Origin of the sequence: Chelatococcus daeguensis, from assembly GCF_001887265.1 — a bacterium.
GTDB classification, from domain to species: Bacteria; Pseudomonadota; Alphaproteobacteria; order Rhizobiales; family Beijerinckiaceae; genus Chelatococcus_A; species Chelatococcus_A sambhunathii.
This window is the reverse complement of sequence record NZ_CP018095.1, coordinates 1,401,217-1,511,133: the sequence shown is the minus strand read 5'-3', so window position 1 is coordinate 1,511,133 and position 109,917 is coordinate 1,401,217. Positions and strand designations below refer to the sequence as shown.

The following is a 109,917-nucleotide window of genomic DNA, read 5'->3' as shown; positions in this document are numbered from 1 at the left end:
TTTTCGGGGCTGGAGCGCCAGATCTTCGCCTTCACGGTCGCGATGCGGCCCGTGCCCAGCATCACGGCCGCCGTGTTCCACGGCTCGCCGACGCAATAGCCGTCGACGACGCCGGAGCCGAGCGCATCCGCCATCAAGGGCGGCGGCAGGATGACGATCTCCACCGCCCGGTCGGGATCGATGCCGCAGGCGGCGAGCCAGTAGCGCAGGTCGTAGTTGTGGCCGGAGTGCGGGTGGACGACGGCGAAGCGCAGCGGCGGCAGGCCCTGCCGGCCACGCTCCCTGACCACGGCGCGCAGCGCCTCCCCTGCCGCGCGCGGGCCGAGGTCCGGCACGGCGCCGTGCCCGGCCATCGCCTGCCACAGGGCATTGGAGACGGTGACGGCATTGCCGCCGAGGCCGAGCGCCATCGGCACCACGGAGCGCGCCGCGAGCGGCGTCAGGCCGAGGTTGCAGGCGATCGGCATCGGCGCGAGCACATGCGCGACCTGGAAATGGCCGACCGCGAGCCTGTCGCGGATATTGGCCCAGGAGGTCTCGCGCACCAGCTTGAGCGCGACGCCCTCGGCCTCGGCGAAGCCCTTCTCGTGCGCCGCCACGACGAGCGCACTGTCGAGCAGCGGCATGAAACCGGCGGCGATCTCGTGCGGCGCCTCGCTCATCCCTTGTCTCCCGGTTCGAGCAGCCCCGCGGCGGTGACGAGGCTCTGGGCGATCTCGGCGATCTTGCGGTTCTGGTTCATCGCCGTCTTGCGCAGGAGCGCATAGGCCGCCTCCTCCGTCATGCCGCGCGACTTCATGAGGATGCCCTTGGCGCGCTCGACCAGCTTTCGGTCGGCGAGTTCGCTGCGCGCTTCCTCCAGCTCCCGCGACAGGCGGGCAAAGGCGTTGAAGCGGCTGATGGCCATGTCGAGGATGGGCTTGACCCGCTCCTGCTTCAGCCCGTCGACGACATAGGCCGATACGCCGGCCTCGACCGCCGCCTCGATGGAGGCCTGGTCGGAGCGGTCGACGAACATGGCGATGGGGCGCTTCACGGCCCGCGAGAGCTGGAACATGTTCTCCAGCATGTCGCGGTTGGGGTTCTCGAGGTCGATGACAATGACGTCGGGGTTGATCTCGGCGATGCGGCGGGCGATGCCGGTCACGTCATGCACCAGGGTGACGTTATCATGGCCGGCCTCGCGCAGCCCCGCCTCGATGATGGAGGCGCGGATGCGGTTCTCATCGATCACGAGAATGGCGAGCGACGCACGGGGCATGCCCGCATCATGCTCATGCCGCCGTTTTGTGCAACGCGGCATGCTGCAAAAAGATCGGGCACGCCTGCCGCTCGCGTAGCCGTTCGGCGCCCCGAAAACGGCCGTGGCGGTGCAGCGCGAAGGCGCTTAAGAATACGCTCGAGGCACGCGAGCGATCGCGGCATGCCGGGAGAACGTCGATGTACCAGCCGCCCCATTTCCGCGAGGAGAGGCTCGAGGTCCAGCACGCGCTGATCCGCGCCCATCCCCTCGGCCTGCTGATCTCCTCGGGCGAGGATGGCCCCCTCGCCAATCCGGTGCCGTTCCTGCTCGATGCGGCAGCGGCCCCGAAGGGCGTGGTCAGGGCGCATCTGGCCCGCGCCAACCGGCAATGGCAGGCGCTCGCGGCCGGTGAGCCCGCCCTCGCCGTCTTCCAGGGCGTCGATACCTATGTGACGCCCTCCTGGTACGAGACGAAAAAGGAGACAGGCAAGGTCGTGCCGACGTGGAACTATGCGATCGTGCAGGTGCGCGGCCCGGTGCGCGTCATCGAAGACCGGGAATGGCTGCGGCGCCAGATCACGGCGCTGACCGCGCAGCACGAGGAGGGCCGCACGCAACCCTGGGCCGTGACGGACGCGCCGGAGGATTTCGTGGCGGCGCAGCTCAAGGGCATCGTCGGCATCGAGATGACGATCGAGAGCATCGAGGGCAAGTGGAAGGTGAGCCAGAACCGCCCCGCCCCCGACCGCATCGGCGTCGCCGAAGGCCTCGCCGCCGAGACCGACCCGCAGGCTGCCCGGATGGAGCGGCTGGTGCGGGATTACAGCCGGGTGTGAGGGGCAGCGGCTGACGGACAACGACGCACCATCCGCTCCATTTCCGTCCAGTGCCTCGAAGGGGCCGATTAGGAGGCCATGATTTTTTCTTAAGCTTTAGAGCAGCTGACTAAAGCAGAATCCAGCTAACCGGCGGGCAGACTTGTTTCCCGAACCCACGCCCGATATTGGCGCTCGGCTATAATCTCAAACGTTGTCGGGGAAATGGTGCCCAGAGCTGGAATCGAACCAGCGACACTGCGATTTTCAGTCGCATGCTCTACCAACTGAGCTATCTGGGCCCACGCTCGCCGCGCCTTGCGGCGCCGCTGCGGACGATGCGCTTATAGAGAGTGCGGCGGCGCCTGTCCAGCCGGGTGATGCGGAGTTCCACAGGCAGGTTGATCCGCATGGGAGAACGGCGCCGTCGATGCCGTCACGCCCGGCGCTTATCCAGGCACCCACGTCCTGTGGAAGCCCGCGACATGCTCCAAGGCGTGGATGGCCGGGACAGGCCCGGCCATGACGAGAGGACCCGGACAAGACTGAAAGGGCGGTCGTCGCCGGTCGCGGTCAGTCCTCGCCGGTGCGGCGCCGATCGCCCTCGCCCGCCCCGCCGTCGTCGGGCAGGTCGTCGTCCTCGGCGGCGGGGATGGCGTAGCTGCCGCTCAGCCAGCGGTTGAGGTCCACATCGGCGCAGCGCGAGGAACAGAAGGGGCGCCAGCGCTCGACACGCGGCTTGCCGCAGATGGGACACGCCGGGGCCCTTGCCTCGTCGTTGGCCGGCTTCGTCGCGAAATCCTTGATGGTCCGAACTCCCTGAGGCATCGACGTCCCGTCACACGGCATTGAGCCAGCTGAGGCGCACGGGATAACCCTCGCCCTCCAGGATGGCGACCGTCTCCTGCAGCGGCAAGCCCACCACGGCCGTGTAGGAGCCGACGAGCTTGACGACGAAGCAGCCGGCCAGGCCCTGGATGGCGTAGCCGCCGGCCTTGCCGCGCCATTCGCCGGAGGCGAGATAGCTCTCGAGCTCGTCGCGCGACAGGTTCTTGAAGCGCACGCGCGTCTCCACCACCCGCTCGCGCAGCTTGCCGGCGGGCGTCGCGACGCAGATCCCGGTGTGGACGCGATGCACGCGGCCGGAGAGCAGGCGCAGGCATTGCGCCGCCTCGTCCACCACCTCGGCCTTGGGCAGGATACGCCGGCCGACGGAGACGACCGTGTCGGCGGAGACGAGGAAGGCCTCGGCCAGTTCCTCGCGCCCGCGCGCCACGGCGAGCGCAGCTTCCGCCTTCTCGCGCGCGAGGCGGCGGGCATGATCGCGCGGCTTCTCGCCCCGCCGGGGCGTCTCGTCGAGATCGGCCGGCAGGACGGCGTCGGGCTCGAGCCCCGCCTGCTGCAGGAGCGCGAGCCGCCGGGGCGAGCCAGATGCCAGTATGAGCCTGGGGCGCCAGCCGCCGGCCGGGTTGGGCTTCAAGGACAAACCTCTCTCCGCATCGAACGTAGGGTCGGCCGCGCGCGGCGCGTCTGCATCACTTGAAGCGGTAGGTGATGCGCCCTTTGGTCAGATCATAGGGTGTCATCTCGACGAGGACACGGTCACCGGCAAGGACGCGGATGCGGTTCTTGCGCATCTTGCCCGCCGTATGGGCGATGATTTCGTGATCGTTCTCCAGCTTCACACGAAACATCGCGTTGGGAAGCAATTCGGTGACGACCCCAGGAAACTCGAGCAGCTCTTCTTTCGACATGCTCTGACCAGCTCTGACAGCGAAACGGCGCGGAAACTAATCGAAAGGTGAAGTCTTGTGAACTGGGCCATTGGATGGATTTCACGCGCCCGCCGGCCCGCGGCGCGGTGCCTCGCCAGCGGTCTCCCCCGGCGCGGCGGCGGCTTCATCGCCCTTCGAGCGGGCAGCGTCCGCGCGCGCCATGCGGCGGTAGCGCATGACGCCCACCGGGATGAGCGCGAGATAGACGATCACGCCGATGGCGAGAACCTGGAAGGTGAAGCTGACGAGCAGCGCCGCGAAGAGAACGACGATCGCAAAGAGCGGCAGCACCTTCTCGCGCGGCACGCGGCTGCCCAGCGTCTTGCCGGCATAGGTCGGGATGCGGCTCACCATGAGGAAGGCGATGCCGACGAGATAGGCGGCGACGAAAGGGGCAGCGATTCCGTCGACCGGCAGGCCGAGCATGTAGAGATAGATCGGGAGAAGGGCACAGATGGCCCCCGCCGGCGCCGCCATGCCGACAAAGTAGTTCTTCTGCCAGTCCGGCCGGGCCGGGTCGTCGATCATGACGTTGAAACGCGCAAGGCGCAGGGCCGCCGCGATGGCAAAGACGAGCGCCGCGATCCAGCCGATCGACCTGAGCTCGTGCAGCACGAAACTGTAGAGGATGAGCGCCGGCGCCACGCCGAAATTGACGAAGTCCGACAGCGAATCGAGCTCGGCGCCGAAGCGCGAGGTGCCCTTGAGCAGACGCGCCACACGCCCGTCGATACCGTCGAGGATGGCAGCGATGACGATGGCGATCATCGCCGGCTCGAGCCGCTCCTCGATGGCGAGGCGGATAGCGGTGAGACCGAGGCAGAGCGCGAGCAGGGTGATGACGTTCGGCACCAGCACGCGCAGCGGAATCGGCGTGAAGCGCCGGCGGCGCGCCTCCTCCGGATCCGGCGCGAAGGGCGGGAAAAGATCAGTCATCGCGGGTCATTCTCGGGCAAAGGCGCCGCCGGCACAACCTCAGGCGCTGCGGAAGGCGCGCGGCCCCTCCTCCGACCTCAGGTCGGCGATCACTGTCTCGCCGGCGATGGTGAGTTGGCCTAGTCCGACGAGCGGCTGGATGCCCGCCGGCAGATAGACATCGACGCGCGAGCCGAAGCGGATGAGGCCGAAGCGCTCGCCCGCGACGAGCGTGTCGCCCTCGTGCACGAAGCTGACGATGCGCCGGGCGACGAGCCCGGCGATCTGCACCACGCCGATGCGATGGGGGCCGGACTCGATGACGAGGCCATTGCGCTCGTTGTTCTCGCTCGCCTTGTCGAGTTCGGCGTTGATGAACAGGCCGGGCGTGTAGACGATGCGCGCGATGCGGCCGGGCACCGGGGCGCGGTTCACATGGCAGTCGAAGACGTTCATGAAGATGGAGACGCGCGTGTGCAGCTCCTCGCTCAACGCGAGCTCCGGCGGCGGCACCACCGTGGCGATGCCGCTGACGCGCCCGTCCGCCGGAGCGATGACAAGGCCGTCACGCGTCGGCGTCACACGCTCGGGATCGCGGAAGAAATAGCAGATCCAGAGCGTGATGATGAGGCCGATCCAGCCGAAGGGCGCCCACAGGTGCCCGAGGACGAGCGAGGCCACCGCGGCGATGGCGATGAAGGGATAGCCCTCCTTATGGATCGGCGTCAGCGTCTTGCGGATCGATTCGTAGATGGACATCTCTTGCTCTCGCATCGGCACTGTGCCGCCGGGACCCGGACCCTGTCCCCTTGGCGGAAGTCGTCATCCGGCCGGTGGAAGCCGGTTCCGTCATGAAAACGCAAACCCAGCAGGGGCGCGCCGTCGCGACAGCGACGCTGCTCGCAACCCGCGCCCTGCACGGGATCCGCGTGGCGCAGTGGGATGGCAGGCCTTGGACCGCCCGTCAACCCGCCGTCAGGCTCAGGCGCAGGCTTTCGCCCTCCTCCTCGGCGGCGCGCTTCAACTTCTCGCGGGCCTCGTCGGCCTCGCGCTGGCGGTTCCACATGGCGGCGTAGAGGCCGCCTGCCGCCAGCAGCCCGTCATGGGTGCCACGTTCGGCGATCACGCCCTTGTCGAGCACGATGATCTCGTCGGCGCCGACCACGGTGGAAAGGCGGTGGGCGATCACCAGCGTCGTTCGGCCGCGCGACACCCGGTCCAGCGCGTCCTGGATCTCCTTCTCGGTGAAACTGTCGAGGGCCGAGGTCGCCTCGTCGAGCACCAGGATGGGCGGGCCCTTCAGGATGGTGCGGGCGATCGCCACCCGCTGTTTCTCGCCTCCCGAGAGCTTGAGGCCGCGCTCACCGACGGGCGTGTCGTAGCCCTCCGGCAACGATCGGATGAAGGTGTCGATCTGCGCGAGGCGCGCGGCCTCTGCGACCTCTTCCTCATCCGCCTCCCAGCGGCCGTAGCGGATGTTGTAGCCGATGGTGTCGTTGAACAGCACCGTGTCCTGCGGGACCATGCCGATCTTCTCGCGCAGGCTGGCCTGCTGCACGGCGGCAATGTCCTGCCCGTCGATCAGAATACGGCCGCCGCTCGGCTCGTAGAAGCGGAACAGCAGGCGCGAGATGGTCGACTTGCCGGCGCCCGAGGGGCCGACGATGGCGACCGTGCGCCCCGCCGGGACCTCGAAGGAGATGCCCTTGAGGATCTCCCGCTCCGGCACGTAGGAGAAGCGCACGTCCTCGAAGCGCACCGTGCCTTCGCCGACGGCGAGTGGCTTGGCACCGGGCCTGTCGCTCACCTCCGGGTGGCGGGCGAGGATCGAGAACATGTCGTCGATGTCGATGAGTGCCTGCTTGATCTCGCGATACAGCATGCCCATGAAGTTGAGCGGAATGTAGAGCTGGATCAGCATGGCGTTGACCATGACGAAGCCGCCGACCGTCGTGCGGCCCGCGCGCACGTCGAACACCGCCATCACCATGGCTGCCGTCAGGCCGAGCGTGAAGATGACGGCTTGGCCAGCGTTGAGCACGGCAAGCGAGGTATAGGTCTCGATGCTGGCGCGCTCGTAACGCTCGACCGAGCGGTCGTAACGGCGGATCTCGCGCTCCTCCGCGCCGAAATACTTCACCGTTTCGTAGTTGAGCAGCGAATCCACGGCCTTGGTATTGGCATCGGTGTCCGATTCGTTCATGCGCCGGCGGATGCCGATGCGCCACTCCGTCGCCTGATAGGTGAAGGCGAGATAGACGACGACCATGACGAAGACCACGGCGGCGTAGCGCCAGTCGAACTGCAGCCAGAGGACGGCCATCACCAGCAGGAATTCGATGATCGTGGGCACGAGCTGCAGCACCGCAAGGCGCACCAGTTCCTCGATGCCGGTACGGCCGCGCTCGAGGACGCGCGTCAGCCCGCCCGTCTTGCGCTCCAGATGGAAGCGCAGGGAGAGCTGGTGCATGTGCTCGAACGTCTTGAGTGCCAGGCGCCGCACGGCATTCATGGCCACCGAGGCAAAAACGCCGTCGCGCAATTGCGTGAGCGCGGCCATGAGCATGCGGGTGAGGCCGTAGAGCACCGTGAGTGTCACGGCCCCGGCCCACAGTGGCGCCGTGGTCTGCGCGCCGGCACCCCCGAGTTCGCCGGTCAGCGCGTCCGTCGCCCATTTGAAGCTGTAGGGCATCAGGACGGTGACGATCTTCGCCGCCAGAAGGAGGGCGAAGGCGATGTAGATGCGCAGGCGCAGATCCGCCCGGTCGTGCGGCCACAGATAGGGCCACAGCCGCACCATGGTGCCTGCGATACCCGGCCGGTGCGACGCTGCGGCAGGCCCCTGCGCGGCCGTTTCCGGCGCGGCAAGGCCGGTTGCTTGGTCAGCCATTCAGAAAGATTCCAGACAGAACGCGCCCCTCATATAGGCCCGGCTGGCCGTTTGTGCACCCTGCCGATGACAGGGTGCTGCAGCGCGCCGCGGCGTTTGCGCTCGAAGGGCCGCACCACCGCTCACCGTCGGGCGTCGCCGTTGGGCAGCACGAAAACCTGGCCGGGATAGATCAGGTCGGGATTGCGGATCTGCTCCTGATTGGCGTCGTATATCACCGTGTAGCGGATGCCGTGGCCATAGATGCGCCGGCTAATCCGCCAGAGGCTGTCGCCACGGGAGACAACCGCGGTGCGCACCTCGGGCACCACGACGACTGCCTCGCCTCCGGCGGGCCGGGCCGCTTCGGCTGGCGCGACCTCCCCCTGCCCGGCCGGGACGCTCGATACTTCCGGCGAGGCCGGCCCGGTCGGCGCCGCCGCTCCCTGTGCGGCCGGGGCGGTGGAAACAGCCACGGCCGCTTCCGGCCCCGGCATGGTGAAGGGCACCTCGGCGCGCGACAGCACGGCTCCGGTTCCGGGATCCACATCATCGAGGCGCACGCGGTAGTCGCCCGGCGCCACGCCGCGCTCGACGGAGAAGGACAGGCGCCCGTCGGCCGGTACGTCGCCCGCCGCCAGATAGCTGTCGTTGAGATAGAGCCGCACCGTGGCGCCAGGAGCCCCGCGGCCTGACACGAAGAGCCTGCCCCCGCCTTCCACATCGACCGCATCGATGGCGACGCCGACCCGCTCGGTCGCCTGCCCTGCCGCCGGCGAATCTGCCGTCGCGGGGGTACCGGTGCCGGGCGCCGCAGGCGCCGCGCCTGCGGGCGGCTGAACCTGGTCGGCTCCGTCCCCGGCAGGCCGGGCGGGCGGCGTTTCCTGAACGCCCTGCTGAGCGTTCTGCGGCGCGACCGAAGGTGCCTGAGCGACGGTCGTCTCGGGGCGCGACAGCACCTGCGTCGGTGCGTTCGGCGTGGCGAGGGCCACCATGGGCTGCTGCTTCTTGTCGTCGGCGACGACCACCGTCACCGACTGGCCGGAGTGCTGCGTGCGCCCCTCGGCATCGGTCAGACGCAGGGTCAGTTCGAAGGTGCCGGCCGGCAGGGCCGGCGGTGTCATGGCGAACTGGCCCGCTGCATCGGTCGACGCCTCGGCGAAGGGCTCGCCGTTGCGCAGGAGCTCGACCTTGCCGTTGGGCGCGGCGCGGCCGGCGATGACGGCCTCGCCGCTCGGCTCGACGCGGACGATATCGAAGGATGGCACGACGGGCTGCGAGGCTGCCGGCGCCTGCGGCGCTGCCGGCTGCGCTTCGGCATGCTGCTGCGCCTTGCCCGCCTCCGGGTTCTGGACCGCACCACCCCTGGTCGCCTCGCCGTTGGCCGTGTCGTCCTTGGGCTCATCGCCGGAAGGCCTGTCGCCGGTCGTCGTCGGTGCAGCGGGCGCGCCCCGGCCGGGTACATCGGTTGCGACGACGGGCAAATCACGCTGCGCCCGCTGCCCGGCCTCTCGCGGAATGCCGAAAAGATAGACGATGAGTCCCAGGGCGATAACCCCTGCGACCGCAATGGCAACTTGCGAGTTGCGGGACAGGACCATATGCGACGAACCCCCGATTATCCGATTGCCCAAGCTAGCGGCGTTGACATGCGCTCGCCATATCCTTCTGAGCCGGCGGCACGTTTGCGCTCTCCGGCGACAGTGCTTGCCACATCAACCTTGCCTGTGCCGTTCCGGAACATCTCACGCTTCGTGACTTGACCGGAAGCGCCGGGACAAGCAAACCCCTAGGTCATGAGCAAGATTCGATCCATTTGCGTCTACTGCGGTTCGGCGGCCGGGGACGAGCCTGCCCATGCGGCTGCGGCAAAAACACTCGGCGCAGCCATGGCCGAGAAGGGCATCGGCCTCGTCTACGGCGGCGGCAACATCGGCCTCATGGGCACCGTGGCGCGCGCCGTCCTGGATGCAGGCGGGCGCGTGACAGGCATCATTCCCGAATTCCTCAAGAAGCGCGAGGTGATGCTGACGGACGCGCAGGAGACGATCGTCGTCCCCGACATGCATACGCGCAAGCGCATGATGTACGAGCGGGCGGACGCCTTCGTCGCCATGCCGGGCGGCATCGGCACGCTGGAGGAACTCGTCGAACAGCTCACCTGGGCCCAGCTCGGCCAGCATCGCAAGCCGGTCCTGCTGCTCAACACGCGGGACTTCTGGCGCCCGCTGCTGCAGCTGTTCGCCCACATGCGCAACGAAGGCTTCATCCGCCCCGGCTTCGAAGTGTCCTATCTCGTCGCCGAGAAGGTGGGCGACGTGATACCGATGATCGAGCAAGCGGCCGCCCGCGTCAGCGACGAGGAGCGGGAAGCCAAGATGCCGCTCGGCGAGCGGTTCTGAGGAGCCACTCCACGCGTCATGGCCGGGCTCGTCATGGCCACCCAAATCACTGACAGCATCAAGGTTCCAGAGGCACGGATGCCCGCGACAAGCGCGGGCATGACGGTGGGGCGTGCCCTCACTCCCTCCCCGCGCCGCTCCTGACGAGCTTGTAGACGACCGAATCCGTCAGGGCCTGGAAAGAGGCATCGATGATGTTGGCCGAGACGCCGACGGTGCACCAGCGTTCGCCGGTCTCGTCGCCGGATTCGATGAGCACGCGCGTCACAGCGTCCGAGCCGCCCTGGAAGATGCGCACCTTGTAGTCGACAAGTTCCAGGCCCTCGATGAAGCGCTGGTACTTGCCGAGGTCCTTGCGCAGGGCGAGGTCGAGGGCGTTGACGGGGCCATTGCCCTCGGCGGCGGAAATGAGGATCTCGTCGCCCACCTTCACCTTGACGATGGCCTCGGCCACGGTGACGAGTTCGCCGATGGCATTGTAGCGTCGCTCCACGTTGACGCTGAAGCGCTCCACCATGAAGAACTCCGGCACCTCGCCGAGCACGCGCTTGGCGAGCAGGAAGAAGGATGCGTCCGCCCCTTCGTAGGCATAGCCCTGGGCCTCCTTCTCCTTCACCGCCTCGAGCAGGCGGGAGATGCGCGGGTCGGCACGGTCGACATGGAGCCCGACGCGCTCCAGACCGGCAAGCAGGTTGGACCGGCCGGCCTGATCGGAGACGAGCACCTGCCTGGCGTTGCCGACGCTCTCCGGCGCCACGTGCTCGTAGGTGCGCGGATCCTTCAGCACGGCCGAGGCGTGGATGCCAGCCTTGGTGGCGAAGGCGCTCGCGCCGACATAGGGCGCGTGGCGGTTCGGCGCGCGGTTGAGGATCTCGTCGAGCGCGCGCGAGAGCTGGGTGATACCTGCCAAAGCCTCCTCGTCGACGCCGATCTCGAAGCGGTCGGCGAAGCCCGCCTTCAGCTTCAGCGTCGGGATGAGGCTGATGAGATTGGCATTGCCGCAGCGCTCGCCGAGACCGTTGAGCGTGCCCTGCACCTGCCGCACCCCGGCGTTCACCGCGGCGAGCGAATTGGCGACGGCGCAGCCCGTGTCGTCGTGGGCGTGGATGCCGAGATGGTCGCCCGGCACGTGGCGCGCCACATCGGCGACGATGGCAGCGACTTCCTCCGGCAAGGTGCCGCCGTTGGTGTCGCACAGCACCACCCAGCGCGCGCCGGCCTCATAGGCCGCCTTGGCGCAGGCGAGCGCATAGTCGCGGTTGGCCTTGTAGCCGTCGAAGAAATGCTCGCAGTCGAGCATCACCTCGCGCCCGGCGGCCCTCGCCGCGGCGACGCTCTCGCGGATGCCGGCGAGGTTCTCCTCGAGGCTCGTCTCCAGCGCCACGGTGACCTGGTAGTCCCAGGACTTGGCGACGAAACAGATAGTGTCGGCCTTCGCCTCCAGCAGCGCCGCCACGCCCGGATCGTTGGCGACGGAGCGGCCGGCGCGCTTCGTCATGCCGAAGGCGGCGAACTTCGCGCGTTCCGTGCGCCTCGCCGCGAAGAACTCGGTATCGAGCGGGTTGGCGCCGGGATAGCCGCCTTCCACATAGTCGATGCCCAGCTTGTCGAGCAGGCCCGCGATGAGGCGCTTGTCCTCCAGCGAGAAGTCGACGCCCGTGGTCTGGGCGCCGTCGCGCAGGGTGGTGTCGTAGAGATAGACGCGCTCTCGCGTTGTCATGAGGCTGGTCCTTCCCCTGCCGCCGGCAGGGCTTTTTCCATGCGGGTGCTGCCGAGCCATTCCTCGCCGCGCATGACCGTGTTGCGGTGCTGCGCGAGATAGCCGCGCCGTTCGAAGAAAGGCCGCGCCGCATCGCTCGCATCCGTCGTCAGGCGCTTCGCCGCGCGGGCGCCGGCGAGCTTCTCCAGCGCGTCGCACAGGGCGTTGCCGACACCCTGGCGGGCGAATTCGGGATGCACGTAGATCATGTCGATGTGATCGGCGCCCTTGAGTGCAGCGAAGCCCACCGGCATGCCGCCGATGGTGGCGACGATGGTCAGCATGCCGGCGAGCGTGTCGCCGAAGGCCGCCTCGTCGTCGGCAAGCATCATCCAGGCTTCCTGCTGCGCCTCGCTGTAGTCCTCGCCGGTCAGCTCCGCGATGCTGGCGCGGAAGATCAAGGCGAGCTCCGGCACGTCGGCCGGCAGGAAGGGCCGGAGCGCGGGAGCGGGCAGCGCCTGGGCGCTCATCGCTTCACCTCCCAGGTGGTGACGGGCTCGCCGGTCGCGGGGTCCTTGCCGTCCTTCAGCTGGATGCCCATGGCGGCGAGCTCGTCGCGGATGCGATCGGATTCGGCCCAGTTCCTGGCTTTGCGGGCGGCGAGGCGGGCGGCGATGAGGGTATTTATCCGGGCCGTCCGAAACCGATCAACAGCGACTAAATTCCGGTAATGATCTTCAAATCGCGCGATATCAACCCCTAAGAACTGGAGGTCGATCCAGAATTGATGCCGCAGGTCAATTTGTTCCTTTGGAGATAGTCCCGGCGTCGAGATTTTCTTTACCTGTGCATGAAGCGCTGCAATCGCTTCCGGCGTATTCAGGTCATTGCAGAGAGCCCGCACCACTTCTGAAGACGGCTGACGGGCGATAAATGGCGGGTTTTCCGCAGACGTACCTCTTAGAGCTTCAAGGTCCTCCATATCGGCGTCCAAATTGGACCACTCCCGCAGCGTCTTCTCCGCCTCCTCCAGCGCCTTTACCGTCCAGTCGATCGGCTGGCGGTAGTGCGTGCGAAGCATGGCGAGGCGCAGCACCTCACCCGGCCAGGAGCGGCCGCCGAAGCTATCCGTCGCGAGCAATTCGTGAATGGTGACGAAGTTGCCGAGCGACTTCGACATCTTCTCGCCCTCGACCATCAGGAAGCCGTTGTGCAGCCAGAAGTTGGCCATGCGGCCGGTGTCGAAGGCGCAGCAGCTCTGGGCGATCTCGTTCTCGTGGTGCGGGAAGACGAGATCGATGCCGCCGCCGTGGATGTCGAAGACGTTCTTCGCCGGGTCTTCGCAGGCGAGGCCGCCGCCGAAGGGCTCAAGGAGCTTCGCCATGGCCATGGCCGAGCACTCGATGTGCCAGCCCGGCCGGCCCTTCACCGCGATGCCGCAGGGGCTCGCCCACCCGGGCTCGCCCTCCTTCGAGGGTTTCCACAGGACGAAATCCATCGGGTCGCGCTTGTACGGCGCGACGTCGACGCGCGCGCCCGCCAGCATCTCGTCGAGCGAGCGGCGGGCGAGCGTGCCGTATTTCGGCGCCTTGCCGCGCGCGTCCATGGCGCCCGGGGAGAAGAGCACGTGGTCCTCGGCCACATAGGCGACGCCGCGGGCGACGAGCCGCTCGATGATGGCCTTCATCTCCTCGATGTGGCCCGTAGCGCGCGGCTCCGCGCTCGGCGGAAGGACGCCGAAGGCGGCGATGTCGGCGTGGAACTGCGCCTCGGTCTTCTCCGTGACCTTCGCGATGGCCTCGTTGAGCGGCAGGTCCGGATAGTCGCGGGCGGCGCGGGCGTTGATCTTGTCGTCCACGTCCGTGATGTTGCGGACGTAGGTGACGTGGTTTTCCCCATAAATGTGCCGCAGCAGGCGGAACAGCACGTCGAAGACGATGACGGGCCGTGCGTTGCCGATATGGGCATAGTCGTAGACCGTCGGACCGCACACGTACATGCGCACGTTCGTCGGATCGATGGGGCGGAAGTCTTCCTTGGTGCGCGTCAGCGTGTTGTGGAGCCGCAACGTCTCTTGAGACATGGATAATGATCTCCTAGCCGCCGGCAGGGAGGGCAATCCGATCTTTGCGAGAGAACAGGACGGCTCCAGCCAGCGGAAACGCTAGCTGCAAATAATGATCGGGCGAATGATCGCGGTGGCCGTCGTCATGGCCGTGATGTTTGCCTTTTCGGCGAGAATCCGTCAAGAGACCTCCGCCGTGAATGCGCGGCCCGCACTCCGCTGTGCGGCGGCGCACCTCGCCCCACGGAACTTTCAGGCTTTGTTCAGCTTCATCATGGAGAGTGCCTTCGGGCCTCGTCCCAACCCACCGTCGCCGACAACAGACACGTCCCCATGCGCCGCGCCTTCGTCCTGACCGGTCTTGCCGCCCACCTCATCGCGCTCGCCCTCCTCCTGCCCGCCGCCGTGACGGCACAGCCGGCGGACGAGGCGACGTTCATCATCCCGGCGAGCGACGGCTACGGCGTCGCAGAATGCCTCGCCACGGGCGACGATTGCGCGGCCGGCGTGGCGCAGGCCTGGTGCACGGCCCAGGGCTACGCCCGCGCGACGCATTTCGGTGTGGTCGACCGCCGGGAGGCAACCGGTTCGCTGAAGGAAGAGGTGGCCGTGACGAGCCGCCGGGGCGCCCCGTCCGTCTCCATCACCTGCTCGGTCGCGCCCTGAGCGGGACGCCTGCGGTCCTGGCAAGCCGGGCCAGCGTCAGCTCTTCAGCCAGTCGGCGCAGCGCGGCGCCTCGCTGTCGCCCCAGGGCATGATGGGTACGCTCGAGGTGGAGTTCTTCGGCGAACCCTCGATGATCCTGTCGGAATAGACGAGATAGACGAGCACGTTGCGCTTGACGTCGCAGCCGCGAACGATCTGCATGCGCTTGAACACGAGCGAGCGGCGCTCGCTGAAGACGACCTCGCCCTGCTCGAACTTGCCCTTGAAGCTGATCGGGCCCACCTGCCGGCACGACAGGGAGATGTCCGACACCTCCTCGGCGACCCCGAACATGCCCTTGACGCCGCCGCGCTCGGGCAAGGTGTAGTGGCAGGCAACGCCATCGGCCACGGGGTCGTCGATGCCATAGACGGCGAGCTTGTCGTCCGGCGTCAGCATCTTCCACACGGTCGATTTCTTGAAGATGAGGTCGGGGCCGTCCGCCCGCGCTGGCACCGCGGCCGCGACGATCACCGCCGCACCCGCCGCGGCTGCCATGAGAAACCGACGAAACGCCATGCATGCCCTCCTGCAGAACTGCAGGATCATATGGGCAGCGCATCCGCCCCGCACCAGCCTCTGCCGACGCCATCGCAGAATCACATCGGAAAAAATCTAAACTATTGATTTTGTTTGATTTTCTGCCTCAGAGACGCTAGCCCTGCGGACGGGAGGCAGGCAGAATGACCCTCAAGCAGCCAAGGAGCCATGCATGACGGGAACGTTCGAGATCGTATCGCCGCGGCGTGTTGCACGGGCAGAATGGATTCTCTGCCTGGCCGCCAGCGTCATTGCAGCCGCCGGCCTCGCACTCGTGCCGCACCAGCGCTCCGCCGGCCCGCAACTGACGGTGACGCGGCCGCTACCGACCGCCTTCCCCGTCCAGCCGCGCCAGAGGCTCGTCCCGCCTCAGGCGGGTGCGTGGCAGACGCAGCAGATCTTGTGGCCGTCGAGATCGCGGATGTAAGCCCCGTAGTAGTCCGGGTGATAGTGAGGCCGGAGACCGGGTGCTCCTTCGTCGCTCGCGCCCGCCCCGAGAGCCGTGCGGTGGAACGCATCCACCATGACCCGCGAGGACGCGGCGAAAGCAACCGTGACGCCGTTGCCGACGGTGGGCACGCGACCGTCGATCGGCCGGCCGATCCAGAACTGCGGGAGGCTTTCCGGGCCGGCAGCATAGCCGAGCCAGCCGTGCGCGCGCTCGTCGAACTGGCATGCGATGCCGAGCACCGCGAGCACGGTGTCGTAGAAGCCCTTGGCGCGTTCGATATCGGACGTTCCCAGCGTGACGTGGCTCAGCATGTCGTCTCCTCGCTTATGGGTCGGCAGGATGCCGGTGCATGGACGCTCTAGCGCACCGGGCTTGATCGCGGTTGCGGATTTGCGCGCACCGTCGGCGGGACCGGCGGAGTTCGTCCGCCGCCAGTCTCGCGCGCTTTAGCCGATGCAACCGACAGTAACTGTCCCGGAGCCTGCGTTGCACAGCGCCCGAGCGATCAATCCGGCGCGCGGACCTGCTGCTCGATCGCTCCGAAGATGGAATGGCCGGCGGCATCGCGCATCTCGATGCGGACGGTATCGCCGAAGCGCAGGAAGGGCGTATGCGGCTCGCCGCGGAGGATCGTTTCCACCATGCGCTGCTCGGCGATGCAGGAATAGCCGCGCCCGCCGTCCGCGACAGGGCGCCCCGGCCCGCCGTCGCGGTCCCGGTTCGACACCGTGCCGGAGCCGATGATGGTGCCGGCACCGAGGCGCCGCGTCCTTGCGGCATGGGCGATCAGCGTCGGGAAATCGAAGGTCATGTCCTCGCCGGCGTTCGGGCAGCCGAAGGCCTTGCCGTTGACGTAGGAGGACAGGGCAAGATGCAGCCGCCCGCCGTCCCACGCCGGGCCGAGTTCGTCCGGCGTCACGGCCACCGGCGAGAAGGCGGACGAGGGCTTCGACTGGAAGAAGCCGAAGCCCTTGGCGAGTTCCCCGGGCACGAGGGCGCGCAGGGAGACGTCGTTGACGAGCATGACGAGCCGGATGAGCCCGCGCGCCGCCGCCGCATTGCTGCCCATCGGCACGTCGCCCGTGACAACGGCGACCTCCGCCTCGAAGTCGATGCCCGAAGCCTCGTCAGCCACCACGATAGCCTCGCGCGGGCCAAGAAGTGCATCGGAGCCACCCTGGTACATCAGCGGGTCTTCCCAGAACGACGCCGGCATCTCGGCACCGCGCGCCTGACGCACCAGTGCGACGTGATTGACATAGGCCGAGCCGTCCGCCCACTGGAAGGCGCGCGGCAGCGGCGCCGCGCAATCATGCTCGTGGAAGCGGAAGGCGGGCACCGAGCCGTGCTCGAGCTGCTCGGCGAGATCCGCGAGGGGCGGCGCGGCGCGCTCCCAGTCGTCGAGCGCCGCCTGCAGGGTCGGAGCGATGAAAAAGGCATCGGTGGCGCGGGTGAGATCCTTCGAGACGACGACGAGGCGGCCGTCGCGGCCGTGCTTGAGCGAGGCGAGTTTCATCTGCTTCGTTTCCTCCCCGGCGAGAACCGTCGCCGACGCGGCTTCTTGCGGATGCACAGCTTAACCCGGTTCGGCGCCGTGCGCGCCGTGTCTCTCGTGCTGCACGCCTTGCCGAGCTTTGCAGCGCCCGTCATCTCGGGTATTCGATCAAATCCTCAGATCTTTCGGGCTGCGCAAAGAGGCAGCGGACGAACGCTGTATGCTGCGCGCGTGACCAACGGACGGGCGACCGGCAAGAGGCAACGACCTGTAGCACATGAAAGCGATTTCGACGGATCCGGCGGCCACCGCCTCGCCTGCGAGGCAGGTCAGGCTCGCGCTCTCCACCTTCCTGCCCTACCGGCTCAACGTCGTGGCCCAGCTGGTGGCCGAGGCGCTGGCCGAGAGCTATGCGGAAACCTTCGGGCTCGGCATCCCCGAGTGGCGCGTCATCGCCACGCTCGGCGAGTATGACGAGATGACGGCGCGCGACATCGGTCGCCACAGCCGCATGCACAAGACGAAGGTGTCACGCGCCATCAGCGCGCTGGACGAGCGCGGGCTCATCGACCGGCGCTCCAACGAGGAGGACCGGCGCGAGGCCTTCGTCTCACTGTCGCGCGAGGGCCGGGAAACCTATGCTGCCATCGTGCCGATCGCGCTCGGCTTCGCGGAGCGGCTGACCGACGGCGTCCCGCAGGAGGACCTCGCCGCCTTCGGCCGCGTCATCGAGCACCTCATGCAGCGCTGCGCCGCCCTGCACGAAGAGCCGCCGGCGATTGATCAGTGAGACGCGCTCGGCTAAGCCATTGACGAGTGCCCGCCGCCGTCCGCATGGCTCCAGACGGCGCCGCGACACACTTTGGTCGATGTCTCGTTGTCCTAATTCGCCGGTTCCACGTCCGCTGTCCCGCCGCCCCGAGAAGGATCGATGGTTGCTCGCTCACTGAAGTTCGCTGTTGCGACCGTCGCCTTCGTCGTCGCCGCCACCTCCGCACTCGCGCAATCGCCGGTCTGCGACCGCTACCGGGCCGAACTCGCCTCCCTGCAGGCGGGGCCAGACCCTCGTGCGCGCCAGTACGAGACGGCGGCTCGGCGCCAGCGGCAGGAACTCGACCGCACGCGCGCCTATTTCGACCAGCTCGGCTGCAGCCGGGGCCGCTTCCTGTTCTTCGGCGATGCGCCGCCGCCCGAGTGCAACGGCCTGGCCGGCCGCATCAGACAGATGGAGAACAATCTCGAGCAGCTGCTGGCCACCGCCGACCGTCTCGGCGGCGGGCCGGGCGTCGAGCAGCGTCGCCGACACCTGCAAGGGATGATCGCCCGCGAGTGTCAGCCGGGTGGGCGCCCGCGCGGCTTCTTCGAAAGCCTCTTCGGTGGCGGCCTGCCCCCGGATGAGCCGGTGCCCGAGATGACCGAGGTACCCCTCGACGAGGCTCAGCGCTTCGGTGGCTCGCGCGCCGTCTGCGTGCGCACCTGCGACGGTTATTTTTTCCCGCTCGGAGCGAGCCCCGGCGGGCGCGAGGGCGGACGCAGCATGTGCCAGGCGCTGTGTCCCGGCGCCGCGACCGATCTCTATTTCATGCCGCAGGGCGGCGCCATCGAGCAGGCCGCGAGTTGGTCCGGCCAGCCCTACACGGCGATGCCCAACGCCGGCCGCTACAAGAAGACCTTCGACCCGGCCTGCAGCTGCAAGAGCCAGAACGAGACCTGGGCCGAGGTGCTGCAGCGGGCCGAGCAAATGATCGAGGGCCGCAAGGGCGACATCATCGTCACGGCCGAGAAGGCCGAGGAACTGTCGCGGCCCAAGCAGGAGGCGCCGCAGCGCAGCCGCACGCAAGAGGCCAAGAAGCCGGCGGATGCAGAAGACGAAGCGGGCGAATCGGCGAGCGCCCTGCCCACGGGCTCGAGCGAATCGTCGGGCATCGATGCCGGCGCCATCGAGGACACCGGGCCGACGGTGGATCAGCACGAGGGTCCCACGCAGGACGTCACCCGCCCCGACGGCGTGCGCACCCGCGTGCGCATCGTTGCCCCGAACGTCGTCGCCGTGCCAAAGGTCGAAGGGCCGGTGCCGAACAGGTAGGACTGCCTGCCCTGCCCCTGCCCTTGGGGCATGTCAGATCTTGGGGCATGCCCGGTCTTGGCGCAGCCCGGTCTTGGCGCAGTTCGGTCTTGGCGCAGTTCGGTCTTGGCGCAGTTCGGTCTTGGCGCAGTCCGTCATGCCCGCGCTTAACGCGGGCATCCACGCCGCAACGCTGGCGCTTGGGCGGGCAGTCGTGGATGGCCGCGACGAGCGCGGCCATGACGGCGGGGGTGTTGCGCCGGGAGCGTCTCGGCCGGAGCGTCTTGGCCGGAGCGTCTTGGCCATCCACGCCTTTGAACTTGCGCGACTTTTCAAGGCACACATACCAACAAGGGGGCAGGCATGCTCCAGCGGCTCGACCGCCACGCGATATCATTCAACCTTTCGGTTGACAGTTAATCTACGTACCCTATATTCAACCATATGGTTGAATTAAACGCACCCCAACTCGACACCGTCTTCCACGCTCTCGGCGATGCTACGCGCCGGCACATGCTGCACGCGCTTGCCGGCGGCGAACGCACGGTCGGCCAGCTCGCCGAGCCTTTCGCCATCTCGCTCGCAGCGGCCTCGAAACATATCAAGGCGCTGGAGAATGCCGGGCTCATCCGGCGCGAGATCAGGGGCCGCACGCATGTGTGCCGCCTCGATCCCGGGCCGCTCGCCAGCGCCCATCACTGGCTGAGCTTCTACGAGCGCTTCTGGACAGGACGTCTCGATGTGCTCGAGACGCTCCTGCGCGCGGAGGACGCCGGCCGCTCCCCCACCCCCGAAGGAGAGGAACAATGACCGAGCAAGCCACCCTCGACGCCTATGGCATGCTGACCGAACCGGCCACGCTCAAGATCCAGCGTCTTCTGCCGGGCCCAGTGGAACGCATCTGGGCCTATCTTACGGAGAGCGACCTCAGGCGCCGCTGGCTCGCGGCCGGAGACATGGAAATGAGGGTCGGCGCGCCCTTCGAGTTCGTCTGGCGCAACGATGAGCTGACGGATCCGCCGGGCCAGCGGCCATCCGGCTATTCGGAAGAGCACCGGATGCAGAGCCGCCTCACGGAGGTCGATCCGCCCCGCCGACTATCCTTCACCTGGAACGGTAGCGGCGATGTCACCTTCGAACTCGAGCCGCAAGGCGAGGCGGTGCTGCTCACCGTCACCCACCGCCGGCTGCCCGACCGCTCGAGCCTGCTCAAGGTCAGCGCCGGCTGGCACATGCATCTCGACATTCTGGTCGCCCGCGCTTCGGGCACGGAACCCACACCGTTCTGGGACAGCTGGCAGCGCCTGCAGCAGGATTACGACCGCCGGCTGCCCGCCTGAAGCCCATCGCGACGAGATGCAATCCGATCGGGGTCCGGGCCCGACAGGAGCCTTCGTCAGGCCGTGCGGCCCTCGAGCCGCGCGGCCGCCTTGTCCCGGCCGATGAGCGGCAGCAGCGCCGCGAGTTCCGGCCCGTGGTCGAGGCCGGTGAGCGCCTGCCTGAGCGGCATGAAGAGTGCCCTGCCCCGGGCACCGGTCTCGGCCTTCACCTGATCCGTCCAGCCCTTCCAGGTCGCCCCGTCCCACGGCTCGTCCGGCAGAAGGGCGCGCGCCTTGGCGACGAGCGCCGCGTCCGTCACGACGGGCGCGATCTCGCCGGCGACCACCTCCCACCACGTCGCCACATCCGCCAGGCGCACGAGGTTGCCGCGCACCGCTTCCCAGAAGGCGGCGCCGCCACCGACCCCGAGCGCCGCCAGACGCGGCCGGGCCTCATCGTAGGGCATCGCGTGCAGCAGCCTGGCATTGAGGCCGTCGAGCTCGGCCTCGTCGAACTTGGCCGGCGCATGCGACAGGCGGCCGAGATCGGCAAGACCGGCGAGTTCGTCGAGAGAGGCGACGGGCCTGACAGACTCCGCCGAGCCGACGAGCACGGCAAGGCTCGCAACAGCCATCGGCTCGAGACCGCCATCCCGCAGACCCTTGAGCGAGAGATGGCCGAGACGCTTCGACAGCCCTTCGCCGCTCGCCGTGGTGAGCAGGTTGTGGTGGCCGAAGGCCGGCACCGTGCCGCCCAGCGCCTCGATGATCTCGATCTGCACCGCGGTGTTGGTCACATGGTCCTCGCCACGCACCACATGCGTGATGCCGAGGTCGAGATCGTCGACGACGGACGGCAAAGTGTAGAGATAGGTGCCGTCCTCGCGCCGCAGCACGGGGTCGGAGAGGGAGGCACAGTCGACGTGACTGTCGCCGCGCACGAGGTCGTTCCAGTGGACGACGCGGTGTTCGAGCAGGAAACGCCAGTGCGGCCGCCGCCCCTCGGCCTCCAGCTTCGCCTTGTCCTCCGCCGTCAGCCTCAGCGCGGCCCGGTCGTAGACCGGCGGCAGGCCACGGCCGAGCTGGCGCTTGCGGCGGCGCTCGAGCTCTTCCGGCGTCTCGTAGCAGGGGTAGAGGCGGCCCGCGGCGATGAGCCTGTCCACCGCCGCATCGTAGAGCGCCGTGCGCTCCGACTGGCGCACGGTGACGTCCGGCACAATGCCGAGCCAGGCGAGGTCCTCGACAATGCCGTCGGCAAATTCCCGCGTCGAGCGCGCGAGATCGGTGTCGTCGAGGCGCAGGACGAAGCGCCCCCCCTCCCGCCGCGCCAGGAGATAGTTGAGCAGCGCCGTGCGCGCGTTGCCGATATGCAGGCGGCCGGTGGGCGACGGGGCGAAGCGGACGACGGGAGCGGGCATCAGATGGACCTTATAGGCTTGCCGCCGCAATGCTCGAAGCGAACGGCAGGACAAGTGGCTTATATCAAATATTGGACTTCGCCATCGTCATGCCCGCGCTCGTCGCGGGCATCCACGCCCTGACGTTGCGCAAGGCGGAAAGGCGTGGATGGCCGGGACGAGCCCGGCCATGACGAACGGGGAGGTTGTACCACACTCTTCACGTTCCATTTGCGTAACTGTCCCCACCGTCATGCCCGCGCTCGTCGCGGGCATCCACGCCTTGACACGATGCGCGACGTGGGAAGCGTGGATGGCAACAGCAACGCGCAGGCGCGTTGCGTCTCCTTTAGGATCTCGCAAGTCGGGCGAGCCCGACTTGCGATGACGAGCCCGGCCATGACGATCCGAGGCCATGATGCTGCCGGCGCGGACCGTCCCTGCCCCTTAAAAATCGATGGCGTCGGCGCGGGCCGCGCCCCTTGCCCGGTCCATGCCCGCGTCCGGCACGTGCGCCGGCGCGCCGGTGTCGCGGAAGCGGTTGACGATCGGGTAGCGCCGGTCGCGGCCGAAGTTGCGGCGCGTCACCTTGACGCCCGGGGCGGATTGTCGGCGCTTGTATTCGGCGAGGTAGAGCAGGCGCTCCACCTTCTTCACCGTCGCCTCGTCATGTCCGCGCGCGACGATCTCGGCGACGCGCCGCTCCTCCTCGACGAGCCCGACCAGAATATCGTCGAGGATGTCGTAGGGCGGCAGCGAGTCCTGGTCCTTCTGCCCCTCGCGCAATTCCGCCGTCGGCGCCTTGACGAGGATGTTGGCCGGCACGACCTCGCCGTCCGGCCCCAGGGCGCCAGACGGCTTCCAGCCGTTGCGCAGGGCGGAGAGGCGATAGACCTCGGTCTTGTAGAGGTCCTTGATCGGGTTGAAGCCGCCGTTCATGTCCCCGTAGAGCGTGGCATAACCAGTTGACATTTCCGACTTGTTGCCCGTCGTCACGACCATGGCACCGAACTTGTTGGAGACGGACATGAGCATGGTGCCGCGGGCCCGGCTCTGCAGGTTCTCCTCGGTCACGCCGCGCGGCGTGCCAGCGAAGAGCGGTGCGAGGGCCGCCTCCAGCCCCTCCACCGCGCTGGCGATGGGCAGGATGTCGTAGCGCACGTTGAGCGCCTTCGCGCAGGCTGCGGCGTCATTGAGGCTCTCGCTCGAAGTGTAGCGGTAGGGCAGCATGATGCAGTGGACGCGCTCCGAGCCGAGTGCATCGACGGCCATCGCGGCGCAGAGCGCGGAATCGATGCCGCCCGACAGGCCGAGGACGACACCAGGAAAGCCGCTCTTCTCCACATAGTCGCGCAGGCCGAGTACGCAGGCGGCATAGTCCGCCTGCTCGCCCTCCTCCACCAGCTCGCGCGGAGCCGCGACGCAGCGCCAGCCTCCCGGCTCGCGGCGCCACTCGGTGAGCGCGACGGTCTCGGCAAAGGCCCTGAACTGGCCGGCGAGGCTCGCATCGCCGTTGAGGATAAAGGAGGCGCCGTCGAAGACGAGTTCGTCCTGGCCGCCGACCTGGTTGAGGTATGCCATCGGCAGGCCCGTCTCGGTGACGCGGGCGGCCGCGATGTTGTAACGCTCCAGCATCTTGTCGTGCCAGTAGGGCGAGCCGTTGGGCACGAGCAGGATCTCGCTACCCGTCTCGGCGAGGCACTCGACCACCTCCTCACCCCAGATATCCTCGCAGATCGGCAGGCCGAGGCGCAGGCCACGCAGGCTGACAGGCCCCGGCAGGGGCCCGGCGGCGAAGACGCGCTTCTCGTCGAAGACGCCGTAGTTGGGCAGGTCCACCTTGAAGCGCACGGCGGCGACGGCGCCGGCATCGAGCGCGGCATAGGCGTTGTAGACCTTGCCGTCCTCGTTCCACGGCAGGCCAACGAGGACGGCGGGGCCGCCGTCGGCGGTGTCGCGGGCAAGATCCTCGCAGGCCCGTCTGCAGGCGTCCTGGAAGGCAGGACGGAGCACCAGATCCTCCGCCGGATAGCCGGCAAGGAACAGCTCGGTGAACATCACCACATCCGCCCCCATGGCGGCGGCCTCGGCACGCGCCTTGCGCGCCATGGCGAGATTGGCCGCGATGTCGCCCATGATTGGGTTCAATTGGGCGAGCGCGAGACGGAAGCGATCGATGGGTGTCGTCATGACTTCGATTTAGCGCGGCCGCGCCTGCCCGGCAACGGCGGCAAGGCGCAACAGGGATGCGCGGTACACGGCGGGGCAGGCCCTCCGGCGCGGCCTTCAGCCAAACCGGTAGGCGTCCATCATGAGGACGCCATACTGCGCGCTCGCGTGCACGCGCTCGCCACGCGCCTCGCCGGCAGCGCCCATGGCGACGAAGAGCGGCAGGAGATGTTCTTCCGTCGGGTGGTTCTCGAGGCCGAAGGGGGCCTTGCGGCGATAGTCGAGGAGATCGTCGGTGCGCCCCTCCTCGATCGCCGCGCGCATCCATTCGCCGAAGGCCGAGACCCAGTCGGGCGCCGGTGCATCGAGCGCGTAGCCGCGCCCGAACAGCTCGTGCAGGTTGTGCGTCAGCGCCCCGGAACCGACGACGAGCACGCCCTCCCAGCGCAGCGGCGCGAGCGCGCGGCCCAGGGCGAGGTGATGGGCCGGCCCGGAGCGCGGCTGGACGGACAATTGCACGACCGGAATGTCCGCCGCGGGATAGAGCAGCGTGAGCGGCACCCAGGTGCCGTGATCGAAGCCCCTGCCCTCCACGGTGCCGGCTGCGAGACCCGCCTCGTCGAGGAGCGCCCCGGCCCGCGCCGCGAGCGCCGGGTCGCCCGGCGCGGGATAGGTCATCCGGAACAGTTCCGGCTCGAAATTGCCGAAGTCGTAGATCGTCTCGGGCCGGGCATCGGCCGTCAGGGTAGGAGCGGACGTCATGAAATGCGCCGTGGCGACCAGGATGGCGCGCGGGCGCGGCAACGCGGCGCCGAAGGCCTTGAGGAAACGGTGCGCCTCGGTGTTGTGCAGCACGAGGTTGGGCGCGCCGTGCGACAGGAAGAGCGTCGGCATCAGGGTGGCATCCGGCATCGGCGGCTCCTTGGGCCTCTTTGTTCTTTGCTAACGGCTTCGGAGAACGACATTCCTCTCTCGTCATGGCCGCGCTCGTCGCGGGCACCCACGCCTTGATAGCCCCGCAACGTCCAGGGCGTGGACGGTCGGCACAAGCCCGGCCATGACGATGGTGCGACCCGACCGTCGGGATTGAATATAGCGCCGTCGGCCACCCCGCGCCGTTGCAGCGGCGCAAGACATGGTTTGCGGGCTGGCCCTACCAGATGCCGAAGACGGCGCGCTCGACCAGCGTCGCGCCCCAGACAAAGGCCGCGAGCAGACGCGTCAGGAACACCGCGGCCGAAGCGAAGTCCTTGGTGCGCTTGATGTCGGGATTGTGCTCGGGGGTGACGTGGTCGGCGAGTTCCTCGATCGCCGTGTTGAGAAGCTCGACGGCGAGCGCCAGCACGACGACGCAGATGAGCGCCGCGGAAACGAGGGGCGAGAAACCCACGACAAGGGACAGCGGCACCGCCGCCAGCAGCGCCGCGACGAGGATGCGCACGTTGCGGTCGTTGCGGAAGGCGACCTTGAGACCGCTCCAGGAATTCTTGAACGCCACGGCATCGCCTCCCAATTGCCCCTGCGTCAACGCCGGCCGTCAGCCGGCAGTTCCCGCGGGGAGCCTCGTCAGGCGGCCGCGTCCAGCTGACCGCGCGTGGCGAGCGGTCTCACCCCCATCGCCATGGGCGCGACGATCAGGCCGAACGCCGGAGGACGCCGCCCGTCCCCTTCGCGGCGATGAACCCGCCCGCCGACTCGACCGGACACGAGCGGGCGCAACCACATGTCTCGCGGCGCTGCGCCACTTCCTTCGTCTCCAAAAAGGCAAGGGCGGCCCCGGGGCCGCCCTTGCCTTTTCTCGTGACTGAGCCTTACTCGGCCGCCTCGACATGCGGCATGATGCGCGCGGCACGCTCGCGCTTCAGCCGCTCGGCGACGAGGAAGGCCACCTCGAGCGCCTGCTCCGCATTGAGGCGCGGGTCGCAATGGGTGTGGTAGCGGTCGTGCAGGTCCTCGTCCGTCAGGGCGCGGGCGCCGCCGGTGCATTCGGTGACGTTCTTGCCCGTCATCTCGAGGTGAATGCCGCCGGCGTGCGTGCCCTCGGCCTGGTGCACGTCGAAGAAACCCTTGATCTCGCGCATGATGAGGTCGAAGGGCCGGGTCTTGTAGCCGTTGCCGGCCTTGACCGTGTTGCCGTGCATGGGGTCGCACGACCACACGACCGAGCGCCCGCTCTCCTTCACGGCCCGGACGAGGGCTGGCAGGTGCTCCAGCACCTTATCGGCGCCGAAGCGGCAGATCAGCGTGAGCCGGCCCGCCTCGTTGTCCGGGTTGAGCGTGTCGATGAGGCGCAGAAGCTCATCGGCTTTCAGGGACGGGCCGCACTTGAGCCCGATTGGGTTCCTGATGCCGCGGCAGTATTCGACATGCGCATGGTCGGGCTGGCGCGTGCGGTCGCCGATCCATACCATGTGGCCCGACGTCGCGTACCAGTCGCCCGAGGTGGAATCGACGCGCGTCAGCGCCTCCTCGTAGCCGAGCAACAGGGCCTCGTGGCTCGTGTAGAAATCGGTCGAGCGCATCTCGGGATGCGACTCCGGATCGATGCCGCAGGCGCGCATGAAATCGAGCGCCTCGGTGATGCGCCCGGCGAGTTCCTGATAACGGCCCGACGAGGGGCTGTCCTTCACGAAGCCCAGCATCCAGCGGTGGGCGTTCTGCAGGTTGGCATAGCCGCCGCCGGCGAAGGCACGCAGGAGGTTCAGCGTCGCCGCCGACTGGCGGTAGACCATGAGCTGGCGGCGCGCATCCGGCGTGCGGCTTTCTTCCGTGAACTCGATGCCGTTGATGATGTCGCCACGGTAGCTCGGCAGTTCGGTGTCGCCCACCTTCTCGGTCGGCGCCGAGCGCGGCTTGGCGAACTGGCCGGCGACACGGCCGACCTTCACAACCGGTGAGGCGCCGGCAAAGGTGAGCACCACCGCCATCTGAAGGAAGAGGCGGAAGAAGTCGCGGATGTTGTCGGCGGAATGCTCGGCGAAGCTCTCGGCGCAGTCGCCCCCCTGCAGGAGGAAGGCTTCGCCGGCCGCGACCTTGGCGAGGTCGCGCTTCAACCGGCGGGCTTCCCCTGCAAAAACGAGCGGCGGAAAACCGGCAAGCTGCTGCTCGACGCCCGCGAGAGCATCGGCATCCGGATAGACAGGCACCTGCTGGATGGGCATCTTCCTCCAGCTTGCGGGCGTCCACCGCTCGGTCATCTCACCAACTCCCAACAAGGTACAGGGAAAGCCGTCAGGCTCCCTCCATCGTGCCACAACAGAGGTGGCGCTTATAGCTGACAGTCCGCGACAAGGCGAGCGTCTTTGCTGCCCTCCTCCGCACGGCGGAAGGCACTCGCCGCCGCGAAGACGCCGAGCATGAGGAGGCCGGCGCCGCCCACCTCCCCGGGCGTCGGCCAGCGGCCCTCAAACAGGAAGCCGTAGACGAGCGCGAAGACCGTCTCCGAGACTATGAGCTGCCCGGCGAACGCCACCGGCAGGCGCCGCGCCGCGATGATCCAGAGCACCGCACCGACCCAGGAGCTGACCATGCCGAGCAGGACCGCCCACAGGACGAGGCGCAGCCCGTCGGCATTGAAGAGGCCGAGCTGCGGCACACTCGACCAACCGTCGACGGTGAGGAGCGGCACGAGCGGCAGCACGCCAACGAGCGAGCCGACGCCCTGAAGGCTCGTCCAGGCATAGACGCCGTCGCCGGCGAGCGCCCGCGAGGTGCGGGCGTTGACGAGGGCGTAGATCGTCCACACGGCGACGGCGCCGAGGGCGCACAGGCAGCCGAGAACGACGTTGGCGCGCGAAGCGGCGCTGTCCGCGCCGGCGAGCGTCGCGATATTGACGAGCGCGAGGCCGGCGAGGATCAGCCCGAGCGGCATGGCGAGCGTCCGCCAGCGCACCGTCCGCTCCCGCCAGTTGCCGACGAGCGCCAGCACCACCGGCAGCGAGCCGATGACGAGCGGCGGGATGGCCGGCCCTGCAAGCTGCACCGCGCCGGCGGCCAGAAGGTAGTAGACGACATAGCCGGTGAGGCCGAGCACGAGCCCGGCGCCCGCATCCCGCCGCGGCACGATGCCCGCCCGGCAGCGGGGCACCGTCAGCATCAGAACGAGCGAGCCGATGCCGAAGGCGAGATAGCGCGCGACCGTGAGGTCGAGGCTGGTATAGGGCATCACCGCCGCCGGACCGACGAAGACGAGCCCCCACACGGCGCCGGCGGCGAGCCCGGCCAGAAGTCCGATGATCATGGTGCGATGCTGCTTCTTTGCGCTGCGGCGCGGCGACGCGGCGCCTGCCAAGACAGGCTTGCCGGCGCCCCTCCGTGCCTTCGGGACGGAAAAATCGCGCATCGGCAAAGCATTTTGCGCAAAATCGACGCCCATCCGCAGCAGGATATGCGGCGCGGCAGGGCCGATCGCCGCCCGTGCGCTGCCACATTCGCGCAGGATGATCGTTCGCCTGTCGCGGCCCGCAAGGCCCGGGACGCCCTGCCCTGGTTGAATGACTGCAGCGTCGACGAAGCACTTTCCTTTCCCGCCTCTCTTGGCGAAGGTTGGAGATGCGTGCCGACGCGCCCCGCCCGAACACCGGACCCGATCGTGCCGACCGCCATCGTTGCCCTGTCCCCGGTTCTCCTCGCCGTTTTCATCCTCATCGCCGGCAACGGCCTCCTAACCACGCTGGTGCCGCTGCGCGGCGTGCTCGAGGGCTTCTCCCCGACGGAGGTCGGCGTCATCGGCTCGGTCTATTTCGGCGGCATGCTCGCCGGCACCTGGGTGACGCCGGCCATCGTGCGGCGGGCCGGGCACATCCGCGCCTTCGCGGCCTTCGCCGCGGTCGCGGCGGTCGCGTGCCTCGGCTTCGCGATCTTCCTCTCGCCGCTTGTGTGGATGGTGCTGCGCGGGCTCGTCGGCTTCTGCTTCGCCGGGCTCTACGCCATCGTCGAGGCCTGGATCAACGCCAAGGCGCACGACGGCAACCGCGGCCGCATGCTCGGCCTCTACAACATCGTCAACTTCGCCGGCTCCGCCGCGGGCCAGCAGCTGCTGCGCCTCGACAGCGCGCGCTCCTTCAGCCTGTTCTCCGGCGCCTCCGCCTTCCTCATGTTGGCACTGGTGCCGCTCGCCATGACGCGGGCCGAGGCTCCGCCGCTGCCGGCCAAGGGGCGGCTGCGCATCCTGGAGCTCTTCCGCACGACGCCGATCGGCGCCGTCGGCATCCTGCTCGTCGGCCTTGCCAACGGCAGCTTCTGGTCTCTCGCCCCCGCCTATGTGGAGCGGCTCGACCTCGGCGCCGGCGTGGTCGCCAGCTTCATGACCGCCATGATCCTCGGCTCGGCCACCGCGCCCTATCCCGTCGGCAAGCTGTCCGATATCGTCGATCGGCGCGGCGTCATCCTCGGCGTCTCGGCCGTCGCCTGCGTGGTCGAGGTGGCGCTCGTCATCGTCGGGCGCGGCGAGACGGCAGTGCTCTACGCGCTCGCCTTCGCCCTCGGCCTCACCACCTCCGTCATCTACCCCCTGATCTCGGCCCATGCCAACGACCGGCGCTCGCAGGAGGGGGCCGTGCACCTGTCGAGTACCCTCCTGTTCCTCTATTGCGTCGGCGGCATCGTCGGGCCCATCGTCGCCGCGACGCTGATGACGCTCTTCGGCGACGTCATGCTCTTCGTGCATAACGCCGCCATCCACGCCATGCTCGTCGGCTTCGTCGCCTGGCGCATGATGCAGCGCCCGCCCTCCGGTGCGCAGCTCGTGCTGGAAGCGCCACCCGGAACAGCGGCACACCATCCGGTGCCATAGCGATCCTGGATGATCGGAAGGGCGCCCCGGCCAGAGGCCGGGACGTCCCCCCCTCTTTCGCCGATCGGCTCAGGTGGAGAGCAACCGCTGCGCCTCGACATCCGGCGCCGCGGAAGCTGCTTCACGCGGTGCCGGTCGTGCAGGCGCGATGTAATCAGCCAGGAGCTGAGCCCCGCCCGAAGCGATGCCGCTCAGGGAACCTCCGCCCCACAGGAAGGCCGATGTGCGCGCATGCCCGACGGCCCCTGCGTCATCCCCGGCATCCGCAGCCCGCTGCGCATATCCACTCTCGACCGCCGCCGCCAGATTGAGACCCGCGGACAGCAGGGCGAAGGCGTCGCGCGTGAGCAGCAGCCCGCCCCGCAGACCCCGCTGGGACAGGTCCTGCGAAACATCCACGCATGCCTTCGCCGCGCCGGACAACGCATTGACGCCCCAGCCGACCGCATAGGCATAGCCGGCTGCCGAGGACAGCGGCGTATTGCCCAGCAATGTGAAGAGCAGCTTTGCGCGCCCCGCTGTCGTGGCAGCGTAGGTACCCCGACCGGCCAACGCGCCGAGCCGCCCGGAAGCGCCGGCCTCTTCGCTCTGCGGAGCTTCGGGCAGCCGGATGGAACCGCGCCACAGCTCGTTGCTCAGGAAATCGCGACCGAGGCTCACCTGTCCTTCGGCTGACGTCGCCCAGTGAGAGGCGCTCGCGGCCGCCAGTTCGAGCGCTGGTGCCACGACCGGACCGGCATACCCGAGGGCGTCACGGCCGCGCGCCACCGCCCGCCGCATCGGGGCCAGCAAGGTTTCCGCCTGTCTCGCATTCCGATCCGGAGTTGCCGACCGGCGCGCAGACACCGGGCCATTCTGGCCAGCCCGGGCCTCGCGCACGCGCTGCCGGACGACGCTCGGCAAGACCGGCGCGCCGCCGCCGCTCCGCACATGATCCGAGAACTCCGCCACGACATTGCCGAGGCGCTTCGCTGCCGCGGCATCCATGCCAGCAATACGGTTATTCATGTCAGCCAATCCATTCCAATAAACAAAATATATGCACCGCGCAATTATCGCTGAACAGCAACACCGGATCATAGTCGCTCAAATCGACACGACAATAACTATCAGAAATATATCGCTTGATGGCGTTGTGCATGAACGCAAGCCAACAAAGCTTCAGGCAGGGATCTCCGCGCGGCAACAGGAGAGCGCAGCCCAGCGCCTTCCCGTTGCGGTCGCCGGGCGAGCGCGGGTGTCGTTCCCCGCAGGTGAAGGCGAATCGAGCTTACGGCTTCCGTTCAGGCCACCGGCGTGCGCATGGTCACGAGTTCCTCCGCCGCCGTCGGGTGGACGGCCATGGTGCGGTCGAAGTCGGCCTTGGTAGCGCCCATGGTGACGGCGATGCCGACGAGCTGGATCATCTCGCCGGCGCCGTCCCCCAGGATATGGACGCCGAGCACCCGGTCGGTGTCGCCGTCGACGACGATCTTCATCAGCACCCGGTCCTCGCGCCCCGACAGGGTCGCCTTCATGGCGCGGAAGCTGGACCGGAAGATCCTGACATTGCCGTAGCGCTGGCGCGCGTCGGCTTCGCCGAGGCCGACGGTGCCGATCTCGGGCGAGGAGAAGACGGCAGTCGGGATGACGTTGTGGTCCACGCTCGCCGGGCGGTTTCCGAAGACGGTATCGGCGAAGGCATGGCCCTCGCGGATGGCGACGGGGGTGAGATTGACGCGGTCCGTCACGTCGCCGACGGCGTAGATGCTCGGCACGTTGGTCCGCGACATGGCGTCGACCACGATGGCGCCATTGGAAGCGAGCGCCACGCCCGCCTCCTTGAGGCCGAGCTTCTCGGTGTTGGGCACGCGGCCGGTCGCGATCATGACCTGGTCGACGCGCAACTCGCGCCCGTCCGTAAGGGTGATGAGCAGTTCGCCGCCCATCTTCTCGATGCTCGTCAGGCCACATTCGAGGCAGAGCCTGATGCCGCGCTGCGCATAGGCCTCCCCCAGCGCGTCGCGCACATCCTCGTCGAAGCCGCGCAGCAGCTTCTCGCCGCGGTGGATCAGGGTGGTCTCGACGCCAAGGCCGGCGAAGATCCCCGCGAATTCGACGGCGATGTAGCCGCCGCCGACGACGGCGATGCGCTCCGGCAGCCGCTCGAGATGGAAGGCCTCGTTGGAGGTGATCGCGTGCTCGATGCCGGGCACCGCAGGCACCTTCACCACCCGCCCGCCGGTGGCGACGAGGATGACGCGGGCGCGGATACGCGCGCCGGTCTTCAGGACGCGCACCGTGTGGGCATCCTCGATCACGGCGCGGCTGTCGACGATGTCGACGCCGGCCTTGGTGAGGTTGGTGCGATAGATGCCCTCGAGCCGGGCGATCTCCGCATCCTTGTTCTTGATCAGGGTCGGCCAGTCGAACGCCGCCTTGGGCACGCTCCAGCCATAGCCGGCCGCGTCCTCGAAATCGCCAGCAAAGCGGCTGGCGTAGACGAGGAGCTTCTTGGGCACGCAGCCGCGGATGACGCAGGTGCCGCCCATCCGGTCTTCCTCGGCGAGCATGACGCGGGCGCCGTGGCCGGCGGCGATGCGCGCGGCGCGCACGCCACCGGAGCCCCCACCGATCACGAAGAGATCGACGTCGAAATCACTCATGATCCACCCCCTTGGAAGGCACCGCCCTGTCCGGACGGCGCCGGAACCAGACGACCGCGGCGCCCACAGCCGCGATCCACCAGCCCTGCCAGGCCCCGTGCCCGACGAGCATGACGCCGGCGGCGGAGGCCACGAGCGCGAGCGAAGCAGCCAGCCGCAGCCCCCGCAAGTGCGCCAGCGCACGCATCATGGTCGCAATCACGAGCGCAGCCAGCACGGCCCCGACGGCGCCGAGCTCGACCCATATCTGCAGGAAGGCGTCGTGCGGATGCCCGATCGCCAGCATCTCGCGCAGGTTTTCCGGCACCTCCTGCGCGACCGGATCATCGGCAAGGCGCGGGCTTGCGCCGAAGCCGGTGCCGAGAAGCGGCCGGTGCCGGACGACCTCCTCGAAGCTGCGCCACAGCGCGATGCGCTCGACAGCGTGGCCGCGCTGCTGCACGAGCGCGACGAAGGAGTCTGGCAGCTGCATCGTGAGCGAGCCCTTGAAGGGGGCAATGATGAGACAGGCCAGGAGCCCGGCTGTGACGAGGGCGAGGGCGACCCGCCGACTGAGGAGCGCGATGGCGAAAGTGCCGATACCGCACAGGGCGCCCATCAGCGCCGCCCCCGATTCGCCGACGACCAGCACGAGGAGCAGGGCGGCCAGAGCGGCGCCTGCCAAAATCCGCCGACTGCCCTCCCACCAGAGGAGGCCGAGCGGCCAGGCGAGCATCAGCAGCGTGATGATGCTGCGGTTGAAGACGAAGCCCCCCGTGGCGCGCAGGCCGAGTTTCTGGCGCACGGCAAGGCCGGTGGCGAGATCGCCGATGACAACTAAGCAGGCCGCGACAAAGGCGGCACCCGCCAGCACCGTGACGATGCCCGGCACGCGGCGCGGCAGGAGGATGGCCGCCACGGTCGCGGCGAAGGCGGGCAGCAGCGCCTCGCCAAAGGTGAAGAGCGAGGCGCGGGGAAGGACGCTCCACGCCATGCTCACCGCCGCATAGGCCGCGAAGGCGGAGACGACGAGGAGCGCCGGCGCACGCGCGATCGCGCGTGAGGCGAGGAAAAGGCGCATCCGGCCCGGCGGCTCCACGAGCGCCGCGAGAATCGCGAGCGCCGCCGCCACGCCGACCACGAGCGGCGAGGAGCGATTGGCGAGCGCCATCGCCAGCGGCAGCAGCGCCAGCGTGACGAGGGACGCCAGCTCCAGCCGGCGGGCATGAACGGAGGGCGCGGCGCGGAGAGCGGGCATGGCGAGAGGCAAGAAGGGCACTCGCTGGATTCGAAGATGCGACGGTCCGGCTTTAGAAGAAGCCCTGCCAAAGGGAAAGCCGCAAAGGCCCGCGACGGAGCTATTGTTCCGATATAATGTGACGCGATGTTCGCTTGATGGGGGAAGAAGCCGCCGATACCGTCTGCGTCCGATCAGCAAGAACAGATCGTAAAATGGGAGGAACCACATGTTCCATTCGTACAAGATGGTTACCGGCGCCGTCGCCGCGCTCCTCGTGGCCGCGGGCCTGTCCACGGGCGCACTCGGCCAGAGTCTCGAGTTGAAGATCATGGCCCCGGCCGCACCGGGCGGCGGTTGGGATCAGACGGCGCGCGCCATGCAGGCGGCCCTGACTGAAAGCGGCGCGGTCAAGAGCGCGCAGGTGGTCAACGTGCCGGGCGCCGGCGGCACCGTCGGGCTCGCTCAATTCGTGAATGCGAAGGGCGACGGGTCGCAGCTCATGGTCAACGGCTTCGTCATGGTGGGCGCCATTCTCACCAACAAGGCGCCCGTGACCCTCGCGCAGACGACGCCAATCGCGCGGCTCACCGCCGAGAACCAGGCGATCGTCGTGCCGGCCAATTCGCCGATCAAGAACGCGAAGGACCTCGCCGAGGCACTGAAGGCCGATCCCGCCAAGGTGACCTGGGCCGGCGGCTCGGCGGGCGGCACCGACCACATCATGGTCGGTCTCTTCGCCAAGGCGGTCGGCGTCGATCCGACCAAGATCAACTACGTGCCCTTCTCCGGCGGCGGCGAGGCGCTGGCGGCGATCCTCGGCGGCAAGGTGACGGCAGGCGTCTCCGGCTACGGTGAATTCGAGGGCCAGATCAAGGCCGGCAAGCTGCGCCTCATCGGCATTGCCGCCGAAAAGCCCGTGCCCGGTCTCGATGCGCCGACCCTGAAGGATCAGGGCATCGACCTCGCCATCGTCAACTGGCGCTCGGTCGTGGCGCCTCCCGGCCTCGACGAGGCCCAGACGAAGACGCTACTCGCGGCCATCGACAAGATGGTCAAGTCGAAGCAGTGGCAGGAGACGCTGAAGGCCAAGAATTGGGACGACGCCTATCTCTCGGGTGAGGCCTTCGCGACGTTCCTCCAGAACGAGCAGGTGCGCGTCGCCGAGGTGCTGCAGTCGATCGGTCTCGTCAAGTAGAGAGACCGACCGCCAATGGCAGAGCGGCGGAGAAAGGTCTTCTCCGCTGCCTCGCCGCATCGGAGGCCATCCGGGGAAGGGCATGACGCAACAAAAAGAGGACCGCAAGATCGCACCTGTCGGCTTCGTCATCGCGGCAGGACTTCTGATCCTTGCGGCTTTCGTCGCCAACGACGCCGTCGGCATGGGGGCGGTGTCGAGCTATGCCGGCATCGGCCCGAGCGCGGCTTCATGGGCTGTGGCGGCCGGCCTCGGCCTGCTCGCTGCCGGCACCCTCGTCAGCACCCTGCGCGGCGAGGTCCCCACACCGGAGCCGAGTGATCGCGCCGCGGTCCTCACCATCGTTGCCGGCATCGCCGCCATGATCGCGACCATCAGCGCCGGCGGCGGCTTCATTCCCGCCATGGCGTTGCTCTTCGGTCTGACGGCGCGCGGCTTCGGCCGGCGGGCGCTGGCCACCGATCTCGGCATCGGCGTCATGCTCGGCCTGATCGTCTATCTTGGCTTCACAAAGCTGCTCGCCCTGTCGCTGCCGCAGGGGCCGATCGAGCGGCTCTTCTGAAAGGCCCCTCCGGTGCTCGATTCCGTCTTCGCGCTGGCGCAGGGCTTTTCCGTCGCCTTGGAGCCGACGAAGCTGCTCTTTGCCCTCATTGGCGTTTTCCTCGGCACCGCGGTGGGCGTACTGCCGGGGATCGGCCCGGCACTCACCGTGGCGCTGCTCCTGCCCGTCACCTTCAAGCTCGACCCGACGGGTTCGCTCATCATGTTCGCGGGCATCTATTACGGCGGCATGTATGGCGGTTCGACCACGTCGATCCTCATCAATACGCCCGGCGAGAGCGCCTCGATGATCACGGCGCTCGAGGGCAACAAGATGGCCAAGGCCGGCCGCGGCGGACCGGCGCTCGCCACCTCTGCCGTCGGCTCCTTCGTCGCCGGACTCATCGCTACCATCGGTCTTGCGCTGTTCGCCCCCTGGCTGGTCGAAATCGCCATCCAGTTCGGACCGGCCGACTATTTCGCCCTGATGATCGTGGCCTTCGTCACTGTGTCGGCAACCTTCGGCGATTCGCCGCTGCGCGGCCTCACCAGCCTCTTCATCGGCCTCATGCTCGGTCTCGTCGGCATCGATGCGCTGAGCGGCCAGGCGCGGCTGACCTTCGGCGTGCCGGAGTTGCTCGACGGCGTCGAGGTGACGACGCTCGCCGTCGGGCTCTTCGCCGTGGGCGAAGCACTCTTCGTCGCCTCACGCATGAAGCACGCGCCCGAGACGATCGAGCCGGTGCGCGGCTCCCTGTGGATGACGCGGGAGGATTGGAAGCGCTCGTGGAAGCCGTGGCTGCGCGGCACGGCGCTCGGCTTTCCCATCGGCTCGCTGCCCGCCGGCGGCGCCGAGATACCGACCTTCCTCTCCTATACCATCGAGAAGAGGCTGACCAAGCATCCGGAGGAATTCGGCAAGGGCGCCATCGAGGGTGTCGCCGGCCCGGAGGCGGCGAACAATGCCTCTGCGGCCGGCACCCTGATGCCGCTGCTCACGCTCGGCCTGCCAACTTCGGCAACGGCGGCGATCCTGCTCGCAGGCTTCCAGCAATACGGCCTCAATCCCGGCCCGCTGCTGTTTGCCGAACGGCCGGACCTCGTCTGGGGCCTCATCGCCAGCCTTTTCATTGCCAATGCGATGCTGGTGATCCTCAACCTGCCGCTCATCGGCCTGTGGGTGCGGCTGCTCGCCATTCCGCAGCCCTGGCTCTATGCCGGTATCCTCGTCTTCGCCGCCATGGGGACGATTGCCGCCAACCCCTCGCCCGTCGAACTCGTCATGCTCGCGGTCTTCGGCCTCCTCGGCTTCGTCATGCGACGCTACGACTATCCGATCGCGCCGATGGTCGTCGGCCTCATCCTTGGGCCGATGGCGGAGACGCAGTTGCGGCGCGCGCTGCAGATCAGCCTGGGCGACCCGATGGCGCTCATCGAGAGCCCCCTCGCGGCCACGCTGCTCGCCATCGCGGCACTGGCGCTGGTAGCGCCCCTCCTGTTCCGGGGCCTGTCGCGCTTCAAGGCCGACGAAGACTGACGACGCCGAAGGCGGCCACGAAAAAACCGGCGACTGCGGCGCCGCCGGTTTCCTTCGCGCTGGCGCTTGGACACTTCAGAGCTGGTGGCCGCGCTTGGCCATCTCGGCCCGCACCTGAGTCATCGCCTCCTCGAAGACGCGCCCGGTCCAGTCCTGCATGGCGACATAGAGGTCGTCGAGCACGGCGGGCTGCGCCGCGACATAGGCCTTGCCGGCATCGGAACTGAAGAAGGCGGCGGCAGCCTTGAGATCGGTCTCCTTCATGCGGCTGGCGAGGATCTTGGCCGCCGTCTCCACCAGATCGGCCTTCTTGCTCTCGATGGTGGGCTGCAGCTGCGCCAGCACCTCGTCGAGGTCCTTGGTGATCTCGGGGCGGGTGACATAGCTTTGCTTGATGCGCTGGGCGAAGGTTGGCACGAGCGCCTCGAAGGAACGGTCCATGCCCGAGCCAGTCACGATCTGGCGCGCGGCCTCGACCTTGGCCGGCGTGATGCTGCCCGTGTCCTGGGCAAAGACCGGACCGGCGAGGGCGAAGGCGACGGCGGCGGCGGCCGCGACGTGAGTGGCTGTACGCTTCATTGATCGGTATCTCCCTGGCGCCTCGCGCGTCATGCGCATGTCGAGCGGATCGCTGCGATCAGAACGATGGAACTGCGCTCGAAGTCAATATCTTGCCGGGCCTCAGCCAAGCTCGCCAAGTTCCACGAGCCCCGCCTCCGTGGCGATAACGGCGCCGGATGCAAGGCCGAGGAAGAGCCCATGCTCGACGACGCCGGGGATGGCGACAAGGTCGCTGGCGAGCGCCTCCGGCTCCTCGATGCGCTGAAGCGCAGCATCGAGGATGAAATGGCCGCCATCGGTGACGAAGGGGTTGCCGTCGCCCCCCCGCCGCAGGGTCAGCGGGGCCGAGGGCCAGCGCTGCGCGAGAACCTGGGCGATGGCCTCCTGCGTCGCGCGCAGCCCGAAGGGGTTGACCTCGATGGGCAGCGGAAAGCGCCCAAGGACGTCCACATGCTTGGAGCCGTCGGCAATGACGACCATGCGCCGGCTGGCGGCTGCAACGATCTTCTCGCGCAGGAGCGCGCCGCCACCACCCTTGATGAGGCGCAGGCTGTCGTCGAGTTCGTCGGCGCCGTCGACCGTGAGGTCGAGGGCTGGCGTCTCGTCGAGCGTCGTGAGGGGAATGCCTTCCGCCTCGGCCTGCAGGCGCGTCGCCTCCGAAGTCGGCACGCAGACGACCTTGAGCCCGGCCCGCACCTTCTCGCCGAGGATGGCAACGAAATGGCGGGCGGTCGAGCCCGTGCCAAGGCCAAGGCGCATGCCGTCCCGCACCAGCTCTGCCGCCCGCGCCGCCGCGGCGCGCTTCATCTCTTCGGCATTCATCCCAAACAATCCGCCCCGAATCCGCCAGCCGGTGCGCCGCATGCCCGATCGGCCGCCGCCCGTGCCGGTCCGCTTGTCCTGAGCCGCTTTACCATGCGCTTCGGGCAGCGGAAAGGCAGGGCAGATCAGCGGGCACCGGAGCCGCGCTGGCCGCTGTCGCCCGCGGCCGGCTGCTCGCCGCCCTCCCCGCCGGCCGGCGCGGCGCTGGTGGCCTGCGGCGTGCACACGACCTGATCGTTGAAGACGTAGCAGACGCTCATCTCCCCGCTGCGGTAATTGACGCGGAAGACGCCCGCCTCCTTCTGGTGATGCGAGGCGACGAGACCATATTCCCCGGGTTTCTGCGGTCCGGCCCCCTCGCCCGCGGGATAGCAGAAGGTGACGCCGATGGTGCCTTCCTTGAGGCCGTACTGGCAGGCGCCGACCTCGCCCGTGACCCGATCGATGCGGTAGATGCGGTTGAGGTCTGTCTGCGGGGCGGCCTTGAACTCGAACTGGTTGGCCTGCGCGGGCAGGACGAGGGCGACAAGCAGGGCAGCGGCGGCGGGCAACTTCACGATGGGCGACATGACAACTCCGATGCGGGCGAATCGCGTCGGCATTCTACCATCGCGCCGCCGGCGAGAACGGGGCGACCTGTGGCCCGACGGCTTGCCGGGCTTGCCCGCGCCGGCGGCATCGGCTAGCGCTCTGCCATGTCCGACACCATCGCGACCATCGTCTTCGACCTCGACGGCACCCTGGCCGACACCGCGCCCGACCTCATCGTGACGCTGAACCTGATCCTCGCCGAGGAAGGTCTCGAGCAACTGCCGCTCAGCGAGGCGCGCGACCTCATCGGTGCCGGCGCCCGGGCACTGCTCGAACGGGGCATCGCGGCGAACGGCCGCAGCGTCGCGCCCGCGCATCTCGACCTGCTCTTCGAGCGCTTCCTCTCGATCTATGCGGGACGCATCGCGGTCGAGACGCGGCTCTTTCCTGGTGTTGCGGCCGCCCTCGAGCGATTCCGTGCCGCCGGCTGGCGGCTCGCGGTCTGCACCAACAAGTTCGAGCACCATTCGGTGATGCTGCTCAAGGCGCTCGGCATTGCCGGGCATTTCCATGCCATCTGCGGGCGTGACACCTTCCCGTTCTCGAAGCCCGACCCGCGCCACCTGACGATGACGGTCGCGGCCGCCGGCGGCGTGCCGGAGGCGGCCCTGATGGTCGGCGATTCGCAGACCGACATCGCGACCGCCAGGGCCGCCGGTATCCCGGTCATCGCCGTGCCGTTCGGCTACACCATGACGCCGGTGAGCGAGCTTGGCCCCGACATCATCATCGAGCATTTCGACGCTCTGTGGGATGCCGCGGCGGCGTTATACCGCCGCAGTTCCCTCGCCGATTCCTGAAGCCTTCAGCCCTCGACGAGCCGGCGCAACTTGCGCATCTGCGTGTCCTGCTGCTCGTGATAGTCGAGCGTGCCGGCGAAATGCCCCTGCCGATCCATGAGATAGACCGAGGCCGTGTGATTGACCGTGTAGCCATCCCCCTCGGTCGGTACGCGCTGATAGGTGGCGCGATAGGCCTTCACCACCGCGTCAATCTCCTCCTGGGTGCCGGTGAGGCCGATGATGCGGGGGTCGAACGACTCGAGGTAGGTCGCCATCAGCTCACGCGTATCGCGCTCGGGATCAACCGAGATAAACAGCACGGTGAGCTTGTCCCCGTCCGGGCCAAGCGCCTTCAGATTCTCCGACATCTCGAAGAGTGTCGTCGGGCACACGTCCGGGCAATGGGTGAAGCCGAAGAAAACGGCGAAGGGGCGCCCGGCGAGATCGGCCGACGACAGCTTCTTGCCGTCGTGCGTTGTCAGGGTGAACGGTCCGCCGATATTGGCGACGCCGCTCGTCCGGACACCCCCCTGGGGCGCCACGAGACGGTCGCCGACGATCCACAGGGCGCCCGCGACCAGCGCGATAACGGCGACGAGGCTCCACAGGATGATGCGCAAACGACTCATGGCGCTGCTCCTCAATGGGTGGTGTGGCTCTTGTGCGCGTCGGTCTTGCCGTCGCCGCGGGCGCCGATGCCCTCCACCTTGAACTCGACCGCGACCTTGCCGGCCTTCTCGAAGACGAGCTCGCCCTTGAAGGCCTCGCCCTCCCTCAGCTGCCGCTGCAAGGGCATGAACATGAGATGGTAGCCGCCGGGCGCGAGCTTCACCGTCTCGCCAGCCTTGATGACGAGCCCTTCGGGGAGCGGGCTCATCTTCATGACGTCGCCTTCCATCTTCATCTCATGGATCTCGCCGCGCGGGGAGATCTCGGCGCTGACGGCGACGAGCCGGTCGTCCGTCTCGCCGGTGTTCTCGATAGTCATGAAGCCGCCGGCGACCGGGGCATTGGCCGGCGTCGCGCGCGACCAGGGATGGCCGATCTTGAGGGCACCGGCCTTGTAGCCGTGCGCCGAGGCGGGGCTGACCAGCGCCGCGAGGCCGACAGCGAGGACCGCCGCACCGACGAGGAAGCGGCGACGGGATGGGGTGCGATGCGCGGCGAGGCCGGCGCGGGAAAGCGATGTCATGAACCTGATCTCCGATGGCGGCGGGCGGGCGACGGATCCCATGTCCGTCAATGGCTCCCACGGACGCCGTGAATGCCTGAAAGCGCTTGATCGGGATCAGATCAACGGCGGCGCACGCGGCGCCGGCTTGAGGCGGGAGAGGTCCCGCCGCGACAGGGGCTCGCCCGCAAGGGGGACCGGTCCGTCGGGAAAGGCGCGTGCGACGGGCGCCGCAGAGGGCACGGCCGCCGGCAGGAGCGCCGGCGAAGGCGTGAGCTGGCCACAGGCCAGGATACAGCGCAGGTCGTGGTGCCCGCCGGGCGCCTCGTCCCCGCTCGCGTGATCGCCGCCCCCCGGCATGCACCAGGCGAGTTCGAGGGGCACGCCGGAACGATCCGCCGCCGCGGCGGGCGTGATGCCCACCGCCCCCGCAAGCAGGGCCTGCAGGGCGAGCGCATAGGCGAGCGCCAGAACAGCGAGGAGGCGCGGCAGCCGCATTCATCCCTCTCGATCGCACATGACACGAGCAGTAGCGCGGCCTTTGCACAGGGGCAACGCGACATTGTGCGCTTCCTCGCTTGACGCCGGCGCGCGGTGCTCATAGAAGGCGCCCTACGAGCCCTGCGGCGGCAGGCGATGCTATGGCTCGGGCGTGTAGCTCAGCGGGAGAGCACTCCCTTCACACGGGAGGGGTCACAGGTTCAATCCCTGTCACGCCCACCATCATTTTCCGCAGAAAAATCGATACGTTAGCGCCGTTCCTGACGCTTGGGCCACTGCCCGACATACACGGTTTGCGCACTTTTTTGCGCACCCATGCGTCGATTGACGCCCACCGTTCGGGGCGATCATCAGCGGGATGGAGCCATGGCCGGCGTTGAGCGCCGCGCCTGCACGCCCTTGGCATGACAGGCCTGACCGGGCTTGCCCCGGCCAACGACTGCTTGCAGTTGCCGAACTTCGCGGCGTGGATGCCCGCGACGAGCGCGGGCCTGACGGCGGTGGCGTATACAGGCCGGTCGGTCGGGCACGCGCCGACGGCGCGCTCCCTCTCCTCTTCCGTCAACGCACCTTGTTCGCGCGCAGCCAGGCGGCGATGCGGCGCGCATCGCCCGAGCGGGCCTCGAGGCGCCGGCCCGCAGCCACGGCGCGGGGCGTGGCGCCGACGGGCGCGGATGACGCCTCCGCCTCGCCTTCGCCATCGGCCGCTCGTCGTGCCGTGACCGCGGCGGCGAGCAGCCTGCCGGCGACCGCCGATGCCTCCTCCGCCACCTCGAGCGCGGCTTGCCAGCCGTCTCCTGCCTGATCCGCGCGCTGCGGCACGCCCAGCGGCCAGGCCGCCCTTTCCATGCGGGCCGCCAGCGCGGCGAGACGGCGCGCCGCCTCCGCCGTGCCGCGCCCCTGCCCGCCCGTCTCGGCGCAGACGAGAGCGCTGTCGAGGCCCACGACGGCGAGATTGGTCGCAAGCGTGCGAATGCGCGCTCCGGCCGCATCGGCCTGCGCGCCATGCATTGAATTCGCCGAATCCGCCATGACGTCTGACCCCATTTTAATCACATACGACTAAAATACGGCATCGAGTGTTGAGTATTCATTTACGCCATGCCAGCAACCCGAAGCCACCGGTGTGGCAAGGCCGCCACGCGGCGGGCTGATCACGATGTTTTGGCCGCAGGAGCGCCACACTGTCGTTGCGCGAAGGCCGAGGTTTGGACACATTGGCCAAACGAGGCGGAACCTTCGACAGCCTTTTGCCATTCTTAAGATCATCCCGCACCCACCCATCGAGGCAACCGATGCGCGGCATTCTCATTGCCATAACCGGTCTCGTGGCGCTCGCGGCCACCCCGGCCGGCGCCTATCAGATAGACCCGCTCACACGTCAGCCGCTCTACGAGGCTGAGCAGTATCAGCCCCAGGCGAGCGGCATTACGCGCGAGACGGTGGCCTACAATGGCCGCCACGCCCCCGGCACCATCGTGGTTTCCACGTCGGAGCGGCGGCTCTATTACGTGCTCGGCAACGGTCGCGCCATTCGCTACGGTATCGGCGTCGGCCGCCCCGGCTTCACCTGGGGCGGCGTGAAGACCGTATCGATGAAGCGCGAGTGGCCCGACTGGCGCCCGCCGCCGCAGATGCTGAAGCGCCGGCCCGACCTGCCGCGCTACATGCCCGGCGGCCCGGACAACCCGCTTGGCGCGCGCGCCCTCTATCTCGGCTCCTCGCTCTATCGCATCCACGGCTCCAACGAGCCCGACACCATCGGCCAGGCGGTGTCCTCCGGCTGCATCCGCATGATGAACGAGGATGTGGTCGACCTCTACGACCGCGTGCGCGTCGGCACAAAGGTTGTGGTGATGCGCTGAGCCGCTGGCTCACTGCCGTTTGTGACGAAGCCGGCCGCCGCGCGACCGGCTTTCGTCCATGAGGCATTCACAGACGGGCCTGCCATAGTCTCCTCCCCTCATCGTCTCCTCACCGGCTCCCGCGACAACCCCTTCTCCTCGAGCTCCGCAAGATAGGCCTGCCACTTCGCCTCGAAGTCGTTGCCCAGTTCGTAGAGGTAGTCCCAGGTATAAATGCCCGTGTCGTGCAGGTCGTCGAAGACGAGCTTGACGGCGTAGCGGCCCACGGGCTCGACGCCGATGATCTCGACGTTCTTCTTACCCGACACCGTCTTGCGGTCGCCCGGCCCGTGGCCGCGCACCTCGGCGGAGGGGCTCGACACGCGCAGGTATTCGGCTGCGAGCGCGAACTGACGCCCGTCCTCAAAGGTGACGAGGAGTTGGCGGCGATCCTTCGCCAGGCGGACCTCGCTCGGCCAGTGGATGCTTTCCATGGATCGGGTGCTCCCACGCGCGGGACCGTGATCGGGCTTCATGCGAGATGCGCCGATCCGGGATTGATGCCTTGGCGATGACACTTAAATTGGTACGGTAAAAGACGCCAGAGCGGCAGCGCCGCTGGAGGGAGGGACCGGCATTGGCCGACACGACCGTTCTCGACCGGGGCGAAGCCCGGCCGACCTTGCCGCTCGTCGACCCGTTCGCGCGCGCCATCACCTATCTGCGCGTATCGGTGACGGACCGCTGCGACCTGCGCTGCGTCTATTGCATGGCCGAGGACATGCACTTCCTGCCGAAGCGCGACCTGCTGACGCTGGAGGAGCTGGACCGGCTGTGCAGCGTCTTCATCCGCCGCGGCGTGCGCAAGCTGCGCATCACGGGCGGCGAACCGCTGGTGCGGCGTGACATCATGCGCCTGTTCGGCTCCCTTTCGCGCCACCTCGACAGCGGCGCGCTGGAGGAGCTGACACTGACCACCAACGGCACGCAACTCGCCCGCCACGCGCGCGACCTCGCCGCCTGCGGCATCCGGCGCATCAACGTCTCGCTCGACACGCTGTCGCCCGCCACCTTCCGCACGCTGACGCGCTGGGGCGACTTCGATAAGGTGCTCGCCGGCATCGATGCGGCGCAGGAGGCGGGCCTCGCCGTCAAGATCAACGCCGTGGCGCTCAAGGGCGTCAACGAGAACGAGATCCCCGCGCTGATGGAATGGGCGCACGGGCGCGGCATGGACCTCACGCTCATCGAGGTGATGCCGCTCGGAGAGATCGAGCCGGCGCGGGTCGACCAGTTCCTGCCGCTCTCCCTCGTCAAGGCGCGGCTCACGGAGCGCTACACGCTCGACGAGCTCGACTATCGCACCGGCGGCCCCGCGCGCTACGTCCGCGTGCGGGAGACGGGCGGGCGCCTCGGCTTCATCACGCCGATGACCCATAACTTCTGCGAGAGCTGCAACCGCGTGCGCCTGACCTGCACGGGCACGCTCTACATGTGCCTCGGCCAGGAGGACGCGGCGGACCTGCGCACGCCGCTGCGCGCCTCGATGAGCGACGGGCCGGTGGAAGAGGCCATCGAGCGCGCCATCGCCCGCAAGCCGCGCGGCCACGACTTCGTCATCGACCGGCGCCGCCGCCAGCCCGCCGTCGGCCGGCACATGAGCGTCACCGGCGGTTGACGCACAGTCCCTTCTTCGCGATCTATCCCCGAGCTGCCGATCTGCGGCGGCCATCTGATTTGCGGAGGCGCCCATGGGTGCGGGTGAGCGTTACGACGTCATCGTCGTCGGCATAGGCGGCATGGGCAGCGCCGCGGCCTACCAGCTCGCGCGGCGCGGCAAGCGCGTGCTCGGGCTCGAGCGGTTCGACATCGGCCATGGCATGGGCTCGTCCCACGGCGTCAACCGCATCATCCGCCTCGCCTATTTCGAGCATCCCGACTATGTGCCGCTGCTGCGCCACGCCTATCGCCTATGGCGCGAGACGGAACAGGCACACGGCGAGCAGTTGCTTTTCATCACGGGTTCCATCGACGCCGGGCCGCGCGGCAGCCGCGTGGCGGCGGGCTCGCTCGCCTCGTGCATCGAGCATCGGCTCGACCATGAGGAGTTGACGGCGCGGAACCTCGCCGAGCGCTTTCCCGGCTGGCAGCTGCCGGAAGGCTATGCCGCCGTCTACCAGCCGGAAGGCGGCTTCGTCGCCAGCGAGCGCGCCATCCTCGCCCATGTCTGGCTGGCACTGCGCCATGGTGCCGAGATCCGGGGGCGCGAGCCGGTACTCGACTGGTCGTCTGGCGGCGAAGGCGTCTCGGTGCGCACGCCGCAGGGCACCTATCACGCCGAGCGGCTCGTGCTGTCCGCCGGCGCCTGGATGGGCGAGATGGTGCCGGCGCTCGCCGGCAAGGCCGTGCCGGAGCGGCAGGTGATCGGCTGGTTCTGGCCGAAGGACCCCGCCTTGTTCGCGCTCGACCGTTTCCCCGTCGGAAATCTCCTCACTGAGCACGGGCACTTCTACGTCTTCCCGCAATGGGGCATGCCCGGCTTCAAGATCGGCCTCTACCACCATCTCAACGAGACGGGGACGGCGGACGACCTGCCGCGCGAGGCCAACGCGCGCGACGAGGAGGCGCTGCGCGCCGGCATCCGCCACTATTTCCCGGCCGCGGACGGGCCGGTGATGTCGCTGCGCGGCTGCCTCTTCACCAACACGCCGGACGAGCATTTCGTCATCGACACGCTGCCGGACGACCCGCGCGTCATCGTGGCCTCCCCCTGCTCCGGCCACGGCTTCAAATTCGCCAGCGCGATCGGAGACATTCTCGCAGATCTGGCCAGCGGTGCACGCCCTGCATTCGATCTCGGCCTGTTCAAGCTCGACCGGCTGGGCAAAGCGGCGTAATCATCGGCTGTTTCGTCCGAGGAGTTCATCTTGGCCACGGCTGCCGACAACCGGCGCGGCATCGTTGCGATGCTGGGCGCCATGGCGCTCTTCTGCGGCAACGACACGCTGGTGAAGCTTGCCACGGGTGCGTATCCCGCAAGCCAGATCCTTGCCGTGCGCGGCCTATTCGCCGTCATCGCGGCGACGGTGCTCGCCTTCGCCCTCGGCCAGGTCGGCAGCTGGCGCGGCCTTCGCAATCCCATGCTCCTCCTGCGCGCCTTCCTCGAGGCGGCGGTCGCCTTTACCTTCATCACCGCGCTCGCCCACATCCCGCTCGGCAACATCACCGCCATCCTGCAGGCGACGCCGATCCTCATGACCATGATCGCCGCCGTCGTCGGCCTCGAAACCGTCGGCTGGCGGCGGTGGTGCGCCGTCTTCGTGGGGTTCTGCGGCGTGGTGCTCATCGTCAAGCCGGACATGGGCGGCTTCGACGCCTGGGCGCTCGTCGCGCTCGGCGCTGCGGCGCTCGCCGCCACGCGCGACCTCGTCACCCGCCAGATCCGGGCAGAAGTCTCGACCGGCCTCGTCACCATCGCCAGCGCCGCCGCCGTGCCGCTCGTCGGCCTCGCCTTGTCGCCGACCCAGGAGTGGCAGCCGATCGACGCCCGGGCCACGGGCTTCCTCGCCGGGGCGGCCGTGCTCGTCTCGCTGGGCAACTATTGCCTCATCGTCGCCTGCCGCGGCACGGACGTGTCGCTCGTCTCGTCCTTCCGCTACAGCGTGGTCGTCTGGGCCGTCATGCTTGGCTTCCTCGTCTGGGGCGAGTTGCCCGACACGCTCGCCATGGCTGGCACCGGCCTCATCGTCGCTGCCGGCGTCTACACCATCCATCGTGAGCGCGTGCGCATGCGTGAGGCCCGCGCCACGGCCGCGGCGCCGCAGCCGCAGGCCAAGCCCGTGCCGGCGGCGCAGCCGTGAACCGGCCCTTTCCGCCCCAGGCGGTCACGGCGCCGCCGCGGCCGAGCCTTGCCGTCCTCGTGGCGGTCTCGGCCCTGCAGCCATTCGCGCTCAATGTGCTCGCGCCGGCAACACCGGCGCTGGCGCGCACCTTTGCGACAGACTACGCCACTATCCAGCTCACCCTCGGGCTCTATCTGCTCGCCGTCGCCGTCACGCAGGTGGTGATCGGCCCGATCTCCGACCGGTTCGGCCGTCGGCCCTGCGTCATCGGCGGTGTCGCGCTGTTCACCATCGGCTCCTTCGCCGGAGCCTTTGCGTTCGACACCGTGACGCTGCTCGCCGCCCGCGTCGTACAGGCGGCAGGCGGAGGCACCGCCTTCGCCCTGGCGCGCGCCATCGTGCGCGACACGTCGGAAAGGGACGAGGCGGCGAGCCGCATCGGCTATCTCACCATGGTCATGGTGGTGGCGCCGATGGTGGCGCCCTTCGTCGGCGGCGTCATCGATTCCCACCTCGGCTGGCGCGCCATCTTCGGCGTGAAGACGCTCTTCGGCGTGGCGGTGCTCGCCTATGCCTTTGCCGTACTCGGCGAGACGGCGCCGAAGACGCATCTCACCAGCGTCGGCGACATGCTGCGCGCCTTCCCGCTCCTGCTCGGCGACCGGGGCTTTCTCGGCTATGCGCTCGCCATGTCCTTCACGAGCGCGGCCTTCTTCGCCTTCATCGCCGGCGCGCCCTTCGTCGTGGTGGAGAGCATGGGGCGTTCGGCGGATGTCTATGGCGCCTTCTTCGCGCTGACGGCGCTCGGCTACATGGTCGGCAACTTCGTGTCCGGCCGCTATGCCCTGCGCATGGGCACCGATCTCATGGTAACGATCGGCACCGTGCTCTCGCTCGCCGCCATAGGCGCCGAGGTCGTGCTCATCGCCATGATGCCGTGGACGCCGGTGACGCTGTTCCTGCCGCTCGTCGTCAATGCGGTGGGCAACGGCCTCACCATGCCCGGCGCGACCGCCGGGGCGCTGTCAGCCCGGCCGGAGGCGGCGGGCACGGCCGCGGGCGTCGCCGGCGCGCTGCAGCTCGGGCTCGGCGCGCTCGTCTCCTTCATCACGGGGGCGGCAGTGGTCGCGGCGCCGACGGCGCTCATCGCCGTGATGGCAATCTGCATCGTCGCAAGCTTTGCCGCCCATCGCTGCGGCCGCTCCGGACGCAGCCGCTAGAGCCTGTGCCTTAATGTTTGAAGACGGATTGACCGATCAGGTTGGAACACCCTGAAGGCATCCGGCTCCAGGATTCAGACCAGCATCCGACAAGCCCGCCATCCGTGCGGAAAGGCGCGAGCGCCCTGCTTGTATGCGACTGAACGATGCGCTACCACCCGTGCCGGGCGGTGGGCGTCAGACCCATCAATGGCCGCCCTCCAGGGGAAAAACCTCCAGACGAGAGGTAGCGGACGGTCCGGGAAGGGAGTCTACGTGTCGATTCTGCTTGCGATTTCAAGGGCCATTGACGCGATCAATGCGCGCATCGGCCGCTGGGTTGCCTGGTTGATCGTGGTCGCGATCGCCATTTCAGCCGTCAATGCCATCATCCGCAAGGCGTTCGACATGTCGTCGAATGCCTGGCTGGAGCTGCAGTGGGTCCTGTTCGGCGCCGTGTTCCTCGTGTGTGCGCCGTGGACGCTGATCGTCAACGAGCACATCCGCATCGACGTGGTGCACGCTCGCCTCTCGCCGCGCGTGCGGAACTGGATCGAGATCTTCGGCACGGTCTTCTTCCTCATGCCGCTGTGCGTCGTGATGCTGCTGACCTCGATCCCCTTCGCCGAGCGGTCCTATGCCATCAACGAGCAATCGCTCAACGCGGGCGGCCTGCCGCAATGGCCGGCGAAGATGCTGGTGCCGCTCGGCTTTGCCCTGCTGCTGGTGCAGGCTGTTTCGGAGCTCATCAAGCGCATCGCGGTGCTGCGCGGCGACATCGACGATCCCCACGCCGACGCTGAACTTCCGCCAGAGGTGGCCGAAGCGGAGCAGATGATCCACAACCTCGGGCCCGACGCCGGCTCTGGCCGGCCCTGACAATCCGCGAACGCTTCAGGAGCCTCTCCATGGTGGAGTTCTTCATCCACAACATGGCGCCGATCATGTTCGCGGCGCTCGTCATCTTCCTGCTTCTCGGCTATCCGGTGGCCTTCGCGCTGGCAGCCAATGGCCTCATCTTCGGCCTCATCGGCATCGAACTCGGCCTGTTCGTGCCCGACTTCCTGCAGGCCCTGCCGGAGCGCGTCTACGGCACGATGAACAACGATGTGCTGCTGGCCATCCCGTTCTTCACCTTCATGGGACTCATCCTCGAGCGATCGGGCATGGCGGAGGATCTGCTCGATACCATCGGCCAGCTGTTCGGCACGGTGCGGGGCGGCGTCGCCTATGCGGTGGTCTTCGTCGGCGCGCTGCTCGCGGCGACCACGGGCGTCGTGGCCGCCTCTGTCATTTCGATGGGCCTCATCTCGCTGCCGATCATGCTGCGCTACGGCTATGACCGGCGCCTCGCCACCGGGATCATCGCCGCCTCGGGCACGCTGGCGCAGATCATCCCGCCCTCGCTCGTGCTGATCGTCATGGCGGACCAGCTCGGCCGCTCCGTGGGCGACATGTATCAGGGCGCCTTCATCCCGGGTGTCGTCCTGACGCTGCTCTATGCGGGCTACGTCTTCGTGGCCAGCATGGCGAGTCCGAAGATGGCGCCCGGCCTGCCGCCGGAAGCGCAGACGCTCAACGATCCCGACGGCCGCGCGCGGCGCCTGTCGCTGCTCGTCGTGACCGTCATCGCCGGCACGGCCGCCTATCTCGTCATGCAGCGCAGCAACGTGCGCAACCTGGCAGACCTCGTGGTGCTCACCATGACGCTCGCGGTGGCCATCGCCTTCGTGCTCGCGCTCCTCAACAAGCTCCTGCGGCTCAAGCTCTTGTCGCGCATGGCGGAGGAGGTCATCTTCGTCATGGTGCCACCGCTCGCGCTCGTCTTCCTCGTGCTCGGCACGATCTTCATCGGCGTCGCCACGCCGACCGAGGGTGGCGCCATGGGGGCGACCGGGGCGGTGCTGCTGGCGCTGTTCAAGCGCCGGCTGACGTTCGACCTCCTGCGGCAGGCAACGTTCTCGACGGCGAAACTGTCCGCCTTCGTGCTTTTCATCCTTCTCGGCGCGCGCGTCTTCGCGCTGACTTTCTACGGGGTCGACGGGCACAAGTGGGTGGAGGAACTGCTGGTCGCCCTGCCGGGCGGCGAGATCGGCTTCCTGCTCTTCGTCAACTTCCTCGTCTTCGTGCTCGGCTGCTTCCTCGACTTCTTCGAGATCGCCTTCATCATCATCCCGCTCCTCGTGCCGGCGGTGGAGCGGCTGGGGATCGACCTCATCTGGTTCGGCGTGATCCTCGCCATCAATCTGCAGACGAGCTTCCTGACGCCGCCGTTCGGTTTCGCGCTGTTCTACCTGCGCTCGGTGGCGCCGCGGCAGGCCTATCGTGACCGGCTGACCGGCAAGACGACGGCGCCGATCCTGACGAGCCAGATCTACTGGGGGGCCCTGCCCTTCATCCTCATCCAGATCCTCATGGTCGCGATTGTCATGCTCTTCCCCCAGATGGTGCTTCACTACAAGTCGGGCCACGTGGAGCTTGACGAGCAGCAGCTCGAGCAGCAGTTGCAGAATCTTGCGCCGGGGCTCGACCAGTTCGCCCCGCCGATGGACCTCGGTCCGCCAAAGTTCGACTGATCGATGAGAGAAAGAAGAAAGGCCCCGGCGATGCCGGGGCCTTTCTTGCTGATGGCCACGGAAGCCTGCGTCACCCACGCGTGCGATTGCGGATCATGAAGTTGTCGTAGGTGTATTCACACACCTGCCACCACAGATATTCGTCGTTACGGAAGCTCTTCATCGAATCGTAGACACGCTTGAACAGCTCGTTCTTGGCGGCAATCTCGTCGAAGATCTCGTTGGTGGCCTTGAGCGAGGCCTCCAGAATCTCCTGCGAGAAGGGGCGCAGCTGCGCGCCGCTGGCCACGAGGCTCTTGAGGGCTGCCGGGTTTCTGGCGTCGTACTTCTCGATCATATCGGCGTTGGTGAAGGCCGCCGCCTGACGCAGGATGGCCTGGTAGTTCTTCGGCAAGCCTTCCCATTTCGCCTTGTTGATGAAGAAGTGAATGGAGGCGCCGCCCTCCCAGAAGCCCGGATAATAATAGTAGGGCGCGACCTTCTGGAAGCCGAGCTTCTCATCGTCATAGGGGCCGGCCCATTCGGCCGCATCGAGGGAGCCCTTCTCGAGCGCCGGGTAGATGTCGCCGCCGGCGATCTGCTGCGGAACGACGCCGAGCTTGGCGAGCACCTGGCCGCCGAGGCCGCCAATGCGCATCTTGAGGCCCTTGAGATCGTCGGTCGTCTTGATCTCCTTGCGGAACCAGCCGCCCATCTGGGCCGTCGTGTTGCCGCCGGGCAGTCCGTAGGTGCCGAACCTGCCGTAGAGCTCGTTGAGCAGCGTCATGCCGTCGGCATGATTGAACCAGGCATTCTGCTGGCGCGTGTTGAGCCCGAAAGGCACGGCCGTGCCGAAGGCGAAGGTCGGATCCTTGCCGATGTAGAAATAGGGCGCCGAGTGGCACATCTCGACCGTACCGTTCTCGACCGCGTCGAGCGCCTGCAGGCCGGGCACGATCTCGCCCGCCGCGAAGACCTGGATCTGGAACTTGCCGTCCGTCGCCTCGGAGACGGCCCTGGCCAGCACCTCGCCGCCGCCGTAGATCGTGTCGAGGGACTTCGGATAGCTCGACGTCAGGCGCCACTTGATCTCGGGCGCCGACTGCGCGATGGCGGGCGCGGCAACCGTGCCGGCGGCAAGGCCGACCCCGGCCGTCCGCAGAAACTGACGACGCTTCATCGTTCGAACTCCTTAGAATCGTGCCTCCCGTCAGGACGGATGCATTGCCGCCCGGCCCCCGCTGGTGCGCTATCTGTGCTGTCCGGCCGGACAAAGAGCAAGGGCGAAACGATGCCTTCCGAAGCTTCCAAACAAAAGGCCCCGCCAAGGCGGGGCCTTCCTTGCCAGGCTTCCGGCGGTACGCATCACCCCCGGGCGCGGGCGCGAATCATGAAGTTGTCGAATGTATATTCGGCCACCTGGAACCAGAGATATTCCTCGTTCCGGAAGGCCATCATGCTGTCGTAGATCTTCTTGAACTCGGCGTTCTTGGCCGATGTCTCGCCGTAGAGCTCGCCGGAGGCCTCGAAACAGGCGTCGAGCACGGGCTGCGGGAAGGGGCGCAACTGGGCGCCGTTCGCCACCAGGCGTTTCAGCGCCGCGGGATTCTTCGCATCGTACTTGGCGAGCATGTCGACATTGGCGATGCCGGCCGCGGCGTTGAACAGGGCCTTGTAGGTGACCGGCAGTTCGTCCCACTTCGCCTTGTTGATCATGAAGTGAAGGGCGGCGCCGCCTTCCCACCAGCCCGGGTAGTAGTAGTACTTGGCGACCTTCTGGAAGCCGAGCTTCTCGTCGTCGTAGGGGCCGACCCATTCGGCAGCATCGATCGTGCCCTTCTCGAGCGCCGGGTAGATGTCGCCGCCGGCGATCTGCTGCGGCACGGCGCCGAGCTTGCTGAGCACCTGGCCGGCGAAGCCACCGATGCGCATCTTGAGGCCCTGGAGATCGTCGGTCGTCTTGATCTCCTTGCGGAACCAGCCGCCCATCTGGCAGCCGGTGTTACCGCCGGGCAGCGCATGGGCATTGTATTTGGCGAAGAACGCATTCAGCAGTTCCATGCCACCGCCGTGGTAGAACCAGGCGTTCTGCTGGCGCGCGTTGAGGCCGAAGGGAATGGCCGTGGCGAATGCGAAGGTCGGGTCCTTGCCGACGTAGTAATAGGGGGCGGTGTGGCACATCTCGACCGTGCCGTTCTGCACCGCGTCGAGCGCCTGCAGGCCGGGCACGATCTCGCCTGCCGAGAACACCTGGATCTGGAACTTGCCGTCGCTCGCCTCGGACACCGCCTTCGCGAAGACCTCGGCCGCGCCGAAGATGGTGTCGAGCGATTTCGGGAAGCTCGAGGTCAGGCGCCACTTGATCTCCGGCATCGACTGCGCGATCGCGGGCCGAGCAAGAGCACCTGCCGCGAGCCCGGCGCTCGCGGCACCCAGAAATTGACGACGCTTCATACATTTCCTCCCAAGGTTGCGCAGTCCCGGAGCGCCCCTCTGTTTTTTCGCGCACCGAAACCATCTGCGACTGAGGCATATTCGCGGCTCAAGCACAACTGGTAAGAAAGTTCAGTGTGGCGAGTTCCCTTCGAGGCCATGGCGCGGGGCGCCGGCAGGAGAGGAATGGAAACAGAACGCAGAAGCGCCCGGCGGACAGCCGCCGGGCGCTTCCATGGCGAGGGCGAACCTCGATAGCGTGCAGCGAACCTCAGCCCCGCGCGCGCGCGCGGATCATGAAGTTGTCGTAGGTGTATTCCGCGACCTGGAACCACAGGTACTCGTCATTGCGGAAGGCGCGCATGTGGTCGTAGATCTTCTTGAAATCGGCGTTCTTGGCCGAGGTTTCCTCGTAGATCTCGTTGGCCGCCTTGTAGCAGGCCTCCATGACCTCCTGCGGGAAGGGCCGAAGCTGGGCGCCGCTCGCCACGAGGCGCTTGACCGCGCCCGGGTTCTTGGCGTCGTAGCTCGCCTGCATGTCGGCATTGGCGCGCGCCGCGGCCGTCGTCAGTACGGAGCGGTAAACCTCCGGCAGTTCGTTCCACTTCGCCTCGTTGAAGAAGAAGTTCAGCGCCGCGCAGCCTTCCCAGAAGCCGGGATAGTAATAGTACTGCGCGACCTTCTGGAAGCCGAGCTTCTCGTCGTCATAGGGGCCGACCCACTCGGCCGCGTCGATCGTGCCCTTCTCCAGCGCCGGATAGATGTCGCCGCCGGCGATCTGCTGCGGCACGGTGCCCAGCTTGGCGAGCACCTGGCCGGCGATGCCGGCGATGCGCATCTTGAGGCCCTTGAGATCGTCGACCGACTTGATCTCCTTGCGGAACCAGCCGCCCATCTGGGTGCCAGTATTGCCGCCCGGCAGCATGTAGACGCCCGACTTCTTGTAGAACTCGTTCAGCACCTCAAGACCGCCGCCATGGAAGAACCAGGCGTTCATCATGCGGGCATTGAGGCCGAAGGGCACGGCGGTGCCGAGCGCGAATGTCGGATCTTTGCCGACATAGTAGTAGGACGCGGAGTGGCACATCTCGACGGTGTTGTTCTGCACGGCGTCGAGCGCCTGCAGGCCCGGCACCAGTTCGCCTGCCGCGAAGACCTGAATCTGGAACTTGCCGTCCGTCGCCTCCGACACAGCCTTGGAAAACAGCTCGGCGGCGCCGAAGATGGTGTCGAGCGACTTCGGGAAGCTCGACGTCAGACGCCATTTCACTTCCGGCATGGACTGGGCGATGGCGGGCATGGCAACCGCGCCGGCGGCGAGGCCCGTGCCTGCCGCGGTCAAAAACTGGCGACGCTTCATTTCCGTTCGTCTCCTCTGAGCTCTCCCGTTTGGCCCTGGCGGTTCGTTGCCGCGCTCCCTCTGTGGCGTGTCACATGAAGCCAGTCCGTGCACCGTTTCAAGACGGAATCTCGCCTGCGGGCTCTGGATTTTTGCGCACGGGGCGGCCGGCTGTCGACCGCCTCATTCGATCACGATACGCGGCGCGGCGCGGCCGGCGGCTCCGTCTGCAAGACCGGCCGCGATCTTTCGGGCGATGTCGAGATAGGCCCGGGCATGTGGACCGTCGGGCTCGCTGACGACCACGGGCAGGCCCGCATCGGACTTCTCGCGGATCGTCATGTGCAGCGGCACCTCGCCGAGGAAGGGCACGCCGAGGCGCTCGGCCTCGTGGCGCGCGCCGCCGTGACCGAAGATATCGGAGGCGTTGCCGCAATGGGGACAGATGAAGGTGCTCATGTTCTCGACGACACCGAGGATGGGCACGTCGACCCGGCGGAACATGGCGACGCCCCGGCGCGCATCGATGAGCGCCAGGTCCTGCGGCGTCGAGACGATGACGGCGCCGGCAAGCGGCACGGCCTGGGCCATGGTGAGCTGAGCATCGCCCGTGCCCGGCGGCATGTCGACGACGAGCACGTCGAGATCGCCCCAGGCCACCTCACGCAGCATCTGCTGGATGGCGGACATCACCATCGGCCCGCGCCAGATCATGGCCGCCTCCTCTTCGACCAGGAAGCCGATGGACATGACCTTGAGACCGTAGCCCTCGAGCGGCTTCAGCGTGCGGCCGGAGACGACCTGCGGTCGCCCCTTGAGGGCGAAGAGACGCGGCATCGAAGGGCCGTAGATGTCGGCGTCGAGCACGCCGACGGAAAGGCCGTTGCGAGCGAGCGCCAGCGCGAGGTTACAGGCGGTGGTCGACTTGCCGACGCCCCCCTTGCCGCTCGCCACGGCGATGATGTGCCTGACGCCGGCGACGGCGGCCTTCGCCTGAGCCGCAGCAGCGCGCGGCCCGGGCTGGCGCTGAGCCGGAGCGGAGGGGCCGGAACCTGCCGGCCGGTCAGAGGTCAGGGTGACGATGGCCTGGGCGATGCCCGGCACGGAAGCCGCCGCCTCCTCGGCCGCCCGGCGCATCGCCTCAAGCTCCATGGAGCGGGCGGGGTCGATGGCGATGGAGAAATAGACCTTGCCATCCTGGACGACGATCTCGGACAACGTTCCCGACTGCGGCAGAGGCGTCTTGCCGTCGGGCCCCGCCACGCTCGCCAGCCGCTCCAGAATCGTCTCCCGCGTCACCATCTGCTCCTCCTTAGAACGGGCGCACATTGGGACCGGCGGCAGACCCGGTCAACATCCACGGGGGCGCGCCCCGGCGGGCGGACCAGCGCATCGCCTTGCGGCAAATCATCCACATGCCTTGCCCGAAATGTGGCGATCGTGGAAACATCACGCCAGCGCCCGGCCGGCCGAGAGCCGCCAGGACAACAGAAGAATAGCCGATCGAGGGGTTCATCATGCGATTGACCATTGCCGTTGCCGCCATGCTTCTCGCCCTGACGGGCGCGGCCTCCGCCAAGGAATGGAAGGAAATCCGCATCGCCACGGAAGGCGCCTATCCCCCGTTCAACTTCGTCGGCTCCAACGGTGAACTGCAGGGCTTCGACGTCGACATCGCCAAGGCGCTCTGCGACAAGATCGGGGCCAAATGCACCGTCGTGGCGCAGGACTGGGACGGCCTCATCCCGGCCCTCCTCGCCAGCAAATACGACGCCATCGCCGCCTCGATGTCGATCACCGAAGAGCGCAAGCAACAGGTCGACTTCACGGAGCGCTACGCAAGCGCGCCCGTGTCCTTCGTCGCGCCCAAGGATACCAAGCTGACTGGCGTCACACCGGCCGACCTCAAGGGCAAGATCGTCGGCGCCCAGTCTTCAACCACCCACGCGACGATGCTTGAGGACGTCTATGGACCCGAGGGCGTCACGGTGAAGCTCTATCCGACGCTCGACGAGGCCAATGCCGATCTCAAGTCCGGCCGCGTCGACACCGTCTTCGCCGACAAGATCGTGCTGCTCGACTGGCTGAAGAAGGATGGAGCCGATTGCTGCAAGATCCTCGGCGACGTCGACGACAAGCAGTACGCGCGGTATTTCGGCGAGGGCATCGGCCTTGCCGTCCGCAAGGGCGACCAGGACCTCAAGGAGCTCCTGAGCAAGGCCATCGCCGATATCCGTGCCGACGGCACCTACGACACGATCGCGAAGAAGTACTTCGACTTCGAGATCTATTGAGTCGAAAGCCCATGGGGGCGACAAGCGATCTCTCTTCCTTCCGAGAGAGGGATCCGGGGCCGGCCTCATGACTCGAAGCCAGGCATGGCGCGCGGCCGACACGTCCCCGTCTCGTCCTCCGCACGCGGCACGGAAGGGACAGCAGCGCCCGCCCCGCGCGCTGACGGCAGCTTCGACAGCCAACCGCAGGCGCGGGCCCGCCGGGGTCCGGATGCGGCACCGGCGGTGAATGAATGAGCTATTATCTCGACCTACTCTCGTTCGGCCCCGACGGCTGGGGGGATGAACTCGCGCAAGGCGCGCTTGTCACCATCGCCCTCGCGGTGCTCACACTGCCCTTCGGACTCATGCTCGGCCTGCTCGTCGCCCTTGGCCAGCGCTCCGCGAACCGCCTCGCCCGCAATGCCGCCATCGCCTTCACCACCGTCTTCCGCGGTCTGCCCGAACTGCTGACGCTGTTCATCGTCTACTACGGCGGCCAACTGCTGCTGCAGAAGCTGGCATCCGTCGTCGGCTACGGGGCGCAGGTCCAGGTCAATTCTTTCCTCGCCGGCTTCGTCGCTCTCGGGCTGGTGCTCGCCGCCTTCTCCAGCGAGGTGTGGGTGGGCGCGCTCAACGCCATCCCGAACGGGCAGCGCGAGGCGGCACGCGCACTCGGCCTCTCCGCCCGACTCAGCTTTCGCCTCGTCGTCCTGCCGCAGCTCGTCCGCGTCGCCCTGCCCGGCCTCGGCAACAACTGGCTGGTGCTGCTGAAGGATACCTCGCTCGTCTCGACCATCGCCCTCGCGGACCTGATGCGCCAGACGAACATCGCCGTCGGCAGCACCAAGGAGCCGCTGTTCTTCTATCTCGTCGCGTGTCTCGTCTATCTCTTCTTCTCCATGCTGTCGGGCGGGGCGCTCGGCTGGCTCGAAGCGCGGACGAGCCGCGGGCAGGCGCGGAGGCCGGCATGAGCGACATCCTCGGCAGCCTCATCAATCTCGACCTCATGGCGCGCTACGGCCCGCGCTTTCTCGACGGCGTTCTCGTGACGCTGCAACTCGTGGGGATCTCCTTCATCCTCGGCGGTCTGCTCGCCGTGCCGGTGGCGCTCGCGCGTCTGTCGAAGAACAGCGTGCCGCGCGCCCTTGCCTATTCCTATGTCTACTTCTTCCGCGGGACGCCGCTGCTCGCCCAGGTCTTCCTCGTCTATTACGGCGCCGGGCAATTGCGCGACGCCTTCGAGGCGGTGGGGCTGTGGACGTTGTTTCGCGACGCATGGTTCTGTGCGCTCCTGACCTTCACCCTCAACACGGCGGCCTACCAGGCGGAGATCCTGCGCGGCGGCATCCGGGCCGTTCCCGGCGGCCAACGGGAGGCCGCCTTCGCCCTCGGCCTGCCGCGCTGGCTGACCTTCGGCAAGGTGGTCCTGCCGCAGGCGCTCGTCACCGCGCTGCGCCCGCTCGGCAACGAGCTCATCCTGATGATCAAGGCGAGCGCCATCGTCTCGCTCATCACCATCTATGACGTCATGGGCGTGACGCGCCTCGCCTTCTCCCGCAGCTTCGATTTCCAGGTGTATCTGTGGGCGGCAGCCCTTTACCTCATCCTCGTCGAAGGGGTACGTCGTCTGTGGGCGGTCGCCGAGCGGCGGCTGACACGGCATCTGAAGCCGGCATGATCAACCGGCGCGGGCCCGGTGCGCACCATCGGCCCGCCAATCATCGGGAGCGGAACACATGAAGGTTGCCTTTCTCGGGCTCGGCGTCATGGGCTATCCCATGGCACGCCACCTCAAGGACAAGGGCCACGAGGTCACCGTCTACAACCGCACGGCCGCCAAGGCCGAGAGATGGGTGGCCGAGAACGGCGGGCGCGCAGCGCCGACGCCGAAGGCCGCCGCCGAAGGGCAGGACATCGTCTTTTCCTGCGTCGGCAATGACGACGACCTGCGCGCCGTCACCATCGGCCCGGACGGCGCTTTTGCCGGCATGAAGCCCGGCGCCATCTTCGTCGACCACACCACCGCCTCGGCGGAAGTGGCGCGCGAGCTCCATGCGAAGGCGAAGGAGATGGGGCTCGGCTTCGTCGACGCTCCGGTCTCCGGCGGGCAGGCCGGCGCCGAGAACGGCGTTCTGACCGTGATGTGCGGCGGCGATGCGGCCGACTATGCCAAGGCCGAGCCGGTCATCGCGAGCTTTGCCCGCGCCTGCCGGCTGCTCGGCCCCTCCGGCGCCGGCCAGCTCACCAAGATGGTCAACCAGATCTGCATCGCCGGCCTCGTGCAGGCCCTCTCGGAAGGCATCCATTTCGCCAAGAAGGCAGGGCTCGACGTCGAGGCGGTGATCTCCGTCATCTCCAAGGGCGCCGCGCAGTCCTGGCAGATGGAGAACCGCTGGAAGACCATGAACGAGGACAAGTTCGACTTCGGCTTCGCCGTCGACTGGATGCGCAAGGATCTCGGCATCTGCCTGGCCGAGGCGCGTCACAACGGCGCCCATCTGCCCGTCACGGCGCTCGTCGACCAGTTCTATTCCGAGGTGCAGCGGCTCGGCGGCAATCGGTGGGATACCTCGTCCCTCATCGCGCGTCTCGACCGCTGACGTCTCCGCCGGGCAAGACGGCCGCCCGGTGCCTCCGGGATTGCCGGGATCGGTTCAGATCTCCCGCGTCAGGCCATCCTCGGCGACGAGGAAGCCCGCCGTCGCGGCCTCATGCTGCGCGGCCAGCATGGCCTCGCTCATGTGGGTCAGCATGATGGCGCGGGCCGTCAACCGGTCGCGGTTCGCGATGAGCGTCCTGAGATCGAGGTGGTTGGAGGTACGCCCCGCCGGGCGGTAGCACTCGACGACGAAGAGGTCGGCGTCGCGGGCGATGTCGACGAGCGCATCGGTCCAGGTCGTGTCGCCCGAATAGGCGAGCACGCGCCCGCCGGCCGTGACGCGCACGCCGGTCGACGGCGCGCCGGAGGCGTGGACGACTTCGTGGCTCTCCACCCTCGCCTCGCCGAAGGCCCAGGGCGTGCGCAGGGGCATGTCGATGACCTTGAGCGGGAAGCGCCAGTCGTTGCCGATGGCGCCGGGGTAGAACACCTCCAGCGCCGCCTCCAGCCGCTCGCGCGTGCCCGGCGGGCCGGCGATGGTGAGCGGCGTCTTGCGGCTCGAGGCGAACTGCGCATCGAGGAGGAGGAACGGCAGGCCACCGAAATGGTCGCCGTGCAGATGGGTAAGGACGACGGTATCGATGCTGTTGGGTGAGATGCCGCGCTGCTTCAGGGCAACGAGCGAGGTGGCGCCGAAATCGACCGCCATCGTGGTGCGGCCGGCCTCCACCAGAAGGCAGGTGTTGAACCGCCCGCCCGAACCGAAGGCATCGCCGCTGCCGATGAACGTCAGGCGCATCGTTCAGGTCTCCGGACCGGCTGAACCCGGGCGAATCAGCTCCCGCACAACGCCTTCGCGCTTCATCGTTTCCTCCTGCGGGTCGCTTCGCCCGTTCGGGCAAGTCGACCATCGCTGCCGGCGCCGGTCAATCGCGGCCGCCCGACCGGCGGCCGGCTCCACAAAAAAGAAGGGCGCGGTGTTGAGCCGCGCCCGAGGAGGGGTCAGGGAGGGAGGTCCTTGATGTCGATAACTGTAGCCCTCCACCTTTGTTCCCGATGTGCGCCAGAACACATGGACGATGGCTTGGTGAAAGACAGGGTTAATCGATCCTCAACGCCGCGCGCGCCAGTCCGTCGGCCGCTCGAAGCGGCCCTGCCATAGGCCGAGGCGCCCTTCGCGCGCCTCCGCCTCCTCGGCCTGGTACCGGCCGCTCGCCACCGCCCAGCCGGTCGCGACGAGGCTGGCGTTGATGTCCTCCTCGCCGACGCTGCAACGCCCGAGCAGGCGGCCGTACCGGTCCTTGCCGCCGACGACGCAGGTGACGTTGGCGCCGGCGACGAGGCGAACGAGGGCGCTGCGCGCGGCCCGGCCGCAGGGATAGGGTCCGGACGGCTTGTCGCAGAGCTGGTCGATCTCGGGCGCATCGATGCCCTCGAGGCGCAGCGGCCGCCCATCGGCCAGCCGCAGCGTGTCGCCGTCGACGATATCGACGGGCCCGGCGACGCGCGTCTCCTCACGCCACAGCAGCAGGCCGAGCGCGACCAGCAGCCCGGTGAGGATAGCCGACGCGCGCAGGAGGTCGCGCAGCCGCCGCTCCACATGGCGCTGCCCACCTCGCCCTGTCGCAAGCCTGTCCCTTCGCATGGCCGCTTTCTAGCGGAGCTGTCTGATGAGGACCTTAACGGCAGGGGCCACTACGCCGAAAAGGATTGATCGCGGGGAAACCGGGCGGAAACCACGCGGGGGCGGCTGCATCGCCTGCAGCACGATCGGCAATCGCGGCGAGTCGCACGCGAAATTCACCCCCGCGGAGACTTTCAAAGCTGCCACGGGCGGTCAATGCGAGCACGCACAAATAAAGGAAGATAGTTTTTGGCCTCAAATAATAATTCACACGTCATAAGAAAGAAATATATCCGTAAAATTTTACTAAATGCCGATTTTATGCCATCTAAGGAAACATATAATGGATCGTCTAATAATATACGCCATAAGGAAAATTGTTACTTTTCTATGTTGATTGAAGTGAGGATTTCATGGACAGACTTATGATGATGGCGGTATTTGCCCGCGTTGCCTCCAATGGCAGCTTTGCAGAAGCTGCACGGCATTTTCGCATTTCACCGGCGGCGGCCACCAAACATGTGCAGATGCTGGAAGAGTGGCTGGGCGCCCGGCTGCTCAACCGCACCACCCGGCGCGTCAACCTGACCGAGGCCGGGGCGGAGTTTTATGCGCGCTGCGTGCCGATCCTCGAGGAGGTCAACGACCTGCGCCACGGCGTCAGCTCGATCCAGGATCAGGCCAAGGGCACCTTGCGCATCAACGCGCCAATGACCTTCGGCGTCACCTATCTGATGCCGGTGATCGACAGCTTCCTCCGGGACCATCCGGAGGTGCAGGTCGACCTCACGCTCAACGAGATGATCGTCGACATCATCGAGGAGGGCGTCGACCTCGCCATCCGCATCGGGCGCCTCAAGGATTCCTCGCTCATCGCGCGCCGGCTCGCGCCATGCCGCTTCGCCCTGTGCGCCGCCCCCTCCTATCTGGCGGCGCGTGAAGCGCCTCTGCGGCCGGCCGATCTTTCGCAGCACGCCTGCCTCGACTATGCCTACCGGCAAAGCCAGTCGAACTGGACCTTCCAGGGGCCCGACGGGGAAGAGAGCGTGCGCGTGCAGCCGCGCATCATCGTCAACAACAGCCTGATGCTGCGGGAGGCGGCGCTGCGCGGCCTCGGCGTCATCCTGTCGCCGACCTTCGTCGTCGGGCCGGAGATCGCGAGCGGCACGCTCGTGCCGCTGATGCCCGACTACACGCCGACGGAAGCCGGCATCTACGCCGTCTATCCGCAGGCGCGCTACCTGCCGCTGAAGGTGCGGCTCTTCGTCGACCGGCTCGTCAGCCATTTCGCCGGCGAGCCGGCATGGGACCGGTGGCAGGCGGAGCCGCCGCAGCAGCGCAATGTCGCCTGAGACCGCGCCCCTCGCCTCACTGCAGGCGCTCGGGCCGCTCGCCCTCGTCGGCCGTGTCGACCCCCGCCTGGGCGAAGGTCGCCATGTCGTTGTGGCAGGCAACCGCGGCCTTGACGATGCCGGCGGCGAGCGCCGCGCCGGTCGCCTCGCCGAGGCGCATGTCGAGGTCGAGCACCGGGGCGAGGCCGAGCCTGTCGAGCACCTCGCCGTGCGCGCCCTCGGCGGAGCGGTGGCCGGCGAGGCAATGGGCGATGGAGCGTGGATCGATGGCATGCAGGATGGCGGCCGCGGCGGTCACGACGTAGCCGTCGAGGATGACCGGGATGCGCTCGAGCCGCGCGGCGAGGATGGCGCCGGCGATGGCGGCGACCTCGCGCCCGCCGAGCCGGCGCAGCACCTCGAGCGCATCGCCGAGATGGCCGGCATGGGTGGCGAGCGCCTGCTCCACGACTGCCGTCTTGCGGGCAAGGCCCGCATCGTCGAGGCCGGTGCCGCGCCCGACCCAGCGCGCCGCTGGCCCCCCATAGAGTGCGGCGTAGATGGCGGCGGCGATGGTGGTGTTGCCGATGCCCATCTCGCCGAGGCACAGGAGGTCGGTGCCGCCGGCGATCGCCTCCATGCCGAAGGCCAGCGTGGCGACGCAGGCCTTCTCGTCGAAGGCCGCCTCGGTGGCGATGTCCCCCGTCGGCAGGTCGAGCGCGAGGTCGAAGACCTTGAAGCCGAGATCGTAAGCGGCGCAGATCTGGTTGATGGCGGCGCCGCCCGCGGCGAAGTTCTCCAGCATCTGGCGGGTGACGCTCTGCGGATAGGGCGAGACGCTATGGCGCACCACGCCGTGGTTGCCGGCGAAGACGCAAACGAGCGGGCGCGCGACGCTCGGCCGCCCCTTGCCCTGCCAGCCGGCCACCCAGGCGGCGATCTCCTCCAGACGGCCGAGGGAGCCCGGCGGCTTCGTCAGTTCCGCGTCGCGGCGGCGCACGGCGGCGATGGCCGCCTCGTCCGCGTCGGGCAGCATGGCGAAAAGCCGCCGCACGTCGTCGAACGGTAGGCCGGTTGCCGTCGCATCCATCGCAATTCTCCACTATGTCGTTATGGCCGGCCCATGGTCGCGGCTGTCGGGCCCGGAGCTAATAGCATGCCACGCGCCGAGGTGAAGATGACGCAGGACAACGAGATGCCGCAGGCCGAGGCCGGCCCCGGGCCGGGCCCGGCGCTCGCCTTTCTCGCCGATGCGGCCGCGTGCCTGCGCTTCTACTCGCGCCTGCCGGTGCCCGTCCTGCCCTTCGAGGCGGCGCCGCATGCCATGCCGGATTTCTCCCGCGCCGTCAGGGCGCTGCCGCTCGCCGGCGCCGCCATCGGCCTCGTCGGCGCGCTCGCCTTCCTCCTCGCGACGGGCCTCAGCTTCGGGCCGTATCTCGCCGCCTGCGCCGCCGTCGCCGCTCTCATCGTCGCGACGGGCGTCTTTCACGAAGACGGTCTCGCCGATACCGCCGACGGGCTGTGGGGCGGCGCGACGCCCGAGCGGCGCCTGACCATCATGCGCGACAGCCGCGTCGGCTCCTACGGCGCGGCGGCGCTCACGCTCGATCTCATGATCCGCGTCGGGCTCATCGCCGCGCTCGCCGGACGCATGCCGGCGCCGGCCACAGCCCTGGCACTCGTCGCGGCCGCGGCGACCTCGCGCACGGTGGGGCTCTTGCCCTTCCTGCTGCTGGCACCCGCCCGCAGTGACGGCGCCGCGCATGCGGCGGGCCGGCCGACGCAGGCCGCCTTCGCCACGGCGGCCGCGGGCTCCGCCGTCATGGCCTTCCTCCTGTTGCTGCCAGCCGGCTTCGGCTTCCTCCCGATCATGCTCGCCCTTGCCCTTGCGGCGAGCGCGGGTGTGGGCCTCTCCCGCATTGCCCGGGCGAAGATCGGCGGGCATACGGGAGACATCGCGGGGGCGGCCCAGCAGGCGGGCGAGATCGCCTTCCTCGCCGGCCTCCTCGCCCTTGCGCCGCTCGCCGGCGCCTCGTGAAGGAAGAGCCATGCGCGGTTTCGTCGCCCTCGCCGTCATCATCGCCGCCATCGCGGTGCTCGTCCTTTTCGGCGGCAACGAGACCATCCTCGGGCTGCGGCCGGACCTCATTGCCTCGCTCGCCTGGCTCGGCGCCGTCGGCATCCTCGCCTTCGGCTGGGTGGTACAGCACTTTCGCGGCCAGTGGACACGCGCCCTCGAGGCCATCGCCTTCTGGATGGCGATGATCGTCATGCTGGTGGCTGTCTACAGCTATCGCTTCGAATTGCAGAGCTTCGCCAACCGGCTGCTCGGGGAGGTGGCGCCGGGCTACACGGTGACGCTCGCCGGCGGCGAGGTGCAGGTCGCCCGCCATGCCGGCGGCAGCTTCGTCATCGACGGCGCCGTCGACGGCGTGCCGACGCGCTTCATTCTCGACACCGGCGCCTCGGCGGTGGTGCTGACGAGCGAGGCCGCCGCCCGCGCCGGCATCGACCCTGCAACGCTCTTCTACACGCAGCCGGTGATGACGGCGAACGGCCGCACCATGGCGGCTTCCACCACGCTTGGCGAGCTCACTGTCGGCAACATCACCGAGCGGCGCGTGCCGGCCCTCGTCGCCCGCGAAGGCAGCCTCTCGCAGAACCTGCTCGGCATGACCTTTCTCGAGCGCCTCGCCTCCTTCGAGGTGCGCGGCGACAGGTTGATCCTGCGCGGGCGCGGCGGGTGATGCTCAAGTCAGGAGGCTCCAAGCGAAGCGGGCGCAGACGGCAAGGAGGAAGAGGCCGAAGGCAATCTCCAGCCGCCGCTTCGACAAGGCGTGCGCGAGGCTCGCGCCCAAGGGGGCCGTGAAGATGCTCGTCGGCACGAAGAGCGCAAAGCCGATGAGCGAGACATAGCCCAGCGCCATGGGGAACTGCAGGGCCGCGACATCCGGATATTCGGCGGCGCGCGGCCAGCCGGCGTAGATATAGCCGATGGCGCCCGGAATGGAGATGAGGACGCCGAGCCCCGAGGAGGTCGCCACCGCCTGGTGGATCGGCCGGCCGTAGAAGGTCATGAACAGGCTCGACAGCTGCCCGCCGCCGATTCCCATCAGCGACGACAGCACGCCGATGACGACGCCGTAGATGCTCATGACGATCTTGCCGGGCACCTCGGTGCCGAGGCGCCAGTTGTCCTTGCCGAAGAGGAGCCGCACGGCCGAGATGCCCGCGACGACGACGAAGACCACCTTGAACAGGTCCGCCGGGGCATAGCGGGCGATGAAGCTGCCGAGCCCCACACCGAGGACGACGGGGATTGCCCAGACGCGCACGATGGACATGTCGACCTTGCCGCGCGCGCGATGGGCATTGAAGGAGCGGATCGAGGTGGGGATGATCACCGCGAGCGAGGTGCCGACGCAGAGCGGCATGCGCACCTCCTCCGGCACGCCCACGACCCGGAAGAGTTCGTAGAGCACCGGGACGACGACAGCACCGCCGCCCACGCCGAAGACACCCGCGAGGATGCCCGTGACGGCGCCGGCCGCAAGCAGCGCCCCGGCGAGCATGACGAGTTCTGATGTGGGAATGGCGGCGAACATGGCGGCTCCTGCAGCAGGAGCCCTCTCGTGCGCGATCTCGGCCGCCAAGGCAAGCGCCGCCGGGGCATGGCCGCCCGGCGCCGCGCTCAGTCGGCGATACCCTCGCGCCCCTCGAGCGTCACGAGCGTCGCCGTCATCACGGCAACGGTCTTGCGCCGCTCGCCGTCGATGGCCTCCACCTCGGCCTGCGCCACGGTGAGCATGCGCCCTGCCCGCACCACGCGCCCGCGCGCCTCGAGCCTGTCGCCGGCGGCGGGGGCGAGCAGGTTGATCTTGAATTCGGCGGTCAATACGCCGGCCCCGGCCGGCATCAGCGACAGGGCGGCATAGCCGCAGGCCGAATCCGCGATGGTGGAGACGATGCCGGCATGGACGAAGCCGTGCTGCTGGCAGATGTGCGGCGCGACCGCGAGCGCGATCGTGGTCGCGCCCGGCGCGACCTCGGTCATGCGCGCGCCGATCGTCTCCATCACGCTCTGCTTGCCGAAGCTGCGGCGCACGCGCGCCTCGAAATCCGGGTCCTGCGGCCTGTGCATCGCGCCCTCCTCCCCGCCTGCATTTCAGGAAAGAGGAAGAGGAGCAGCAAGACACAGTCACGCAAAACGCCCTTGGCCGTTGCGCACGCCTCAGGCGGCCTCGACCTCGCGGCGCGCCATCTCCCGCCGCACATGGGCGACCGCCTCGACGATGACCTCCGGCCCGGCGCCGCGCTTGCAGGCCTCCGTGGCGAGGTGGCGGCGGAACTGGCGCGCGCCCGGCCGCCCGGGGAAGAGGCCGAGGATGTGGCGGGTGAGCTGGTTGAGGCGCACGCCCTCGCCGAGGCGGCGCTCGACATAGGGCAGATAGGCCTCGACGACGGCGAAGGCGTCCGCGAGCGGCGCCGGCGTACCGAAGAACAGCGGATCGACGCCGAGGAGGATCTCCGGGTTCTGATAGGCCGCGCGGCCGAGCATGACGCCGTCGAGCGCCGGCCCGTCCGCCGGATGCATGGCCGCATGGGCCTCCTCGAGCGTCCGGAGGCCGCCGTTGAGGAGGATCGGCACATGAGGCAGGCGCGCCTTGAGGCGGTGCACGCGGCCGTAGTCGAGCGGCGGGATTTCCCGGTTGTCCTTGGGCGAGAGCCCCTGAAGCCAGGCCTTGCGGGCATGGACGATGAGCCGTTCCGCCCCGGCGGCGACGACGGCATCGGCCAGTTGATCGAGCGCCACCTCCGGATCCTGTTCGTCGACGCCGATGCGGCACTTGACCGTCACCGGCACGTCGACCGCGTCCTTCATCGCCGCGACGCAGGCGGCGACCAGTTCCGGCTCCCGCATGAGGCAGGCGCCGAAACGGCCGCTCTGCACCCTGTCCGACGGACAGCCGACATTGAGGTTGATCTCGCGGTAGCCGAAGGCGGCACAGATGCGCGCAGCCGCAGCGAGTTCCCCCGGCTCGCTGCCGCCAAGCTGCACGGCGAGCGGCTGCTCCGCCGCATCGAAGCCGATCAGACGCTCCCGGTCCCCGTGGAGGACCGCGCCGGTCGTCACCATCTCGGTGTAGAGCAGGGCATGGCGCGTCATCAGCCTGTGGAAGACGCGGCAGTCCCGGTCCGTCCAATCCATCATCGGCGCGACGGAGAATCTGTGGGGCGTGAAGTCAGTCACCTGTTATCAGCTTCCAGCGTCATGCTGTCGATGTCGTACCGCAGCCGACGTGCCCTGCGGATCGCGGGCGAGGCTGGCTTCGCCACCGCAGCTGCGAGCGAGGGTTGGCTCGACGACCTATCTAGCCCGGATCGCGGCCGAATGCGACAACCACCGCAGCACACCACCCTCCGGCAAGCCATAATCGGTAAAATTCTCAGGATCGCAATTCCGCCATGATCATTGCAGCAACTTGCGCAATCAATAACGACGCTGGGGAGCACACATGACGATCGATGAGCCGAGGCACATGGCGCCGGAAGTAAAGGAAGCCATGCTGAAACTCGTGGTTCATCAGGTTGTCGAAGCCTATTCCCACGCTTTCATCCAGGCGATTGCACGCGACTTCGAATCGGACAGGCAGGCTGCATTCGAGACGTTTGCCTCCGCCGCGCAGGAGAGGGCCCTGATCGTCCTCGGAGAACTGGACGTGGCGATCAAGGCCCGGGTCGCCGAGACGAGCCGCGTCATCATCGACCAGTCGCTCGCAACGATCGCCGAGGGAGCCGGCGTGCGTCTCAGCGGCACCGCCGTAGCTCGTCCCGCCGTCACGCACTAGAGCCCGGTCGGATCGGATTACACCGCCATCCCATCCGCAGACCGGCCTCGTTCTCGATGTCTGGAAACCGTCCGCGAGCCCGGGCCCGCGACGGGCTCGCGGACAACGGGAATGGTCAGCTTCCGCCCTACTCCTTCGCGCGTTCCGGCGGGCCCGCATCAACTGCCGGTTGCCCGCCCCGCTGCCCCCGTTCATATTCGGCGCGCGGCCCACGGCCATCGGAAGGAAGATGACCATGCGATCGGAGCGGGGCGATCTCATCTTCGGCGAAGAGCGCGTCGACGGCATCGATCGCGCAATCGTCAGGTCGCTGTCGGCTGACAGGGCACCGGCGATACCGCGGCAGGCCGGGCACCTGTCGGCAGGTCATCCTTCGCGCGTGGCACACGCGCGGGGCACGCCTGGAAACCAGCATGGCGCCATACCCGACATAACATCACTGATGCGCGGAACGGCGCTGTCATTGGCCGGAAACCCGGCCACATCGGCGCCTTCCCGACGTATTGAGCCGGCGCGGCCCTGCGACGGACCGGGTAAACAGTCCGCCCCCCGCCCTTGCGGCGCGGCCGGGGCCCATTCCGGAGGCATAATGATGATCAAGGAAAGTCTGTTGCCGGCGGTGGCGGCGGCCCTCCTCGGCATGGCGGTGTCCGCCTGCACGCCATCGCCGGCGACCGACTCTGCGGCACTGGCGCCGGGCCCCTGCAGGCCGGAGGCGACAAGCGGGCTCGTCGGCAAGCCGAAACCGGCCGATGACGAGGCGAAGCAGATCACCGGCGCCACTGCGGTACGACAGATCGCGCCGGGCCAACCGGTCACGATGGACTACGCGCCGGCGCGGGTGACGGTCGAGACAGATCCCCGCACGGGCCGCGTCGTGCGCGCGTTCTGCGGATAGACAGTCGGAGGTTCGGCATCATGCGATCCATCCGTTCGACGGCAGCCATCGCTGTCGCGGCCGCCGCTGGCCTCCTGGGACCGGCCGCGCCGGTCGACGCCGCGAGTTGCGAAGCCAGCCAACCCTGCATTGTCGTGCGGCAGGCCCAATACGGCCTGCCGGGCGGCGGCGGCAAGACGTGCTCGGCCTACTCGTCCGTCTCCAACCTCTGCCTCGGCCGGTCCTCCTGCGAGATCAAGGTGAACAACGAGCTGTGCGGCGATCCCGCCCCCGGCAGCCGGAAGACACTGTTCGTCAGTTGGCAATGCGATCCCGACAACCGGGAGTATTTCGACAGCGTCCAGGAATACGCCACCATGACAATCGCCTGCGAGGCACCCCGGTAGCGGCCTTCAGCATCAGCATCGCAGGCGGGGCGGAATGAACCTTGTCCGGCGAGGTAACGGCCCGTCTCGGGCCCAAGCCGGAGCTGTCGCTCGCCACGGGCGCCCGCCGATGCCGAGAGCCAATTAACGCGAGTGTCGCGCAAGCCATTGCGACGGCAGGCTCACCTGTCGCCGGCCAGTTCCGGCGCCTTGAACCTGCGGTTGGCGAGAACCGGCAGGACGCTCCGCGCGTGCGCGATGCGGGCCGGATCGATGTCGGCAAAGAGAAGGGCCGGCACCTCGCCGGCACGGGCGATGGCGACGCCGAGCGGATCCACCACCATGCTCGCGCCGATGTTGCGCTCGCCGCATTCGCCGGTCGCCACGACGTAGCAGGTGTTCTCGAGCGCCCGGGCCGTGACGAGCACCTCCCAATGCGCCTCCTTGCCGGGTCCGCGCAGCCAGGCGGATGGAGCGGTGATCACATCGGCCCCGTCGAGGGCGAGGCGCCGCGCCATCTCCGGAAAGCGCAGGTCGTAGCAGGTCATGGTGCCGACCTTCAGCCCCGCCACCTCGATCAGCGGCGGGATCTCGTCGCCGGGCGCGACATGGGTCGATTCCTTGACGCGGAAGGCGTCGTAGAGGTGCAGCTTGCGATAGGCGCCGATGATGGCGCCGTCGCGCACGGTGATCAGCGTGTTGAAGACCCGGCCGTTGCCGGCCGGCACGTGAATGCAACCCATCACCGCAAGGTCGCTGCCGCGGCTCGCGGCGAGCACCTCCTGCATGAAGGGCCCGTCGAGCGGCTGCGCCGCCTTCAGGACGATGTCGGGATCGGCGATGTCGCGGGCGAGGATGCCCTCGGGCAGGACGAGCAGCCTGGCGCCGGCGGTGCCGGCCTCGCGCATCAGCCGCACCACCGTCGCCGCATTGTCCTGCCACTCACGTCCGACAGCGAACTGCCCGAGCGCCACCTTGACGACCGGGCGCGTGGACGATGGAGGATTCATGCCGGGCTCCCTGCAGGTCTCGCGTTGCGGCGCGGGGGCGCCAGGCGCGCATGGCACCCGCCAGCGCGGCCCGCCGGCCAAATCAGCGACCATGCAGGCCCCGGCGTCAAGCGGCGAGGCGCTCGCCAAGGCGCAAAAGTTCGCCGCGCGCGGCCGCCACGGCCTCTGCGCTTACCTCCGGGCCGAAGCCCTGCTTCTCGGCGCGCACGAAGGTCACGTCGGTGATGCCGATGAAGCCGAGCATCGTGCGCAGGTGCGGCTCCTGCGAATCCATGGCCTGCGCCGGGCCTTCGCTGTAGAGGCCGCCGCGGCTCACGATGACGATGGCGCGCTTGCCCTTGATGAGGCCTTCCGGCCCCTTCTCGCTGTAGCTGAAGGTGACACCGGCGCGCAGCACGTAGTCGAACCAGGCCTTCAGCGTGGAGGGAATGCCGAAGTTATACATCGGCGCACCGATGACGATCACGTCCGCCTCGCGCAGCTCGCCCACCAACCGGTCCGACAGCGCGAGTGCCGCACGCTGCGCCTCGGTCGCAGTCTCGCCCTTGCGCAGGGCGGCCGTCGTCTCGGCCGTCAGATGCGGGATCGGCTCGCTGCCAACATCGCGCGTGATGACGCGATCGGCACCACCGCTCGCCTTGAGAGCGTCGAGCGCATCCGCGACGAGGCGGTTGGAAACGGATTCGGCGCCCGAGGCGCTGCTGGTGATGGCGAGAACCGTGGTCATGTTCAGCTTCTCCGACATGATGACAAGAGCGTGCCGGAAAGCTGGCGGTTCGTTCGTCGCACCGGTATCCTCTTTATTTGCACCAAGCCGTTGCTGGACAAGGAACACGGATGCCGGACTTCGACGATCTGAAGAGCTTCATCGAGGTGGTGGACAGCGGCGGCTTCGGCCGGGCCGCCAAGCGGCTGGGCATCGCCAAGTCCATCGTCAGCCGCCGCATCGCGCGGCTCGAGGCGGAGCTCGGCACGCGCCTCCTCACCCGCACGACGCGCGGCATCAGCGCGACCGAGGCGGGGCTCGCGTTCAAGACCCGCAGCGAGCGCATCCTCGCCGATCTTGCCGAGGCGAAGGACGCCGTGGCCCAGCACGGCGGCGGCATCGTGGGCACGCTGCGCCTGTCGGCGCCTCTGTCCTTCGGGGTCAAATATGTGACGCCCATCCTCGCCGAGATGGCGAGCGCACATCCGCGGCTCGGCATCGACGTGGCCTACAGCGACCGCGTCGTCGATCTCGTCGCGGAACGCTTCGATGCCGCCATCCGCATCGGCTCCCTGCGCGATTCGACCCTTATCGCCCGCAAGATTGCGCCCGTCTACGGCATCGTCGCGGCGAGCCCGGACTATATCGCCCGGCACGGCCGCCCCGAGACGCCAGACGACCTGACGCGCCACGAATGCCTCGTCTATACCGCGGCGAGCGAACCTGACCTGCGCTTTCGCCATGGCACGCGCTGGACGAGCGTGCGGCCGCGCGGCCGGCTCCTGGCCGACAACGGCGATGCCCTTCTGCAGTGGGCCCGCTCGGGACTCGGCATCGTGGTGGCGCCGACCTTCCTCGCCGCCGAGGATATCGAACGAGGCACGCTCGTTCCACTGCTGTCCGGCTACGAGATGCCGGAGGCCGGCATCCATGTGGTGCGGCCGCCGGGCGCCTACGTGCCGGCCAAGGTCCGGCTGCTCATCGACACGCTCGTCGCCCATTTCGGTGGCGAGCCCTATTGGGATGCCTGTCTCATGCACCGCATGCGGCAGACCCGTGCCCCCGCGCAGGCCGCCGGCGACAGCGTCTCGGCGGCATGAGCCGCGGCGGGAGCAGCCTCAGGCGGCCGCCTCGCTGGCAGGCCCCCGCTCCTCCTCGCCCACGGCCGCCGCCAGGCGCTCGGCCAGTTCGTCGACGGCGCGTTCGGCTGCGGCGATCGAGGCTGCGAGCCGCTCGTCGGCGAATTCGTCGTATTCGACGGCGACGGACGCGACATTGGTGATGCCGATATAGCCGAAGGCGGTGCGGATGCTCGGCTCGACATGGTTCATGTCGGCGATGCGCTCGCCCTCGCCGTAACCGAAATCGCCGCGCGAGGAGAGGATGACGAGCCGCTTGCCCATGCCGGCGAGCAGCGGCCAGTACGGCTCGCCCCGCCGGGTGCGATCGAAGCCGAAGGTGCGCCCCACGCGCACGATGTTGTCGATATAGGCCTTGAACGAAGCCGGAACGCCGAAGTTGTACATCGGCACCCCGGCCACGATGACATCGGCACCGATCAGTTCGTCGATCAGCATGTCGCTTTCCCGCAGGACGCCATCCATCCACGGCGCACGACGCTCTTTGGGTGTGAAGGCGGCGTGGATCCAGGCGGCGGAGACCGGCGCCGGCGGCGTCAGGCCGACGTCCCGGTAGAGCACCGTGTCCCCGGGCCGCTGATGGCGCCAGCGCGCCACGAAGCGCTTGCTGAGACGGCGGGAATGGGAGCCGAAGGTTGCGAGGTCGGAACCAGCCGGACGGGCGCTCGAATCGATATGCAGAACGGTCGCCATGAGTGACATGCCCTCATCTTCAGGTAGGGTCTCAGAGCCGGCAGGTTCCTTCTTCTACAGGATGATGACAAACGCATAGTTCTCAGCCTATAGATGAGAATAGCTCATCCATAGAGGCGCTGCATTGCCATGACCGAGCGACGCACCCGCCGCCAGCTGCCTCCCCTGCCCGCCTTGCGCGCCTTCGAGGCCGCGGCCCGCCACCTCAGCTTCAAGGCGGCCGCCGAGGAACTGGCGGTGACGCCGACAGCCGTCAGCCACCATGTGCGGCAGCTGGAGGATGCGCTCGCTCTCAGGCTGTTCGTACGCCGCCCCCGGCGCGTGGCGCTGACGCCGGAGGGGCGCGTGCTCTATCCGGTGCTGCGCGACGGCTTCGACGCCTTCGAGGAGGCCATCGCACGGTTGCGTGGCCAACGGCTCAAACCCGTCGTCACGCTCTCGGCGACGGTCGCCTTCACGGCGCGCTGGCTCGTGCCGCGCGTCGCGGCCTTCCACGCGGCCAATCCCGGGCTCGACCTCAGGCTGCACGCTTCCGACGAGCCGGTCGACCTGATCAGCGGCACCGCCGATGCGGCCGTGCGCTATGGCCGGGCCGTGCCGGCCGGCCTCGTCGGCGACCTTCTGTTCGAGGACATGTTCGCGCCGGTGTGCAGCCCCGCGCTCGGCCTTCACCATCCGGATGAACTCGCGGAGCACACGTTGATCCATTTCGAATGGCGGCGCCCGCACCGGGACAATCCCGTCTGGGAGCGCTGGCTCGCCGAGGCGGGGCTTTCGGGGCTGGTGCCGCGGGCGGAGCTGACGCTGAGCGACGAAAGCCAGGCGGTGCAGGCGTTGGTCGCCGGCCAGGGTGTCGCCCTCGCCGGGCTCGTGCTGGTGGCGGACGAGATCGCGGCCGGCCGCCTCGTCGTGCCCTTCGGACCACGGCTGCGCGGGTATGACTATCGCCTCCTCTACCCGGCCGAGCCGCCGCATCCCGAACGGATCGCGGCCCTGCGCAGCTGGATCCGGCAGGAGGCGGCCGGCGGCCTTGGCCTGCCCGGGCGGACATGAAAAAGCGGCCCCTTGCGGGGCCGCCCCAAGGCACGCCGCTCCTGATCAGAAGGGGCTGTCGGGGAAGTAGAAGTTCTGGGCGTTCTCCTGGGTGATCAGCTCGGAGCCGATGACGAAGCGGCCGGACACCGGCGCGTTGGAGACGAACCGCAGCGCCGTGATCTCGATGGCGGTGGCGATCATCGCCGGCGGATAGGTGACATTGGCCGGCACGCGCTTGTCGCCGTCCATGACGCGCTTGATCATCTCCTTCATGCCGGCGCCGCCGAGCACCCACATCTCGTCCTGCCGGCCGGCCTGATTGATGGCTTCGAGCACGCCGACGGCCATGTCGTCGTCCGAGGCCCAGACGGCGTCGATCTTCGGATGCTTCGAGAGGAAGTCCTGCATCACGGTGAAGGCGCTGTCACGGTTCCAGTTGCCGTGCTCCATGCCGATGATCTCGATGCCGCTGCCCTCGATGGCCTTGCGGAAGGCCTCGACGCGCTCGTTGTCGATGGTGGTCGGGATGCCGCGCAGGACGACAATCTTGCCGCCGCTCGGCATCCGCTCGCGGAAGAATTCGCCCGCGACGCGGCCGAAGCCGGGATTGTCGCCGGCGACGTAGAGGTCCTCGATGCCCTCTTCGGCAAGGCCGCGATCGACGACGGTGACCCACTTGCCGGCCTCTGCCACGCGCTTGACCGGGCCGGTGAGCGGCGTCGATTCGAAGGGCAGCACGACGAGCGCGTCGATGTTGCGCGTCGCCATCATGTCCTCGATGTCGCTGACCTGCTTGCCGGGATCGCCCGCTGTCGCGAGGACGAACTTCAGCTGCGGATAGGTCTTCTCAAGGCGCTTCACCGCCTCCTGCGCATGATAGTTCATGCCACCGGCCCAGCCGTGCGTTGCCGCCGGGATGGATACGCCGATGACCTTGCTGTCCTGAGCCTGCGCCGCAGCCGGCGCGGCGAGCGCCGCTGCCAGGGCCAGCGCCTTGAAAGCCTTGACCACTCCCATCGTGCTTCTCCCTCTCTTCATACAGCCCTGTTGCCGGGCATTTGCGCCGCCCTTCAGAGCGCCTTCTTCTGACGCTGCAGAACGACGGCCAGAACGATGATCACGCCTTGGATGGCCCCGTTGAGATAGGGACTCACCAGGTCGGTCAGATTGAGGATGTTCTGGATCAGGTTGAGGATGAGCACGCCCACCACCGTGCCCCAGACACGGCCGAAGCCACCCTTCAGCACCGTGCCGCCGATGATGACGGCAGCGATGGCCTCGAGCTCCCACAGGACGCCGGTTGCCGAGGAGGCGGAGCCGAGGCGCGGCACGTACATGATGGTGGCGAGGCCGACCAGCATGCCGAGCATGACATAGGTGGCGAGCCGCACGCGCTCCACATGCACGGCCGAGTAGCGCGCCACCTGCTCGTTGGAGCCGATGGCCGCGCAATGGCGGCCGAAGGCCGTGTGCCGCATCGCGATCTCGCCGGCGATGGCCACGACGAGGAAGACGATGATCGGCCACGAGACGCCGAGAATGCCGTCGTAATAGACCGGCCGGTAGACGTCCCGCACCTGGAAGTTCAGCGACAGCGTGCCACCGTCGGCGAGCCAGGTGATGAGCGAGCGGAAGATGCCCATGCTGCCGAGCGTGACGATGAAGGCCTCGATGCGCGCCCGCGTGATGAGCAGGCCGTTGCCGAGCCCGGCGAGGAAGCCGAAGACGAGCGCCGCCGCCATGCCGATGAGGATGACCGGCCAGCCGGCGCCGAGCGTGGGCACCAGCGCGTTCATGACGAGGATCATCAGCCCGGCGATGAAGGCTGCCATGGAGCCGACCGAGAGGTCGAGCCCGCCGGAAGTGATGACGAAGGTCATGCCCACCGCGATGATGCCGATGAAGGCTGAGCGGGCGAGCACGTTGGTGACGTTGCCGTAGCTGAGGAAGTTCGGGTTCAGCAGCACGCCGACGACGATGAGGACGGCAAGCGCGACGAGCGGACCGACGACATGCAGGTTGACAGCCGGACGGCGCGGCTTCCGCAACTCCTGCCGGGTGGTCGTCGCGTCAGCCATTGCCGTTCGCCCTCCTTGCCTCGAGGCCCATGGCGAGGCGCACGATGGCGTCCTCGTTGATGTCGGCGCCGCTCAGCGTGCCGGCGAGCCGCCCGGCGCGCATGACGCAGACTCGGGTGGCGAGGCCGATGATCTCCGCCATCTCGGACGAGACGAGGATGATGCTCTTGCCGGCCGCGGCGAGGCGCTGCACGAAACCGTAGATCTGCTGCTTGGTGCCGATGTCGATGCCGCGCGTCGGCTCGTCGATGATGACGATGTCCGGGTCAGCCAGCATGGTCTTGGCGAGCAGCAGCTTCTGCTGGTTGCCGCCGGAGAGGTTGCCGACGGGAATCTCGCGCAGCGGGGCACGGATGTCGAACTCGGCGATGGCCTTGTCGAGCGCCAGTTCCTCTGCCTTGCGGTCGATGAGGAAACGGCCGAAACGAGAGAGCGCGAGCAAGGTGAGGTTCGGCCGCATGGGCAGATTGAGCAGGAGACCGCGCTCCTTGCGGTCCTCCGTGAGGTAGGCAATGCCGGCGCGGCGCGCTTCCTCGACGGAGCGGATCCGGACCGGGCGGCCCGCAAGCCTCACCGCGCCGTGCGCCGGCCTGAGGCCGACGAGCCCTTCCATCAGCTCCGTCCGCCCGGAGCCGACGAGGCCGGCGAAGCCCAGCACCTCGCCGCGCGCGAGGGTGAAGGAGACGTCCTCGGCGAAGCCCTCGACGCTGAAATTCTCGACCGTCAGCACCGGCGCGCCGGACGCGGGCTCGACCTTGAGCGGAAAGAGGTGGGAGAGCTCGCGCCCCACCATGGCCTCGGCCATGGCGTCCTCGCTCAGGGCGCCGCGCGGCGCCGTCACCACATGGCGGCCGTCGCGCAGCACGGTCACCCGGTCGGCGAGCCGCGCCACCTCGTCGAGCTTGTGCGAGGTGTAGAGGATCGCCGTGCCCGCCGCCCTGAGGCGCTCGATCTGGCGAAAGAGCACCTCCGCCTCCTTGCGCGTCAGGACCGCCGTCGGCTCGTCCATGATGATGACGCGCGCCTTGCGCGACAGCGCCTTGGCGATCTCGACCATCTGCTTCTCTGGCACCGAGATATCGGCGACGATCGCCGCCGGGTCGACCGGCGTCTCGAGTTCGGCGAGCAGCGCCAGTGTCGTCTCGCGCATCGCACGATGGTCAAGGAAGGGGCCGCGCTTCAATTCACGCCCGAGGAAGATGTTCTGCTCGACGGAGAGCTGCCGGGCGAGGTTGAACTCCTGGTGGATGAGCACGACGCCGCGCTCCTCCGCCTCCTCGCTCGAGGAAAAGGCCACCGGCGCGCCATCGAGCAGCACCCTGCCCTTCGTCGGGGCGAGGTAGCCGGCCATGATCTTCATCATGGTCGACTTGCCGGCGCCGTTGTCGCCGATGAGGGCGTGCACCTCGCCGGGCTTCAGGTCGAAGTCGATGCCGAACAGCACCTCGACCGGCCCGAAGGCGCGGCCGACACCGGCGAGCGCCAGCACCGGCGCAGCAGCCGGGATGGGGGCAGCCGAGGCGGCGGGAGCAGCCACGGCCATCGCCTCAGAGCGTGACCCAGGCGGCGTTGCGTTTCGACGAGCGCACACAGGCCTCGATGAAGGCAACGCCGGCGACCCCATCCGCGACGGTGGGATAGACGACATCCGGCGGAATCGGGCGCCCCTCGCGGCGGGCAAGGATGGCGCGCGCTGCCTCGGCATAGATATTGGCGAAGCCTTCGAGGTAGCCCTCCGGATGGCCGGCCGGGGTGCGCGTCATGCGCTGCGCCGCCGCGCCGGCGCCCGCCCCGCCGCGGGTCAGCAGCGTCTTGGGCTTGCCGAAGGGCGTGAACCACAGGCGGTTCGGCTCCTCCTGGCACCATTCGATGCCGCCGCGCGTACCGTAGACACGCAGCTTGAGACCGTTTTCGTTGCCGGGCGCCACCTGGCTCGCCCACAGCATGCCCTTGGCGCCGCCGGCAAAGCGCATCAGTACATGGGCGTTGTCATCGAGCCGCCGCCCCTCGACGAAGCTGTCGAGATCGGCGCTCAGGCTCGTGAGCGTCAAGCCGGTAACGAAGGTGGCGAGGTTGAAGGCGTGGGTGCCGATGTCGCCGACGGCGCCCCCCGCACCAGAACGGGCCGGATCGGTGCGCCACTCGGCCTGCTTGGCGCCGGTGCGCTCGAGCGGCTCCGTCAGCCAGTCCTGCACATATTCCACCTGCACCAGGCGCAGGTCGCCCAACTCGCCGGCCGCGATCATCTCGCGCGCCTGCCGCACCATGGGGTAGCCGGTGTAGTTGTGCGTCAGGATGAACAGCGCGTCCGACTTCTCGGCTAGCGCGGCAAGGCGCCTGGCATCGGAGAGCGTCGCCGTCAGCGGCTTGTCGCAGATGACGTGAATGCCGCGTTTGAGGAACTCGCGCGCCGCCTCGTAATGCACATCGTTGGGCGTGACGATGGCGACCGCCTCGATGCCGTTCCTGAGGCGCTTCTCGCGCGCCGCCATCTCGCGGAAGCTGTCGTAGACGCGGTCCTCGGCGAGACCGAGGAGCCGGCCGGATTCACGCGCCCTGGCCGGGGTCGAGGACAGCGCGCCAGCGACCAGCTCGAACTCACCATCGAGCCGCGCGGCGATGCGGTGCACGGCGCCGATGAAGGCGTCCTTGCCGCCGCCGACCATGCCGAGGCGGATGCGCGCGGGCGCGCTCTCACGGGAGGCTTCGATCGCCATCGCTCACCTCTCCAGCCCGAGCATGCGGCGGTTGGCGGCATCATCCGTGCCGGCGCCGGCGAAATCGTCGAAAGCCTTCTCCGTCACGCGGATGATGTGGTGGCGGACGAATTCCGCGCCCTCGCGCGCCCCGTCCTCCGGGTGCTTCAGGGCGCATTCCCATTCGACGACGGCCCAGCCATCGAAGTCGTTGGCCGCCATCTTGGAGAAGATGGCCCCGAAATCGACCTGCCCGTCACCGGGAGAGCGGAAGCGTCCGGCCCGGTCCACCCAGTTCTGGTAGCCGGAATAGACGCCCTGCCTGCCGGTGGGGTTGAACTCCGCGTCCTTGACGTGGAACATCTTGATGCGGTCGCGGTAGATGTCGATGTTCTCGAGATAGTCGAGGCACTGCAGCACGTAGTGCGAGGGATCGTAGAGCATGTTGGCGCGCGGATGGCCGCCGACGCGCTCCAGGAACATCTCGAAGGTGATGCCGTCGTGCAGATCCTCGCCGGGGTGGATCTCGTAGCAGACGTCGATGCCGTTATCCTCGGCATGATCGAGGATGGGACGCCAGCGGCGGGCAAGCTCGTCGAAGGCAGCCTCGATCAGCCCCGCCGGGCGCTGCGGCCACGGATAGACGAAGGGCCAGGCGAGCGCGCCGGAGAAGGAGGCGAGCGTCGAGAGGCCAAGGTTGCGCGAGGCGGTGATCGCCTTCTTCACCTGCTCGACCGCCCATTCCTGCCGGGCCTTCGGATTGCCGCGCACGGCCGGCACCGCGAAACCATCGAAGGCTTCGTCATAGGCCGGGTGCACGGCGACAAGCTGGCCCTGCAGGTGTGTCGAGAGATCGGTGACGACGACGCCGTTCTCCCGCGCCTTGCCGGTGAATTCGGCGCAGTAGTCACGCGAGGCCGCGGCCTTGTCGAGATCGAACAGGCGCGCGTCCCAGCTCGGCACCTGCACGCCGAGATAGCCGCAGTCGGCTGCCCAGCGGGTAATGGAATCCCAGGAGTTGAACGGGGCCGCGTCGCCGGCGAATTGGGCGAGGAAGAGCGCGGGGCCCTTGATCGTCTTCATCGTTTGTCCTCCCGAGGGCTCGTTGGCCCGGCAGGCGGTCGCTGCCGCCCGTTCTGTTGTAATCGGTTGCAACCAGTCATACGCTAGACTGTAATCGTTTACAAGCGCGTGCGCCGGTGGCCGAAAATGTGTTTGCCTTCCCCGGAAAAGGCGGACAAAAGGCAGCCAGGAGTTGAAGCGAATCCATGAACAAGCCCCTGCCGCGCATCCGGGATGTTGCCCTGGCTGCCGGCGTCTCCACCGCCACCGTCAGCCGCGCGCTGTCGCACCCCGAGCAGGTCTCCCGGGAGACGCGCGAGCGCGTCCTCGCCGCCATCGACGCCACCGGCTACACGATCAACCAGGCGGCGCGGAACCTCCGGCGCCGCCGCACCGGCGCCGTCGTCGTGCTGGTGCCGAACCTCGCCAATCCGTTCTTCTCCAAGATCCTTTCGGCCATCGCCGCCGAGATCGCGCCGATCGGCTACAACGTGCTCGTCGCCGACACGGCCCCGCAGGGGCAGGAGCGCGACGACGAGCGCATGCTCGGTTATCTCAGCAACAACCGCGCCGACGGGCTCATCCTGCTCGACGGCCACCTGCCCGACGAGCTGCGGCGGGATATCGGTGGCTCCGGCTCGCTGCCGCCGCTCGTCTTCGCCTGCGAGTGGATCGAAGGGCTCGCCACCCCTTCGGTGGTCATCGACAACGCCGCAGGAGCGCGCCTCGCCATCCGGCATCTCGCTGAACTGGGGCACCGGCGCATTGCGCACATCATGGGGCCGCCGACGAACGTGCTCACCGTCGAGCGCCGCCGCGGGACGCTGGAGGGGCTGGCGCAGGCCGGCATCCCGGCCCGCGAGGACTGGTTCCTGCCCGGCGATTTCACCATGGAGAGCGGTGCGGCCGCGGCGCACCGCTGGCTCGCCTGCGACGAGCGGCCGACGGGCGTCTTCTGCCAGAGCGACGAGATGGCCTTCGGCTTCATCTCGGAGCTGCATCGCAACGGCCTTTCCGTACCGCGTGACGTCTCCGTCGTCGGCTTCGACGACATCGAGACGGCATCCCGCTACGTCCCGGCGCTGACCACCGTGCACCAGCCGCGCGACGGCATCGGCACCACGGCGGCGCGCATGCTGCTCGCCCTCATGGCCAAAGACGACGAGGCTGCCGTCGCAGTGAATGCGGGGGAACGGCGGCTGCTGCCGGTCGAACTCGTGGTCAGGGAGAGCACCCGGGCCGTGGATTGAACCGGGCGAAAGTGAGGGCAGCAACCGCCGAGCGATGAGCGACCCGTCCCCCTCGCCCGCTTGCAGCGGGGCTAGAGGTGGGGGAGCCTCCACATGATCGACGACACCCGTTGTCGTTGCTGACAATTCCGAGCGTCCTGCCGAGCGGCACCGCCTCCACCCTGACCCTTCCCACCACTTCGAGGGCGAAGGATGGCCGTGGCGCCACGCGTCCTGGATGTCGATTAAGCTTCAACCCGTCTGCGCCCCCGGCAGGCGATGCGCCATGCTCCAGGCATGGCCGAAGGGATCGCGGATGCGGGCATAGCGGTCGCCCCAGAAAGCATCCTCCGGCGGCATGGTGACCGTTGCCCCCGCTGCCTGCGCCTTGGCCACCGCCTCGTCGCAATCGGGCACGTCGAGATGCAGAGTCACGGCCGTGCCGCCGATGACGGGCGGCGGGGCGACTTTTTTCTCGCCGCTCGCCTCGGTGCAGAACTCCGGAAAATGGTCGCAGAGATAGAGCTTGGTGCCGTGCACGAGGAGCTCCGCATGCATGAGGCGCCTGCCGTCCTCGGCCGGCATGCGCATCACCTCCTCGGCGCCGAAGGCGCGGCGGTAGAAGTCGATCGCCGCGGCGGCGCCGTCAACGACGAGATGCGGGACGAGTTTCTGCTGCCGGTCCATCCTCTTCTTCTCCCTCCGTCCGGTCTTTATGTCGCGCCACGGCCGTCTTGCCGGCCCTCGGCCCGGCGGCTATGAGCCGATTCAATCGCATTTGGGCAGGCCTGCGGCGATCTTGCCCATTGCTTTTTACGTTGATATCAACATTAATAAGTCATGTCAAAGACGGATGTGCCGGCCGAAACGATACTGCCTTTCGAGGTCACCCTGCACGTGCGCGACAACTGCCTGTGCCTGCACGTGCAGCGCGCGGCGCGCGCGCTGGCACGGCGCTTCGACGACGCTCTTCGCCCCGTGGGGCTGACGAGCGGGCAATTCTCGTTGCTGATGTCGCTCAACCGGCCCGAGCCGCCGAAGATCGGTCAGGTGTCCTCCCTGCTCGCCATGGATCGCACGACGCTGACGGCGAACCTGAAGCCGCTGGAGCGACGGGGGCTTCTCACCGTGAGCGTCGACCCCGACGACAAGCGCAGCCGTCGCCTGAGCCTCACCGACGACGGCCGGCGTATGCTGGCCGCGGCCTATCCCTACTGGCAGGAGTGCCAGAAGAAGCTCGCCAGCCGCGTCCCCGGCGACGAGGCGGCACGGCTGCTGGCGGACCTGCAGGCGCTGTCATAAGGATTGGCAGTCGGCAGTCGGCAGTCGGCAGTCGGCAGTCGGCAGTCGGCAGTCGGGCGGATTGCAGGCCGCTGCAACCCTGAGCAACCTCTTCCGATAGCCCTCTTCCGACTGCCGGCTGCCGGCTCCCCTACTCCCGATTGCCCCGATAGACCTCGAACCAGCCGAGACCGTCCAAGGTCCCGGCGCGCGGGCGGTACTCGCAGCCCACGAAGCCGGTGTAGCCGAGGCGGTCGAGCTCGCCGAAGAGGAAGGGATAGTTCAATTCCCCTCCGTCCGGCTCGTTGCGCGAGGGCACGCTGGCGATCTGGATGTGGCCCGTCACCGGCAGGAGCGCGCGCAGCGCCATGGTGACATCGCCGTGCATGATCTGCCGATGGTAGATGTCGAACTGAAGCTTCACGTTGGGCTGCCCGAGCGCCTCGATGAGAGCGACGGCGCGGCCGAAGTCGTTGAGGAAATAGCCGGGCATGTCGCGGCCGTTGATGGGCTCGAGCATGAGGTCGATGCCCTGCTCGCCGAGCCGGTCGGCGGCGAAGGCGACGGCATCGCGGTAGCGCGCCGCGGCCGCGGGATCGGCGGCATCGGCGAGGCCGCTCATGAGATGCAGGCGCTTCACGCCCGTCGCGGCGGCATAGCGCAGCGCCGTATCAATCGAGGCGCGGAACGCCTCCTCCCGGCCCGCCAAGGCCGCGATGCCCCGCTCGCCCTTGCCCCAGTCGCCGGGCGGGCAGTTGAACAGGGCCTGCGTCAGGCCGTTGTCGGTGAGCGCCCGCGCGACATCCTCCGGCGCGTGCTCATAGGGAAACAGATATTCGACGGCCTCGAAGCCCGCATCGGCCGCCGCCTTGAAGCGGTCGAGGAACGACCATTCGTTGAACATCATGGAGAGATTGGCGGCAAAGCGCGGCATGGCGGCCTCGTGCGTTCGCGGTTCAGAAGGTCAGGACTTTTTGGCAGGCAGCGTCACGCCCGCGGTCTGCGCATAAAAACGGGCGACGGAGGAATCGTCGTCGCGGCCCATACCGGCGGCCGAGGTCATGGTGAAGAGCTGCAGGGCCGTGGCCGCGACGGGCACCGGGAAATTGCTGGCCCGACTCATGTCCATGACGATGCCGAGGTCCTTGGTGAAGATGTCGACGGCCGAGAGCGGCGTGTAGTCGCCCTCGAGGATGTGCGGCACCCGGTTCTCGAACATCCAGGAATTGCCCGCCGCGCCCGTGATCACCTCGTAGACCTTGCGGATATCGAGGCCGAGCCTGGCCGCGAAGGTGATGGCCTCGCAGGCGGCGGCGATATGCACGCCGGCGAGCAGCTGGTTGACCATCTTGAAGGCGGCCGCCGTGCCGGCCTCGTCGCCGAGCTCGTGCACCGTCCCGGCCACCGCGGCGAGCGCCGGACGGGCCCTCGTCATGGCCGCGGGCGTGCCGGAGGCGAGCACCGTCAGGGCGCCGTCCGCGGCCTTCTTCGCCCCGCCGCTGATCGGGGCATCGAGATAGTGACGCCGCATCGCGGCGACGCGGGCCGCGAGGGCGCGCGCCGCCTCCGGCGCCATGGTGGCGCAGGACACGAACACCGCGCCTTCCGGCAGGGCGGCGGCGGCGCCTTCCGCGCCGAAGAGCACGTCCTCGGTCTGGGCGGCATTGACGACGACCGAGAAGAGCGCATCCGCCCCTTCGGCCGCGGCGGCCGGCGTTGCAGCTGCACGCCCTCCGGCGGCAACGAGCCGCTGCATGGCCTCCCCCGACAGGTCGAAGCCGGCGACGTCAAACCCGGCGCGGACGAGCGATGCAGCCATGCCGAAGCCCATGGCACCAAGGCCGACCACGCCGACGCGCCCCTTCTTCGTCTCCTCCAGCGTCATAAGATGCCTCCCGATACGGCTTGCAGCACCCGACTTGTGCAAGCGCTGTCAACGAAGCATTATAATGGATGACAGCGCTTGCATAGATGCTATCTTGCGCCACTCTACCTGCGCCGGGGCCTGCCATGACCATCCGCCACGAGACCGCGCCGATGCCCACCTCCCCGTTGCGTCTCGCCGAGGTGGCCGCGCGGGCCGGCGTCAGCGAAAGCACCGTCTCGCGCGTGCTGCGCAACATCGGGCCGATCGCGGAGGCAACGCGCGTCGCCGTGCTGAAGGCCGCCGAGGAGCTCGGCTACGTGCCCAACCGCCTCGCCGGGGCGCTCGCTTCGACGGGCAGCGCCCTCGTCGGTGTCGTGGTGCCCTCGCTCGACAACATCGTCTTCGCCGAAGTGCTGCGCGGCGTCACCGAAAGGCTGGAGGAAGCGGGGCTTCAGGCCGTCATCGGCGTCACGGGCTACGATCTCGCGCGCGAGGAGCGCATCGTCTCGGCGCTGCTTGCCTGGCGGCCGCGCGGCCTCGTCATCGCCGGGATCGACCACACGCCGCGCCTGCGCGATCTGCTCGCCGCCAACGGCACGGCCGTCGTCGAGATGATGGACATCGACGGCGCCGAGCCGGCGCTCGACCGGCGCGTCGGCCTCTCGCACGGAGCGGCGGGCGCGGCCATGGCGGCGCATCTTCTTGCGCGTGGCTATCGCCGCTTCGGCTATGTGGGTCACGATATCTCGCGGGACATCCGGGCGCGCAAGCGCCTCGACGGCTTTGCTGCAGAACTCGCCCGGCGCGGGGTCGCGCTCGTCGCCGAGGAGATGGTGGCCGGCCCCTCCTCCGTCGCCGCCGGCCGTCGCGGGCTCGCCACGCTCCTTGCCGCCCATCGCGACCTCGACGCTGTCTATTTCTCCAACGACGACATGGCGGTGGGCGGCTATTTCCACTGCGAGGCCAACGGCCTCCGCATGCCGGACGACCTCGCCATCGCCGGCTTCAACGGCCTCGACATCGGCCAGGAGCTGCCCCGGCGGCTCACCACCGTGCGCTCGCCGCGCTATCGCATCGGCCAGCTGGCGGCCGAGCAGATCCTGACGCGGCAGAATGCCGTGGAGGAAGCGGCGAAACCCGCGACCATCGATGTCGGTTTCGAGCTCATCGCCGGGGAGACGGCGTAAGCCTCACCGGCCACGACAAGAGAGGAAAATCCCATGCTTCTCGGCTGCATTGCCGACGACTTCACCGGCGCGAGCGACCTCGCCAATACGCTCGCCAAAGGCGGCATGCGCACCACACAGTTCATCGGCGTGCCGGCGGAACCGGCGGCGGGCGACTGCGAGGCCGGCGTCGTGGCGCTGAAGAGCCGCTCCATTCCCGCCGCCGCGGCCGTGGCGCAGTCGCTCGCCGCGCTCAAATGGCTGCGGCAGCAGGGCTGTCGGCAATTCCTCTTCAAATATTGCTCGACCTTCGATTCCACGCCCCAGGGCAATATCGGCCCGGTGGGCGAGGCGCTCGCGGAGGCGCTCGGCACCAGGGGCGCCGTCGCCTGCCCGGCCTTTCCCACCACGGGGCGCACGATCTACCAGGGCCACCTGTTCGTGAAGGACCGGCTCCTGTCCGAATCCGGCATGGAGAAGCACCCGCTCACCCCGATGACGGACCCGGACCTTCGGCGCTTCCTTGCCCTGCAGACGAAGACGCCGGTCGGCCACGTGCCGTGGGCGACCGTCGATGCGGGCCCTGACGCGGTCAAGACGGCCCTGAAGGAGGCGGCGGGGCGCGGCGAGACCCTCGTCATCATCGACGCGATCAGCGATGCCGATCTCTTCACCATCGGCGCGGCGCTCGCCGAGGCGCCGCTCGTCACCGGCGGCTCGGGCATCGCGCTCGGCCTGCCCGAGAACTTCCGCAAGGCCGGTCTCCTCTCCGGCAAGGGCTCGGCCTTCACGCCCGTCGACGGCCCGACCGTCGTGCTGGCAGGCAGTTGCTCGGGCGCGACGCGCGAGCAGGTGAGGCGCCATGCCGCGCAGCACCCCGGCCTCGCGCTCGAGATCGACAAGATCATGAGCGGCACCCTGACGCCGGACCAGGCCGCCTTCTTCCTGATGGAGCGCATCCGCCTCACGCCGATCTGCTATTCCACGGCCACGCCCGAGGAGGTGAAGGCGGTGCAGGACCGCTACGGCCGCGAGGCGGTGGCCGAGGCGATCGAGGGCTTCTTCGGGGAACTCGCCGTCACCCTCAACAACCGCGGCGTCAACCGCATCATCGTCGCCGGCGGAGAGACGTCGGGTGCCGTGGTCAGCGCGCTCGAGATCGACCGGCTCGACATCGGGCCGGAGATCGACCCCGGGGTGCCGGCGCTGTCCGGCTCGCGCAACGGGCCGCTGGCGCTGGCGCTCAAGTCCGGCAACTTCGGCGCGCCGGACTTCTTCGACAAGGCGGCGGCCGTCCTCGCCGGCAAGGGCGTGGGAGGTATGGGCACAGAAGACAAGAGCGCGGGAGGTGCGGCATGAGCGAGGCGAAACTGCGCGAGGAGATCGCCCGCTTCGCCCGCTCGCTCTTCGAGCGCGGGCTCACCCCCGGCTCGTCCGGCAACATCTCGGTGAGGCTCGACGACGGCGGCTGGCTGGTGACGCCGACCAATGCCTCCCTCGGCTTCCTCGATCCTGCCCGCATCTCGCGTCTCGACGCGGACGGGCGCCTCGTGGGCGGCGATGCGCCGACCAAGGAGATCCCACTGCACGCTGCACTCTACGAGACGCGCGGCAGCGCCCGCGCCATCGTGCACCTGCATTCGACCCATTCCGTCGCGGTGTCCATGCTGCCGGAGATCGATGCCAACAACGTCCTGCCGCCGCTCACCGCCTATTCGGTGATGCGCGTCGGCCGCACGGCGCTGGTGCCCTACTACCGCCCCGGCGATCCGGCGGTGGCGGATGCCATCCGCGGCCTTGCCGGCCGCTACAGCGCGGTGCTGCTCGCCAACCACGGGCCGGTGGTGGCGGGCGACACGCTGGAGGCGGCCGTCTACGCCACCGAGGAGCTGGAGGAAACGGCAAAGCTCCACCTCCTGACGCGCGGCCTCAACCCGCGCCTGCTCTCACCGGCGCAGGTCCGGGATCTCGTCGCGCATTTCAAGCTGGAGCCATGGCCCGAGGGAGAGCACGGGCACGATCACGACCACTGACGCGCCGTCAGGCCCTGCGGGCCGTGCGCGCCTTCGCCTCGCGGCCGCGGCCGAAATCGGCGAGCTTCATCTCGAGGCGGCGCGCCTCCTCCTGAAGGAGCGCCGCGACCTCGGCCCGCCGGGCCTCGCCGAGGCGGCTCTCGATGGCAGCGACGCTCAACGCGCCGACGGGATGGCCCGCGGCATCGCGCACGGCGACGCCCATGCCCCAGGAGCCCTGCATCAGCAGGCCGGGATTGAGCGCATAGCCGGCCGCCCGCGTCTCGGCCACGCTCGTGCGCAGCATCTCCGGCGTGAAGCGCGGGTAGCGCTCGGTCATGACCGCGCTGTTGGCGGCGATCACGGCCTCGACATCCTCGTCCGGCAGTGCCGCCAGGATGGCGAGCGAGCCGGAGCCGACGCCGAGCGGGTGCCGGTCGCCCGGCATCAGCACATGGGTGCGGATGGGGAAGGCCCCCTCCTCCCGGTGCAGGCAGATGGCGTAGTTCTCGCGGCGGATCGAGACGAAGGCCGTGTCCTCCGTGCGGGCGGCGAGCCGCGCCACGCCCTCGAGCGACAGGCGATGCAGGCCGAAGCGCTCCTCCGCCAGGGTGCCGAGCACGTAGCTCTCGGGTCCGAGGTGATAGCGCCCGCCGGTTTCTTCCTGTTCGACGAGGCCGGCACGCATGAGCGAGAGCAGCAGGCGGCGGACGGTCGGCTTGTTGAGCCCGCTCTCGGCCACGAGATCGGCCAGACGCGCGCCCTCCCGGCGACGGGCGCCGACCATCATGAGCAGCGCGAGCGCCCGATCGACGCTCTGCGCCCCTTCGGCCTTGCCATTCGACGCATGATCCATACTGCGGATCATCCTGAACTCCCGCCCCACCCGGAAAGGCGACGAGATTAGCGCCGATTGCGTGCGAGACAACCGAGCATGCTTGAAGTGCGGTGCCCGCGGTTCACATATCGGACCACGCAACGACACGCGGCCCGGATATCCACACCCGGCGCCTCCCTTCGCCGCGACGCATCGGGGCCATATTGGGCTACCATCGTGCGAATCGCGGCCTGGGACGGGAGCGAAACGCCATGAATGTCCGCTGGTTGATGCTCGGCGTTGCCGCGGCGATGGTCGGCACGGCGGCCATGGCCCGCCCCGGGAACGTGGTGGCGGGTCATGCCCTGGCACAGAAGCACTGCGGCGCTTGCCACGCCCTCGACAAGACGGGCAAGAGCCCCAAGCCGGAGGCGCCGCCCTTCCGCACGCTGCACGAGCGCTATCCGGTCGAGGGCCTCGAGGAGGCGCTCGCCGAGGGCATGGTGACCCTGCATCCCGACATGCCCGAGATCACCTTCGCGCCCGACGACATCGACGATTTCATCGCCTACCTGAAGTCGCTGGAGAAATAGCCTATCGGCCGGTGAAGCGGGGTGCCCGCTTGGCGACGAAGGCGCTGACGCCTTCGGCGAAATCCGCGCTCGCGGCGCAGGTCGTAAAGGCGGAGGCCTCCTCGGCGAGCTGCGCGGGCAGGTCCCTGTCGAGCGAGGTGCGCATCAGCCGCTTGATCCTGGCGTAGGCGAGCGCCGGCCCGGCTGCAAGGCGGGTGGCGAGCGCCTCCGTCTCCGCCTCGAGCCGCTCGCGCGGCACGACGCGGTTGACGAGGTTGAGGCGCAGCGCTTCGGTGGCGTCGACGGTATCGGCGAGCAGCGCCAGCTCAAGCGCCTTGCGCAACCCGACGACGCGCGGCAGGGACCAAGTGGCCGAGCCGTCCGGGCTCGCGCCGATGCGGGCATAAGCGAGCGTAAACTGCGCGTCGTCGGCGGCGATGGCGAGATCGGCCAGCAGCGCGATGCTGAGCCCGGCTCCGGCCACCGGGCCGTGCAGGCTGGCGATGACGGGCTTGGGCATCTCGGCGAGGCGCGCAACCGCCTCGTGAAACGGTTCGATCAGCCGCTGCACCAGCGCCGGCGCCTCAGGCCCCGCGGCATGGAAACGGCTGACATCGCCGCCGGCCATGAAGCCGCGGCCCTCGCCGGAGATGACGACGACCCGCACGCGCTCGTCGCGGGCCGCCGTCTCCACCGCCGCGCGCAGGGCGGCGACCATGGCCTCGTCGAGCGCGTTGAGCACCTGCGGCCTGTTGAAGCGGATGGAGGCGATGCCCTCCGCCCGCGCGAAGATGATGGGGCTGTCGTCCACGCAGGTCCTCCCGGATCGTTCGCGGCAGAATGGCGGCTGGCGGGCGCCGGCGCAATCGCCGTTCGGTCCCGGTGGTCTATTCGGCCACGCGTGTGCCGTCGGCGTTGAAGGTCTTCAGGTAGGCGACGAGGTCGTCGACCTCCTGCTCCTTCTTGAGGCCGGCGAAGACCATCTTCGTGCCCGGGATTTTGGCCCGCGGATCGGCGATGTATTCGCGAAAATTGGCTTCGTCCCAGACGATGCCGGACGCCTTGTTGGCTTCGGAATAGCTGTAGCCGGGCGCCGTGCCCGCGGTGCGGCCGAAGAGCCCGTTCAATTCCGGTCCGACGACGTTCTTCGCCTTCTCGCCGACCTGATGGCAGGCCCGGCACTTGAGGAAGACGCGCTCGCCAGCCTTGGCGTCGCCAGCGGCGGCGGCCGGTGACAAGGTGGTAGCGAGAATGGCGATTGCGAGCAGCGGCTTGAGAATCATCGAACGCTCCTTCCATCGGCAAACGGGCGCCGTTATGGCCCGAATGCCGCAGAAGGAGGCGACGACTCTTCGTCGCGGGGCTCAGCCCTTGGCCAGGAAGGCGGCGACGTCCGCCACCCGCGGCATGGGCGCGACGGCGCCATGGCCGAGGGTGGAGAGCGCCGCGGCGGCATTGCCATAGGCAGCAGCCGCAAAGGGATCACCCGAGCGCAGCCATGCGGCCAGAAAGGCGCCGTCGAAAGTGTCGCCCGCGCCGGTCGCGTCCACCGCCTTGACCGGCCGGCCCGCGATCAAGCGCCGCTCGCCCGGCACGGCGACCATGGTGCCGTCCTTGCCGAGCGTGAGCGCGATGATGCGCGCGCCGCCCTTGAGATAGAAATCGCAGATGTCCTCCGGCCGGTCGAGCCCGGTGAGCTGGCGGGCATCGTCGAGGCCCGGCAGGACGATGTCGGCGAGTTGCGCCGTCGCGTTGATGACGGCGCGTGCCCTGTCGAGCGGCCACAGACGCAGGCGCAGGTTGGTGTCGTAGCTGACAGCCACGCCCTTCTCGCGGGCATGGCGCACCGCCGCGAAACAGGTGTCGCACGCCTCGACCGAGATCGCCTGGCTGATGCCGGAGATGTGGAGGACGCGGCTTGAACCGATTAGATCGAGAGGCAAAAGAGAAGGGCGGACGAGGCTCGCGGCGGATCCGGCGCGATAATAGCTGAACTCGTGCCCGTCCGGGCCGTAGCTGATGAAGTAGATGCCGGTGCGCTCGCCGGCCATGGTGATGACGGAGGAGCGATCGACCCCCTCCTCGTCCCACAGCTTCAGGAAGTCGCGCCCGAAGGCGTCGTCGCCGACGGCAGTGAAGACCGCCGTCTTCGCCCCGAGCCGGGCCGCCGCGATGGCGACATTCGAGGTGTCGCCGCCGAAACCGGGCAGGTAGTGCCGCCGCGAATCGTCGAGCTGGGCGAATTCCATCAGGGGTTCGCCGAATGCCAGAATATCGAAGGCAGCCATCAGGGGGTCTCCGGTTGCTCGTCGCCGGCTGTCTAGACCATGGCGTCCGAAAGTGTAAGCGGTTTTCGCCTCAGCGCAGGGCCTCGCGCCGGATCAGAAGATCCGCCGCCGTCGCCGCTGCGATGACGGCCGGCGCCTTGCCCGCGATGCCGGGAATGCCGATGGGGCAGACGAGGCGGGCGATGGCGGTTTCATCGAGCCCGGCCTGGGCGAGCTGGCTGACGAAACGCGCCTTCTTGGTCGCGCTGCCGATGAGGCCGACGTAGGAAATGTCTGCCCGCCGCAGGGCCGCTGCCACGACGGCGAGGTCGAGCGCGTGGTCATGCGTCATGACGAGGACGAAAGCGCCGGCCGGCGCGGCGGCGAACTCTTCGGCAGGATCCGAGAAGACGGCCGGCGTCGCATTGGCCGGGATGTGGGCCGGGAAGGCGTCGGGGCGTGCATCGAGCCAGCGGACGGCGAACGGCAGCGGCGCGAGCGCCAGGACGAGCGCGCGCCCAACATGGCCGGCACCGAAGAGGAGTAGTGGCGTCGCCTGGTCCTCGTAACGCTCGCGCCAGCCGCCGGCCGGGGTCTCCCCGCCGATGCGCCGCACGATGCGCCCGGAGGCGTCGCGAGCCGCCGAGACCGTGAACGGCCCCTCCGTCTCCGCGGTGGCCAAGGCCGCGAGTTCATCCGCATCCTCGCGCCCGAACACCTCGACATGGACGGCGACCCGCCCGCCGCAGCACTGGCCGAGATCGGGGCCGAGCGCCATGTCGAGCCGCGTCAGGGCTCGCCGGCCGGCCGCCATGGCCCGGCGCGCCTCGGCGAGCGCCTCCCATTCGAGCCGGCCGCCCCCGATCGTGCCGTGAAAGGCGCCGTCCGGCCGCACCACCATGCGGGCACCGGCCTCGCGCGGCGCGGAGCCCTTGACGTCGGCGAGGGTGACGAGCGCCCCACGCCCATGGGCGCGCACGAAATCCCGCAATGTCCGCCAAATGGGCATCTCGCCTCACAGCGCGCCGACGATGGCGCGCAACACGGCCTCCGGGGTCGCCGGCGCGTCGAGCGGCGCAAGACCGTCGCCACGCGCGGCGCGCACTGCATCGGATATGGCGCAGAAAACGGAATTTGCCAGCATCAAAGGCGGCTCGCCCACCGCCTTGGAGCGGTAGATGGTCGGCTGGCGATTGGCGCTCGGGAAGAGCGTGACGCGAAAATCGGCCGGCACGTCCGAGGCGACGGGGATCTTGTAGGTGGAGGGCGCATGGGTGGCGAGGCGGCCCTTGCCGTCGAACACCAGCTCCTCCGTGGTCAGCCAGCCCATGCCCTGGACGAAGCCGCCCTCGATCTGGCCGATATCGATGGCCGGGTTCAGGGAGCGGCCGACGTCGTGCAGGATGTCGACGCGGTCGAGCCTGTACTCGCCGGTCATGGTGTCGATGGTCACTTCGGCACAGGCGGCGCCATAGGCGAAGTAGAAGAAGGGCTGTCCCCGCCCCGCCGCCCGGTCCCAATGGATCTTCGGCGTGCGGTAGAAGCCGGTGGCGGAGAGCTGGATGCGGGCCTGATAGGCCTTCTTCACCAGTTCCGCGAAGGCGAGGCTCTCGTTGCCGAAGAAGACACGGTCGTCGCGGAATTCGATCTCGCCCTCGGCGACATCGAAGGTCTCGCAGAGAAAATCGACAAGGCGCTGGCGGATGGTGCCCGCGGCGATGCGGGCCGCCATGCCGTTGAGGTCGGAGCCCGAGGAGGCGGCCGTCGGCGAGGTATTGGGCACCTTGGCCGTCGTCGTCGCCGTGATGCGCACGCGCTCGATGCCGACGCCGAACTCCTCCGCCACCACCTGCGCCACCTTGATGAAGAGCCCCTGCCCCATCTCGGTGCCGCCGTGGTTCAGATGGATCGAGCCGTCCTGGTAGACGTGCACGAGCGCGCCGGCCTGGTTGAGATGGGTGAGCGTGAAGCTGATGCCGAACTTCACCGGCGTCAGCGCCAGGCCCTTCTTCAGCACCGGCGAACGCGCGTTGAAGGCGGTGATCGCGGCGCGGCGGGCGCGGTAGTCGCACTCGGCCTCCAACTGCTCGACGAGGGCGGCAAGCACGTCCGTGTCCTCGACGCTCTGGCCATAGGGCGTCTCGTCCCGGCCGGGTGCGTAGAAGTTCGCCTTGCGCACGTCGAGCGGGTCGCGCCCGAGGCGGGCAGCGATCTCGTCCATGACGCGCTCGGCCGCGAGCATGCCCTGCGGACCGCCGAAGCCGCGGAAAGCGGTGTTGGAGACCGTGTTGGTCTTCAGCCGCCGCGAGGCGATGTGCACCGCCGGCAGGAAATAGGCATTGTCGGCATGGAACATGGTGCGGTCGACGACGCCCTGGCTGAGGTCGGCCGAACAGCCGCAGCGGGCATTGAACGTGACGTCGTAGGCCGCGATGCGCCCCTTGTCGTCGAAGCCGACGCGCCAGTCGGCCCGCATGTCGTGACGCTTGCCGGTCACCGCCATATCGTCGTCGCGGTCGAGCCGCAGCTTGCAAGGCTGGCCGGTGGCGCGAGCAGCAAGCGCAGCGATCACGGCCCATTGCGTCGCCTGCGTCTCCTTGCCGCCAAAGCCGCCGCCCATGCGCCTGACCTCGCAGGTGACGAAGGCGTCAGGGATGCCGAGCGCACGCGCCACGATGTGCTGGACCTCGCTCGGATGCTGGGTGGAGGAATGGACGAGCATGTCGCCGTCCTCCCCCGGCACGGCGAGCGCGGCCTGGCCCTCGAGGTAGAAATGCTCCTGCCCGCCGATGCGCAGCACACCCTCGAGGCGATGGGGGGCGTCGGCGAGCGCCGCCTCAACGTCGCCGCGGCCGAAGGCATAGTCCGGCAGCACCGTCTCGCGGCGCGCCAGCGCATCCTCCACCGTCACGCTCGGCGCCTCCTCGGCGATGTCGAAGGCGGCGAGCCGCGCGGCCCGCCGCGCCGCGTCGCGGGTTGTCGCCACCACGGCAAAGACCGGCTGGCCGTGGAAGAGCACCTCGTCCTTGGCGAATACCGGCTCATCGGCATTGGCCGGCGAGATGTCGTTGCGGCCTGGCACGTCGGCGGCCGTCAGGACGGCGACGACGCCGGGGGCGGCATGCACGGCGGCCAGATCGACCCCCGAGAGCCGCCCGCGTGCGACCGGGCTGAGGCCGAGCGCGACATGCAGGGTGCCGTCCGGCTCGCGGATATCGTCGATATAGAGCGCCGCGCCCGAAACGTGGCGGATGCCGGAATCGTGCGGCAGGGGGCGATGGACGTGGCGGAGCGGCGAACCGTCACCGGAAACGCCAGACGTCCCGGAGGGCGCCGCGTGATCCTCCCCCGCGGCGGGAGGTGGCGGCCGCAGGCCGACGGAAGGGGCCTGCGCGACCGCCGCTGGGAGCGCCCCACCCGTCTCGCGCCTGCGGCGCGATCCACCCTCCCCTGAAGGGGAGGGATCAGATGCGCCCAACCTGCTTCTAGGCACCCGGAGATCGCCCGATTCTTCATTCTGCCGCATGGCGGACCTCCCGGTGGGCAATGAGGCGCGTTGCGGCATCGTCACCCGTCGCGATCTCCATCAACGCCTTCATGAGGAGATTGCCGGCGACGCGGCGGCGATAGGCGGCGGAGGCGCGGTGATCGGTCAGAGGGGCGAAATCGGCGTCGAGCGCGGCGGCCGCCCGCTCGGCGGCGGCGTGATCGTCGATGGCCGCGCCGGTGAGCGCCACCTCGGCCGCCCGCGCCCGCTTGGGGATGCCGGCCATGCCGCCATAGGCGATGCGCGCCTCGCGCACCGTCCCATTGTCGGCTAAGTCGAAGCAGAAGGCACCCATGACGGCGGAAATGTCCTCGTCGAAGCGCTTGGTCACCTTGAAGACACGGACGTGCCGGCCGGCGGGCTTCCTCACCGTGACCCCCGTGACGAATTCGCCCGGCTGCCGGTCCTGCTTGCGGTAATCGAGAAAGAAGTCTTCGAGCGGCAGGCTGCGGCGGCCGTCGCCGCGGCGCAGGTGTAGGGTGGCGCCTAGGGCGATGAGGGCGGGCGCTAGGTCGCCGATGGGCGAGCCGTTGGCGATATTGCCGCCGACCGTGCCGGAGGCCCGCACCTGCTGCGAACCGAAGCGGCGCATCAGCTCGTCGAGATCGGGATCGAGCGCGCCGAGCGCCTCGCGCGCCCGCGCCAGCGTCACGGTGGCGCCGAGCGTGAGCGTCCCGTGCTCCTCCGCGACCGCATCGAGCCCGGCGACGCGGCCGAGCCAGATGATCTTCGGCAAGTCGGCGAGGGCTTTGGTCACCCACAGGCCGACATCGGTGGCGCCGGCGACCAGCGTCGCATCCGGGTGGCCGAGATAGAGCCGGGCCAGTGCATCGGTGCTCGCCGGAGCGGCGAAGAAGGAGCGCTCGTCGCCGACGAAAACGTCCGCCTGGTCCCTGAGGGCCGCCAGCGCCTTGGCCACCTGCTGCCGCTGCTGTGCGAAAGGATCAGCCTCGATCCGGCCCAGCGCATCGAACGCCGCCGCGACGATGGGGCGATAGCCGGTGCAGCGGCAGAGATTGCCGGCGAGCGCATCCGTCACCCCCTGCCGGTCCGGTGCCTCGCCCGTCTCGTAGAGTGCGAGAAGGCTCATGACGATGCCGGGCGTGCAGAAGCCGCATTGGGAGCCGTGGCGCTCCACCATCGCCTGCTGCACGGGATGCAGGCGCCCGTCGGCGGCGAGGTCCTCGACCGTCAGCACCTCGGCGCCGTCCACCTGGCCGAGGAGGAGGATGCAGGCATTGACCGGCTCGGACACGAGGCGGCCGTCGACGAGGCGGCGCAGCACGACCGTGCAGGCCCCGCAATCGCCCTCGCCGCAGCCTTCCTTGGTGCCGGTGGACCTTTCTGTCAGACGCAGCCAGTCGAGAAGCGTGGTGCGCGGCTCGACATTCCCGACCTCGACCGTTTCGTTCCGTCTCAGGAAACGGATTGTTCGGCGCATTTTCTGGTTCGTCCCTCTGTTTGCCCGAGTGTGCCCCATTCGGGGGGCCGTGCAACAGGGGAAAAGGCAGGCCGCCGGGAGTGCGGCGCAGACAGGCGTGAGGCGAATCCCGCGCTGCTGCGATGAGGGAGTGTCCCGGGAATGGGCCCGGGCTCAGCGCCGCATCACTGCGTGCTGCGGCGCGTCCGGGCACAAAGGCGTACCAGGCCGGTCCCGTCAGCCCGCGTGGAAGCGGAATTCGCTCACCTGCCGGTAGACATCGCCGGGAGTAAGGAGTGTCGAGGGGAAATGCGGCACGTTGATGCTGTTCGGGAAATGCTGCGGCTCGAGCGCGAGGCCTGCGTTGGAGCCATAGGCTGCGCCGTCGAGGCCGGGAATGCCGGAAAGGTCGATCTTGCGCCCGTCGTAGACCTGGAGGCCGGGCGCCGTCGTCCACACATCGAGGGCAAGGTTGTTGCGCAGCGAGGCGACGAGCGCGGCATGGGCGAGCGGCAGGCCGGGGATGCCGGATGGCTCCAGCCGGTTGCGCCGCAGGACGAAGTTGATGTCGTAGTGCACAGGCGCGCCCGTCTCGGCGTCGGGAAAGCGGATCGAGCGGTTGCCGCGGAAATCGTAGGGCGTGCCCTCGACCGAGCGGATCTCGCCGGTGGTGACGAGGTCGGCATCGGTCGCGGTGATGAAATCCGCCTCGACGCGCATGCGGTGATCGAGAACCGAGGGCGAGCCGTCGAGGTTGAAGTAGGAATGGTGGGCGAGGTTGACCGGCGTCGGCCGATCGGTCGTCGCCGAAAGCTCGATGCGCAGCGTCGCCGGCTCGGTGAGGCGGTAGACGCAGGTGACCGTCACATTGCCGGGGAAGCCGTGGTCGCCGTCCGGGGAGACGAGCGTCAGCGTGACGCTCGAATCATCGTGGTGGGCGAGCTGCCACGGGCGCTTGCCGAAACCTTTCGCGCCGCCGTGCAGCATGTGCCGGCCGCTCTGGTTGCGGTCGACCTCGTAGACGGTGCCGTCGATGGAGAAGCGGCCGTAGCCGATGCGGTTCGCGACCCGGCCGGCGATGGCGCCCATGTGCGGGGAATGGGCGATGTAGTTGTCGAGGCTGTCGAAGCCGAGGACGACGCGCTGCAACTCGCCCGACGGCAGGGGCACCTGCATGTCCCTCAACACGGCACCCCATGTCAGCACCTTGGCATGCGCCTTGCTTTTAGGGGCACGAATGGTGATCTCGCGGACGGGCTGGCCCTCGGCCACACCGAAATCTCTAACGCTCATCGACGCTCCGTTTCTCGCGCGGCCGGTCACCGCTCGTTCCGGCTCAGGTTGACAGCTTTACTCCGGCGGCCACGATCTTGCCAAATTCCGGACCGTATCCCGATGTCCGGCCTCGCGCCTTGACCTTGCCGCCCGTCCGGGGCACCTCGCCTCGCGCAAGAGCGAAACGCAACGCATCACAAGGGGATGTCCATGCGCATCATCGTCGTCGCCGCGCTCCTCGGCCTCGTGCTCGCCGCCTGCAGCTCCTCGTCGGGCACGCGCACGCAGCCGGCCCAAGCCTATATGCCGCATCCGGCGCCTGGCCAGCTGATCGATGCGGAGAACGACCCCTATGCCGTTGATTGAGGCAGTCGGCAGTCGGCAGTCGGCAGTCGGCAGTCGGCAGTCGGCAGTCGGCAGTCGGCAGTCGGCAGTCGGGCTGAGCTCGCACCATCGCCTTCAAGCGCAAACCCCTTTTCCGGGCGCATGGAGCGCAAGCGGAATGCGACCCGGGAACCAGCGCAACAATCGGTTGAAGGCGCCGAATGACCAACCCCGGATCGGCACCGCATCCTTCCATGCTGCGGTGCATCCGGCGCACACGACCGCCGTTGGCCTCACCACGTCCCGGTATTCGGCATCGAAGCCCAGGGTTCGGCCGGGGGCTTGGGCTGGCCCTCCTGCAGGAGCTCGATGGAGATGCCGTCGGGCGAGCGGATGAAGGCCATGTGCCCGTCGCGCGGCGGACGGTTGATGGTGACCCCCGCCTTCATCAGCCGGTCGCACAGGTCGTAGATGTCGTCGACGCGATAGGCGAGATGGCCGAAGTTGCGCCCGCCCTTGTAGTCCTCCGGGTCCCAGTTGTAGGTCAGTTCGAGCAGGGGGGCCTGGCTCGCCGCAGCGGCCTCTTTGTCCTTCGGCGCGGCGAGGAAGACGAGGGTGTAGCGGCCCTTCTCGTTCTCCATCCGACGCACCTCGACGAGGCCGAGCTTGTTGCAATAGAAGTCCAGCGAGTCCTCGAGATTCGAGACACGCACCATCGTGTGCAGATATCGCATGGGTCACCTCCCGTCTGATGCGGGAGAGGATCGTCGATGCCGCGGGCAAGTCAAACCCGCAAGCGGAATAGGTGCCATGAGCCCACCGTCCATCTCGTCGGAGCGGCAGCGCAACGAACGGCGCAAGGAACGCGCCGCCTTCGTCTCGATCCTGGCGAGCGCCGGGCTCACCCTCGGCAAGGGGGTAGCCGGCTTCGCCACGGGCTCGCTCGCCCTCATCTCGGATGCGGCCAACAGCCTGCTTGACGTCGCGGCGACGACCATGACGTGGCTCGCCGTGCGCGCCGCACACAAGCCGGCCGACGCGCAGCACCAGTACGGCCACGGCAAGTTCGAATCGCTTTCGGCACTCGTGCAGACGGCCTTCCTCTTCCTCCTCTCGGGTGTCATCGCCGTCGAGGGCGTGCGGCGGCTGTCGAGCGGCGAGACGGAAATCCTCCTCTCATGGCCGGCCGTCGGCGTGGTCGTCGGCTCGATCGTCGTCGATGCCTGGCGCTGGTGGGGGCTGACGCGCGTGGCGCGCGAAACGGGCAGCGAGGCGCTCGCGGCGGATGCGCTGCATTTCTCCTCGGATCTCGTCAATTCCGTCTTCGTCCTCGTCGCCTTCGCCGCCGCCCATTTCGGCTATCCGCAGGCGGATGCGCTCATCGCCATCGGCGTGTCGTTCTTCATCGCCTTCGCCGGCTTCCGCCTCGCCCGCCGCACCATCGACACCTTGCTCGACACGGCGCCCAAGGGTCTGGCAGAGCGTGTGACGGGGCTCGCGGAGAAGGTGCCCGGCGTGGTTGGCGTGGATCGCGTGCGCGTGCGCTCCTCCGGCTCGCTGATCATGGGTGAGGTGGGCATCCGCGTCTCGCGCACCTTGCCGCTCGACCGCGTCACCCAGATCAAGGAGCGGGTGCGCAACGCCATCCACGCGGACCTGCCGGACAGCGAGTTCACCATTTCGACGACGCCGGTGCAGATCGACGACGAGACAGTGCTGGAGCGTGTGATGCTCATCGCTGCGCGCCTGCGCGTGCCCGTGCACCATGTCACCGTGCAGAACCTCGCCAGCCGCCTGTCGGTGAGCTTCGACATCGAAGTCGACGCCCGCCTCACCCTCGCCCAGGCGCACGAGGTGGCCAGCCGGCTCGAGACGGCGCTCGTCGAGGAACTCGGGCCGCAGGTGGAGGTGGAAAGCCACATCGAGCCTCTCGTCGTGCAGCATCTCGACGGGCGCGAAGCGGATGCCGAGACCGTCGCCGGCATCGCCTTGTCGCTCGCCAACCATGCACGCGAATGCAACGGCATCACCGGCGTGCACAGCGTACGCGTGCGCGAGACGCCGGCGGGTTTTGTCGTCAACTACCACTGCCGGCTCGATCCCGGCCTCGACATCGCGACCGTGCACGATATGGTCGACGAACTCGACCGGCGGATGCGCACCGACCATCCCGAGATCGGCCGCATCGTCGGCCATGCCGAGCCGCGACCGGCGGCTGCAGCCGGAAGAGACATCGCAGCGGGCGGCACAAGCGGCTATCGTTGAGACAGGATACGGGGAGAGCGTTGATGCGTGACGAGAGCGGGGCCGTCATCCGGCTGGAAGACTACAGGCCGACGGACTACCTGATCGATCGCGCGGAACTCGACATCCGGCTCGACCGTCACGCCACCCGCATCCTCGCCAAGCTCCATCTGCGCGCCAACCCGGCGGGCCGGCCGGCCGTGCCCCTCGTCCTCGACGGGGACGAGTTGCGCCTCGTCTCGCTCGCCATCGACGACGTGCCCGCCTCGCCGCAGGCCTTCGAGGCCTCGCCCGAGCGCCTCGTGGTTCATGCCCCGCCGGCGCAGCCGTTCACGCTGACCATCGAGACCGAGACCGATCCCACGGCCAATACGAAACTGATGGGGCTCTATCGCTCGGGCAGCGCCTATTGCACGCAGTGCGAGGCCGAAGGCTTCCGCCGCATCACCTATTTCCTCGACCGGCCCGACGTCCTCTGCGTCTTCACAACCCGCATCGAGGCGGACCGGCAGGAGGCGCCGGTGCTGCTCGGCAACGGCAATCCGGTCGCCGCGGGCGAAGCCGGCGGCGGCCGCCATTTCGCCATCTGGCACGATCCCTTCCCCAAGCCGTGCTATCTTTTCGCCATCGTCGGCGGGCGCCTCGACAAGGTCGCCGACCGGTTCACGACCATGTCGGGGCGCGCGGTTGACGTCGCGGTCTATGTCGAACCCGGCAAGGCGGCGGACGCGACCTACGCCCTCGATGCGCTCAAGCGCTCCATGGCCTGGGACGAGCGCGTCTTCGGGCGCGAATACGACCTCGACGTGTTCAACGTCGTCGCCGTGTCGGACTTCAACATGGGGGCGATGGAGAACAAGGGCCTCAACATCTTCAACGACAAATACGTCCTCGCCAGCGCCGAGACGGCGACGGACGCCGACTATGCCAATATCGAGGCGATCATCGCCCACGAATATTTCCACAACTGGACGGGCAACCGCATCACCTGCCGGGACTGGTTCCAGCTGTGCCTGAAGGAAGGGCTCACCGTCTTCCGCGACCAGGAGTTCTCGGCCGACGAGCGCTCGCGCGCCGTCAAGCGCATCGCCGACGTGCGCGTGCTGCGGGCACAGCAGTTCGCCGAGGATTCGGGGCCCCTCGCCCATCCCGTGCGGCCGCGTCAGTACCGCGAGATCAACAACTTCTACACGGCGACGGTCTACGAGAAGGGTGCGGAGGTCATCCGCATGCTCAGGACGCTGATCGGCGACGATGCGTTTCGCCGCGGCATGGACCTCTATTTCGACCGCTACGATGGCACGGCGGCGACGATCGAGGAATTCGTCGCCTGTTTCGCCGAAGCGAGCGGGCGCGATCTCGGCCACTTCGCCCAGTGGTACGAGCAGGCCGGCACCCCGACGGTGAACGCCCGCGGCCATTACGACGCGGAGGCGAAGACCTATCGCCTCGCCCTGACCCAGGTGACGCCGCCGACGCCAGGCCAGCCGGAGAAGGCGCCGCAGGTCATCCCGATCCGCCTCGGGCTGGTTGGGGGCAGCGGGGCGGAGATCGCCCTGTCTCCCGCCGCCACGGCCGGCCACATGCCGGGCGTCTTCGTGCTCGACGGCCCATCGGCCACGCTCACCTTCACCAATGTGCCGGAAAAGCCGGTGCCCTCGCTGCTGCGCGGCTTCTCCGCCCCGGTCAGGCTGGAGATCGACCTCGACGAGGACGAACTTCTCGTCCTCTTCCGCTACGACAGCGATGCCTTCAACCAGTGGCAATCCGCCCAGACGGTCGCCACGCGGGCCATCCTGCGCGCCGTGGGCGCCGGGACGCCGCCTGCGCCCGACCGTCGCATGGCCGATGCGCTGCGCCACTTCCTCTCCATGCGCGCCGGCAGCGATCCTGCCTTCGCCGCCCAGGTGCTCGCCCTGCCGACGGAGGCGGACATCGCCCGCGAGATCGGTCACGACGTCGATCCCGATGCCGTTCACCGGGCGCGGCAGCTGGTGAAGGTCGAGCTCGGCGCGGCACTCGCGGCGGAACTGGCGGAGCTCTACAGTCAGTTGAGCTCGCGGGAGCCCTATGTCCCTGATGCAGCCGGAGCGGGCCGTCGGGCCCTGCGCAACGCCTGCCTCGATCTTTTCGCGGCCGGCCGCCCCGCCGAGGGCGAAGATCTTGCCATGCGCCAGTTCCGCGATGCCGACAACATGACGGACCGCTTCGCGGCGCTCGGCGTCCTGTCGCACCTGCCCGGTGCAGCCCGCGAGACGGCGCTTGCCGAATTCTCGGAGCGCTTCCGCAACAATGCGCTCGTCCTCGACAAGTGGTTCTCGCTGCAGGCCATGATCCCCGAGCCCGAGACGCTGGAGCGGTTGCGTGGCCTGATGCGCCATCCCGCCTTCTCGATGGGCAACCCCAACAGGGTGCGCTCGCTCATCGGCAGCTTCGCGATGGCCAATCTCACCCAGTTCAACCGGGCGGACGGCGCCGGCTACGACTTCGTCGCCGACATGGTCCTCGCGCTCGATGCACGCAACCCGCAAGTCGCCGCCCGGCTGCTGACCGCCTTTCGCACCTGGAAGATGCTCGAGCCCAGGCGCAGGGCCGAGGCGGAGAAGGCGTTGCGCCGTGTTGCCGGCACGCCCGGCCTTTCGCCCGACGTCGCCGACATATCGGGCCGCTCGCTATCTTGATATACTAAATGTAGGCAAAAGTAGTCCTGATGGCGCGTGAGCGGAAATGCAGGTGCACAACAAGCATTTACCGTATCGCGTCAACCAATCATAAAGACTCTGGACAAACGGCCCCTGCAGGATTCAGATGTAAGTGATTCGGTGAGATGCGGCACGTCTTCCCGATGAGACGTTTGGACTCCGAAGGGGGCATTCGATGGCGGGCGTCGACGCGACGTACGTGCCCGCGCGCGCGGGCACGATTCTCGGGATTGCGCGCTCCATAGCACATCCCGCCTATAGAAGGCTCGTTCTGGCGGAACCCTGGCTGCGCCTTGCCGTTCCGGCGCTGCTCGTCGTCTTTCTCGTCTCGCTGGTCACGGGAGCCTCGCTGCAGGCCGTCGACGCGCGCAACGAGGCACTCAACGACGCCGCCGCCGAAATTGACACGCTCGCCTCGCTCGCCGCGCGCGTGCTGAATGCCGAGATCGCCCGCGGCGACAGTCCTGCTGCGGCGCGCGATCTCGTCGCCGCCTTCGAGCGGCAGATCCCGGCGCCAATGATCGGGAACGGGCGCAGCCTCCTTCTCACCGACGCCACGGGCGCCCTGATCGGGGCCATCCCGGCCCAGCTTGCCACCGGCGAGCCGCTGGTCGATGTCCTTGGTTCGTCCCAACCCCTCACGACCTTCGCCGACCGGGCTGGCGTGCTGCGCCTGACCCTCCCCGGCGGCACCGATGCGCTCGCCACCGTGCGCAATCTCGGTGCCGGCGGCGGCCAGCTTGCGGTAGTGCAGCCCGTCTCGGGTGCACTTGCCCCCTGGCGGGCCCAGACCTGGGGCCAGATGACGCTGATCGCCGCCGCGGCCTTCGTGCTGCTCGCCATCTCCGCCGCCTATTTCATGCAGGCTGGCCGGGCCAAGGCCGCCGACGAGATCTGCGACAAGGTGAAGGAGCGGGTCGACGCCGCTCTCAATCGCGGCCGCTGCGGCCTGTGGGACTGGGACATCGCCCGAGGACGCATCTACTGGTCCGATTCCATGTATGCCATCCTCGGCTACCGCCGGCGCGACGAGTTCCTGTCCTTCGGCGAGGTCAACGGCCTCGTCCACCCGGACGACACGGATCTCTACGGACTCGCCGACATGCTGGCGGCCTCGCGCACCACGGCCATCGACCACGATTTCCGCATCCGAGCCGCGAACGGCGAGTGGGTGTGGATCAATGCCCGCGCCGAGATCGTCGACGGGGACCCGGCGGAGGGCCCGCATCTCGTCGGCATCGCCGTCGACATTACCGAGCAGCGCCGCCTCGCCGAGCGTACTGCGACCGCCGACATGCGCCTGCGCGATGCCATCGAGACCATCTCAGAGGCCTTCGTGCTGTGGGACGCCGACAACCGGCTCGTGATGTGCAACTCCAAGTTCCAGAAGCTGCACGGCCTGCCGGCGGACGCCGCCGCCGCCGGGCGCAGCTATGCCGAGATCATGGATGCGAGCCGCCCGCCCGTCGTCACCACCCAGGCCCTGACGGGCGAGCAGGCAAATATCGGCGCGCGCAGCTTCGAGGCGCGCCTCGCCGACGGACGCTGGCTGCAGATCAACGAGCGCCGCACGAAGGACGGCGGCTACGTCTCGGTCGGCACCGACATCACGGCCCTGAAACGCCACGAGGAGAAGCTGCTCGATTCCGAGCGGCGGCTCATCGCCACGGTGATGGACCTCAAGCGATCCCGCCAGAAGCTCGAGGTCCAGGCCCAGCAGCTCGCCGACCTCGCCGAGCGCTACCTCGAGCAGAAGGCCCATGCGGAGGGCGCCAACCGCGCCAAATCCGAGTTCCTCGCCAACATGAGTCACGAGTTGCGCACGCCGCTCAACGCCATCATCGGCTTCTCCGAGATCATGGAAAGCGGCATCTTCGGCGCTCTCGGCAACGAGAAGTACACGGAGTACTGCCACGACATCCGCCAGAGCGGCCAATATCTGCTCGCCGTCATCAACGACATTCTCGACATGTCGCGCATCGAGGCCGGCCGCCACAAGCTGGAGAAGGAGCGCATCGCCCTCGACAAGGTGATGACGGAGGCCGTGCGCTCGGTGGCGGAGGCCGCAGAGGCGAAGAACATCGTGCTCGACCTCGAGACGCTGCCGGCCCAGACGCTCGACGCCGACCCGCGGGCGCTGCGGCAGATACTCGTCAACCTGCTGCGCAACGCGGTCAAGTTCACGCCGGAGGGAGGCCGGGTGGCGTTGCGCGCGCGCAGCGCGGCGCAGGCCGTCAACATCTATGTCGAGGACAACGGCATCGGCATCCCGGGCGAGGCCATCGGCAAGCTCGGCCAGCCCTTCACCCAGGTCGAGACCGAATACAGCAAGACCTACAAGGGCTCTGGCCTCGGCCTTGCCATCGCCCGCTCGCTGACGGAACTGCACGGGGGCGCCCTGCGCATCCGCTCGACCCCAGGTTCCGGTACCATCGTCATGGTGCACCTGCCCCAGGCGGAGCAGCGCAAGGCGGCGTGAGGCGGAGGAAAGGCCCCTCGCGGGGCCCGCGCCGTCTCGCCCTGCCGGTCAGGCGGCTGTCCGCTGACGGACACGGAAGGTAGAAACGGAGCGGGGAGCCGAACGGAAAACAGCAACGCGCAACCTCTCCACGTCATGGCCGCGCTTGTCCCGGTCATCCACGCCTTTTGGCCTGGCGCAATCGTCCCGGCGTGGATGCCCGCGACAAGCGCGGCCATGACGCGGGGAGAGGTGGCGCTTCACGGCCGTGCAGCGGCTCGCCCGGTCCGCAAGTGGGGGAGCGTCCTACCCCTTCGCCTTGCGGGACTTCGCCTTGCCGCCGGCGCCCAGAAGTTCGTTGAAGGTGGCGCGCACCTGGCGGCGCGTGTCGTCGAGCGTCCGGGCCAGCACCTTCTGGTCGGGCAGGCCAACGGCCGTGGCGATGCGCTTCTGGATCGCCGGGGCGACGGCCTTGGGGTCGAAGCGGCCCTCCACCGTCAGGCGCTGCCAGTGGAAGACGCTCGACAGAAGGTCGTAGGCGGGACGCAAGACGTCGGCGTGGTCCGGCGCGATGAAACCCTTCTCGGCTGCGCGGGCAAGGACATGGGCCGAGCCGGGCACGATCAGGGCCGGCTCCGTCGCCGCATGGGCCAGCATCAGGAACTGGGCGATGAACTCGATGTCCACCAGGCCGCCCGCGGCGAGCTTGAGGTCACCCGGGTCGTCCTCCCCCTTCTCCTCGGCGATGAGGGCGCGCATCTCGCGGATGTCGGTGGCGAGCTTCTCGCGATCGCGCGCCTCGCTCAGCACCGCCGTGATCGCTTCCTCCACATCGGCCGCGAGGGAGGCGTCTCCGGCGATGACGCGGGCCCGCGTCAACGCCATGTGCTCCCAGGTCTCAGCCTCGTTCTTCTGATAGGCGAGGAAGCCATCGAACTGCGTCGCGACGGGCCCCTTGCGACCCGAGGGGCGCAGGCGCATGTCGACCTCGTAGAGCCTGCCGCGCCTCGTCGGCACGGTCAGCGCGCTGACGAGGCGCTGGGTCAGGCGGCTGTAGTAGACGACGGCATCGAGAGGCCGGCGGCCGTCGCTCTCCCGCCTCTCGGCATCGAAATCGTAGATGACGACGAGGTCGAGATCGGAAGCGGCTGTCATCTCGCGCGCCCCAAGGCGGCCGAGGCCGACGACGACCGCGCGCCCGCCGGGCACCTTGCCATGCTCCTCCTCAAAGGCGGCCTGCGCGGCCTCGAGGCTGAGGCGCACCGCGGCCTGCGCCACGGCCGCGAAGGCCTCCCCGGCGCGCGGCGGCGACAGGATATCGGAGAGGAAGCGCGCGCCGACGAGGAAATTCTCCTGCCGCACGGCCTCGCGCAGCCGGTCGAGAAAATCCTCGTAGCTCGCCGGCTTGCCGAGGAGGCCGCGCAGGCGCGCCTCGATCGCCGCCTCGTCGCTCGTCGGATCGAGGAACGTCGGGTCGATGACGGCATCGAGCACGTGCGGGCTGGCGGAGACGACCTCGGCAAGCCGCGGGGCGCCGCCGAGAAGATCGGCAAAGAGACGCAGCAGCCGCTCGTTGGAGCGGAGCATGGAGAGAAGCTCGACGGCGGCCGGCATGCGGCCGAAGGCCTCGTCGAGCGCCGCCAGCGCCGCATCCGGCGCCGCCGTCTGGCCGAGCGCGGTCAGGAGCGCCGGCGTCAGTTCCGTCAGCACCTCGCGCGCGCGGGCGCTGGTGACGGCGGAGCGGCGGCCGAAGTGCCAGCCACGCACGGTCTCCGCGACGCGCGGCGGATCGGAGAAGCCGAGCCGCCGCAGGGTCTCGAGTGTCTCGGGGTCGTCGCTCGTGCCGGTGAAAACGAGGCTGCCGGCCTCCGCCGCGAGTTCCGGCCCCTCCTCGAACAGCATGGCATAGTGGCCCTGCACCTTACGCGCATGGGCTGTCAGCGCCTCGCCGAAAGCTTCCACGGTCGCAAAGCCGCAGAAGCGAGCGACGCACGCCAGCGCCTCGGCGTCGTCCGGCAGGCGCTGCGTCTGTTCGTCCGCCACCATCTGCAACCGGTGCTCGACGGTGCGCAGGAAAATATAGGCCGCCGCCATGTCGTCGCGCGCCTGGGGCGTGATCCACTTCTCCTCGACAAGCGCATCGAGCACCTCGAGCGTGCGGCGCCCGCGCAGCGAGGGGCGGCGTCCGCCGAAGACGAGCTGCTGCGTCTGCACGAAGAACTCGATCTCGCGGATGCCGCCGCGGCCGAGCTTGATATCGTGGCCGGCGACCGCAATGGCCTCATGGCCGCGCACGGCATGGATCTGCCGCTTCATCGCGTGGATATCGGCGATGGTGGCGAAGTCGAAGTACTTGCGCCAGACGAAGGGTCGCAGGTCGGCGAGGAAGCGCTCGCCGAGCGCGATGTCGCCGGCCACCGGCCGCGCCTTGATGAAGGCCGCGCGCTCCCAGTTCTGGCCGACGCTCTCGTAATAGGAGAAGGCGGCCGGAAGCGACACGGCAACGGCCGTCGAGCCGGGATCGGGTCTGAGGCGCAGGTCGACGCGGAAGACATAGCCGTCGCCGGTGCGCTCCTGCAGGATCTTCACGAGCCCCTGTGTCAGGCGCACGAAGAAGGGCGCCGGCTCCAGCCCCTCGCGCAGCGGCGCCTCGGGATCGAAGAAAACGACGAGGTCGATGTCGCTCGAATAGTTGAGTTCCCGCGCCCCGTGCTTGCCGAGCGCCAGCACGACGAAGCCCGGCCCCTCCCCGTCCGCTGCCGTAAGGCGTCCGGCCTGCCGCGCCTCGCGCAGGAGGAAGGCGACCGCCGCCGCGACGCAGGCATCGGCGAAATCGCTGAGCGCGCGCGTGACCTCCGGCAGGCGCCACAGGCCACCGCAATCGCACAACGCGACGAAGAGCGCGAACTCAGCCCTGAGGCGCCGGAGACGGCGCATGATGTCCGCGACCTCCTCCGCCTCCTCCCCGGCACGCTGCACATCGGCGAGGATGCGTGCGCGGATCGCGTCCGGGGGGCCCTCGATCAGGGCCAGGAACCGCTCGGGCTTCGTCGTCGCGAGCCGCCAAAGGAAGGGCGAATAATCGGCGAAGGCGGCGGTGAGGCTCGCAAGCTGCGGATGCGCATCGAGGAGACGGCCAAGGGCGGCGGAGGTGGCGTCCCCGTCGAGGAGGTCGGCGGCGATGCGTGCAACGGCCGGCTTGCCGGGCGGAGCCGGCAGGCAGCGGGCCATGGCTGCGAGAGGCGTTGCTTCCTGCCCTGTCACGTTCTGTTTCTTGCCCATTTTATAACCGGTGTTGAGAGCGACATTTCAGTGCTCGTCATGGCCGGGCCTGTCCCGGCCATCCACGCCCTCGACGTCGTGCGAGCGTCACGGCGTGGATGTCCGCGACAAGCGCGGGCATGACGGCCTGCCTTCATCCCTCGTTTTTCGCCAGCGGCAGCGCGAGGACGGCCCGCAGGCCCGGCCCGTTGTCCTCGAGGCGCAGCGCGCCCGCGTGCAGGCGCGCGACGGCCGAGGCGAGGCTGAGGCCGAGGCCGAAGCCCGGCTTGGAGCGCGCGCTTTCGAGACGCGCGAAGCGCTCCAGCACCCGTTCCCGCTCCCCTTCCGGAATGCCCGGGCCCCGGTCGCTCACCGCGATCTCCACCATGCCGCCGCGGCGCCGGGCGGTGATCTTCACCTCCGGCGTCGTCCGACAGCTTGTGCCGTATTTGAGGGCATTGTCCATCAGATTGGCGACGGCCTGGCTGATGAGCTCACGATTGCCTCTGACCGGCAGGTCGGGCTCGATCGCGGCAACGAGCGGCATGCCCGCCTCCTCGGCGAGCGGCTCGTAAAGCTCCGCCAGGCTGCCGGCGATCTCGGCCGCATCGAAACCGTCCATCGCGGCATTGGCATTGCCCGCCTCGAGCCGCGCGATCATCAGGAGCGCGTTGAAGATGCGGATGAGATTGTCCGATTCGTCGATGATGCCTTCGAGCGCGGTGGCATATTCGTCCAATGAGCGCGCCGTGCGCAGCGCTTCCTCCGCCCTGTTGCGCAGGCGCGTCAGCGGCGTCTTGAGGTCGTGGGCGATGTTGTCCGACACCTCGCGCATGCCGGCCATCAACTCGCCGATGCGGCCGAGCATGTCGTTGAGGTTCTGCGCCAGGCGGTCGAGTTCGTCGCCGGTGCCGGTCACAGTGAGTCGCCCGTCGAGGTCGCCCTCCATGATGGTGCGCGTCGTCTCCGTCATCGCATCGACGCGCTTGAGCACGCGGCGTGTGATGAACCAGCCGCCAAGGCAGGCGAGCACGGTCACGAGGCCGATCGAGAGAACGAGCGCGCGGCGGATGACAGCCTGCAACTGCAGCCGCTCCTCGAGGTCGCGGCCGACCAGCAGGCGAAAGCCCCCGGGCAGCACATAGACGCGCACGAGGGCCCGGAACTCCCTGTCGCCCGTCTCGTCGCTGCGCCGGTAGGCGATCTCGCGCGAGCCAGGCTCGTCGAGAATGCCGAAGGGCACTTCCACCACGTTGCCTGCCAGCCGTTCGCCGGCCATGGTCGTGACGAGATAGAGGGAGGCGCTCGGCGCGCGCGAGCGCCGGTCGATGATGTTGACGAGCCGGCGTATGCCGCCGATGCGGTACTGCTCGGCAAGGCCCTGCAGTTCGGCGTCGATGGTGCCCTGGATCTGGTCGTCGAGCACACGTCGGGCATTCCAGGCCACATAGCCGAGGACGAAGCCGGCGAAGAGGACGAAGACGAGGAGATAGGCCGCCGACAGCTTGAAGGCCGTCGTGCGGAAGAGCTTACCGAGCCCCGTCACGGATCATGTATCCCGCTCCGCGCACCGTCTGGATCAGCGGCACGTCCTGTCCCTTGTCGATCTTCGCGCGCAGG

General features: G+C 68.5%; 105 protein-coding genes, 2 tRNA genes and 1 pseudogene (2 of these 108 cut by a window edge). 42 read left to right on the top strand and 66 right to left on the bottom strand.

Features of this window, described 5'->3' with window-relative positions; all coding sequences use genetic code 11:
• Positions 1-662: the 5' portion of an ABC transporter substrate-binding protein gene (locus BOQ54_RS07255; RefSeq protein ID WP_071923615.1), read on the bottom strand. The gene continues 577 nt to the left of window position 1, outside the view; the window shows 662 of its 1,239 coding nt (coding positions 1-662); the start codon lies at positions 660-662; its stop codon lies beyond the left edge, outside the window.
• Positions 659-1,261: an ANTAR domain-containing response regulator gene (locus tag BOQ54_RS07250; protein WP_071923614.1), complete on the bottom strand. Its 603-nt coding sequence runs from the start codon at positions 1,259-1,261 to the stop codon at positions 659-661. Before BOQ54_RS07250 ends, BOQ54_RS07255 begins: the two co-directional genes overlap by 4 nt.
• 179 nt (positions 1,262-1,440) lie before the next feature.
• Between BOQ54_RS07250 and BOQ54_RS07245 the strand changes: the two genes are divergently transcribed.
• Positions 1,441-2,079 (top strand): FMN-binding negative transcriptional regulator, encoded by a 639-nt coding sequence (locus BOQ54_RS07245; protein ID WP_071923613.1) that lies wholly within the window; start codon positions 1,441-1,443, stop codon positions 2,077-2,079.
• A gap of 205 nt (positions 2,080-2,284) precedes the next feature.
• Here BOQ54_RS07245 and BOQ54_RS07240 read toward each other — a convergent pair.
• The 8 genes from BOQ54_RS07240 to BOQ54_RS07205 form a co-directional block, all read right to left on the bottom strand.
• Positions 2,285-2,360: transfer RNA gene (locus BOQ54_RS07240), tRNA-Phe, on the bottom strand.
• A gap of 271 nt (positions 2,361-2,631) precedes the next feature.
• A complete protein-coding gene (yacG, locus tag BOQ54_RS07235) occupies positions 2,632-2,886 on the bottom strand; it encodes a DNA gyrase inhibitor YacG (RefSeq protein WP_245280511.1) in 255 nt (84 codons plus the stop codon).
• Positions 2,887-2,896: 10 nt separating this feature from the next.
• Positions 2,897-3,538: a Maf-like protein gene (locus tag BOQ54_RS07230; RefSeq protein WP_186438055.1), complete on the bottom strand. Its 642-nt coding sequence runs from the start codon at positions 3,536-3,538 to the stop codon at positions 2,897-2,899.
• A gap of 55 nt (positions 3,539-3,593) precedes the next feature.
• The gene (gene infA / locus BOQ54_RS07225; protein ID WP_026014757.1) at positions 3,594-3,812 is read right to left on the bottom strand and encodes a translation initiation factor IF-1; all 219 of its coding nucleotides are present in this window, start codon (positions 3,810-3,812) and stop codon (positions 3,594-3,596) included.
• Between the two features lie 81 nt (positions 3,813-3,893).
• A complete protein-coding gene (pssA, locus tag BOQ54_RS07220) occupies positions 3,894-4,769 on the bottom strand; it encodes a CDP-diacylglycerol--serine O-phosphatidyltransferase (protein WP_055458994.1) in 876 nt (291 codons plus the stop codon).
• A gap of 39 nt (positions 4,770-4,808) precedes the next feature.
• Positions 4,809-5,522 carry a phosphatidylserine decarboxylase gene (locus BOQ54_RS07215; protein WP_280949567.1) on the bottom strand — a complete coding sequence of 238 codons (714 nt, stop codon included), beginning with the start codon at positions 5,520-5,522 and terminating at the stop codon, positions 4,809-4,811.
• A gap of 190 nt (positions 5,523-5,712) precedes the next feature.
• Positions 5,713-7,638, bottom strand: a complete 1,926-nt coding sequence (locus BOQ54_RS07210; protein ID WP_071923611.1) for an ABCB family ABC transporter ATP-binding protein/permease — start codon at positions 7,636-7,638, stop codon at positions 5,713-5,715.
• Positions 7,639-7,760: 122 nt separating this feature from the next.
• Positions 7,761-9,218 (bottom strand): LysM peptidoglycan-binding domain-containing protein, encoded by a 1,458-nt coding sequence (locus tag BOQ54_RS07205; protein ID WP_055458997.1) that lies wholly within the window; start codon positions 9,216-9,218, stop codon positions 7,761-7,763.
• A 195-nt stretch (positions 9,219-9,413) separates the two neighbouring features.
• Here BOQ54_RS07205 and BOQ54_RS07200 point away from each other — a divergent pair, with 195 nt between their 5' ends.
• Positions 9,414-10,019 carry a TIGR00730 family Rossman fold protein gene (locus BOQ54_RS07200; RefSeq protein WP_055458998.1) on the top strand — a complete coding sequence of 202 codons (606 nt, stop codon included), beginning with the start codon at positions 9,414-9,416 and terminating at the stop codon, positions 10,017-10,019.
• 118 nt (positions 10,020-10,137) lie between these two features.
• Here the strand turns inward: BOQ54_RS07200 and cimA are convergent, their stop codons facing one another.
• Genes cimA through cysS form a run of 3 tightly spaced genes read right to left on the bottom strand, consistent with a single transcriptional unit; the run spans position 10,138 to position 13,801 of the window.
• Positions 10,138-11,739 carry a citramalate synthase gene (cimA, locus tag BOQ54_RS07195; RefSeq protein WP_055458999.1) on the bottom strand — a complete coding sequence of 534 codons (1,602 nt, stop codon included), beginning with the start codon at positions 11,737-11,739 and terminating at the stop codon, positions 10,138-10,140.
• Positions 11,736-12,248 (bottom strand): GNAT family N-acetyltransferase, encoded by a 513-nt coding sequence (locus BOQ54_RS07190; protein ID WP_063185665.1) that lies wholly within the window; start codon positions 12,246-12,248, stop codon positions 11,736-11,738. Before BOQ54_RS07190 ends, cimA begins: the two co-directional genes overlap by 4 nt.
• Positions 12,245-13,801 (bottom strand): cysteine--tRNA ligase, encoded by a 1,557-nt coding sequence (gene cysS, locus BOQ54_RS07185; RefSeq protein ID WP_071923610.1) that lies wholly within the window; start codon positions 13,799-13,801, stop codon positions 12,245-12,247. The genes BOQ54_RS07190 and cysS overlap by 4 nt, the downstream gene beginning before the upstream one ends.
• A 315-nt stretch (positions 13,802-14,116) precedes the next feature.
• Here cysS and BOQ54_RS07180 point away from each other — a divergent pair, with 315 nt between their 5' ends.
• The gene (locus BOQ54_RS07180; protein WP_055459002.1) at positions 14,117-14,449 is read left to right on the top strand and encodes a hypothetical protein; all 333 of its coding nucleotides are present in this window, start codon (positions 14,117-14,119) and stop codon (positions 14,447-14,449) included.
• Between the two features lie 36 nt (positions 14,450-14,485).
• Here the strand turns inward: BOQ54_RS07180 and BOQ54_RS07175 are convergent, their stop codons facing one another.
• The 3 genes from BOQ54_RS07175 to BOQ54_RS07165 form a co-directional block, all read right to left on the bottom strand.
• Positions 14,486-15,007: a CreA family protein gene (locus tag BOQ54_RS07175; protein WP_055459003.1), complete on the bottom strand. Its 522-nt coding sequence runs from the start codon at positions 15,005-15,007 to the stop codon at positions 14,486-14,488.
• A 390-nt stretch (positions 15,008-15,397) separates the two neighbouring features.
• Positions 15,398-15,790 carry a VOC family protein gene (locus BOQ54_RS07170; RefSeq protein WP_055459004.1) on the bottom strand — a complete coding sequence of 131 codons (393 nt, stop codon included), beginning with the start codon at positions 15,788-15,790 and terminating at the stop codon, positions 15,398-15,400.
• Positions 15,791-15,984: 194 nt separating this feature from the next.
• Positions 15,985-16,995, bottom strand: coding sequence for a fumarylacetoacetate hydrolase family protein (locus BOQ54_RS07165; protein WP_055459005.1), 1,011 nt, complete (start codon positions 16,993-16,995; stop codon positions 15,985-15,987).
• Positions 16,996-17,251: 256 nt separating this feature from the next.
• Between BOQ54_RS07165 and BOQ54_RS07160 the strand changes: the two genes are divergently transcribed.
• From BOQ54_RS07160 to BOQ54_RS07145, 4 genes are all read left to right on the top strand, one after another.
• Positions 17,252-17,764, top strand: a complete 513-nt coding sequence (locus BOQ54_RS07160) for a MarR family winged helix-turn-helix transcriptional regulator (RefSeq protein WP_055459006.1) — start codon at positions 17,252-17,254, stop codon at positions 17,762-17,764.
• Positions 17,765-17,905: 141 nt separating this feature from the next.
• Positions 17,906-19,060 (top strand): DUF2865 domain-containing protein, encoded by a 1,155-nt coding sequence (locus BOQ54_RS07155; RefSeq protein ID WP_071923609.1) that lies wholly within the window; start codon positions 17,906-17,908, stop codon positions 19,058-19,060.
• Positions 19,061-19,483: 423 nt separating this feature from the next.
• Complete coding sequence (locus tag BOQ54_RS07150) at positions 19,484-19,849, top strand: ArsR/SmtB family transcription factor (protein ID WP_071923608.1); 366 nt, start codon at positions 19,484-19,486, stop codon at positions 19,847-19,849.
• Positions 19,846-20,379 carry an SRPBCC family protein gene (locus BOQ54_RS07145; RefSeq protein ID WP_055459009.1) on the top strand — a complete coding sequence of 178 codons (534 nt, stop codon included), beginning with the start codon at positions 19,846-19,848 and terminating at the stop codon, positions 20,377-20,379. Before BOQ54_RS07150 ends, BOQ54_RS07145 begins: the two co-directional genes overlap by 4 nt.
• Before the next feature lie 56 nt (positions 20,380-20,435).
• Here the strand turns inward: BOQ54_RS07145 and gltX are convergent, their stop codons facing one another.
• The 6 genes from gltX to BOQ54_RS07115 all read right to left on the bottom strand — a co-directional run bounded on the left by gltX (position 20,436) and on the right by BOQ54_RS07115 (position 28,164).
• Positions 20,436-21,776 carry a glutamate--tRNA ligase gene (gene gltX / locus BOQ54_RS07140; protein ID WP_071924424.1) on the bottom strand — a complete coding sequence of 447 codons (1,341 nt, stop codon included), beginning with the start codon at positions 21,774-21,776 and terminating at the stop codon, positions 20,436-20,438.
• Between the two features lie 426 nt (positions 21,777-22,202).
• A complete protein-coding gene (locus BOQ54_RS07135) occupies positions 22,203-23,945 on the bottom strand; it encodes an NAD+ synthase (protein ID WP_071923607.1) in 1,743 nt (580 codons plus the stop codon).
• A 96-nt stretch (positions 23,946-24,041) separates the two neighbouring features.
• Positions 24,042-24,836: a DODA-type extradiol aromatic ring-opening family dioxygenase gene (locus BOQ54_RS07130; protein ID WP_186438033.1), complete on the bottom strand. Its 795-nt coding sequence runs from the start codon at positions 24,834-24,836 to the stop codon at positions 24,042-24,044.
• A 241-nt stretch (positions 24,837-25,077) separates the two neighbouring features.
• Positions 25,078-25,422 (bottom strand): diacylglycerol kinase, encoded by a 345-nt coding sequence (locus BOQ54_RS07125; protein ID WP_245280513.1) that lies wholly within the window; start codon positions 25,420-25,422, stop codon positions 25,078-25,080.
• A gap of 313 nt (positions 25,423-25,735) precedes the next feature.
• Complete coding sequence (locus BOQ54_RS07120; protein WP_063185654.1) at positions 25,736-27,121, bottom strand: class II 3-deoxy-7-phosphoheptulonate synthase; 1,386 nt, start codon at positions 27,119-27,121, stop codon at positions 25,736-25,738.
• Between the two features lie 71 nt (positions 27,122-27,192).
• Complete coding sequence (locus BOQ54_RS07115) at positions 27,193-28,164, bottom strand: DMT family transporter (RefSeq protein ID WP_071924422.1); 972 nt, start codon at positions 28,162-28,164, stop codon at positions 27,193-27,195.
• A 6-nt stretch (positions 28,165-28,170) separates the two neighbouring features.
• On the opposite strand from BOQ54_RS07115, the gene BOQ54_RS07110 reads away from it, so the two are divergent.
• Complete coding sequence (locus BOQ54_RS07110) at positions 28,171-29,718, top strand: MFS transporter (RefSeq protein ID WP_083585923.1); 1,548 nt, start codon at positions 28,171-28,173, stop codon at positions 29,716-29,718.
• 69 nt (positions 29,719-29,787) lie between these two features.
• Here BOQ54_RS07110 and BOQ54_RS07105 read toward each other — a convergent pair whose 3' ends face one another.
• From BOQ54_RS07105 to BOQ54_RS07095, 3 genes are all read right to left on the bottom strand, one after another.
• The gene (locus BOQ54_RS07105) at positions 29,788-30,726 is read right to left on the bottom strand and encodes a hypothetical protein (RefSeq protein ID WP_145979739.1); all 939 of its coding nucleotides are present in this window, start codon (positions 30,724-30,726) and stop codon (positions 29,788-29,790) included.
• Positions 30,727-31,001: 275 nt separating this feature from the next.
• Positions 31,002-32,363: a glutathione-disulfide reductase gene (gor, locus tag BOQ54_RS07100; RefSeq protein ID WP_071923604.1), complete on the bottom strand. Its 1,362-nt coding sequence runs from the start codon at positions 32,361-32,363 to the stop codon at positions 31,002-31,004.
• Positions 32,356-33,621, bottom strand: coding sequence for an O-antigen ligase family protein (locus BOQ54_RS07095; RefSeq protein WP_145979738.1), 1,266 nt, complete (start codon positions 33,619-33,621; stop codon positions 32,356-32,358). The genes gor and BOQ54_RS07095 overlap by 8 nt, the downstream gene beginning before the upstream one ends.
• A 187-nt stretch (positions 33,622-33,808) precedes the next feature.
• Between BOQ54_RS07095 and BOQ54_RS07090 the strand changes: the two genes are divergently transcribed.
• From BOQ54_RS07090 to BOQ54_RS07080, 3 genes are all read left to right on the top strand, one after another.
• Positions 33,809-34,777: a Bug family tripartite tricarboxylate transporter substrate binding protein gene (locus BOQ54_RS07090; RefSeq protein WP_055459019.1), complete on the top strand. Its 969-nt coding sequence runs from the start codon at positions 33,809-33,811 to the stop codon at positions 34,775-34,777.
• Between the two features lie 82 nt (positions 34,778-34,859).
• Positions 34,860-35,339 (top strand): tripartite tricarboxylate transporter TctB family protein, encoded by a 480-nt coding sequence (locus BOQ54_RS07085; RefSeq protein ID WP_071923603.1) that lies wholly within the window; start codon positions 34,860-34,862, stop codon positions 35,337-35,339.
• 12 nt (positions 35,340-35,351) lie between these two features.
• The gene (locus tag BOQ54_RS07080) at positions 35,352-36,854 is read left to right on the top strand and encodes a tripartite tricarboxylate transporter permease (RefSeq protein ID WP_055459021.1); all 1,503 of its coding nucleotides are present in this window, start codon (positions 35,352-35,354) and stop codon (positions 36,852-36,854) included.
• Between the two features lie 75 nt (positions 36,855-36,929).
• Here the strand turns inward: BOQ54_RS07080 and BOQ54_RS07075 are convergent, their stop codons facing one another.
• The 3 genes from BOQ54_RS07075 to BOQ54_RS07065 all read right to left on the bottom strand — a co-directional run bounded on the left by BOQ54_RS07075 (position 36,930) and on the right by BOQ54_RS07065 (position 38,839).
• The gene (locus tag BOQ54_RS07075; protein ID WP_055459022.1) at positions 36,930-37,433 is read right to left on the bottom strand and encodes a DUF2059 domain-containing protein; all 504 of its coding nucleotides are present in this window, start codon (positions 37,431-37,433) and stop codon (positions 36,930-36,932) included.
• Between the two features lie 102 nt (positions 37,434-37,535).
• Entirely contained in the window at positions 37,536-38,237 is a 702-nt protein-coding gene (gene rpiA, locus BOQ54_RS07070) for a ribose-5-phosphate isomerase RpiA (protein WP_071923601.1), read from the bottom strand.
• A 125-nt stretch (positions 38,238-38,362) separates the two neighbouring features.
• Positions 38,363-38,839 (bottom strand): hypothetical protein, encoded by a 477-nt coding sequence (locus tag BOQ54_RS07065; RefSeq protein WP_055459024.1) that lies wholly within the window; start codon positions 38,837-38,839, stop codon positions 38,363-38,365.
• Between the two features lie 93 nt (positions 38,840-38,932).
• Between BOQ54_RS07065 and BOQ54_RS07060 the strand changes: the two genes are divergently transcribed.
• A complete protein-coding gene (locus tag BOQ54_RS07060) occupies positions 38,933-39,628 on the top strand; it encodes an HAD family hydrolase (RefSeq protein ID WP_071923600.1) in 696 nt (231 codons plus the stop codon).
• A 5-nt stretch (positions 39,629-39,633) separates the two neighbouring features.
• On the opposite strand, the gene BOQ54_RS07055 is transcribed toward BOQ54_RS07060, so the two are convergent.
• The 3 genes from BOQ54_RS07055 to BOQ54_RS07045 form a co-directional block, all read right to left on the bottom strand.
• Positions 39,634-40,239, bottom strand: coding sequence for an SCO family protein (locus BOQ54_RS07055; protein ID WP_055459026.1), 606 nt, complete (start codon positions 40,237-40,239; stop codon positions 39,634-39,636).
• Positions 40,240-40,250: 11 nt separating this feature from the next.
• A complete protein-coding gene (locus BOQ54_RS07050; RefSeq protein WP_055459361.1) occupies positions 40,251-40,802 on the bottom strand; it encodes a copper chaperone PCu(A)C in 552 nt (183 codons plus the stop codon).
• 96 nt (positions 40,803-40,898) lie between these two features.
• Positions 40,899-41,279, bottom strand: a complete 381-nt coding sequence (locus BOQ54_RS07045) for a DUF2946 family protein (protein WP_055459027.1) — start codon at positions 41,277-41,279, stop codon at positions 40,899-40,901.
• Between the two features lie 150 nt (positions 41,280-41,429).
• Here BOQ54_RS07045 and BOQ54_RS07040 point away from each other — a divergent pair.
• Positions 41,430-41,504: transfer RNA gene (locus tag BOQ54_RS07040), tRNA-Val, on the top strand.
• A 339-nt stretch (positions 41,505-41,843) separates the two neighbouring features.
• Here BOQ54_RS07040 and BOQ54_RS07035 read toward each other — a convergent pair.
• Positions 41,844-42,293 (bottom strand): hypothetical protein, encoded by a 450-nt coding sequence (locus BOQ54_RS07035; RefSeq protein ID WP_071923599.1) that lies wholly within the window; start codon positions 42,291-42,293, stop codon positions 41,844-41,846.
• Between the two features lie 284 nt (positions 42,294-42,577).
• On the opposite strand from BOQ54_RS07035, the gene BOQ54_RS07030 reads away from it, so the two are divergent.
• Complete coding sequence (locus BOQ54_RS07030) at positions 42,578-43,147, top strand: L,D-transpeptidase (RefSeq protein WP_055459029.1); 570 nt, start codon at positions 42,578-42,580, stop codon at positions 43,145-43,147.
• A gap of 98 nt (positions 43,148-43,245) precedes the next feature.
• Here BOQ54_RS07030 and BOQ54_RS07025 read toward each other — a convergent pair whose 3' ends face one another.
• On the bottom strand, positions 43,246-43,620 hold the full coding sequence (locus BOQ54_RS07025) for a gamma-butyrobetaine hydroxylase-like domain-containing protein (RefSeq protein ID WP_055459030.1): 375 nt from the start codon (positions 43,618-43,620) through the stop codon (positions 43,246-43,248).
• A gap of 143 nt (positions 43,621-43,763) precedes the next feature.
• Between BOQ54_RS07025 and moaA the strand changes: the two genes are divergently transcribed.
• From moaA to BOQ54_RS06995, 6 genes are all read left to right on the top strand, one after another.
• Positions 43,764-44,804 carry a GTP 3',8-cyclase MoaA gene (gene moaA, locus BOQ54_RS07020; RefSeq protein WP_071923598.1) on the top strand — a complete coding sequence of 347 codons (1,041 nt, stop codon included), beginning with the start codon at positions 43,764-43,766 and terminating at the stop codon, positions 44,802-44,804.
• 73 nt (positions 44,805-44,877) lie between these two features.
• Positions 44,878-46,023 carry an N-methyl-L-tryptophan oxidase gene (solA, locus tag BOQ54_RS07015; RefSeq protein ID WP_071923597.1) on the top strand — a complete coding sequence of 382 codons (1,146 nt, stop codon included), beginning with the start codon at positions 44,878-44,880 and terminating at the stop codon, positions 46,021-46,023.
• Between the two features lie 30 nt (positions 46,024-46,053).
• On the top strand, positions 46,054-46,986 hold the full coding sequence (locus BOQ54_RS07010) for a DMT family transporter (protein WP_055459033.1): 933 nt from the start codon (positions 46,054-46,056) through the stop codon (positions 46,984-46,986).
• Positions 46,983-48,188, top strand: coding sequence for a multidrug effflux MFS transporter (locus BOQ54_RS07005; RefSeq protein WP_071923596.1), 1,206 nt, complete (start codon positions 46,983-46,985; stop codon positions 48,186-48,188). The genes BOQ54_RS07010 and BOQ54_RS07005 overlap by 4 nt, the downstream gene beginning before the upstream one ends.
• Before the next feature lie 255 nt (positions 48,189-48,443).
• The gene (locus BOQ54_RS07000; RefSeq protein WP_055459035.1) at positions 48,444-49,046 is read left to right on the top strand and encodes a TRAP transporter small permease subunit; all 603 of its coding nucleotides are present in this window, start codon (positions 48,444-48,446) and stop codon (positions 49,044-49,046) included.
• A 29-nt stretch (positions 49,047-49,075) separates the two neighbouring features.
• Entirely contained in the window at positions 49,076-50,743 is a 1,668-nt protein-coding gene (locus BOQ54_RS06995) for a TRAP transporter large permease (protein ID WP_055459036.1), read from the top strand.
• A gap of 70 nt (positions 50,744-50,813) precedes the next feature.
• On the opposite strand, the gene BOQ54_RS06990 is transcribed toward BOQ54_RS06995, so the two are convergent.
• The 4 genes from BOQ54_RS06990 to apbC all read right to left on the bottom strand — a co-directional run bounded on the left by BOQ54_RS06990 (position 50,814) and on the right by apbC (position 55,796).
• Positions 50,814-51,902: a TRAP transporter substrate-binding protein gene (locus BOQ54_RS06990; RefSeq protein WP_055459037.1), complete on the bottom strand. Its 1,089-nt coding sequence runs from the start codon at positions 51,900-51,902 to the stop codon at positions 50,814-50,816.
• A gap of 185 nt (positions 51,903-52,087) precedes the next feature.
• A complete protein-coding gene (locus BOQ54_RS06985; protein WP_055459038.1) occupies positions 52,088-53,176 on the bottom strand; it encodes a TRAP transporter substrate-binding protein in 1,089 nt (362 codons plus the stop codon).
• Between the two features lie 250 nt (positions 53,177-53,426).
• Positions 53,427-54,515 carry a TRAP transporter substrate-binding protein gene (locus BOQ54_RS06980; RefSeq protein WP_055459039.1) on the bottom strand — a complete coding sequence of 363 codons (1,089 nt, stop codon included), beginning with the start codon at positions 54,513-54,515 and terminating at the stop codon, positions 53,427-53,429.
• Positions 54,516-54,677: 162 nt separating this feature from the next.
• Positions 54,678-55,796, bottom strand: a complete 1,119-nt coding sequence (apbC, locus tag BOQ54_RS06975; protein WP_071923595.1) for an iron-sulfur cluster carrier protein ApbC — start codon at positions 55,794-55,796, stop codon at positions 54,678-54,680.
• Between the two features lie 215 nt (positions 55,797-56,011).
• Here apbC and BOQ54_RS06970 point away from each other — a divergent pair, with 215 nt between their 5' ends.
• The 4 genes and pseudogenes from BOQ54_RS06970 to BOQ54_RS06955 form a co-directional block, all read left to right on the top strand.
• Complete coding sequence (locus BOQ54_RS06970) at positions 56,012-56,788, top strand: ABC transporter substrate-binding protein (RefSeq protein WP_082464778.1); 777 nt, start codon at positions 56,012-56,014, stop codon at positions 56,786-56,788.
• Between the two features lie 233 nt (positions 56,789-57,021).
• On the top strand, positions 57,022-57,741 hold the full coding sequence (locus BOQ54_RS06965) for an ABC transporter permease (protein ID WP_055459042.1): 720 nt from the start codon (positions 57,022-57,024) through the stop codon (positions 57,739-57,741).
• Positions 57,738-58,448 (top strand): ABC transporter permease, encoded by a 711-nt coding sequence (locus BOQ54_RS06960; RefSeq protein WP_055459043.1) that lies wholly within the window; start codon positions 57,738-57,740, stop codon positions 58,446-58,448. The genes BOQ54_RS06965 and BOQ54_RS06960 overlap by 4 nt, the downstream gene beginning before the upstream one ends.
• A 34-nt stretch (positions 58,449-58,482) precedes the next feature.
• Positions 58,483-59,370 (top strand): annotated as a pseudogene (locus BOQ54_RS06955) (NAD(P)-dependent oxidoreductase); the annotation flags it as partial.
• A 54-nt stretch (positions 59,371-59,424) separates the two neighbouring features.
• Here the strand turns inward: BOQ54_RS06955 and BOQ54_RS06950 are convergent.
• Together BOQ54_RS06950 and BOQ54_RS06945 are read right to left on the bottom strand one after the other, a co-directional pair.
• The gene (locus tag BOQ54_RS06950; RefSeq protein WP_071923593.1) at positions 59,425-60,168 is read right to left on the bottom strand and encodes an MBL fold metallo-hydrolase; all 744 of its coding nucleotides are present in this window, start codon (positions 60,166-60,168) and stop codon (positions 59,425-59,427) included.
• Positions 60,169-60,480: 312 nt separating this feature from the next.
• Positions 60,481-61,014: a thermonuclease family protein gene (locus tag BOQ54_RS06945; protein WP_083585921.1), complete on the bottom strand. Its 534-nt coding sequence runs from the start codon at positions 61,012-61,014 to the stop codon at positions 60,481-60,483.
• Between the two features lie 392 nt (positions 61,015-61,406).
• On the opposite strand from BOQ54_RS06945, the gene BOQ54_RS06940 reads away from it, so the two are divergent.
• A complete protein-coding gene (locus BOQ54_RS06940; protein WP_071923591.1) occupies positions 61,407-62,345 on the top strand; it encodes a LysR family transcriptional regulator in 939 nt (312 codons plus the stop codon).
• Between the two features lie 16 nt (positions 62,346-62,361).
• Here BOQ54_RS06940 and cobT read toward each other — a convergent pair whose 3' ends face one another.
• On the bottom strand, positions 62,362-63,414 hold the full coding sequence (cobT, locus tag BOQ54_RS06935) for a nicotinate-nucleotide--dimethylbenzimidazole phosphoribosyltransferase (protein ID WP_071923590.1): 1,053 nt from the start codon (positions 63,412-63,414) through the stop codon (positions 62,362-62,364).
• Between the two features lie 66 nt (positions 63,415-63,480).
• On the opposite strand from cobT, the gene BOQ54_RS06930 reads away from it, so the two are divergent.
• Together BOQ54_RS06930 and BOQ54_RS06925 are read left to right on the top strand one after the other, a co-directional pair.
• Positions 63,481-64,362: an adenosylcobinamide-GDP ribazoletransferase gene (locus BOQ54_RS06930; RefSeq protein WP_348626518.1), complete on the top strand. Its 882-nt coding sequence runs from the start codon at positions 63,481-63,483 to the stop codon at positions 64,360-64,362.
• A 10-nt stretch (positions 64,363-64,372) separates the two neighbouring features.
• Entirely contained in the window at positions 64,373-65,071 is a 699-nt protein-coding gene (locus BOQ54_RS06925; RefSeq protein ID WP_055459049.1) for a retropepsin-like aspartic protease family protein, read from the top strand.
• Between the two features lie 3 nt (positions 65,072-65,074).
• Here BOQ54_RS06925 and BOQ54_RS06920 read toward each other — a convergent pair whose 3' ends face one another.
• From BOQ54_RS06920 to dusA, 3 genes are all read right to left on the bottom strand, one after another.
• The gene (locus BOQ54_RS06920) at positions 65,075-65,929 is read right to left on the bottom strand and encodes a sulfite exporter TauE/SafE family protein (protein WP_063187841.1); all 855 of its coding nucleotides are present in this window, start codon (positions 65,927-65,929) and stop codon (positions 65,075-65,077) included.
• 86 nt (positions 65,930-66,015) lie between these two features.
• Complete coding sequence (locus BOQ54_RS06915; protein WP_055459051.1) at positions 66,016-66,465, bottom strand: PaaI family thioesterase; 450 nt, start codon at positions 66,463-66,465, stop codon at positions 66,016-66,018.
• Positions 66,466-66,555: 90 nt separating this feature from the next.
• Positions 66,556-67,536: a tRNA dihydrouridine(20/20a) synthase DusA gene (gene dusA, locus BOQ54_RS06910; RefSeq protein ID WP_083586032.1), complete on the bottom strand. Its 981-nt coding sequence runs from the start codon at positions 67,534-67,536 to the stop codon at positions 66,556-66,558.
• 304 nt (positions 67,537-67,840) lie between these two features.
• Here dusA and BOQ54_RS06905 point away from each other — a divergent pair, with 304 nt between their 5' ends.
• The 3 genes from BOQ54_RS06905 (at position 67,841) to BOQ54_RS06895 (ending at position 69,457) form a co-directional block, all read left to right on the top strand.
• On the top strand, positions 67,841-68,173 hold the full coding sequence (locus BOQ54_RS06905) for a hypothetical protein (RefSeq protein ID WP_055459053.1): 333 nt from the start codon (positions 67,841-67,843) through the stop codon (positions 68,171-68,173).
• Between the two features lie 589 nt (positions 68,174-68,762).
• Entirely contained in the window at positions 68,763-69,071 is a 309-nt protein-coding gene (locus BOQ54_RS06900; RefSeq protein WP_055459054.1) for an I78 family peptidase inhibitor, read from the top strand.
• A gap of 20 nt (positions 69,072-69,091) precedes the next feature.
• Positions 69,092-69,457: a hypothetical protein gene (locus BOQ54_RS06895; protein ID WP_055459055.1), complete on the top strand. Its 366-nt coding sequence runs from the start codon at positions 69,092-69,094 to the stop codon at positions 69,455-69,457.
• Positions 69,458-69,618: 161 nt separating this feature from the next.
• On the opposite strand, the gene BOQ54_RS06890 is transcribed toward BOQ54_RS06895, so the two are convergent.
• A complete protein-coding gene (locus BOQ54_RS06890; protein WP_063187846.1) occupies positions 69,619-70,446 on the bottom strand; it encodes a deaminated glutathione amidase in 828 nt (275 codons plus the stop codon).
• A gap of 106 nt (positions 70,447-70,552) precedes the next feature.
• Positions 70,553-71,173 (bottom strand): FMN-dependent NADH-azoreductase, encoded by a 621-nt coding sequence (locus tag BOQ54_RS06885; RefSeq protein WP_055459363.1) that lies wholly within the window; start codon positions 71,171-71,173, stop codon positions 70,553-70,555.
• A 110-nt stretch (positions 71,174-71,283) separates the two neighbouring features.
• Here BOQ54_RS06885 and BOQ54_RS06880 point away from each other — a divergent pair, with 110 nt between their 5' ends.
• Entirely contained in the window at positions 71,284-72,252 is a 969-nt protein-coding gene (locus BOQ54_RS06880; RefSeq protein ID WP_071923588.1) for a LysR family transcriptional regulator, read from the top strand.
• Positions 72,253-72,270: 18 nt separating this feature from the next.
• Here BOQ54_RS06880 and BOQ54_RS06875 read toward each other — a convergent pair whose 3' ends face one another.
• Positions 72,271-72,984, bottom strand: coding sequence for an FMN-dependent NADH-azoreductase (locus BOQ54_RS06875; protein WP_055459364.1), 714 nt, complete (start codon positions 72,982-72,984; stop codon positions 72,271-72,273).
• 129 nt (positions 72,985-73,113) lie between these two features.
• On the opposite strand from BOQ54_RS06875, the gene BOQ54_RS06870 reads away from it, so the two are divergent.
• On the top strand, positions 73,114-74,037 hold the full coding sequence (locus tag BOQ54_RS06870) for a LysR substrate-binding domain-containing protein (protein WP_071923587.1): 924 nt from the start codon (positions 73,114-73,116) through the stop codon (positions 74,035-74,037).
• Positions 74,038-74,082: 45 nt separating this feature from the next.
• On the opposite strand, the gene BOQ54_RS06865 is transcribed toward BOQ54_RS06870, so the two are convergent.
• From BOQ54_RS06865 to BOQ54_RS06845, 5 genes are read right to left on the bottom strand one after another with little or no spacing between them, the layout of a single operon-like run.
• The gene (locus tag BOQ54_RS06865) at positions 74,083-75,036 is read right to left on the bottom strand and encodes an ABC transporter substrate-binding protein (protein ID WP_198300610.1); all 954 of its coding nucleotides are present in this window, start codon (positions 75,034-75,036) and stop codon (positions 74,083-74,085) included.
• A 53-nt stretch (positions 75,037-75,089) separates the two neighbouring features.
• Positions 75,090-76,097 carry an ABC transporter permease gene (locus BOQ54_RS06860; RefSeq protein ID WP_063187855.1) on the bottom strand — a complete coding sequence of 336 codons (1,008 nt, stop codon included), beginning with the start codon at positions 76,095-76,097 and terminating at the stop codon, positions 75,090-75,092.
• Positions 76,090-77,640: a sugar ABC transporter ATP-binding protein gene (locus BOQ54_RS06855; RefSeq protein WP_071923586.1), complete on the bottom strand. Its 1,551-nt coding sequence runs from the start codon at positions 77,638-77,640 to the stop codon at positions 76,090-76,092. Before BOQ54_RS06855 ends, BOQ54_RS06860 begins: the two co-directional genes overlap by 8 nt.
• Positions 77,641-77,644: 4 nt before the next feature.
• Complete coding sequence (locus BOQ54_RS06850) at positions 77,645-78,814, bottom strand: Gfo/Idh/MocA family protein (protein ID WP_071923585.1); 1,170 nt, start codon at positions 78,812-78,814, stop codon at positions 77,645-77,647.
• A gap of 3 nt (positions 78,815-78,817) precedes the next feature.
• Positions 78,818-79,876 (bottom strand): sugar phosphate isomerase/epimerase family protein, encoded by a 1,059-nt coding sequence (locus BOQ54_RS06845; RefSeq protein WP_055459063.1) that lies wholly within the window; start codon positions 79,874-79,876, stop codon positions 78,818-78,820.
• Positions 79,877-80,061: 185 nt separating this feature from the next.
• On the opposite strand from BOQ54_RS06845, the gene BOQ54_RS06840 reads away from it, so the two are divergent.
• Positions 80,062-81,105 (top strand): LacI family DNA-binding transcriptional regulator, encoded by a 1,044-nt coding sequence (locus BOQ54_RS06840; protein ID WP_055459064.1) that lies wholly within the window; start codon positions 80,062-80,064, stop codon positions 81,103-81,105.
• A 231-nt stretch (positions 81,106-81,336) separates the two neighbouring features.
• Here BOQ54_RS06840 and BOQ54_RS06835 read toward each other — a convergent pair whose 3' ends face one another.
• Positions 81,337-81,771: a VOC family protein gene (locus BOQ54_RS06835; RefSeq protein WP_055459065.1), complete on the bottom strand. Its 435-nt coding sequence runs from the start codon at positions 81,769-81,771 to the stop codon at positions 81,337-81,339.
• A gap of 153 nt (positions 81,772-81,924) precedes the next feature.
• Between BOQ54_RS06835 and BOQ54_RS06830 the strand changes: the two genes are divergently transcribed.
• Positions 81,925-82,386, top strand: a complete 462-nt coding sequence (locus tag BOQ54_RS06830) for a MarR family winged helix-turn-helix transcriptional regulator (protein WP_071923584.1) — start codon at positions 81,925-81,927, stop codon at positions 82,384-82,386.
• A 130-nt stretch (positions 82,387-82,516) separates the two neighbouring features.
• Here BOQ54_RS06830 and otnI read toward each other — a convergent pair whose 3' ends face one another.
• Both otnI and ltnD read right to left on the bottom strand, forming a co-directional pair.
• Positions 82,517-83,299, bottom strand: a complete 783-nt coding sequence (gene otnI / locus BOQ54_RS06825) for a 2-oxo-tetronate isomerase (protein WP_063187859.1) — start codon at positions 83,297-83,299, stop codon at positions 82,517-82,519.
• A gap of 30 nt (positions 83,300-83,329) precedes the next feature.
• Entirely contained in the window at positions 83,330-84,250 is a 921-nt protein-coding gene (gene ltnD, locus BOQ54_RS06820) for an L-threonate dehydrogenase (RefSeq protein ID WP_055459068.1), read from the bottom strand.
• A gap of 125 nt (positions 84,251-84,375) precedes the next feature.
• On the opposite strand from ltnD, the gene BOQ54_RS06815 reads away from it, so the two are divergent.
• From BOQ54_RS06815 to BOQ54_RS06805, 3 genes are read left to right on the top strand one after another with little or no spacing between them, the layout of a single operon-like run.
• On the top strand, positions 84,376-85,419 hold the full coding sequence (locus tag BOQ54_RS06815; RefSeq protein WP_071923583.1) for a LacI family DNA-binding transcriptional regulator: 1,044 nt from the start codon (positions 84,376-84,378) through the stop codon (positions 85,417-85,419).
• Positions 85,420-85,452: 33 nt separating this feature from the next.
• The gene (gene otnK, locus BOQ54_RS06810; RefSeq protein WP_071923582.1) at positions 85,453-86,757 is read left to right on the top strand and encodes a 3-oxo-tetronate kinase; all 1,305 of its coding nucleotides are present in this window, start codon (positions 85,453-85,455) and stop codon (positions 86,755-86,757) included.
• Positions 86,754-87,431, top strand: a complete 678-nt coding sequence (locus BOQ54_RS06805) for an aldolase (RefSeq protein WP_071923581.1) — start codon at positions 86,754-86,756, stop codon at positions 87,429-87,431. Before otnK ends, BOQ54_RS06805 begins: the two co-directional genes overlap by 4 nt.
• 7 nt (positions 87,432-87,438) lie before the next feature.
• On the opposite strand, the gene BOQ54_RS06800 is transcribed toward BOQ54_RS06805, so the two are convergent.
• On the bottom strand, positions 87,439-88,278 hold the full coding sequence (locus BOQ54_RS06800) for an IclR family transcriptional regulator (RefSeq protein WP_245316315.1): 840 nt from the start codon (positions 88,276-88,278) through the stop codon (positions 87,439-87,441).
• A gap of 221 nt (positions 88,279-88,499) precedes the next feature.
• Here BOQ54_RS06800 and BOQ54_RS06795 point away from each other — a divergent pair, with 221 nt between their 5' ends.
• Positions 88,500-88,820 (top strand): c-type cytochrome, encoded by a 321-nt coding sequence (locus BOQ54_RS06795; protein ID WP_055459073.1) that lies wholly within the window; start codon positions 88,500-88,502, stop codon positions 88,818-88,820.
• Between the two features lies 1 nt (position 88,821).
• Here the strand turns inward: BOQ54_RS06795 and BOQ54_RS06790 are convergent, their stop codons facing one another.
• From BOQ54_RS06790 to BOQ54_RS06760, 7 genes are all read right to left on the bottom strand, one after another.
• Entirely contained in the window at positions 88,822-89,610 is a 789-nt protein-coding gene (locus tag BOQ54_RS06790) for an enoyl-CoA hydratase-related protein (RefSeq protein WP_055459074.1), read from the bottom strand.
• A gap of 76 nt (positions 89,611-89,686) precedes the next feature.
• A complete protein-coding gene (locus tag BOQ54_RS06785) occupies positions 89,687-90,082 on the bottom strand; it encodes a c-type cytochrome (RefSeq protein ID WP_071923579.1) in 396 nt (131 codons plus the stop codon).
• A gap of 81 nt (positions 90,083-90,163) precedes the next feature.
• Positions 90,164-91,087: a sugar kinase gene (locus tag BOQ54_RS06780; RefSeq protein WP_071923578.1), complete on the bottom strand. Its 924-nt coding sequence runs from the start codon at positions 91,085-91,087 to the stop codon at positions 90,164-90,166.
• A 70-nt stretch (positions 91,088-91,157) separates the two neighbouring features.
• Positions 91,158-92,075, bottom strand: a complete 918-nt coding sequence (gene xdhC, locus BOQ54_RS06775) for a xanthine dehydrogenase accessory protein XdhC (RefSeq protein ID WP_055459077.1) — start codon at positions 92,073-92,075, stop codon at positions 91,158-91,160.
• Positions 92,076-92,081: 6 nt separating this feature from the next.
• A complete protein-coding gene (xdhB, locus tag BOQ54_RS06770) occupies positions 92,082-94,337 on the bottom strand; it encodes a xanthine dehydrogenase molybdopterin binding subunit (RefSeq protein ID WP_071924417.1) in 2,256 nt (751 codons plus the stop codon).
• Positions 94,338-94,578: 241 nt separating this feature from the next.
• Positions 94,579-96,054 (bottom strand): xanthine dehydrogenase small subunit, encoded by a 1,476-nt coding sequence (gene xdhA, locus BOQ54_RS06765; protein WP_071923577.1) that lies wholly within the window; start codon positions 96,052-96,054, stop codon positions 94,579-94,581.
• Positions 96,055-96,270: 216 nt separating this feature from the next.
• Complete coding sequence (locus tag BOQ54_RS06760; protein ID WP_071923576.1) at positions 96,271-97,326, bottom strand: aldose epimerase family protein; 1,056 nt, start codon at positions 97,324-97,326, stop codon at positions 96,271-96,273.
• Positions 97,327-97,518: 192 nt separating this feature from the next.
• Between BOQ54_RS06760 and BOQ54_RS20010 the strand changes: the two genes are divergently transcribed.
• Positions 97,519-97,674: a hypothetical protein gene (locus BOQ54_RS20010; RefSeq protein ID WP_157672328.1), complete on the top strand. Its 156-nt coding sequence runs from the start codon at positions 97,519-97,521 to the stop codon at positions 97,672-97,674.
• Between the two features lie 251 nt (positions 97,675-97,925).
• Here the strand turns inward: BOQ54_RS20010 and BOQ54_RS06755 are convergent, their stop codons facing one another.
• A complete protein-coding gene (locus tag BOQ54_RS06755) occupies positions 97,926-98,366 on the bottom strand; it encodes a VOC family protein (protein WP_055459080.1) in 441 nt (146 codons plus the stop codon).
• A 76-nt stretch (positions 98,367-98,442) separates the two neighbouring features.
• On the opposite strand from BOQ54_RS06755, the gene BOQ54_RS06750 reads away from it, so the two are divergent.
• From BOQ54_RS06750 to BOQ54_RS06740, 3 genes are all read left to right on the top strand, one after another.
• Positions 98,443-99,897, top strand: coding sequence for a cation diffusion facilitator family transporter (locus tag BOQ54_RS06750; protein WP_071923575.1), 1,455 nt, complete (start codon positions 98,443-98,445; stop codon positions 99,895-99,897).
• Between the two features lie 23 nt (positions 99,898-99,920).
• On the top strand, positions 99,921-102,557 hold the full coding sequence (pepN, locus tag BOQ54_RS06745) for an aminopeptidase N (RefSeq protein WP_071923574.1): 2,637 nt from the start codon (positions 99,921-99,923) through the stop codon (positions 102,555-102,557).
• 196 nt (positions 102,558-102,753) lie between these two features.
• Positions 102,754-105,057 (top strand): sensor histidine kinase, encoded by a 2,304-nt coding sequence (locus BOQ54_RS06740; protein ID WP_071923573.1) that lies wholly within the window; start codon positions 102,754-102,756, stop codon positions 105,055-105,057.
• Between the two features lie 285 nt (positions 105,058-105,342).
• Here BOQ54_RS06740 and BOQ54_RS06735 read toward each other — a convergent pair whose 3' ends face one another.
• From BOQ54_RS06735 to BOQ54_RS06725, 3 genes are all read right to left on the bottom strand, one after another.
• Positions 105,343-108,318: a bifunctional [glutamine synthetase] adenylyltransferase/[glutamine synthetase]-adenylyl-L-tyrosine phosphorylase gene (locus BOQ54_RS06735; protein WP_071923572.1), complete on the bottom strand. Its 2,976-nt coding sequence runs from the start codon at positions 108,316-108,318 to the stop codon at positions 105,343-105,345.
• A 133-nt stretch (positions 108,319-108,451) separates the two neighbouring features.
• A complete protein-coding gene (locus BOQ54_RS06730) occupies positions 108,452-109,843 on the bottom strand; it encodes an ATP-binding protein (protein ID WP_071923571.1) in 1,392 nt (463 codons plus the stop codon).
• Positions 109,827-109,917, bottom strand: partial view of a response regulator transcription factor gene (locus BOQ54_RS06725; RefSeq protein ID WP_063187890.1) — the final stretch only. Its footprint extends 593 nt past the window's final position; 91 of the gene's 684 nt are visible here — the last part of the coding sequence; its start codon lies beyond the right edge, outside the window; it ends in the stop codon at positions 109,827-109,829. Before BOQ54_RS06725 ends, BOQ54_RS06730 begins: the two co-directional genes overlap by 17 nt.

Excerpts from the sequence above, each read along its gene's own strand:
- BOQ54_RS07250 (WP_071923614.1), bottom strand. The coding sequence starts at position 1,261 with ATGCCCCGTGCGTCGCTCGCCATTCTCGTGATCGATGAGAACCGCATC.
- BOQ54_RS07245 (WP_071923613.1), top strand. The coding sequence starts at position 1,441 with ATGTACCAGCCGCCCCATTTCCGCGAGGAGAGGCTCGAGGTCCAGCAC.
- yacG (WP_245280511.1), bottom strand. The coding sequence starts at position 2,886 with ATGCCTCAGGGAGTTCGGACCATCAAGGATTTCGCGACGAAGCCGGCC.
- infA (WP_026014757.1), bottom strand. The coding sequence starts at position 3,812 with ATGTCGAAAGAAGAGCTGCTCGAGTTTCCTGGGGTCGTCACCGAATTG.
- pssA (WP_055458994.1), bottom strand. The coding sequence starts at position 4,769 with ATGACTGATCTTTTCCCGCCCTTCGCGCCGGATCCGGAGGAGGCGCGC.
- BOQ54_RS07215 (WP_280949567.1), bottom strand. The coding sequence starts at position 5,522 with ATGCGAGAGCAAGAGATGTCCATCTACGAATCGATCCGCAAGACGCTG.
- BOQ54_RS07210 (WP_071923611.1), bottom strand. The coding sequence starts at position 7,638 with ATGGCTGACCAAGCAACCGGCCTTGCCGCGCCGGAAACGGCCGCGCAG.
- BOQ54_RS07205 (WP_055458997.1), bottom strand. The coding sequence starts at position 9,218 with ATGGTCCTGTCCCGCAACTCGCAAGTTGCCATTGCGGTCGCAGGGGTT.
- BOQ54_RS07200 (WP_055458998.1), top strand. The coding sequence starts at position 9,414 with ATGAGCAAGATTCGATCCATTTGCGTCTACTGCGGTTCGGCGGCCGGG.
- cimA (WP_055458999.1), bottom strand. The coding sequence starts at position 11,739 with ATGACAACGCGAGAGCGCGTCTATCTCTACGACACCACCCTGCGCGAC.
- BOQ54_RS07190 (WP_063185665.1), bottom strand. The coding sequence starts at position 12,248 with ATGAGCGCCCAGGCGCTGCCCGCTCCCGCGCTCCGGCCCTTCCTGCCG.
- cysS (WP_071923610.1), bottom strand. The coding sequence starts at position 13,801 with ATGTCTCAAGAGACGTTGCGGCTCCACAACACGCTGACGCGCACCAAG.
- BOQ54_RS07180 (WP_055459002.1), top strand. The coding sequence starts at position 14,117 with ATGCGCCGCGCCTTCGTCCTGACCGGTCTTGCCGCCCACCTCATCGCG.
- BOQ54_RS07175 (WP_055459003.1), bottom strand. The coding sequence starts at position 15,007 with ATGGCGTTTCGTCGGTTTCTCATGGCAGCCGCGGCGGGTGCGGCGGTG.
- BOQ54_RS07170 (WP_055459004.1), bottom strand. The coding sequence starts at position 15,790 with ATGCTGAGCCACGTCACGCTGGGAACGTCCGATATCGAACGCGCCAAG.
- BOQ54_RS07165 (WP_055459005.1), bottom strand. The coding sequence starts at position 16,995 with ATGAAACTCGCCTCGCTCAAGCACGGCCGCGACGGCCGCCTCGTCGTC.
- BOQ54_RS07160 (WP_055459006.1), top strand. The coding sequence starts at position 17,252 with ATGAAAGCGATTTCGACGGATCCGGCGGCCACCGCCTCGCCTGCGAGG.
- BOQ54_RS07155 (WP_071923609.1), top strand. The coding sequence starts at position 17,906 with ATGGTTGCTCGCTCACTGAAGTTCGCTGTTGCGACCGTCGCCTTCGTC.
- BOQ54_RS07150 (WP_071923608.1), top strand. The coding sequence starts at position 19,484 with ATGGTTGAATTAAACGCACCCCAACTCGACACCGTCTTCCACGCTCTC.
- BOQ54_RS07145 (WP_055459009.1), top strand. The coding sequence starts at position 19,846 with ATGACCGAGCAAGCCACCCTCGACGCCTATGGCATGCTGACCGAACCG.
- gltX (WP_071924424.1), bottom strand. The coding sequence starts at position 21,776 with ATGCCCGCTCCCGTCGTCCGCTTCGCCCCGTCGCCCACCGGCCGCCTG.
- BOQ54_RS07135 (WP_071923607.1), bottom strand. The coding sequence starts at position 23,945 with ATGACGACACCCATCGATCGCTTCCGTCTCGCGCTCGCCCAATTGAAC.
- BOQ54_RS07130 (WP_186438033.1), bottom strand. The coding sequence starts at position 24,836 with ATGCCGGATGCCACCCTGATGCCGACGCTCTTCCTGTCGCACGGCGCG.
- BOQ54_RS07120 (WP_063185654.1), bottom strand. The coding sequence starts at position 27,121 with ATGACCGAGCGGTGGACGCCCGCAAGCTGGAGGAAGATGCCCATCCAG.
- BOQ54_RS07115 (WP_071924422.1), bottom strand. The coding sequence starts at position 28,164 with ATGATCATCGGACTTCTGGCCGGGCTCGCCGCCGGCGCCGTGTGGGGG.
- BOQ54_RS07110 (WP_083585923.1), top strand. The coding sequence starts at position 28,171 with ATGCTGCTTCTTTGCGCTGCGGCGCGGCGACGCGGCGCCTGCCAAGAC.
- BOQ54_RS07105 (WP_145979739.1), bottom strand. The coding sequence starts at position 30,726 with ATGAATAACCGTATTGCTGGCATGGATGCCGCGGCAGCGAAGCGCCTC.
- gor (WP_071923604.1), bottom strand. The coding sequence starts at position 32,363 with ATGAGTGATTTCGACGTCGATCTCTTCGTGATCGGTGGGGGCTCCGGT.
- BOQ54_RS07090 (WP_055459019.1), top strand. The coding sequence starts at position 33,809 with ATGTTCCATTCGTACAAGATGGTTACCGGCGCCGTCGCCGCGCTCCTC.
- BOQ54_RS07085 (WP_071923603.1), top strand. The coding sequence starts at position 34,860 with ATGACGCAACAAAAAGAGGACCGCAAGATCGCACCTGTCGGCTTCGTC.
- BOQ54_RS07075 (WP_055459022.1), bottom strand. The coding sequence starts at position 37,433 with ATGAAGCGTACAGCCACTCACGTCGCGGCCGCCGCCGCCGTCGCCTTC.
- rpiA (WP_071923601.1), bottom strand. The coding sequence starts at position 38,237 with ATGAATGCCGAAGAGATGAAGCGCGCCGCGGCGGCGCGGGCGGCAGAG.
- BOQ54_RS07065 (WP_055459024.1), bottom strand. The coding sequence starts at position 38,839 with ATGCCGACGCGATTCGCCCGCATCGGAGTTGTCATGTCGCCCATCGTG.
- BOQ54_RS07060 (WP_071923600.1), top strand. The coding sequence starts at position 38,933 with ATGTCCGACACCATCGCGACCATCGTCTTCGACCTCGACGGCACCCTG.
- BOQ54_RS07055 (WP_055459026.1), bottom strand. The coding sequence starts at position 40,239 with ATGAGTCGTTTGCGCATCATCCTGTGGAGCCTCGTCGCCGTTATCGCG.
- BOQ54_RS07050 (WP_055459361.1), bottom strand. The coding sequence starts at position 40,802 with ATGACATCGCTTTCCCGCGCCGGCCTCGCCGCGCATCGCACCCCATCC.
- BOQ54_RS07045 (WP_055459027.1), bottom strand. The coding sequence starts at position 41,279 with ATGCGGCTGCCGCGCCTCCTCGCTGTTCTGGCGCTCGCCTATGCGCTC.
- BOQ54_RS07035 (WP_071923599.1), bottom strand. The coding sequence starts at position 42,293 with ATGCATGGCGCGCAGGCCGATGCGGCCGGAGCGCGCATTCGCACGCTT.
- BOQ54_RS07030 (WP_055459029.1), top strand. The coding sequence starts at position 42,578 with ATGCGCGGCATTCTCATTGCCATAACCGGTCTCGTGGCGCTCGCGGCC.
- BOQ54_RS07025 (WP_055459030.1), bottom strand. The coding sequence starts at position 43,620 with ATGGAAAGCATCCACTGGCCGAGCGAGGTCCGCCTGGCGAAGGATCGC.
- solA (WP_071923597.1), top strand. The coding sequence starts at position 44,878 with ATGGGTGCGGGTGAGCGTTACGACGTCATCGTCGTCGGCATAGGCGGC.
- BOQ54_RS06995 (WP_055459036.1), top strand. The coding sequence starts at position 49,076 with ATGGTGGAGTTCTTCATCCACAACATGGCGCCGATCATGTTCGCGGCG.
- BOQ54_RS06990 (WP_055459037.1), bottom strand. The coding sequence starts at position 51,902 with ATGAAGCGTCGTCAGTTTCTGCGGACGGCCGGGGTCGGCCTTGCCGCC.
- BOQ54_RS06985 (WP_055459038.1), bottom strand. The coding sequence starts at position 53,176 with ATGAAGCGTCGTCAATTTCTGGGTGCCGCGAGCGCCGGGCTCGCGGCA.
- BOQ54_RS06980 (WP_055459039.1), bottom strand. The coding sequence starts at position 54,515 with ATGAAGCGTCGCCAGTTTTTGACCGCGGCAGGCACGGGCCTCGCCGCC.
- apbC (WP_071923595.1), bottom strand. The coding sequence starts at position 55,796 with ATGGTGACGCGGGAGACGATTCTGGAGCGGCTGGCGAGCGTGGCGGGG.
- BOQ54_RS06970 (WP_082464778.1), top strand. The coding sequence starts at position 56,012 with ATGCGATTGACCATTGCCGTTGCCGCCATGCTTCTCGCCCTGACGGGC.
- BOQ54_RS06965 (WP_055459042.1), top strand. The coding sequence starts at position 57,022 with ATGAGCTATTATCTCGACCTACTCTCGTTCGGCCCCGACGGCTGGGGG.
- BOQ54_RS06960 (WP_055459043.1), top strand. The coding sequence starts at position 57,738 with ATGAGCGACATCCTCGGCAGCCTCATCAATCTCGACCTCATGGCGCGC.
- BOQ54_RS06950 (WP_071923593.1), bottom strand. The coding sequence starts at position 60,168 with ATGCGCCTGACGTTCATCGGCAGCGGCGATGCCTTCGGTTCGGGCGGG.
- BOQ54_RS06945 (WP_083585921.1), bottom strand. The coding sequence starts at position 61,014 with ATGCGAAGGGACAGGCTTGCGACAGGGCGAGGTGGGCAGCGCCATGTG.
- BOQ54_RS06940 (WP_071923591.1), top strand. The coding sequence starts at position 61,407 with ATGGACAGACTTATGATGATGGCGGTATTTGCCCGCGTTGCCTCCAAT.
- cobT (WP_071923590.1), bottom strand. The coding sequence starts at position 63,414 with ATGGATGCGACGGCAACCGGCCTACCGTTCGACGACGTGCGGCGGCTT.
- BOQ54_RS06930 (WP_348626518.1), top strand. The coding sequence starts at position 63,481 with ATGCCACGCGCCGAGGTGAAGATGACGCAGGACAACGAGATGCCGCAG.
- BOQ54_RS06925 (WP_055459049.1), top strand. The coding sequence starts at position 64,373 with ATGCGCGGTTTCGTCGCCCTCGCCGTCATCATCGCCGCCATCGCGGTG.
- BOQ54_RS06920 (WP_063187841.1), bottom strand. The coding sequence starts at position 65,929 with ATGTTCGCCGCCATTCCCACATCAGAACTCGTCATGCTCGCCGGGGCG.
- BOQ54_RS06915 (WP_055459051.1), bottom strand. The coding sequence starts at position 66,465 with ATGCACAGGCCGCAGGACCCGGATTTCGAGGCGCGCGTGCGCCGCAGC.
- dusA (WP_083586032.1), bottom strand. The coding sequence starts at position 67,536 with ATGATGGATTGGACGGACCGGGACTGCCGCGTCTTCCACAGGCTGATG.
- BOQ54_RS06905 (WP_055459053.1), top strand. The coding sequence starts at position 67,841 with ATGACGATCGATGAGCCGAGGCACATGGCGCCGGAAGTAAAGGAAGCC.
- BOQ54_RS06900 (WP_055459054.1), top strand. The coding sequence starts at position 68,763 with ATGATGATCAAGGAAAGTCTGTTGCCGGCGGTGGCGGCGGCCCTCCTC.
- BOQ54_RS06895 (WP_055459055.1), top strand. The coding sequence starts at position 69,092 with ATGCGATCCATCCGTTCGACGGCAGCCATCGCTGTCGCGGCCGCCGCT.
- BOQ54_RS06890 (WP_063187846.1), bottom strand. The coding sequence starts at position 70,446 with ATGAATCCTCCATCGTCCACGCGCCCGGTCGTCAAGGTGGCGCTCGGG.
- BOQ54_RS06885 (WP_055459363.1), bottom strand. The coding sequence starts at position 71,173 with ATGACCACGGTTCTCGCCATCACCAGCAGCGCCTCGGGCGCCGAATCC.
- BOQ54_RS06880 (WP_071923588.1), top strand. The coding sequence starts at position 71,284 with ATGCCGGACTTCGACGATCTGAAGAGCTTCATCGAGGTGGTGGACAGC.
- BOQ54_RS06875 (WP_055459364.1), bottom strand. The coding sequence starts at position 72,984 with ATGGCGACCGTTCTGCATATCGATTCGAGCGCCCGTCCGGCTGGTTCC.
- BOQ54_RS06870 (WP_071923587.1), top strand. The coding sequence starts at position 73,114 with ATGACCGAGCGACGCACCCGCCGCCAGCTGCCTCCCCTGCCCGCCTTG.
- BOQ54_RS06865 (WP_198300610.1), bottom strand. The coding sequence starts at position 75,036 with ATGGGAGTGGTCAAGGCTTTCAAGGCGCTGGCCCTGGCAGCGGCGCTC.
- BOQ54_RS06860 (WP_063187855.1), bottom strand. The coding sequence starts at position 76,097 with ATGGCTGACGCGACGACCACCCGGCAGGAGTTGCGGAAGCCGCGCCGT.
- BOQ54_RS06855 (WP_071923586.1), bottom strand. The coding sequence starts at position 77,640 with ATGGCCGTGGCTGCTCCCGCCGCCTCGGCTGCCCCCATCCCGGCTGCT.
- BOQ54_RS06850 (WP_071923585.1), bottom strand. The coding sequence starts at position 78,814 with ATGGCGATCGAAGCCTCCCGTGAGAGCGCGCCCGCGCGCATCCGCCTC.
- BOQ54_RS06845 (WP_055459063.1), bottom strand. The coding sequence starts at position 79,876 with ATGAAGACGATCAAGGGCCCCGCGCTCTTCCTCGCCCAATTCGCCGGC.
- BOQ54_RS06840 (WP_055459064.1), top strand. The coding sequence starts at position 80,062 with ATGAACAAGCCCCTGCCGCGCATCCGGGATGTTGCCCTGGCTGCCGGC.
- BOQ54_RS06835 (WP_055459065.1), bottom strand. The coding sequence starts at position 81,771 with ATGGACCGGCAGCAGAAACTCGTCCCGCATCTCGTCGTTGACGGCGCC.
- BOQ54_RS06830 (WP_071923584.1), top strand. The coding sequence starts at position 81,925 with ATGTCAAAGACGGATGTGCCGGCCGAAACGATACTGCCTTTCGAGGTC.
- otnI (WP_063187859.1), bottom strand. The coding sequence starts at position 83,299 with ATGCCGCGCTTTGCCGCCAATCTCTCCATGATGTTCAACGAATGGTCG.
- ltnD (WP_055459068.1), bottom strand. The coding sequence starts at position 84,250 with ATGACGCTGGAGGAGACGAAGAAGGGGCGCGTCGGCGTGGTCGGCCTT.
- BOQ54_RS06815 (WP_071923583.1), top strand. The coding sequence starts at position 84,376 with ATGACCATCCGCCACGAGACCGCGCCGATGCCCACCTCCCCGTTGCGT.
- otnK (WP_071923582.1), top strand. The coding sequence starts at position 85,453 with ATGCTTCTCGGCTGCATTGCCGACGACTTCACCGGCGCGAGCGACCTC.
- BOQ54_RS06805 (WP_071923581.1), top strand. The coding sequence starts at position 86,754 with ATGAGCGAGGCGAAACTGCGCGAGGAGATCGCCCGCTTCGCCCGCTCG.
- BOQ54_RS06800 (WP_245316315.1), bottom strand. The coding sequence starts at position 88,278 with ATGATCCGCAGTATGGATCATGCGTCGAATGGCAAGGCCGAAGGGGCG.
- BOQ54_RS06795 (WP_055459073.1), top strand. The coding sequence starts at position 88,500 with ATGAATGTCCGCTGGTTGATGCTCGGCGTTGCCGCGGCGATGGTCGGC.
- BOQ54_RS06785 (WP_071923579.1), bottom strand. The coding sequence starts at position 90,082 with ATGATTCTCAAGCCGCTGCTCGCAATCGCCATTCTCGCTACCACCTTG.
- BOQ54_RS06780 (WP_071923578.1), bottom strand. The coding sequence starts at position 91,087 with ATGGCTGCCTTCGATATTCTGGCATTCGGCGAACCCCTGATGGAATTC.
- xdhC (WP_055459077.1), bottom strand. The coding sequence starts at position 92,075 with ATGCCCATTTGGCGGACATTGCGGGATTTCGTGCGCGCCCATGGGCGT.
- xdhA (WP_071923577.1), bottom strand. The coding sequence starts at position 96,054 with ATGCGCCGAACAATCCGTTTCCTGAGACGGAACGAAACGGTCGAGGTC.
- BOQ54_RS06760 (WP_071923576.1), bottom strand. The coding sequence starts at position 97,326 with ATGAGCGTTAGAGATTTCGGTGTGGCCGAGGGCCAGCCCGTCCGCGAG.
- BOQ54_RS20010 (WP_157672328.1), top strand. The coding sequence starts at position 97,519 with ATGCGCATCATCGTCGTCGCCGCGCTCCTCGGCCTCGTGCTCGCCGCC.
- BOQ54_RS06755 (WP_055459080.1), bottom strand. The coding sequence starts at position 98,366 with ATGCGATATCTGCACACGATGGTGCGTGTCTCGAATCTCGAGGACTCG.
- BOQ54_RS06750 (WP_071923575.1), top strand. The coding sequence starts at position 98,443 with ATGAGCCCACCGTCCATCTCGTCGGAGCGGCAGCGCAACGAACGGCGC.
- pepN (WP_071923574.1), top strand. The coding sequence starts at position 99,921 with ATGCGTGACGAGAGCGGGGCCGTCATCCGGCTGGAAGACTACAGGCCG.
- BOQ54_RS06740 (WP_071923573.1), top strand. The coding sequence starts at position 102,754 with ATGGCGGGCGTCGACGCGACGTACGTGCCCGCGCGCGCGGGCACGATT.
- BOQ54_RS06735 (WP_071923572.1), bottom strand. The coding sequence starts at position 108,318 with ATGGGCAAGAAACAGAACGTGACAGGGCAGGAAGCAACGCCTCTCGCA.